General features: G+C 59.3%; 100 protein-coding genes, 1 tRNA gene, 2 pseudogenes and 1 riboswitch (1 of these 104 running past the window's edge). Of the genes and pseudogenes, 75 read left to right on the plus strand and 28 right to left on the minus strand.

Annotated elements, in window-relative coordinates; genetic code table 11:
- Positions 1-63 precede the first annotated feature (63 nt).
- Positions 64-1,217, plus strand: a protein-coding gene (locus AB5Y80_RS10825) for an IS3-like element ISAeca4 family transposase (protein ID WP_139739419.1) whose coding sequence is annotated in 2 segments (ribosomal slippage) — positions 64-301 and positions 301-1,217 — 1,155 coding nt in all. Because the reading frame shifts where the segments join, the coding sequence is not laid out codon by codon here.
- 729 nt (positions 1,218-1,946) lie between these two features.
- On the opposite strand, the gene trpA is transcribed toward AB5Y80_RS10825, so the two are convergent.
- From trpA to AB5Y80_RS10860, 7 genes and pseudogenes are all read right to left on the minus strand, one after another.
- Positions 1,947-2,756: a tryptophan synthase subunit alpha gene (gene trpA / locus AB5Y80_RS10830; protein ID WP_323880750.1), complete on the minus strand. Its 810-nt coding sequence runs from the start codon at positions 2,754-2,756 to the stop codon at positions 1,947-1,949.
- A complete protein-coding gene (gene trpB / locus AB5Y80_RS10835; protein WP_368172919.1) occupies positions 2,753-3,946 on the minus strand; it encodes a tryptophan synthase subunit beta in 1,194 nt (397 codons plus the stop codon). The genes trpA and trpB overlap by 4 nt, the downstream gene beginning before the upstream one ends.
- Before the next feature lie 188 nt (positions 3,947-4,134).
- Complete coding sequence (gene trpCF, locus AB5Y80_RS10840) at positions 4,135-5,640, minus strand: bifunctional indole-3-glycerol-phosphate synthase TrpC/phosphoribosylanthranilate isomerase TrpF (RefSeq protein WP_368172920.1); 1,506 nt, start codon at positions 5,638-5,640, stop codon at positions 4,135-4,137.
- Positions 5,640-6,653 (minus strand): anthranilate phosphoribosyltransferase, encoded by a 1,014-nt coding sequence (gene trpD, locus AB5Y80_RS10845; RefSeq protein ID WP_010673697.1) that lies wholly within the window; start codon positions 6,651-6,653, stop codon positions 5,640-5,642. Before trpD ends, trpCF begins: the two co-directional genes overlap by 1 nt.
- Before the next feature lie 10 nt (positions 6,654-6,663).
- Entirely contained in the window at positions 6,664-7,263 is a 600-nt protein-coding gene (locus AB5Y80_RS10850) for an aminodeoxychorismate/anthranilate synthase component II (RefSeq protein ID WP_039039194.1), read from the minus strand.
- 16 nt (positions 7,264-7,279) lie between these two features.
- Positions 7,280-7,351, minus strand: a pseudogene (locus AB5Y80_RS10855) (anthranilate synthase component II); the annotation flags it as partial.
- Positions 7,344-8,978 (minus strand): anthranilate synthase component 1, encoded by a 1,635-nt coding sequence (locus AB5Y80_RS10860; RefSeq protein ID WP_368172921.1) that lies wholly within the window; start codon positions 8,976-8,978, stop codon positions 7,344-7,346. The pseudogene AB5Y80_RS10855 and the gene AB5Y80_RS10860, both read right to left, overlap by 8 nt.
- Before the next feature lie 430 nt (positions 8,979-9,408).
- Between AB5Y80_RS10860 and AB5Y80_RS10865 the strand changes: the two genes are divergently transcribed.
- From AB5Y80_RS10865 to tesB, 7 genes are all read left to right on the plus strand, one after another.
- Entirely contained in the window at positions 9,409-10,290 is an 882-nt protein-coding gene (locus AB5Y80_RS10865; protein WP_244057092.1) for a PHP domain-containing protein, read from the plus strand.
- Between the two features lie 125 nt (positions 10,291-10,415).
- The gene (locus AB5Y80_RS10870) at positions 10,416-11,036 is read left to right on the plus strand and encodes an L-threonylcarbamoyladenylate synthase (protein WP_010673702.1); all 621 of its coding nucleotides are present in this window, start codon (positions 10,416-10,418) and stop codon (positions 11,034-11,036) included.
- On the plus strand, positions 11,029-11,910 hold the full coding sequence (locus tag AB5Y80_RS10875) for a ScpA family protein (RefSeq protein WP_010673703.1): 882 nt from the start codon (positions 11,029-11,031) through the stop codon (positions 11,908-11,910). Before AB5Y80_RS10870 ends, AB5Y80_RS10875 begins: the two co-directional genes overlap by 8 nt.
- A gap of 41 nt (positions 11,911-11,951) precedes the next feature.
- On the plus strand, positions 11,952-12,644 hold the full coding sequence (gene scpB, locus AB5Y80_RS10880) for an SMC-Scp complex subunit ScpB (RefSeq protein ID WP_043155571.1): 693 nt from the start codon (positions 11,952-11,954) through the stop codon (positions 12,642-12,644).
- The gene (rluB, locus tag AB5Y80_RS10885) at positions 12,637-13,560 is read left to right on the plus strand and encodes a 23S rRNA pseudouridine(2605) synthase RluB (protein WP_039039190.1); all 924 of its coding nucleotides are present in this window, start codon (positions 12,637-12,639) and stop codon (positions 13,558-13,560) included. The genes scpB and rluB overlap by 8 nt, the downstream gene beginning before the upstream one ends.
- Before the next feature lie 213 nt (positions 13,561-13,773).
- Positions 13,774-14,145 carry an endonuclease domain-containing protein gene (locus AB5Y80_RS10890; RefSeq protein ID WP_039039189.1) on the plus strand — a complete coding sequence of 124 codons (372 nt, stop codon included), beginning with the start codon at positions 13,774-13,776 and terminating at the stop codon, positions 14,143-14,145.
- Positions 14,146-14,326: 181 nt separating this feature from the next.
- Complete coding sequence (gene tesB / locus AB5Y80_RS10895; RefSeq protein WP_103260450.1) at positions 14,327-15,190, plus strand: acyl-CoA thioesterase II; 864 nt, start codon at positions 14,327-14,329, stop codon at positions 15,188-15,190.
- A 63-nt stretch (positions 15,191-15,253) separates the two neighbouring features.
- Here the strand turns inward: tesB and AB5Y80_RS10900 are convergent, their stop codons facing one another.
- The 3 genes from AB5Y80_RS10900 to AB5Y80_RS10910 all read right to left on the minus strand — a co-directional run bounded on the left by AB5Y80_RS10900 (position 15,254) and on the right by AB5Y80_RS10910 (position 17,887).
- Positions 15,254-16,429 carry a dicarboxylate/amino acid:cation symporter gene (locus AB5Y80_RS10900; protein ID WP_042014198.1) on the minus strand — a complete coding sequence of 392 codons (1,176 nt, stop codon included), beginning with the start codon at positions 16,427-16,429 and terminating at the stop codon, positions 15,254-15,256.
- A gap of 168 nt (positions 16,430-16,597) precedes the next feature.
- Positions 16,598-17,161 (minus strand): bifunctional 2-polyprenyl-6-hydroxyphenol methylase/3-demethylubiquinol 3-O-methyltransferase UbiG, encoded by a 564-nt coding sequence (locus tag AB5Y80_RS10905; RefSeq protein WP_223302571.1) that lies wholly within the window; start codon positions 17,159-17,161, stop codon positions 16,598-16,600.
- 90 nt (positions 17,162-17,251) lie between these two features.
- The gene (locus tag AB5Y80_RS10910; RefSeq protein ID WP_041213205.1) at positions 17,252-17,887 is read right to left on the minus strand and encodes a TetR family transcriptional regulator; all 636 of its coding nucleotides are present in this window, start codon (positions 17,885-17,887) and stop codon (positions 17,252-17,254) included.
- Between the two features lie 154 nt (positions 17,888-18,041).
- Between AB5Y80_RS10910 and AB5Y80_RS10915 the strand changes: the two genes are divergently transcribed.
- The 4 genes from AB5Y80_RS10915 to AB5Y80_RS10930 all read left to right on the plus strand — a co-directional run bounded on the left by AB5Y80_RS10915 (position 18,042) and on the right by AB5Y80_RS10930 (position 25,120).
- Positions 18,042-19,223: an efflux RND transporter periplasmic adaptor subunit gene (locus AB5Y80_RS10915; RefSeq protein WP_010673710.1), complete on the plus strand. Its 1,182-nt coding sequence runs from the start codon at positions 18,042-18,044 to the stop codon at positions 19,221-19,223.
- A 17-nt stretch (positions 19,224-19,240) separates the two neighbouring features.
- Positions 19,241-22,390 carry an efflux RND transporter permease subunit gene (locus AB5Y80_RS10920; protein ID WP_368172922.1) on the plus strand — a complete coding sequence of 1,050 codons (3,150 nt, stop codon included), beginning with the start codon at positions 19,241-19,243 and terminating at the stop codon, positions 22,388-22,390.
- Positions 22,383-23,795 (plus strand): efflux transporter outer membrane subunit, encoded by a 1,413-nt coding sequence (locus tag AB5Y80_RS10925; RefSeq protein WP_368172923.1) that lies wholly within the window; start codon positions 22,383-22,385, stop codon positions 23,793-23,795. The genes AB5Y80_RS10920 and AB5Y80_RS10925 overlap by 8 nt, the downstream gene beginning before the upstream one ends.
- 329 nt (positions 23,796-24,124) lie before the next feature.
- Positions 24,125-25,120: a sulfate ABC transporter substrate-binding protein gene (locus tag AB5Y80_RS10930; RefSeq protein ID WP_042881496.1), complete on the plus strand. Its 996-nt coding sequence runs from the start codon at positions 24,125-24,127 to the stop codon at positions 25,118-25,120.
- A gap of 229 nt (positions 25,121-25,349) precedes the next feature.
- Here the strand turns inward: AB5Y80_RS10930 and AB5Y80_RS10935 are convergent.
- Together AB5Y80_RS10935 and AB5Y80_RS10940 are read right to left on the minus strand one after the other, a co-directional pair.
- Positions 25,350-25,425 (minus strand) — tRNA-Thr (locus AB5Y80_RS10935).
- An 87-nt stretch (positions 25,426-25,512) separates the two neighbouring features.
- A complete protein-coding gene (locus tag AB5Y80_RS10940; RefSeq protein WP_005324180.1) occupies positions 25,513-26,253 on the minus strand; it encodes a phosphatase in 741 nt (246 codons plus the stop codon).
- 468 nt (positions 26,254-26,721) lie between these two features.
- On the opposite strand from AB5Y80_RS10940, the gene AB5Y80_RS10945 reads away from it, so the two are divergent.
- The 4 genes from AB5Y80_RS10945 to AB5Y80_RS10960 all read left to right on the plus strand — a co-directional run bounded on the left by AB5Y80_RS10945 (position 26,722) and on the right by AB5Y80_RS10960 (position 34,030).
- Complete coding sequence (locus tag AB5Y80_RS10945; RefSeq protein ID WP_005324182.1) at positions 26,722-27,375, plus strand: TetR/AcrR family transcriptional regulator; 654 nt, start codon at positions 26,722-26,724, stop codon at positions 27,373-27,375.
- 47 nt (positions 27,376-27,422) lie between these two features.
- Positions 27,423-29,747: an acyl-CoA dehydrogenase gene (locus AB5Y80_RS10950; RefSeq protein ID WP_368172924.1), complete on the plus strand. Its 2,325-nt coding sequence runs from the start codon at positions 27,423-27,425 to the stop codon at positions 29,745-29,747.
- A 161-nt stretch (positions 29,748-29,908) separates the two neighbouring features.
- Positions 29,909-32,971 (plus strand): efflux RND transporter permease subunit, encoded by a 3,063-nt coding sequence (locus AB5Y80_RS10955; RefSeq protein WP_368172925.1) that lies wholly within the window; start codon positions 29,909-29,911, stop codon positions 32,969-32,971.
- Between the two features lie 15 nt (positions 32,972-32,986).
- On the plus strand, positions 32,987-34,030 hold the full coding sequence (locus AB5Y80_RS10960) for an efflux RND transporter periplasmic adaptor subunit (protein ID WP_368172926.1): 1,044 nt from the start codon (positions 32,987-32,989) through the stop codon (positions 34,028-34,030).
- Positions 34,031-34,097: 67 nt separating this feature from the next.
- Here the strand turns inward: AB5Y80_RS10960 and pyk are convergent, their stop codons facing one another.
- Together pyk and AB5Y80_RS10970 are read right to left on the minus strand one after the other, a co-directional pair.
- The gene (gene pyk, locus AB5Y80_RS10965; RefSeq protein ID WP_041214849.1) at positions 34,098-35,537 is read right to left on the minus strand and encodes a pyruvate kinase; all 1,440 of its coding nucleotides are present in this window, start codon (positions 35,535-35,537) and stop codon (positions 34,098-34,100) included.
- Between the two features lie 160 nt (positions 35,538-35,697).
- Complete coding sequence (locus AB5Y80_RS10970; protein ID WP_029314760.1) at positions 35,698-36,552, minus strand: MurR/RpiR family transcriptional regulator; 855 nt, start codon at positions 36,550-36,552, stop codon at positions 35,698-35,700.
- 348 nt (positions 36,553-36,900) lie between these two features.
- Here AB5Y80_RS10970 and glk point away from each other — a divergent pair, with 348 nt between their 5' ends.
- Entirely contained in the window at positions 36,901-37,869 is a 969-nt protein-coding gene (glk, locus tag AB5Y80_RS10975; protein ID WP_039041241.1) for a glucokinase, read from the plus strand.
- Between the two features lie 369 nt (positions 37,870-38,238).
- Here the strand turns inward: glk and AB5Y80_RS10980 are convergent, their stop codons facing one another.
- Positions 38,239-39,621 (minus strand): ATP-binding protein, encoded by a 1,383-nt coding sequence (locus AB5Y80_RS10980; protein ID WP_236758723.1) that lies wholly within the window; start codon positions 39,619-39,621, stop codon positions 38,239-38,241.
- Positions 39,621-40,295 (minus strand): response regulator, encoded by a 675-nt coding sequence (locus tag AB5Y80_RS10985; protein WP_041207018.1) that lies wholly within the window; start codon positions 40,293-40,295, stop codon positions 39,621-39,623. Before AB5Y80_RS10985 ends, AB5Y80_RS10980 begins: the two co-directional genes overlap by 1 nt.
- A gap of 859 nt (positions 40,296-41,154) precedes the next feature.
- Here AB5Y80_RS10985 and rfbB point away from each other — a divergent pair.
- The 26 genes from rfbB to AB5Y80_RS11115 all read left to right on the plus strand — a co-directional run bounded on the left by rfbB (position 41,155) and on the right by AB5Y80_RS11115 (position 71,058).
- The gene (rfbB, locus tag AB5Y80_RS10990; protein ID WP_368172927.1) at positions 41,155-42,222 is read left to right on the plus strand and encodes a dTDP-glucose 4,6-dehydratase; all 1,068 of its coding nucleotides are present in this window, start codon (positions 41,155-41,157) and stop codon (positions 42,220-42,222) included.
- A 75-nt stretch (positions 42,223-42,297) separates the two neighbouring features.
- Positions 42,298-43,476 (plus strand): UDP-N-acetylglucosamine 4,6-dehydratase, encoded by a 1,179-nt coding sequence (locus tag AB5Y80_RS10995; RefSeq protein WP_231720316.1) that lies wholly within the window; start codon positions 42,298-42,300, stop codon positions 43,474-43,476.
- 9 nt (positions 43,477-43,485) lie between these two features.
- Positions 43,486-44,628, plus strand: coding sequence for a LegC family aminotransferase (locus tag AB5Y80_RS11000; RefSeq protein WP_368172928.1), 1,143 nt, complete (start codon positions 43,486-43,488; stop codon positions 44,626-44,628).
- A 2-nt stretch (positions 44,629-44,630) separates the two neighbouring features.
- Positions 44,631-45,791: a UDP-N-acetylglucosamine 2-epimerase gene (gene neuC, locus AB5Y80_RS11005; RefSeq protein WP_045524096.1), complete on the plus strand. Its 1,161-nt coding sequence runs from the start codon at positions 44,631-44,633 to the stop codon at positions 45,789-45,791.
- The gene (gene neuB, locus AB5Y80_RS11010) at positions 45,788-46,861 is read left to right on the plus strand and encodes an N-acetylneuraminate synthase (protein WP_323941030.1); all 1,074 of its coding nucleotides are present in this window, start codon (positions 45,788-45,790) and stop codon (positions 46,859-46,861) included. The genes neuC and neuB overlap by 4 nt, the downstream gene beginning before the upstream one ends.
- Complete coding sequence (locus AB5Y80_RS11015) at positions 46,854-47,495, plus strand: acetyltransferase (protein ID WP_323941031.1); 642 nt, start codon at positions 46,854-46,856, stop codon at positions 47,493-47,495. The genes neuB and AB5Y80_RS11015 overlap by 8 nt, the downstream gene beginning before the upstream one ends.
- A 12-nt stretch (positions 47,496-47,507) precedes the next feature.
- Positions 47,508-48,569 (plus strand): nucleotidyltransferase family protein, encoded by a 1,062-nt coding sequence (locus AB5Y80_RS11020; protein ID WP_368172929.1) that lies wholly within the window; start codon positions 47,508-47,510, stop codon positions 48,567-48,569.
- On the plus strand, positions 48,569-49,540 hold the full coding sequence (locus tag AB5Y80_RS11025; protein WP_323941034.1) for a Gfo/Idh/MocA family oxidoreductase: 972 nt from the start codon (positions 48,569-48,571) through the stop codon (positions 49,538-49,540). The genes AB5Y80_RS11020 and AB5Y80_RS11025 overlap by 1 nt, the downstream gene beginning before the upstream one ends.
- A 23-nt stretch (positions 49,541-49,563) precedes the next feature.
- The gene (locus AB5Y80_RS11030; protein WP_323941035.1) at positions 49,564-50,253 is read left to right on the plus strand and encodes an acylneuraminate cytidylyltransferase family protein; all 690 of its coding nucleotides are present in this window, start codon (positions 49,564-49,566) and stop codon (positions 50,251-50,253) included.
- On the plus strand, positions 50,253-51,023 hold the full coding sequence (locus AB5Y80_RS11035) for an oxidoreductase (RefSeq protein WP_323941037.1): 771 nt from the start codon (positions 50,253-50,255) through the stop codon (positions 51,021-51,023). The genes AB5Y80_RS11030 and AB5Y80_RS11035 overlap by 1 nt, the downstream gene beginning before the upstream one ends.
- A 37-nt stretch (positions 51,024-51,060) precedes the next feature.
- The gene (locus AB5Y80_RS11040; protein WP_323941038.1) at positions 51,061-52,335 is read left to right on the plus strand and encodes a hypothetical protein; all 1,275 of its coding nucleotides are present in this window, start codon (positions 51,061-51,063) and stop codon (positions 52,333-52,335) included.
- Positions 52,329-53,390 (plus strand): hypothetical protein, encoded by a 1,062-nt coding sequence (locus AB5Y80_RS11045; RefSeq protein WP_323941040.1) that lies wholly within the window; start codon positions 52,329-52,331, stop codon positions 53,388-53,390. The genes AB5Y80_RS11040 and AB5Y80_RS11045 overlap by 7 nt, the downstream gene beginning before the upstream one ends.
- Before the next feature lie 47 nt (positions 53,391-53,437).
- Positions 53,438-54,631: a hypothetical protein gene (locus tag AB5Y80_RS11050; RefSeq protein ID WP_368172930.1), complete on the plus strand. Its 1,194-nt coding sequence runs from the start codon at positions 53,438-53,440 to the stop codon at positions 54,629-54,631.
- Positions 54,632-54,666: 35 nt separating this feature from the next.
- Positions 54,667-55,710: a polysaccharide biosynthesis protein gene (locus AB5Y80_RS11055; RefSeq protein WP_323941042.1), complete on the plus strand. Its 1,044-nt coding sequence runs from the start codon at positions 54,667-54,669 to the stop codon at positions 55,708-55,710.
- A complete protein-coding gene (locus AB5Y80_RS11060; RefSeq protein ID WP_319892254.1) occupies positions 55,711-56,820 on the plus strand; it encodes an NAD-dependent epimerase/dehydratase family protein in 1,110 nt (369 codons plus the stop codon). It abuts the gene before it with no gap.
- 12 nt (positions 56,821-56,832) lie between these two features.
- Positions 56,833-57,966, plus strand: a complete 1,134-nt coding sequence (wecB, locus tag AB5Y80_RS11065; RefSeq protein ID WP_323912210.1) for a non-hydrolyzing UDP-N-acetylglucosamine 2-epimerase — start codon at positions 56,833-56,835, stop codon at positions 57,964-57,966.
- A 59-nt stretch (positions 57,967-58,025) separates the two neighbouring features.
- Positions 58,026-59,174 (plus strand): glycosyltransferase family 4 protein, encoded by a 1,149-nt coding sequence (locus AB5Y80_RS11070; protein WP_323941043.1) that lies wholly within the window; start codon positions 58,026-58,028, stop codon positions 59,172-59,174.
- Between the two features lie 14 nt (positions 59,175-59,188).
- Positions 59,189-59,599, plus strand: coding sequence for a WbuC family cupin fold metalloprotein (locus AB5Y80_RS11075; protein ID WP_323912207.1), 411 nt, complete (start codon positions 59,189-59,191; stop codon positions 59,597-59,599).
- 109 nt (positions 59,600-59,708) lie between these two features.
- Positions 59,709-60,761: a UDP-N-acetylglucosamine--undecaprenyl-phosphate N-acetylglucosaminephosphotransferase gene (gene wecA, locus AB5Y80_RS11080; protein WP_323912206.1), complete on the plus strand. Its 1,053-nt coding sequence runs from the start codon at positions 59,709-59,711 to the stop codon at positions 60,759-60,761.
- Positions 60,748-61,662: a dTDP-4-dehydrorhamnose reductase gene (gene rfbD / locus AB5Y80_RS11085; protein ID WP_368172931.1), complete on the plus strand. Its 915-nt coding sequence runs from the start codon at positions 60,748-60,750 to the stop codon at positions 61,660-61,662. Before wecA ends, rfbD begins: the two co-directional genes overlap by 14 nt.
- Before the next feature lie 32 nt (positions 61,663-61,694).
- Positions 61,695-62,600, plus strand: coding sequence for a glucose-1-phosphate thymidylyltransferase RfbA (gene rfbA, locus AB5Y80_RS11090; RefSeq protein WP_323941106.1), 906 nt, complete (start codon positions 61,695-61,697; stop codon positions 62,598-62,600).
- A gap of 54 nt (positions 62,601-62,654) precedes the next feature.
- Positions 62,655-63,209: a dTDP-4-dehydrorhamnose 3,5-epimerase gene (gene rfbC, locus AB5Y80_RS11095; protein WP_042017517.1), complete on the plus strand. Its 555-nt coding sequence runs from the start codon at positions 62,655-62,657 to the stop codon at positions 63,207-63,209.
- A complete protein-coding gene (locus AB5Y80_RS11100) occupies positions 63,206-64,294 on the plus strand; it encodes a Wzz/FepE/Etk N-terminal domain-containing protein (protein WP_323941046.1) in 1,089 nt (362 codons plus the stop codon). The genes rfbC and AB5Y80_RS11100 overlap by 4 nt, the downstream gene beginning before the upstream one ends.
- A gap of 142 nt (positions 64,295-64,436) precedes the next feature.
- Positions 64,437-66,086, plus strand: coding sequence for a Wzy polymerase domain-containing protein (locus AB5Y80_RS11105; protein ID WP_368172932.1), 1,650 nt, complete (start codon positions 64,437-64,439; stop codon positions 66,084-66,086).
- Between the two features lie 263 nt (positions 66,087-66,349).
- Positions 66,350-67,003, plus strand: coding sequence for a YceH family protein (locus AB5Y80_RS11110; protein ID WP_039040218.1), 654 nt, complete (start codon positions 66,350-66,352; stop codon positions 67,001-67,003).
- A 218-nt stretch (positions 67,004-67,221) separates the two neighbouring features.
- Positions 67,222-71,058 (plus strand): DEAD/DEAH box helicase, encoded by a 3,837-nt coding sequence (locus tag AB5Y80_RS11115; protein ID WP_368172933.1) that lies wholly within the window; start codon positions 67,222-67,224, stop codon positions 71,056-71,058.
- Positions 71,059-71,139: 81 nt separating this feature from the next.
- Here AB5Y80_RS11115 and AB5Y80_RS11120 read toward each other — a convergent pair whose 3' ends face one another.
- Positions 71,140-72,033, minus strand: coding sequence for a DNA replication terminus site-binding protein (locus AB5Y80_RS11120; protein ID WP_042877736.1), 894 nt, complete (start codon positions 72,031-72,033; stop codon positions 71,140-71,142).
- 530 nt (positions 72,034-72,563) lie between these two features.
- Between AB5Y80_RS11120 and AB5Y80_RS11125 the strand changes: the two genes are divergently transcribed.
- From AB5Y80_RS11125 to AB5Y80_RS11155, 7 genes are all read left to right on the plus strand, one after another.
- Positions 72,564-72,773, plus strand: coding sequence for a DUF1127 domain-containing protein (locus AB5Y80_RS11125; RefSeq protein ID WP_010675316.1), 210 nt, complete (start codon positions 72,564-72,566; stop codon positions 72,771-72,773).
- Between the two features lie 269 nt (positions 72,774-73,042).
- Positions 73,043-74,062, plus strand: coding sequence for a succinylglutamate desuccinylase (astE, locus tag AB5Y80_RS11130; protein WP_010675315.1), 1,020 nt, complete (start codon positions 73,043-73,045; stop codon positions 74,060-74,062).
- A gap of 271 nt (positions 74,063-74,333) precedes the next feature.
- Positions 74,334-75,422, plus strand: coding sequence for a pyruvate dehydrogenase (acetyl-transferring) E1 component subunit alpha (gene pdhA / locus AB5Y80_RS11135; protein ID WP_319903967.1), 1,089 nt, complete (start codon positions 74,334-74,336; stop codon positions 75,420-75,422).
- The gene (locus tag AB5Y80_RS11140) at positions 75,419-76,405 is read left to right on the plus strand and encodes an alpha-ketoacid dehydrogenase subunit beta (protein WP_104453142.1); all 987 of its coding nucleotides are present in this window, start codon (positions 75,419-75,421) and stop codon (positions 76,403-76,405) included. Before pdhA ends, AB5Y80_RS11140 begins: the two co-directional genes overlap by 4 nt.
- Before the next feature lie 94 nt (positions 76,406-76,499).
- A complete protein-coding gene (locus tag AB5Y80_RS11145) occupies positions 76,500-77,600 on the plus strand; it encodes a dihydrolipoamide acetyltransferase family protein (protein ID WP_010675312.1) in 1,101 nt (366 codons plus the stop codon).
- Positions 77,601-77,806: 206 nt separating this feature from the next.
- Positions 77,807-78,016, plus strand: a complete 210-nt coding sequence (locus AB5Y80_RS11150; RefSeq protein WP_005302803.1) for a cold-shock protein — start codon at positions 77,807-77,809, stop codon at positions 78,014-78,016.
- A gap of 77 nt (positions 78,017-78,093) precedes the next feature.
- Positions 78,094-78,405, plus strand: a complete 312-nt coding sequence (locus AB5Y80_RS11155) for a hypothetical protein (protein WP_111736037.1) — start codon at positions 78,094-78,096, stop codon at positions 78,403-78,405.
- Here the strand turns inward: AB5Y80_RS11155 and AB5Y80_RS11160 are convergent.
- Positions 78,392-78,640 carry a TIGR02647 family protein gene (locus AB5Y80_RS11160; protein WP_010675310.1) on the minus strand — a complete coding sequence of 83 codons (249 nt, stop codon included), beginning with the start codon at positions 78,638-78,640 and terminating at the stop codon, positions 78,392-78,394. The genes AB5Y80_RS11155 and AB5Y80_RS11160 overlap by 14 nt on opposite strands.
- Before the next feature lie 246 nt (positions 78,641-78,886).
- Here AB5Y80_RS11160 and AB5Y80_RS11165 point away from each other — a divergent pair, with 246 nt between their 5' ends.
- Positions 78,887-79,435 carry a hypothetical protein gene (locus AB5Y80_RS11165; RefSeq protein ID WP_010675309.1) on the plus strand — a complete coding sequence of 183 codons (549 nt, stop codon included), beginning with the start codon at positions 78,887-78,889 and terminating at the stop codon, positions 79,433-79,435.
- A gap of 94 nt (positions 79,436-79,529) precedes the next feature.
- Positions 79,530-79,922, plus strand: a complete 393-nt coding sequence (locus AB5Y80_RS11170) for a DUF2750 domain-containing protein (RefSeq protein WP_010675308.1) — start codon at positions 79,530-79,532, stop codon at positions 79,920-79,922.
- Between the two features lie 89 nt (positions 79,923-80,011).
- Here AB5Y80_RS11170 and AB5Y80_RS11175 read toward each other — a convergent pair whose 3' ends face one another.
- Both AB5Y80_RS11175 and AB5Y80_RS11180 read right to left on the minus strand, forming a co-directional pair.
- Positions 80,012-81,862, minus strand: coding sequence for an extracellular solute-binding protein (locus tag AB5Y80_RS11175; RefSeq protein ID WP_368172934.1), 1,851 nt, complete (start codon positions 81,860-81,862; stop codon positions 80,012-80,014).
- Positions 81,863-81,952: 90 nt separating this feature from the next.
- Entirely contained in the window at positions 81,953-82,846 is an 894-nt protein-coding gene (locus AB5Y80_RS11180) for an EamA family transporter (protein ID WP_201925841.1), read from the minus strand.
- A 178-nt stretch (positions 82,847-83,024) separates the two neighbouring features.
- Here AB5Y80_RS11180 and AB5Y80_RS11185 point away from each other — a divergent pair, with 178 nt between their 5' ends.
- Positions 83,025-83,213 (plus strand): hypothetical protein, encoded by a 189-nt coding sequence (locus AB5Y80_RS11185; RefSeq protein WP_010675305.1) that lies wholly within the window; start codon positions 83,025-83,027, stop codon positions 83,211-83,213.
- Here AB5Y80_RS11185 and AB5Y80_RS11190 read toward each other — a convergent pair.
- Positions 83,210-84,400 (minus strand): HD-GYP domain-containing protein, encoded by a 1,191-nt coding sequence (locus tag AB5Y80_RS11190; protein WP_041213169.1) that lies wholly within the window; start codon positions 84,398-84,400, stop codon positions 83,210-83,212. The genes AB5Y80_RS11185 and AB5Y80_RS11190 overlap by 4 nt on opposite strands.
- 172 nt (positions 84,401-84,572) lie before the next feature.
- On the opposite strand from AB5Y80_RS11190, the gene rsuA reads away from it, so the two are divergent.
- Complete coding sequence (rsuA, locus tag AB5Y80_RS11195) at positions 84,573-85,265, plus strand: 16S rRNA pseudouridine(516) synthase RsuA (RefSeq protein ID WP_039040228.1); 693 nt, start codon at positions 84,573-84,575, stop codon at positions 85,263-85,265.
- A 109-nt stretch (positions 85,266-85,374) separates the two neighbouring features.
- On the opposite strand, the pseudogene AB5Y80_RS11200 reads toward rsuA, so the two are convergent.
- Positions 85,375-86,265 (minus strand): annotated as a pseudogene (locus AB5Y80_RS11200) (DMT family transporter); the annotation flags it as partial.
- 291 nt (positions 86,266-86,556) lie between these two features.
- On the opposite strand from AB5Y80_RS11200, the gene AB5Y80_RS11205 reads away from it, so the two are divergent.
- Together AB5Y80_RS11205 and yfcE are read left to right on the plus strand one after the other, a co-directional pair.
- Positions 86,557-88,194 (plus strand): peptide ABC transporter substrate-binding protein, encoded by a 1,638-nt coding sequence (locus AB5Y80_RS11205; protein WP_368172935.1) that lies wholly within the window; start codon positions 86,557-86,559, stop codon positions 88,192-88,194.
- A 10-nt stretch (positions 88,195-88,204) separates the two neighbouring features.
- Positions 88,205-88,747, plus strand: a complete 543-nt coding sequence (gene yfcE, locus AB5Y80_RS11210) for a phosphodiesterase (protein WP_323898006.1) — start codon at positions 88,205-88,207, stop codon at positions 88,745-88,747.
- Positions 88,748-88,790: 43 nt separating this feature from the next.
- On the opposite strand, the gene AB5Y80_RS11215 is transcribed toward yfcE, so the two are convergent.
- The 3 genes from AB5Y80_RS11215 to flgA form a co-directional block, all read right to left on the minus strand.
- Entirely contained in the window at positions 88,791-89,207 is a 417-nt protein-coding gene (locus AB5Y80_RS11215; protein WP_039040232.1) for a flagella synthesis protein FlgN, read from the minus strand.
- On the minus strand, positions 89,204-89,524 hold the full coding sequence (gene flgM, locus AB5Y80_RS11220; RefSeq protein ID WP_368172936.1) for a flagellar biosynthesis anti-sigma factor FlgM: 321 nt from the start codon (positions 89,522-89,524) through the stop codon (positions 89,204-89,206). Before flgM ends, AB5Y80_RS11215 begins: the two co-directional genes overlap by 4 nt.
- Positions 89,525-89,618: 94 nt before the next feature.
- On the minus strand, positions 89,619-90,224 hold the full coding sequence (gene flgA / locus AB5Y80_RS11225; RefSeq protein WP_039040281.1) for a flagellar basal body P-ring formation chaperone FlgA: 606 nt from the start codon (positions 90,222-90,224) through the stop codon (positions 89,619-89,621).
- A 237-nt stretch (positions 90,225-90,461) separates the two neighbouring features.
- Here flgA and AB5Y80_RS11230 point away from each other — a divergent pair, with 237 nt between their 5' ends.
- From AB5Y80_RS11230 to mgtE, 14 genes are all read left to right on the plus strand, one after another.
- Positions 90,462-91,373 carry a chemotaxis protein CheV gene (locus tag AB5Y80_RS11230; protein WP_010675296.1) on the plus strand — a complete coding sequence of 304 codons (912 nt, stop codon included), beginning with the start codon at positions 90,462-90,464 and terminating at the stop codon, positions 91,371-91,373.
- Positions 91,374-91,390: 17 nt separating this feature from the next.
- Positions 91,391-92,215: a protein-glutamate O-methyltransferase CheR gene (locus tag AB5Y80_RS11235; protein ID WP_010675295.1), complete on the plus strand. Its 825-nt coding sequence runs from the start codon at positions 91,391-91,393 to the stop codon at positions 92,213-92,215.
- A gap of 61 nt (positions 92,216-92,276) precedes the next feature.
- Positions 92,277-92,678 carry a flagellar basal body rod protein FlgB gene (gene flgB / locus AB5Y80_RS11240; protein WP_010675294.1) on the plus strand — a complete coding sequence of 134 codons (402 nt, stop codon included), beginning with the start codon at positions 92,277-92,279 and terminating at the stop codon, positions 92,676-92,678.
- Positions 92,675-93,094 (plus strand): flagellar basal body rod protein FlgC, encoded by a 420-nt coding sequence (gene flgC / locus AB5Y80_RS11245; protein ID WP_005329775.1) that lies wholly within the window; start codon positions 92,675-92,677, stop codon positions 93,092-93,094. The genes flgB and flgC overlap by 4 nt, the downstream gene beginning before the upstream one ends.
- A 90-nt stretch (positions 93,095-93,184) precedes the next feature.
- Positions 93,185-93,922, plus strand: a complete 738-nt coding sequence (locus AB5Y80_RS11250; RefSeq protein ID WP_042017540.1) for a flagellar hook assembly protein FlgD — start codon at positions 93,185-93,187, stop codon at positions 93,920-93,922.
- A 10-nt stretch (positions 93,923-93,932) separates the two neighbouring features.
- Positions 93,933-95,279 carry a flagellar hook protein FlgE gene (gene flgE, locus AB5Y80_RS11255; protein WP_042017542.1) on the plus strand — a complete coding sequence of 449 codons (1,347 nt, stop codon included), beginning with the start codon at positions 93,933-93,935 and terminating at the stop codon, positions 95,277-95,279.
- A gap of 146 nt (positions 95,280-95,425) precedes the next feature.
- Complete coding sequence (flgF, locus tag AB5Y80_RS11260) at positions 95,426-96,172, plus strand: flagellar basal-body rod protein FlgF (protein ID WP_010675291.1); 747 nt, start codon at positions 95,426-95,428, stop codon at positions 96,170-96,172.
- Between the two features lie 14 nt (positions 96,173-96,186).
- On the plus strand, positions 96,187-96,975 hold the full coding sequence (gene flgG, locus AB5Y80_RS11265; protein WP_010675290.1) for a flagellar basal-body rod protein FlgG: 789 nt from the start codon (positions 96,187-96,189) through the stop codon (positions 96,973-96,975).
- Positions 96,976-96,991: 16 nt separating this feature from the next.
- Positions 96,992-97,663: a flagellar basal body L-ring protein FlgH gene (flgH, locus tag AB5Y80_RS11270; RefSeq protein WP_010675289.1), complete on the plus strand. Its 672-nt coding sequence runs from the start codon at positions 96,992-96,994 to the stop codon at positions 97,661-97,663.
- 60 nt (positions 97,664-97,723) lie between these two features.
- The gene (locus AB5Y80_RS11275) at positions 97,724-98,821 is read left to right on the plus strand and encodes a flagellar basal body P-ring protein FlgI (RefSeq protein WP_010675288.1); all 1,098 of its coding nucleotides are present in this window, start codon (positions 97,724-97,726) and stop codon (positions 98,819-98,821) included.
- 46 nt (positions 98,822-98,867) lie between these two features.
- Positions 98,868-99,968 carry a flagellar assembly peptidoglycan hydrolase FlgJ gene (gene flgJ, locus AB5Y80_RS11280; RefSeq protein WP_042017546.1) on the plus strand — a complete coding sequence of 367 codons (1,101 nt, stop codon included), beginning with the start codon at positions 98,868-98,870 and terminating at the stop codon, positions 99,966-99,968.
- 3 nt (positions 99,969-99,971) lie between these two features.
- Positions 99,972-101,969, plus strand: coding sequence for a flagellar hook-associated protein FlgK (gene flgK, locus AB5Y80_RS11285; RefSeq protein WP_368172937.1), 1,998 nt, complete (start codon positions 99,972-99,974; stop codon positions 101,967-101,969).
- Positions 101,970-101,972: 3 nt separating this feature from the next.
- Positions 101,973-103,181 carry a flagellar hook-associated protein FlgL gene (flgL, locus tag AB5Y80_RS11290; protein ID WP_010675285.1) on the plus strand — a complete coding sequence of 403 codons (1,209 nt, stop codon included), beginning with the start codon at positions 101,973-101,975 and terminating at the stop codon, positions 103,179-103,181.
- Between the two features lie 177 nt (positions 103,182-103,358).
- Positions 103,359-103,528, plus strand: a riboswitch (M-box (ykoK) riboswitch).
- A gap of 123 nt (positions 103,529-103,651) precedes the next feature.
- Positions 103,652-104,995, plus strand: a complete 1,344-nt coding sequence (gene mgtE / locus AB5Y80_RS11295; RefSeq protein ID WP_039040238.1) for a magnesium transporter — start codon at positions 103,652-103,654, stop codon at positions 104,993-104,995.
- Between the two features lie 58 nt (positions 104,996-105,053).
- On the opposite strand, the gene ppx is transcribed toward mgtE, so the two are convergent.
- The 3 genes from ppx to AB5Y80_RS11310 form a co-directional block, all read right to left on the minus strand.
- Entirely contained in the window at positions 105,054-106,544 is a 1,491-nt protein-coding gene (ppx, locus tag AB5Y80_RS11300; RefSeq protein ID WP_042864118.1) for an exopolyphosphatase, read from the minus strand.
- On the minus strand, positions 106,534-108,603 hold the full coding sequence (gene ppk1 / locus AB5Y80_RS11305) for a polyphosphate kinase 1 (RefSeq protein WP_010675282.1): 2,070 nt from the start codon (positions 108,601-108,603) through the stop codon (positions 106,534-106,536). Before ppk1 ends, ppx begins: the two co-directional genes overlap by 11 nt.
- A gap of 76 nt (positions 108,604-108,679) precedes the next feature.
- On the minus strand, positions 108,680-109,192 hold the full coding sequence (locus tag AB5Y80_RS11310) for a glycine cleavage system protein R (RefSeq protein WP_010675281.1): 513 nt from the start codon (positions 109,190-109,192) through the stop codon (positions 108,680-108,682).
- A 258-nt stretch (positions 109,193-109,450) separates the two neighbouring features.
- Between AB5Y80_RS11310 and AB5Y80_RS11315 the strand changes: the two genes are divergently transcribed.
- The 5 genes from AB5Y80_RS11315 to AB5Y80_RS11335 all read left to right on the plus strand — a co-directional run.
- Positions 109,451-110,290 carry a DUF2726 domain-containing protein gene (locus AB5Y80_RS11315; RefSeq protein ID WP_219595924.1) on the plus strand — a complete coding sequence of 280 codons (840 nt, stop codon included), beginning with the start codon at positions 109,451-109,453 and terminating at the stop codon, positions 110,288-110,290.
- A gap of 239 nt (positions 110,291-110,529) precedes the next feature.
- Positions 110,530-111,948 (plus strand): sigma-54 dependent transcriptional regulator, encoded by a 1,419-nt coding sequence (locus AB5Y80_RS11320; protein ID WP_139736394.1) that lies wholly within the window; start codon positions 110,530-110,532, stop codon positions 111,946-111,948.
- A gap of 105 nt (positions 111,949-112,053) precedes the next feature.
- Positions 112,054-113,088, plus strand: coding sequence for a PAS domain-containing sensor histidine kinase (locus AB5Y80_RS11325; RefSeq protein WP_368172938.1), 1,035 nt, complete (start codon positions 112,054-112,056; stop codon positions 113,086-113,088).
- A 70-nt stretch (positions 113,089-113,158) separates the two neighbouring features.
- Positions 113,159-114,493, plus strand: a complete 1,335-nt coding sequence (locus AB5Y80_RS11330; RefSeq protein ID WP_201925852.1) for a sigma-54 dependent transcriptional regulator — start codon at positions 113,159-113,161, stop codon at positions 114,491-114,493.
- Positions 114,494-114,602: 109 nt separating this feature from the next.
- Positions 114,603-115,343, plus strand: partial view of a Nif3-like dinuclear metal center hexameric protein gene (locus tag AB5Y80_RS11335; protein ID WP_010675276.1) — the 5' portion only. 21 nt of this gene lie beyond the right edge of the window; the window shows 741 of its 762 coding nt (coding positions 1-741); its start codon is at positions 114,603-114,605; its stop codon lies beyond the right edge, outside the window.

Here is a 115,343-nt window from a genome sequence, read left to right on the forward strand (position 1 = left end):
TGAATCGCCCCTACTTTCCTAGACACCTCAAGAGCCTCAAACTGAGGTCAATCAGGAGGTGTTATGAGCAAGCAGCAACGTTACACGGAAGAATTCAAACTGGCCGCCGTCAAGCAGGTGACTGAGCGCCATTACCCAGTGGCAGAGGTCGCTGAGCGACTTGGTGTTTCCAGCCACAGTCTTTACGCCTGGATCAGGCGCTACAGCCAGCCCGCCGTGCAGCAACAGCATGACTCCAGCCAGCAAGCCGAAATTCGGCGCCTCAAGGCTGAACTGCGCCGCGTCACCGATGAGCGAGATATCTTAAAAAAGGCCGCCGCGTACTTTGCCAAGCTGTCAGGGTAAGGTACGCCTTCATCCGGGTGCACGCGTCCACACATCCCATCCGCCGACTGTGTCGGATGATGAATGTCCACCCGAGCGGTTATTACGCCTGGCAGCACCAGCCTTTATCTGCCCGCGCACTTGAAGACCAACGCCTCCTGGGCCAGATCAAGCAATGTTGGCTAGAAAGCGGGGGCGTCTATGGCTATCGCAAGATCCGGGATGACCTGCGAGAGATGGGCGAGACCTGTGGGAAACACCGGGTGGCGCGATTAATGCGTCATGAAGGTTTGCGTTCACAAACCGGTTATCGTCGCCGTCCCGGTCATTATGGTGGCCGGCCAACGGTGGTTGCACCGAATCATCTTGAACGCCAGTTCGATGTGACTGAGCCAAATAAGGTCTGGGTAACGGACATCACTTATATTCGAACCCATGAAGGCTGGCTCTATCTGGCCGCGGTATTGGATTTGTTTTCACGACAAGTCATTGGTTGGTCAATGGGGCCACGGATCGACCGAGAGTTGGCCATCAGCGCGTTACTGATGGCAGTGTGGCGACGGCGACCCGAGCAGGAAGTGCTGGTTCATTCTGACCAAGGGAGCCAGTTTAGCAGCTATGACTGGCAGGATTTTTTGCGGGAGCACCGGCTCAAGGCCAGCATGAGCAGACGTGGCAATTGCCATGATAACGCGGTGGCGGAGAGTTTCTTCCAACTCCTCAAACGCGAGCGGATCCGACGTAAAACCTATGCAGATCGGGAGGAGGCCCGGCAGGATGTGTTCGATTACATTGAAATGTTTTACAACCCCAAGCGTCGGCACAGTTTCAACAATGGGCTATCGCCAGTAGAGTGTGAAAAGCAATATTTCGAACGGCTCAAAAGTGTCTAGAGAAGCCGGGGCGATTCATGGTATATCGTAGTTCCACTCCGAAATGCCAATTAGCTTTCGACCGGTGGCCTTTGCGCTCGAACCCGGGATGACGTTTGTTGAGTAGAGATAGCTACGATTAGCCACAGCGATTCCTTCAATGCATAACAGTGATTAAATAGAAGGCGGTACTAATCCGATAGCAGAGCCTTCCATATAACTCCGCTATACCCTGATAGTCACCACGAAAAAAATAAAATTGAATCAAAATGTTACAAACCAGTCCCAAACACTTATGAGTATTCGTTTGGCTTCCTCTTTTAACGTCATCATTAGCACTGCATAAAGAAAAACTTAAGGAGCCAGCGATAACAAGTGTCGGTGAGGCTACCGCCCCTGAGTTTCAGCCCCCAGTCCGCTGCTTTTCACCCGTGAGATAGCAACAATTGCTTCCATGGCACTCTCCCGAGAGATGGATTGTCGTTTGGCTATTTTAAGGGGCCGGATTGAGACATGGAAAGAGGATGTTGATAGAAATCTGAACTGGCTCAATCAATTAGTGAGCAACCGCTGCTTTCAGTGGGCTGTTGGGCTAGCAAATAGTAGGGAAATTCCCTTCACCCTAGCCCTCTTCCAAGGGGAGAGGGGACCTAGATGCGGGGAGCAGAACGAGGGAATAGAAAAGGGAGCCGGCTAGGGCTCCCTTGTTAGGGTCAGGGATGTGGGACCAAGTCAGGCCCAGGATCAGGATCAGGGGTGGCGGGTCGCGGCCTTCATCCCTTCCACAAACTCCTTGAGGCGGGTGAGCATATGCTCCGGGTTCTGGTGATGGGTCTCGATGATCTTCACCACGGCAGAGCCCGAGATGGCACCGGCGGCGCCAGCCTTGATGGCATCGCGCACCTGGGTTGGTTCGCTGATGCCAAAGCCGAGCAGGGCGGGGGGCGCCTTGAACTCGCGCAAGGAGTTGATGAGCCCCTCCACCGGCATGCCGGCCTTGGTCTCGGCGCCGGTGACGCCGGCGCGGCTCACCAGATAGGTGTAGCCTGAGCCCAGTTCAGCCACGGCTTTCAGGGTCTCTGCGTCGCCGTTGGGCGGGGCGATAAAGATACTGTCGATGCCGTACTTGTCGGCGGCGGCCTTGTAGGGCTCGCACATCTGCACCGGCACGTCCGCTACTAGCACGGAGTCCACGCCCGCCTGCTGACACTTCTCGTAGAAGCCGTCAATCTTGCGCACATAGACCAGGTTCGCGTAGACCAAGAGGCCAATGGGCAGCTCCGGATACTTGGCGCGGATCTTGGTGAGCAGACCGAAGCAGTCATCCGGGGTGGTGTGGCTCGCAAAGGCGCGCAGGGCCGCCCCCTGGATGGTGGGGCCGTCAGCCACCGGATCCGAGAAGGGAATGCCTAGTTCCAGGGCATCGGCGCCCCCTTCGACCAGGGCATCGACGATGGCGAGCGATAATTCCGGGGTAGGATCCCCCAGCATCACGAAGGGGACGAAGGCGCCCTGCTTGGCTTGTGCTAACCGGGAGAAGAGTTGTGCGTAGCGATTCATGACAGGATTCCTTCTTTTTCGAAGATGTCGGCGACGGTGAAGATGTCCTTGTCGCCACGGCCGGAGAGGTTGACGATCAGCACCTGCTCTTTCTCAGGCTCGCTGCGGGCGAGTTTCAGGGCATGGGCCAGGGCGTGGGAGGACTCCAGTGCCGGAATAATCCCCTCCGATTGGGCCAGTTCCTGGAACGCATCCAGCGCCTCTTTGTCTGTGATGGACACATATTCTGCCCGGCCGATGGCGGCCAGATGGGCGTGCTGGGGGCCGACGGAGGGGAAGTCGAGCCCCGCCGAGACGGAGTAGGACTCCTGGATCTGGCCCTGGCTGTCTTGCATCAGGTAGGAGTGCATGCCAAAGAAGACCCCCTTGCTGCCGTGACCGAGCGGCGCACCGTGCTCGCCGCTTTCGATGCCGTGACCACCCGGCTCGACCCCGATCAGGCGCACGGAAGGCTCATCGATAAAATCGGCGAACATGCCGATGGCATTCGACCCGCCGCCGACGCAGGCAATCACCGCATCGGGCAGCCGCTCCTCCTTCTCGAAGCACTGGGCCTTGGCCTCTTCCCCTATCATCTTCTGGAACTCCCGCACGATGGTGGGGAAGGGGTGGGGGCCTGCGGCGGTGCCGAGCAGGTAGTGGGCCGACTCGTAGTTTGCAGCCCAGTCCCGCAGCGCCTCGTTGCAGGCATCCTTCAGGGTGGATGAGCCTGAATGCACCGGTATTACTGTGGCGCCCATCAACTTCATGCGAAACACGTTCGGCTTCTGGCGCTCGCAATCCTTGGCACCCATGTAGACCCGGCATTTCAGGCCGAGCAGGGCGCAGGCCAGCGCAGTAGCCACACCGTGCTGACCGGCGCCGGTCTCGGCGATGATCTCGTGCTTGCCCATGCGCTTGGCGAGCAGGGCCTGACCCAGCACCTGGTTGGTCTTGTGGGCGCCGCCGTGCAGCAGATCTTCACGCTTGAGGTAGAGGCGGGTCTTGGTGCCCCTGGTCAAATTGCGGGTGAGGGTGAGCGGGGTCGGGCGACCGGCGTACTCGGTCAGGAGTGCCTGAAACTCGGCGACGAAGGCCGGATCATCCTTGGCATCGACGAAGGCCTTCTCCAGCTGGAGCAGGGCGGGGATGAGGATCTGGGGCACATACATGCCACCAAATTCACCAAAAAACGGATTGAGCAGGGTCATGGTTATCTTCCTTTACATTCTGCAATTGAGATCAGGTATGAGCCTTGGCGGGCTGAGGCGTATGGCTGCGGCACATACATGTCATCGACGAAATTCACCGAAAAACGGGTTGAGCAGGGTCATACATTATTCCTTGTGCTTATGGGCAAACGCAGTTCATTAATTCGTTGAATGAGTCACGGGGGCGCTCACAGTTGGCGCAGGGCGCCAAAGGCAGCCGCCAGCTTGTGGGCATCCTTCCTGCCCGGGGCACTCTCCACCCCGGAGTTGAAATCAAGGCCGAGGCAGCCCACTTGCGCGGCCTCGAGGGCGTTGTCGGGGTTGAGGCCCCCCGCCAGCATCAGCCTGGCTTTATCGAGATGGGCCAGCAGGGTCCAGTCGAACGCCTGGCCGGTGCCGCCGCTCTGGCTGCCGACTTTGGTATCCAGCAGCAGGCGATCCGCCGGGTAGTCGAGGGCGGGCAGGGGCTCGCCACTTGTGACTCCAACCGCTTTCCAGATCTGGCAGCCCGCCGGCAGCAGGGGGCGCAGGGTCTCGATATAGGCGGCGTCTTCGTCCCCGTGCAGTTGCACGGCGGCGAGCCCCAGCGCATCCACCGTCTTGGCGATGGTGGCGGGCTGGGCATTGCGAAACACCCCGACGTAAGAGAGCGGCGCACCCGCCATCACGGCGCGGGCGGCGGGAATGTCCACATAGCGCGGGCTTTTCGCCACAAAGATGAGGCCGCCGAACACGGCTCCCGCCTGATGGGCGGCGGCGGCGTCCTCGGGACGGGTCAGGCCGCACACCTTGTTCTGGCCGAGCACGAGCTTGCGCACCGCGGCTTCCAGATCCGGCTCCGCCATCAGGGAAGAGCCCACCAGGAAGCCCTTGGCGTGGTGGCGCAGGGCCGCCACCTGGGCGCGGTGGTTGATGCCGGATTCGCTGATCACCACCCGATCCCCCGGGATCCTGGCCGCCAACTGCTGAGTGCGGGCAAGATCGACGCTCAAATCCCGCAGATCCCGGTTGTTGATGCCAATCACCGGGGCGCCGAGGTCGATGGCGCGGGTCAGCTCCTCCTCGTTGCTCACCTCGGTGAGCACCCCGAGGCCCAATTCTTTTGCGACCGCAAACAGGGCGCGATACCCCTCGTCGGTGAGCACCGAGAGCATCAAGAGGATGGCGTCCGCCTGATAGTGGCGGGCCAGATAGACCTGATAGGGGTCAATCATGAAGTCCTTGCAGAGCACCGGCTGCTGGACGCGGCCCCGTACCCGGGGCAGGAAGGCGAAATCCCCCTGGAAGAACTTCTCGTCCGTCAGCACCGAGATGGCGGTGGCGTAGTGGCCATAGATGTCGGCGATGGCCTCCGGGCTGAAGTCATTCCGGATCAAGCCCTTGGAGGGGGAGGCCTTCTTGCACTCCAGAATGAAGCGGGTGGAGCCTTGGCGCAGATCCCCCTCGAAATCCCGATCGCTCGGGGTCAGCGCGTCCTGGAAGCTCGCCAGGGGCTGGCTCTCCTTGCGGGCGGCGACCCACTCCTGCTTGGCCGCCACGATCTTGCCGAGAATGGTCTGGCTGATGGAGGCCATGTTCAGAAAGGCGTGGGGAGCAATGACATCTGACATCTCGTTATCCTTGCGAAGCTGGCTGTTGCCCGTCGGGCGTTCTGGGTGAGTGCCCCTGGGGCACGCTGTGGTGGTAGCTGACATCATGCCTCCTGATGGCTCAGGGTAGCGAGATCCCGGGCGAGGAGGGCGGCCTGGCCGCTTGCCAGCACCGCCAGCACCCGGGCGGCGGCCTGCCGAAAGTCCGGGGCCTCGCCCGCCATGACCAGGAGCGGCGCCACGTTGGCGGCGATGGCGGCGTTGTGGGCCGGGCTGCCGCGCCCTTCCAGGATGGCGGCGGTGATGGCGCGGTTCTCCTCGGGCTCACCGCCCTGGATGGCGCTGACCGGGTAGGTGTCGAGGCCAAAGTCCGCCGGGGTGAGCAAGTACTCGCGAATTTCGCCGTCGCGGATCTCCGCCACCTGGGTCGGGCCGTGGATGGCAATCTCGTCGAGACCGGCGCCGTGCACCACCATACCGGTTTTCAGGCCGAGTGCCAGCAGGGTTTCGGCGATGGGGCGCACCAGCTCGGGGGCATAGACCCCCATCAGCTGGAAGCTGGGGCGAGCGGGGTTGATGAGCGGCCCCAGCACGTTGAACAGGGTGCGGGTCTTGAGGGCCTGGCGCACCGGCATGGCGTGGCGCACCCCGGCGTGGTACTGGGGGGCGAACAGGAAGCAGACCCCGAGCTCGTCCAGGCAGCGGCGGGCCTGGGCCGGGCTCATGTCGAGCTTGATGCCCATTTTATCGAGCAGATCGCTCGACCCCGACTTGCTCGAGACCGAGCGGTTGCCGTGCTTGGCCACTTTCAGGCCGCAGGCGGCGGCCACCAGGGCCGAGGTGGTGGAGACGTTGATGGTGTTGAGGCCGTCCCCTCCGGTGCCGACGATGTCGCAGAAGGCATAGTCCGGGCGCGGGAAGTCGCGGGCTTCGGCCAAGAGCGCTTCGGCGGCGCCGGCGATCTCCTCCGGGGTCTCCCCCTTGATCTTGAGGGCGGTCAAAAGGCTCGCGAGCACGATGGGATCCACTTCACCACGAACCACCTGGCCGAAGGCATCGCGGGCGGCGTCGCGGGTGAGAGACTGACCCTGATAGAGGGTGTTGAGATGTTGATGCATGGTCTCTTCCTTACCGCACGTGGCTTTCTGGACGGGTGACATGGGCGAGGGCCTGGGTGAGCAGACGGGCCCCTTCGCTGGTCATGATGGATTCCGGGTGGAACTGGAAGCCCAGCACCCGCTCGTCACGCTGCTCGATGGCCATGGGCATGCCCTGATAGTGGGCAATCACCTGCAACTCTTGTGGCACATAGGTGGCCACCAGGGAGTGGTAGCGGGCCACCGGCAAGGGGCTCGGCAGCCCCGCGAAGGCGCCATGGCCGTTGTGCTCGATGAGGGAGCGCTTGCCGTGGACGATTTCCCCCGCCGCCCCGACGGTGCCGCCGTAGGCTTCGCACAGGGCCTGATGACCGAGGCAGATGCCGAGGATGGGCACCCGGCCACGGGCCAGCTTGATGAGATCGATGAGGCAGCCCGCCTCATGGGGTGCGCCCGGCCCCGGGGAGAGCACCAGCACGGCGTCCCCTTCGCAGGCGTCAATCTCCTGCATGATGCGGCTAGCCGGCAGGCTGTTGCGGTAGATGCGCACCGGGTAGCCCAGGGTGCGGAACTGGTCGACGAGGTTGTAGGTAAACGAGTCGAAGTTGTCGAGCAGGAAGATATTAGTCATGGGACTGCTCCTTCGAAGTGCGGAACTGGTCGGCCAAAGCGTTGTAAGTGAACGAGTCGACGTTGTCGAGCAGGAAGATGTTAGTCATGGCTCACGTCCCTGTGTTGTTCCTGCTGGGCGCTGAGGGCCTGCAGGGAGGTGCCATGGCTGGCAGCGATGGCGGCCAGCACGGCCGCCGCCTTGGCGCGGGTCTCGTCCGCCTCGGCCTGGGGTTTGGAGTCATAGACCACCCCGGCGCCGGCCTGGACATGGGCGACCCCCTCTTTCACGAAGGCGGAGCGGATGACGATGCAGGTGTCCATCTCCCCTGCGCCGTTCAGGTAACCCACGGCGCCGCCGTAGCTGCCGCGACGCTTGCCTTCCACCATGCGGATAAGCTCGCTGGCGCGCAGCTTGGGGGCACCGGTCAGGGTGCCCATGTTCATGCAGGCCTGGTAGGCGTGCAGGGCGTCAAGGTCGGCGCGAAGGGTGCCCACCACCCGGGAGACCAGGTGCATGACGTGGCTGTAGCGATCCACTTTCAGCAGATCCTTGACGTAGCGGGTGCCGGGGGCGGAGATGCGGGCGATGTCGTTGCGGCCCAGATCCACCAGCATCAGGTGCTCGGCCACCTCTTTCTCGTCCTGGCGCAGTTCCAGCTCGATGCGGCCGTCCAGATCCAGGTTGATGCTGCCGTCCGGGTTGAGGCCACGGCGGCGGGTGCCGGCGATGGGGTACATCTCCACCTGGCGGCTGTTGGCGCAGAACTTGACCGCGCTCTCGGGGGAGGCGCCAAACAGGGTGAAGCCCTCGTCCTGCACGTAGAACATGTAGGGGCTGGGGTTGGTCTGCTTGAGGCGGCGATAGGCGGCGACGGGATCCGGGCAGGGGAGGGAGAAGCTGCGGGACGGCACCACCTGGAAGATGTCACCACGGCGGATGAAGCCCTTGAGCTTCTCGACCTCGGCACAGAACTGCTTGTCCCCCTTGTCGACGGCCAGGGCGCCGGTCAGCGGCGCCGTGCCCTGTGGCGCAGGCAGCGGCTGCTGACAGGCCTGTTTGAAGGATTCGAGGCGAGCGGTCAGGCGGGCGTAGCGCGCGTCCAGCTGCTCATCCTCTTCGCCGCCGAACAGGCAGGCCAGCAACTGGGTGCTCTGCTTGATGTGGTCGATGGTGATCAGGGTCTCGGCCACATAGAAGCAGTAGTCGGGGCAGTCGTTGCTCCCCTCTGGCACCTCGGGCAAGTCTTCAAAGGAGGCGATGAGGTCGTAGGCGAAGCTGCCCGCCATGAAGAGGGCCTCTTTGCCCTGCTGGCATTGCAGCTCCCGCTGCAGGGTGCGCAGCACGTCCAGCACGCTGCTGCCCTTGAGGCGGCTGTCTTCGTCAAGCTCCCGATCGGACGCCGGGAAGTCGAGGTGCAGCTCGTCCACCACCCGGGTCTGGGTGATGACGGCGGGCAGGCGCTGCTCCAGCAGGCGCAGCAGGGCGGCGCCGTTGTCGCCGAGGGGGCGCACCTGCACGGCGCGGCCGCGGCACTCGATGCGCAGGCAGGCGTCCACCAGCAGCAGGCTCTGGGTGCCGGCCTTGGAGTCGATCTCCACCGATTCGAGCAGCAGGTTGTTGGGTCTGTCCTGGCAGAGTCGGGTATAGAGTGCCAGGGGGTCTGTCACATAGGGGGCATTGAGCCGGATGGTATCGAATTCGCCCAGGGGCAAACGGGTCTTGTTGCCTGTCATAATGCCTTCCCTTGCATGTGTTGTGTGTCACCGATGGTCATGGCGCTGTCTCTCTTGAAAATGGGTCGGGTTCGGGTCACGTCAGCGAGTTCGCCATCGCCATCGCCATGTCAGTGTGCTTCTCTGAATTGTCGGTTTCATCACAGGTCCATTTGCCGGATAATAAAAAAGCCCGCTGGGGTCAGCGGGCTTTTTCTTTGGGTTCTTAACTTGCTGTCAGATTACAGGTACAGCAACGACCACACGCCCGCATGTCAGGGAGTGTGCCACCACCAGATGGTCAGGATGGAAGTCGCTTGCATGAGATTGAGTCCTGTAAAAAGATGTTTGCAATGAAGTGCCTACAGAAAACGATAAAGCCGCGGCCAAGTCAAGTCGCTTTTTTGCCGGCCTTTTCCAGGCAGGTCCCAAACAAGAGCGAAACACGCCGATGAGATTCGATCTTCATTGCCACACCACCGCCTCGGACGGGGTGCTGAGCCCCGCCGACCTGGTGCGCCGCGCCGCCGAAAAAGGGGTGGAGGTGTTAGCGGTCACTGACCACGATACCCTCGACGGGCTTGAGGAGGTGCGCCAGACCATCTCGGCTGACCAGCTGCCACTGCGCCTGGTGAGCGGGGTGGAGATCTCCACCGGGTGGGAGCATCACGAGATCCACATCGTGGCCCTCGGGGTGGACGAGAAAAATCCCCAGTTGCTCGCCTTTCTGGCAGGGCAGCGGGCTCGCCGGGAGGCGCGCGCCGAGGAGATCGGGCGTCGTCTGGAGAAGTGCCTCATCCCGGGCACCTATGAAGAGGCCAAGCTGCTTGCCGGTGACGCCGCCGTGACCCGGGCCCACTTTGCCCGGGTGCTGGTGGCGCGCGGGGTGGCCGACAATATGCAGAAGGTGTTCAAGAAGTACCTGAGCCGGGGCAACAAGGGCTATGTGCCCGCCGAGTGGCCCGGGATGGGAGAGGCTATCGAGGCCATCCACGCCGCAGGCGGGCTGGCGGTGCTGGCTCACCCGAGCCGTTACAATCTCACCGCCAAGTGGATCAAACGGTTGTTGGTGGCCTTCAAGGCCGTCGGGGGGGATGCCATGGAGGTCTCCCTGCCCCAGCAGAGCCCCCAGGAGCGGGCGAATCTCGGCCAGTGGGCCAGGGAGCACGATCTCTATATTTCGGTGGGGTCCGATTTTCACTTCCCCTCCAACTGGACCGAGCTTGGCCGCCACCTCTGGCTCCCCAAGGAGGGGATGCCGCTGTGGCTGGGTCACCCCGGTCATTTCGGGCTCACCCCCGAGGAGCATGCGGGCCTGCTGGCCAGCCGCTGACCCCCCGGGCCGGCATCTTTGATGCAGGCGAGTCTGCGTCAAACAGGTTAAGGTAGTGTCATGGGCCAAGGGGCCCTTGACCATGAAGCGGGCAACGAGCGTGCCCCCTATCGCGAGAAGAGCATATGAGTCAGCATTTTTACGTACATCCCGACAATCCCCAGGTTCGCCTCATCAGCCAGGCGGTGCAGATCCTGCAAAACGGCGGCGTCATCGTCTATCCCACCGACTCCGGCTACGCCCTGGGCTGCCAGATGGGCAACAAGGATGCCCTGGAGCGCATCTGCCGCATCCGTCGCATCGAGCCGAACCACGACTTCACCCTGGTGTGCCGGGATCTCTCGGAGATCTCCACCTATGCCAAGGTGGACAACACCGCCTTCCGGCTGGTCAAGAACAACACCCCCGGACCCTACACCTTCATCTTCAAGGCCACCAAGGAGGTGCCGCGTCGCCTCATGAACGAGAAGAAGAAGACCATCGGCATCCGGGTCCCGGCCAACAACATCGCGCTGGCCTTGCTCGAGGCCCTCGGTGAGCCGCTGCTCTCCACCACCCTGATCCTGCCGGGCTCCGAGATGGCGGAGTTCGACCCCGAGGAGATTGCCGACAAGCTCGGCAAGCAGCTGGATCTGGTGGTCAACGGCGGGTATCTGGGCGAGCAGCCCACCACTGTGGTGGACTTCTCCGACGACGAGCCCGTGCTGCGTCGCCGCGGTGCCGGGGATCCGACGCCGTTTGAGTGATCTTGCCGACCCCGTGCCCGCGCTGACAACCCCCGCGGGCACGACGGGGGAGGCTTCCCTTCCCCCGCCCATCGCCACCGTGCTGGGGCAGCCCTACCATGAGCTGCCCCAGGACTTGTTCATCCCCCCCGATGCGCTGGAGGTGTTTCTCGACACCTTCGAGGGGCCGCTGGATCTCTTGCTCTACCTCATCCGGCGCCAGCAGCTCGACATCCTCAACCTGCCCATCCTGCAGATCACCGCCCAGTACATGGAGTACGTGGATCTGATGCAGGGGCTCAACCTCGAGCTGGCGGCGGAATACCTGCTGATGGCGGCCTGGCTCGCGGAGATAAAGTCCCGCCTGCTGCTGCCCAAGGCCCCGGAGCTGGAAGACGAGGAGGAGGGGGAAGATCCCCGCGTCACCCTCATTCGTCGCCTGCAGGAGTACGAGCGCTACAAGCTGGGGGCGGAGCGGGTCAATGCCCTGCCGAGGGTGGAGCGGGAGATCTTCGTCGCCGCCGCCATGGCGCCGGATTTTGGTGCCTTGAAGCCATTGGCGCCCGATGTTTCTCTGGTTGAACTCGCCCTTTACATGCAAAGTGTGGTAAAACGCGCGACTCATTTTGAACATCACCAGATCCGCCGCGAGCAGATCCCGACTCGGGTACGGATGGCGGAGATCCTCGCCATGCTCTCCCTGGGCCAGACCCTGCGCCTGGAGCAGGTGCTGCGGGCCGAGGAGGGGCGCATGGGGGTGCTGGTGACCTTCCTGGCCCTGCTGGAGCTGTGCAAGGAGCAATTGATCTGGATCTTGCAGGCGGAGCCCCTGGGCCCCATCCATTTTGCCCTGGCCAGTCAGGGGAAGGGGGAGGAGCATGAGCATCTACACTGAGCGAGGGGCGGCCCCAGGGGCGCGGACCCGGGAGGTCCACCGTGGCGCTGCCTGCTGAACGATTGAAGACCCTGATCGAGGCGGCGATCTTCGTGGCGGGGCGTCCCCTCACGGTGAGCGAAATCAAGGGCAGCGTGCTCTCGGACTACCCGGTCACCGGCCGCTATGTCCAGCTGCTGCTGGCAGAGCTCAGACAGGATTACAGCGAGCGGGGGGTCGAGCTCAAAGAAGTGGCCTCCGGCTGGCGTTTCCAGGCCCGCCAGGAGTATGCCGAGGAGCTGTCGCGCCTGTGGAGCGAGCGGGCTCCCCGTTATTCCCGCGCCGTGATGGAGACGCTGACGCTGATTGCCTATCGTCAACCCATCACCCGGGCGGAGATAGAAGCCATCCGCGGGGTGGCGGTGTCGAGCCAGATCGTCAACACCCTCAAGGAGCGTGGCTGGGTGCGCAGCATCGGCCACAAGGAGGTGGCGGGTCGCCCCGAGCTGCTCGCCACCACCCGTGAATTTCTGGACTATTTCAACCTGCAGAGTCTGGAGCAGCTCCCCGAGCTGGATCCCGAGCTGCAGGCCCCCTTGTCGCTCATGCCGGGCGAGGGCGGTGACGGTCAGCCTCTGGCAGGCCGTGCTGAGCATGAACATGGTGGGGAGGCCAACGGGGCCGTCCCACAAGAGCCAAGGTTGTCCGCGATGTCGGCGGGCAGCGATCAACAATCAGGTAAACCCGATGAGTGAAAAACTGCAAAAAGTATTGGCCCGCGCGGGTCAAGGCTCCCGTCGTGAGATGGAGGCCCTGATCACCGCAGGTCGGGTCAGCGTGGATGGCAAGGTCGCCACGCTGGGGGATCGCGTCGAAGTGAACGCCGTGATCCGGGTGGATGGCCACCAGGTCAAGACCCGCGCCGCAGAGGAAGTGATCTGCCGCGTGCTGGCCTACCACAAGCCCGAAGGGGAGATGTGTACCCGCCACGATCCGGAAGGACGTCCCACCGTGTTTGATCGTCTGCCCAAGATGGATGGCGCCCGCTGGATAGCGGTCGGCCGCCTCGACGTCAACACCTCCGGTCTCTTGCTGTTCACCACCGACGGCGAGCTGGCGAACCGCCTGATGCACCCGAGCCACGAAGTGGAGCGGGAATACGCGGTGCGGGTCTTTGGCGAGATCACCGAAGCCATGTTGCAGCGCCTGCGCAAGGGCGTGCAGCTGGAAGACGGCATGGCCAAGTTCAACAAGATCAAGCCGGCCGGTGGCGAGGGGCTGAACCAGTGGTTCAACGTCACCCTGACCGAGGGCCGCAACCGGGAAGTGCGCCGCCTGTGGGAATCCCAGGAAGTGCAGGTGAGCCGCCTGATGCGTATCCGCTACGGCGACGTCAAGCTGGATCGCGGCATCCCCCGCGGCGGCTGGCAGGAGCTGAAACTCCCCGAGGTGAACTACCTACGCGGCCTGGTCAACCTGCCCAACGAGACCGAATCCAAGGTCGATCTGCAGCAGGATGGCAAGAGCACCCGCCACAAGCAGGCCGCCCAGATCCGTCGCGCCGTGAAGCGCCACAAGGAGATGCAGGGCAAGGAGCCGCGCGCCCGTGCCACCACCGCCCGTCGCAAGCCGACCTCCTCCACCCGCAATTCCGGCACCGGCAGCAAGTAAGTCGCCGCCACGGGCCGCTCGCCCCCGACACGCCACAAGCCCGCACCCCAAGGTGCGGGCTTTTTTGTTTTCTGCTCCTGCCGGGTTCCTTGAGACTGAATCGCCCAGGGGAGAGAAAGGGCCAGACAAGCTCCTCCCCCTTTTGAAGGGGGAGGCTGGGAGGGGGTGAGTAGTTGTTATGCTGACAGGGGTCATAGTCGGAGGAATACTGTCATGAACGAGAAGCCAGTTCGTGTTTTCAACCGCGAGGCCACGCTGGATAAACGGCGTGAACAACGAAACAATCCAACAGAGCCTGAACGGCGATTGTGGCAGGCGCTTCGGGCTGGGCAACTCGGAGTCAAGTTTCGCCGTCAGCAAGGTATAGGCCCATACATTGCGGATTTTTACTGCCCCGGGCGGTTGTTGGTCATTGAGGTTGATGGCGACAGCCATTTTGACATGCGGGGTCTGCGTCATGACAAGCGACGGGATGCCTACATGGCGGCCCTGTCGCTGACGGTACTGAGATTTAGCAACAGGGAGGTGATGGAAAATCTACCCGGGGTGGTTGTCTCTATTCGGGCATGGCTTGATCGCGTCTGACCCCACCCCAGCCCTCCCCTTGCCAGGGGAGGGGGCCAGAGTGCCCTCTGTACGGGCTGGAAAGCGTCATACACTTCCCTTTTTTGAAGGGGAGGTGGTTGCAGACGGGGATGTGCATCAGGATGGTTGCCCTGTCGGGACGGGCTTGTTAGCCTTTCGCGCACAAAGACAGGAGAAACCAATGAGCAAGGTACTGGATGAGCTGCTGGCGTTGCTGGCGCTCGAAAAGATCGAGGAGGGCCTGTTTCGGGGCCAGAGCCAGGATCTCGGGTTGCGATCCGTGTTTGGCGGACAGGTGATGGGGCAGGCCTTGTCAGCCGCCAAGCAGACGGTGGCAAGCGACCGCCAGGTCCACAGTTTCCACTCCTACTTCCTGCGCCCCGGGGATGCCAACAAGCCCATCGTCTACGACGTGGAGAACATCCGCGACGGCCAGACCGTCTCCACCCGCCGGGTCAAGGCCATCCAGAATGGCAAGCCCATCTTCTACCTCAACGCCTCCTTCCAGGTGGAGGCCGAGGGCTTCGAGCATCAGACGAAGATGCCGGCCGGCATCACGCCCCCCGAGCAGCTCAAGAGCGAGCTGGAGCTGGTGCGTCCCTACGAGCAGATGATCCCGGCGGCCCTGCGGGACAAGATCCTGTGCGAGAAGCCCATCGAAATTCGCCCCGTGACCCTGGTGGACCCCATCCGCCCGGATGTTCACGAGCCCCTTCGCTACACCTGGTTCAAGGCCAATGGCCCGGTGCCGGACGATCAGCGGGTCCACAACTACCTGCTGGCCTATGCCTCCGACTTCCACTTCCTGTTCGCCGCCCTGCAGCCCCACGGGGTCTCCTACTGGGAGCCGGACATGCAGGTGGCCACCATCGATCACTCCATGTGGTTCCACCGGGAGTTCCGGCTGGACGACTGGCTGCTCTACGTGGTGGACAGCCCGAGCGCCAGCGGCGGTCGGGGTCTGGTGCGCGGCCAGTTCTTCACCCGGGATGGGGTATTGGTGGCGAGCACCATGCAGGAAGGGGTGATCCGTCGCCGGGGCTGAGACGCCCTCTTGCACCAATAAAAAACGGGAGCCGATGGCTCCCGTTTTTTATTGCCTGCGCTATCAGGCTGCGTCCTGCTCGGTGCTGAGTGCTGGCTCGCCCCGGGCGAAACGATCGGCCCACAGGGCGATGACGCCGTCACCGGTGACGTTGCAGGCGGTGCCGAAGCTGTCCTGGGCCAGGTAGAGGGCGATCATCAGGGCGATGGAGGCCTCACCGAAGCCGAGCATGGAAGTGAGCAGGCCGAGCGCGGACATGACACCGCCACCCGGTGCGCCCGGCGCGGCAATCATGATGACGCCCAGCATCATGATGAAGGGCACCATGGTGCCGTAGCCCGGAATGGCCAGGTGTTCGGAGAGGAACATCACCGCCGTGGCGCAGGTCACCAGGGTGATGGTGGAGCCGCACAGGTGGATGGTGGCGCACAGGGGCACGGTGAAGTTGGCGATGCCGTCGCTCACGCCGTTGCGCTTGCTGGCTTGCAGGGCCACCGGAATGGTGGCGGCGCTGGACATGGTGCCAAGGGCGGTGAAGTAGGCGGGCAGCATGTTCTTGATGAGCATGACGGGGGAGCGCCCCTGAGCGAGGCCGGTGCCGACGAACAGGACGCAGAGCCAGATCCAGTGCATGACGATGGCCATCACCAGCACCACTCCGAAGGTCTTGAGGGTGGCGAAGACGGTGCCTTCCACCGTCATCTCGACGAAGACGCCGGCGATGTAGAAGGGGAGCAGGGGAATGATCACGCGTGCCAGCAGGCGGTCGATGATGTCACGGCCCTGATCGGCGACCCGGCGCAGGTCGGTGGCCTGGGTGGCGCTGATGCCGATGCCGAACACGAAGGCGGCGGCCAAGGCCGACATCACCCCGAACAGGGGCGGGATCTCGAGATTGATGTAGGAAGCGAGCTTGGTGGCAGCCTCGGCGGTGGGCTCGGCGGCCGTGGTCAGGTGCGGGATCAGGTGGCTCGCCACGGTGAAGGCGAACAGGCCCGCCAGTATGGTGGAGCAGTAGGAGAGCCCCACCGTCTTGCCCAGCAGCTTGCCGGAGTTCTTCGGCAGGCTGGCGATGCCGCTCATGATGAAGAAGAGGATGATGAGCGGGATGGTGAAGGTGATGAGCTGGCCTATCACCGTCTTGGCGGTGAACAGCACGCGGGCGACCCATTCGGGGGCATAGAGACCGAGCAGCAGGCCGGCGAGGATACCGGCAACCAGATTGAGAACGAGTTTCATGGGGGAATCCAGGTGTTGGTGTCTGATTTGTTATTTAATTTTGATTTTAATGCCGCTTTTTAACACAAACACCGCATCTTGTCTGCTTTATGGTGGTTAACTCAGGGTTAAATATTGTTAACGGGCTGAATGCCGTGAGGTGTCACTGCCCTCGGGGGCTTTCGCGGATCAGCGCCGCACCAGCAAGGCGTGCAGCCAGGGGCCGTTCACTTCATCTTCCCCCACCCAGCCATGGTGCAGGGTGAAGGGGAGGGGAGCGATCAGGCGTCGCAGCCCCGCCTCGTCGAGCCGGGTCTGCAGGGGATATTCCCCCGACCGTGGCTGCGGTTCGCCCATCCCGTGGGGGAAGGAGGCGTAGAGAGGGCCCCCGGCCTTGAGGAGGGTGGCCAGATGACCGAGCGCCGGGGCTATCTCGTGTTCGGGCAGACAGGGGAGGGAGCCGCTGGCCCAGATGCCGTCATAGGGAACGACGCTTCGCATCTGCTCGAAGCGGCAGACTCGCACCGGCTGGCCGCACAGGCGCGAGGCGGCGGCGGCCTGCGCTCGGCTCGCATCGAAGGCGGTCACGGTGAGGCCTTGCTGGCGAAAGAGGCGCAGATCCTCTCCTGCCCCGCAACCGGCCTCCAGCAGATGACGGCCGCTGCCCAGCAGGGCCAGGAAGGGGGCATGGGCGCCTGCCACGAGGGCGGGGCGAGGGGCGGCGTCGTGCGCCGGCGCGGGGGCGTGTGGCAAGGGTGTCGGGCTCATCGTGGTGGGGGGCGTTACTCTAGCAGGTTTGCCCCCGGCTGTTGAGCATTGGCGGGGGCGGCGCGTCTTGCAGACTCAGGGGTGGCGGCGAAGGGTGGGGCTCGCGATGAGGGTGAACAGGGTATCGAGGAGAAAGTCCGACTCCTCAATCAGATCGATGCGATCCGGGAAGTGCAGCCAGTTGATGATGTAGCCGTCCAGGGTGCAGTGGAGCAGGGTGGCGGCGCGGCGCAGATCCAGCCCCTCGGGCAGTTGGCCGCGACGCACGGCATTGGCCAGGGTGATCTCCAGATCCCGGAAGAAATTCATGGATTGCAGGTGCATGTGCTCGCGCATGACGGCGGCCTCTCCCTCCATGGATTCCAGATTGAACATGATGGTGAACATCTGCTGGTGGGCGGGCTCGGTGCTGATCTTGAGCATCACCTCCTTGAGAAAGCTGCGCAGCTTGCCCAGGGGATCCGCCTCCGCCTCGTCGACGCAGGCATCGAGCTGGTGGGAGAGGGGGGCACACAGCTCCTCCCACAGGGTGACGAACAGCTCTTCTTTATTCTTGAAGTGCCAGTAGATGGCGCCCCGGGTGAGGTCCGTCGCCTTGGCGATATCGGTCAGGCTGGTGCGTGCCAGCCCCTGTTGGCAGAAGAGATCCAGGGCCGTGCTCATGATGTTGCAGCGGGTTTGCTGCGCCTCTTCTTTGGTGCGTCTGGCCATTGACTCCGGTCCTGTTTAAAAGTGAAAAAAGTTTCTTACATACATTCATGAATGTATGTATATTGCCTCATCTTCGCCGTTTTACCAACAGGGGCCTTATAAACCCTGTGGTTTTGTCACTTCTTTTTGATTGAAACAGAGGTTCAGAGTCTTGATGCATAAACATATTCTCGCACGTTCGGTCGGCCTTGCCTTGCTGGCAAGCGGCCTGCTGGCTGGCTGTGGTGACAAGGACGGGGCCCAGCAGGCCATGGGGGAGATGCCTCCCGCCGCCGTGGACGTGGTCACCCTCCATACGGCCCCCCTGCAACTGTTGTCCGAGCTTACCGGCCGCACCGCCCCCCTGCGGGTGGCCGAGGTGCGTCCCCAGGTGAACGGCATCATCCTCAAGCGCCTGTTCACCGAGGGGAGCGACGTCAAGGCCGGTCAACTGCTCTATCAGATTGATCCCGCCGTCTATCAGGCCGAAGTGGCTTCCGCCAAGGCCAACCTCGCCAAGGCCGAGGCCAACGAGCGCAGCGCCCGCCTCAAGGCCCAGCGCTACGCCGAGCTGGTGAAGGTGAAAGCCATCAGCAGCCAGGAGTATGACGACGCCGACGCGGCCTGGAAACAGCAGCTGGCCGAGATCGGGGCCGCCAAGGCCGCATTGCAGACCGCCAACATCAACCTGGCCTACACCCGCATCACTGCCCCCATCAGCGGCCGCATCGGCAAGTCGGCGGTGACCGAGGGTGCCTTGGTGACCGCCCAGCAGGCGGACAGCCTCACCTCCATCTCCCAGCTCGATCCCATGTACGTGGACGTGCGCCAGTCCACCGCCGACCTGCTGCGGCTCAAGCGCCTGGTGGCCGAGGGCAAGCTGACCCAGGGGGAAAAGGACGGGGCCGGTGTCAGCTTCCAGCTGGAAGATGGCAGCCAGTATGGCGAGAAAGGGGCCCTCCAGTTCTCCGACGTGACCGTGGACGAGGCGACCGGCATGGTGACCCTGCGGGTGATCGTGCCCAACCCGGATCAACTGCTGCTGCCCGGCATGTTCATGCGCGCCACCTTGCAGGAGGGCGAGCGCCCGCAAGGCCTGCTGGTGCCCCAGACTGCCGTGACCCGCACCCCCAAGGGCGGTGCCACCGTCATGGTGGTGACGGCGGACAACAAGGTGGAACTGCGTGAAGTGCAGGTCGGCCGCATGTCCGGCGACAGCTGGGTGGTGGAGTCCGGTCTCAAGGCTGGCGAGAAGGTGATCGTCGCCGGTCTGCAGAAAGTCAAACCCGGGGTTGTGGTGGCGCCCACTGAACGTGCCGGCAACAGCGCACAACAGACCCCGGCAACCAAGCAGTAGGATGGAGTAGTCGCCTCATGGCACGTTTTTTCATAGATAGACCCATTTCCGCCTGGGTGATCGCCCTGGTGATCATGCTGGCCGGGGCCATGGCCATCATCGGCCTGCCGGTGGCCCAGTACCCGACCATCGCCCCGCCGGCGGTTGGCATCTCCGCCAGCTACCCGGGGGCCTCCGCCAAGACGGTGGAAGACTCGGTGACCCAGATCATCGAGCAGAACATGACCGGGCTGGATCACCTGCTCTACATGTCGGCGCAATCCGACTCGTCAGGGAACGTCAGCGTGACCCTCACCTTCAAGCCGGGTACGGATCCCGACATCGCCCAGGTGCAGGTGCAAAACAAGCTGCAACAGGCCATGTCGCTCCTGCCCCAAGAGGTGCAGCAACAGGGCGTGCGGGTCCAGAAGACCTCCAGCAGCTTCCTGATGGTGGCCGCCTTCATCTCCACCGATGGCGCCATGACCAACGATGACCTGGCGGACTATGTGGTAGCCAACATCAAGGAGCCCCTGAGCCGTCTGGACGGGGTCGGTGACATCACCTTGTTCGGCAGCCAGTACTCCATGCGCGTCTGGCTCGATCCCCACAAGCTCAACCGGGTGCAGATGACCCCGGCCGACATTCAGGCCGCCATCAAGGCCCAGAACGCCCAGGTTGCCTTCGGCAAGCTGGGGGGGACCCCTGCGGTGAGCGATCAGCAATTTACCGCCACCATCATGGGCCAGACCCGGCTCTCCACCGTGGAGGAGTTCAACAACATCCTGCTGCGGGTGAACCAGGACGGCTCCAAGGTCCAGCTCAAGGACGTGGCCCGGGTCGAGCTTGCCGGTGAAAACTACGACGCGACCGCGCTCTACAACGGCCAGGCCACCGCCGCCGTCGCCATCAAACTGGCGACCGGTGCCAACGCCCTGGACACCGCCGAGCACGTGCGGACCAAGCTGGGTGAACTCTCCGAGTACTTCCCGGCCAACATGGAGATCGTTTATCCCTACGACACCACGCCGTTCGTGAAGATCTCCATCGAGGAGGTGGTGCAGACCCTGATCGAGGCGATCTTCCTGGTGTTCTGCGTCATGTATCTGTTCTTGCAGAACTTCCGGGCAACCCTGATTCCGACCATCGCGGTGCCAGTGGTCCTGCTCGGCACCTTCGGGGTGATGGCGGCCTTCGGCTTCTCCATCAACACCCTGACCATGTTCGGTCTGGTGCTCGCCATCGGCCTCTTGGTGGATGACGCCATCGTGGTGGTGGAGAACGTGGAGCGTCTGATGAGCGAGGAGGATCTCTCCCCCCTCGAGGCGACCCGCAAGTCCATGACCCAGATCACCGGCGCCCTGGTGGGCATCGCCCTGGTGCTGTCGGCGGTGTTCGTGCCCATGGCCTTCTTCGGTGGCTCTACCGGTGCCATCTATCGCCAGTTCTCACTCACCATCGTCTCGGCCATGGTGCTCTCGGTGCTGGTGGCCCTGATCCTGACCCCGGCCCTGTGCGCCACCCTGCTCAAACCCATGAAGCACGGTGAATTCGGCGCCCAGCGCGGTTTCTTCGGCTGGTTCAACCGCTTCTTCGACACCAACGCCAACCGTTACCAGAACGGCGTGCGCAAGGTGATCAAGCAGGGCACCCGCTATGGCATCATCTATCTGGCCATGCTGGCGGTGCTGGCGGTGCTCTTCATGCGCATGCCCACCTCCTTCCTGCCGGAAGAGGATCAGGGGGTCATCATGTCCATGGTGCAGCTCCCGGTGGGGGCGACCAAGGAGCGGACCGAGGTGGTGCTCGGGGAGATGCGCGACTACTTCCTCGAGAACGAGAAGGAGAACGTGGACTCCGTGCTGACGGTGGCGGGCTTCAGCTTCGCCGGTAGCGGTCAGAACAGCGGCATGGCCTTCATCAAGCTCAAGGACTGGAGTGAGCGCAAGGGAGAAGAGCGCAGCGCCAATGCCATCATCGGCCGCGCCATGGGGTTCCTGTTCAGCATCAAGGAAGCCCAGGTCTTCGCCTTCAACCTGCCCCCCATTCCGGAACTCGGCACGGCCACCGGCTTCGACTTCTTCCTGCAGGACCGCGGCGGTCTGGGTCACGAGAAGCTGATGCAGGCGCGCAACCAGTTGCTCGGCATGGCGTCGCAGGATCCCAACCTGGTACGGGTACGCCCGAACGGGATGGAAGACACGCCCCAGCTCGACATCAAGATCGATTACGAGAAGGCGCTGGCCCAGGGGCTCTCCATCACCGACATCAACAACACCCTGTCGGCGGCCTGGGGCTCCTCCTATGTGAACGACTTCGTCGACAGAGGCCGGGTCAAGAAGGTCTATCTGCAGGCGGATGCCCCTTTCCGGATGAACCCGGAAGATCTGAAGCTGTGGTACGTGCGCAACAGCGCGGGCCAGATGGTGCCCTTCTCCGCCTTTGCCAGCACGGAGTGGAGCTTCGGCTCGCCCCGTCTTGAGCGCTACAACGGTGTCTCCGCCATGGAGATCGTCGGTGAGGCGGCCCCTGGCAAGAGTACGGGTGACGCCATGGCGGCCATCGAGGAGATGGTGAAACAGTTGCCGGAAGGGATCGGTATCGAGTGGACCGGCCTCTCCTTCCAGGAGCGTCAGGCAGGCTCCCAGGCGCCGGCCCTGTACGCCATCTCGCTCCTGGTGGTCTTCCTCTGTCTGGCGGCCCTCTACGAGAGCTGGAGCATTCCGTTCTCGGTCATGCTGGTGGTGCCGCTCGGGGTGCTGGGGGCCATTTTGGCCGCGACCCTGCGCGGGCTTGAGAATGACGTCTACTTCCAGGTGGGCCTGCTCACCACGATCGGGCTGTCGGCCAAGAACGCCATCCTCATCGTCGAGTTCGCCAAGGAGCTGCACGACAAGGGGATGAGGCTCGGGGATGCGGTGGTGGAGGCCTCGCGTCAGCGTCTGCGCCCCATCCTGATGACCTCGCTCGCCTTCATCCTGGGGGTACTGCCCCTGGTGATCAGCACCGGGGCGGGCGCCAGCAGCCGAAACGCCATCGGGACCGGCGTGATGGGGGGGATGATCAGTGCCACCGTACTCGCCATCTTCTTCGTGCCGCTGTTCTTCGTGCTGGTGATGCGCTATTTCACCGAACGCAAGCATGCCGGGGAAGAGAGTGTTCACACCAAGGAGATCAACCATGACTAAGACCCTGATCGCCCTTGGCGTGACCCTGATGCTGGGGGGCTGCTCCATGGCCCCCGACTACCAGCGCCCCGAGCTGCCCCAAGGCGCCTCCTGGCAAGCTGACCTGGCCGCCGGGGAACTTGCCCCCTGGCGCCAGCAGTTCCAGGACCCGGCCCTTCAGACGCTGATCGGCACCGCCCTTGAGAGCAACCGGGATCTGCGCCTGGCAGCCCTCAACGTCGAGGCCTACGAGGCGAAATACCGTATCCAGCGGGCGGCCCAGTTGCCGACCCTGGCCGCCAGTGGCAGCGGCACCCGCCAGCAGGGATCCGACGATCTCAGTAGTACGGGGCAGGGCACCATCAGCAGCCAGTACGGCGCCAACATCGGCATCACCGCCTATGAGCTGGATCTGTTTGGCCGGATCCAGAGCCTGAAAGATCAGGCCCTTGAGACCTATCTGGCGCAAATCGAGACCCAGCGCAGCACCCAGATCGCCCTGGTGGCCTCGGTGGCCAATGCCTACTTCACCCTGCTGGCCGATCAGGAGTTGCTGGCCCTGAGCCAGGCGACCCTCGCCACCGAGCAGGAGAGCTATGCCCTCACCGAGCACAAATACCGCCTGGGCGCCGCCTCCGAGATGGAGCTGGCCCAGGGGCGCACGGCACTGGAAAACGCCAAGGTCAGCCAGGCGCAATACCAGCGTCTGGTGAAGCAGGACAGAAACGGTCTGGCCCTGCTGCTTGGCACCGATATCCCGGTGCTGGCGGCACAACCGGCCACCCTGGCAGAGGTGAAACTGGCGCCGATCCCGGTGGGGGCTCCCTCCAGCCTGTTGCAGCAACGCCCGGACATCCTGGCGGCGGAGCACAACCTGAAGGCGGCCAACGCGAATATCGGAGCGGCCCGTGCCGCCTTCTTCCCGACCATCTCGCTCACCGCGACGGCGGGCACCGCCAGCAACCAGCTGAACGGTCTGTTTGACGGCGGCACCGGCACCTGGACCTTCATGCCCCAGATCAATCTGCCCATCTTCGACGGCGGCAAGCGCGTTGCGGATCTGGACGTGGCCGAGGTGGGGACCAGGCAGGCGGTGGCGAGCTACGAGAAGAGCATCCAGACCGCCTTCAAGGAGGTCGCGGACACCCTCGGTGCCCAGGCGGACTACGCGCAGCAGCTGCAGGCGCAACAGGCGCTGGTGGATGCCAACCAGACCTACTTCAGGCTGGCGGAGGTGCGTTACGAGCAAGGGGTGGACAGCTACCTGACCCGCCTCGACGCCCAGCGCTCCCTGTTCAGCGCCAAGCAGGGGCTCATCAGCACCCGGCTCGCCCAGCTGAGTAACCAGGTCGCCCTCTACAAGGCCGTCGGTGGCGGCTGGCAGGCGCCGAAGGACGCAGAGCCGGCATCAGACAAACAGGGTTGACCCCTCGGGGTTGACGTAAAAAGCATCAGGGGCGAACCACTAGGTTCGCCCCGTTTTTTATCTGTCATGTCGAGAAGCCAAATCGAGGCTGGTGACAACGGCGCTCCCTGCCCGGGGCAGGGAGCGGGCAGGAGGAGCCCCAGGCTCATGGGCGCCGTCCTCGGCAGCCATCATGGCCCGCCTGGAGGTGACCACCTCATCGCCGTCATCCGTTGCGCCGGACCCAGGAGATGCCATTTATCGCATAAGCTGAGCAGTAATTATTCTTTCAAAGAATAAATGGTCGGCTCTTATAGTCAGTCACTCGCCCCTCATTCCAAGGATGTGAAATGAAACGACTCGTGCCCGCCACCCTGCTTGTTGCAGGACTGGCTCTCGCCCCGCTGGCCCAGGCGACCACCCTGCTCAACGCCTCCTATGACGTGATGCGCGATTTTTACAAGGAGTACAACGGAGCCTTCCTGAAGCACTGGCAGGCCGAAGGTGGGGAGCCACTGCAGATCAACATGTCCCACGGCGGATCGAGCAAGCAGGCGCGCGCCGTCATCGACGGCCTGCCCGCCGATGTCATCACCATGAACATGGCCACCGACATCAACGCCCTCGCCGAGCATGGGGGCCTGGTGCCCAAGGGGTGGGCGGATCGCCTGCCGGATCACAGCGCCCCCTTCACCTCGGCCACCGTGTTCATCGTGCGAAAGGGCAACCCCAAGGGGTTGAAGGATTGGCCTGATCTGCTCAAGGAGGGGGTACAGGTCATCGTGCCCAACCCCAAGACCTCGGGGAACGGCCGCTACACCTATCTGTCTGCCTGGGGGTATGTGCTGGAGCAGGGGGGCGATGAAGATGCGGCCAGGGCATTTGTCGGGAAGCTGTTCAAGCAGGTTCCCGTGCTCGACACCGGCGGCCGCGCCGCCACCACCACCTTCATCCAAAACCGCATAGGGGACGTGCTGGTCACGTTCGAAAACGAAGCCGAGATGATTGCCCGGGAGTTCGGTCGTGGCAGCTTCGAGGTGGTCTATCCGAGCGTCACCGCCGTGGCCGAGCTGCCGGTGTCAGTGGTGGACAAGGTGGTCGACAAGCAGGGTACCCGCAAGGAGGCCGAAGCCTATCTGGCCTATCTCTGGTCCGACGAAGGCCAACGCATCGCTGCCAGCAACTATCTACGCCCGCGCAACCCGGCGATCCTCGCCGAGTTTGCAGACCGTTTCCCGAACGCCACCTTCCTCGACGTGGTGAAGACCTTCGGCGCGTGGCCTGTGATCCAGCGCACTCACTTCAAGGAGGGCGGGGTGTTCGACCAGATCTATGCCCAGCGCTGAGGGGCCTCTGGATAACGATGCTCACCCAGGTGCAGCCGGGGCGTGGCTGCCTGGCTGCCCTCTCTGTCGGTGGGGCCAGGTTGGAGCGTCAGGCTCTGAAAGATGAACAGGACCGTCTCGGATGGTGGGGGAGGGTGTTCTGGCGCAGTCACTTCGGCGTCTTGGCCAGAGACCCGAGACAAACAGCACGAAGGGTTGGCCTCGCACTGAGGCCAACCCTTCGTCTGTCTGGTGCCGGTAATAGGAGTCGAACCTACGACCTTCGCATTACGAATGCGCTGCTCTACCAACTGAGCTATACCGGCGGCTTGATGTTCAGAGTCGTGAAAAAAGCCGGACAAGTCAATTGAGCCAACTCGATTTTATGAGTTGGCTCATGATGTTAAGGCATATCAGAGGTCAACGAACTCCGGGATGTGAGCACGGCCGCGGCTCTCGAGAAAATCGAGCAGGGCACGGGGGGAGCGGGCCAGGATCCGCTCATGTGGGAAGTTGGCTTCGGTGACCAGCCGATGGCAGTGATCAAAGTCGCCGAGGCTGAATGCCACGTGGGAGTCGGAGCCGAAAGTGAGGTAGGCACCCAGATCGCGCGCTGCCTCGACGATGGCGCGGCAGTTGCTTTCACTGCCTGCACGGGAGTGACTGAACGAGGAGTTGTTGACCTCCAGCGCCACTCGATACTCTGCCGCTGCCTTGACCACCGCCTGAATATCGATGGGGAAGGCGGGATTGCCGGGATGGCTTATCATGTCGACCCGACCGCTTCGAATGGCGTTGATCATGGCCTGGGTGTGGGTCGCCTGATCGCAGGGGGGGAACACCGGTTCGTGAAAGCCCGCCATGATCATGTCGAGCCGGGACTCGTAGCGCTCGGGGAAGTCTATTTCACCGTCAATGTTCTTGATGTTGGCTTCTATGCCGCGCAGGATGCCGACCCCGTCCACGACTCTGGGCAACACGTGCAGATTGACGAAATGCCAGTAATGCGGGGCATCTGCCATGTCCGGGCCATGGTCCGTGGTGGCGAACAGCTTGATCCCCTTGGCTTTGGCGATGGGCAGGTAATCGTGAATGGTGCTGTAGGCGTGGGTGCTGGCGACGGTGTGCGTGTGGGTATCGACTGTATACTTCATCTTCTCTCCCCTCTGGCATGAGGCGACAGCATAGCAAGATTGGCGAAGCCGGGCCATGTGGCTGGTTGCCATACTTTGTCACAATTTGGGTCTGTGCTGACAAAGTCTGATGACGTTTCACTGCGAGGATGGCGACATCGATGCAAGCCTGAACACCCATCGATGGGTCGACACTGGATGGTCAGACCCGTTTTCCCCGCCGTCGCCCCTGCGACGGTTTTTTTTGGTTCTCTGTCGGCGCATCGGGTGACGGCAGGCCAAAAAAATGCCCAACTAGCATGACGCAGGTTGGGCGAGACTTAATGTTTAATTGCAGTGGCATAGATATAGAGTGCCGTCTCGCCGCGAAGTTCCCGCCATCTTCCCTCTTTTTTGATTAAAAACATTTAGCCAACACTTGTTCACATTCTCTTGACATGGGTGGGCGTGAAACGTACTTTTTAAACATTCGTTTAAGTGAGGTGTCCAGTGAGTAAAATCGATACCAAGAACCGTATTCTCGACGCCGCCGAGGTGCTGTTTGCCGAGCGAGGGTTCGCCGATACCTCGTTGCGTCTGATCACCAGCGAGGCCGATGTGAACCTGGCTTCGGTCAATTATCACTTCGGCTCCAAGAAGGAGCTTATCCAGGCGGTGCTCGACCGTTATCTGAGCCTCTTCATGCCGGCACTGGACGGGCGGTTGCAGACGTTGATGGCGCAGGATCAGCTGACCCTGTTGCAGGTGTTCGAGAGCTTTGTCGAACCTCTGATGAAACTGTCGGCCGTCAGGGCGAATGGTCCGGCGCTCTTCATGCAGTTGCTGGGGCGCGGCTATATCGACAGTCAGGGCCACCTGCGCCGCTTTATTACCACCCATTATGGGGCGACCCTGCACGGGATCACCCAGGCCATCTCCAAGGCCAATCCGGATTTGTCGCCAGCGGATCTCTTCTGGCGCCTGCACTTCACCCTGGGCACCGTCGTCTTCACCATGGCCTCGGCCGATGCCCTGCGTGACATCGCCCAGGCCGATTTTGGCCAGCAGCTCGATGTGGAAGGGCTGGTGCGCAACGTCATTCCTTATCTGGCGTCCGGTGTCGGGGCGCCCGTGGAGTCGACCAGGCTCTCCCTGGCCGTGTAACACCTAACAATAATCAACGGAAACAGTGAAATAGAAGGAACTTCGGTATGATCACATTGCTTGTCCTGCTGGTGCTGGCGATAGCCGTGGTGCTCGGTGTCCCCGCCATCCGTAAAAAGGTGGTGACCCGCCCCGTGTTCGGCATCTTCAAGAAGATATTGCCGCCCCTGTCGGCCACCGAGCGGGAGGCCATGGAGGCCGGCTCCGTCTGGTGGGATGGGGAGCTGTTTCGCGGCAACCCGGACTGGAAGAAACTGCACGGCTACGGCAAGGCCGAGCTGAGCGCAGAAGAGCAGGCCTTTATCGACAACCAGGTCGAAACCCTGCTCGCCATGGTGGACGACTTCAAGATCGTCAACGAGACCAAGGACCTGCCGGAGCCGGTGTGGGACTATCTGAAGAAAGAAGGCTTCTTCTCCCTGATCATCCCGAAATCCTACGGCGGCCGCGAGTTCTCGGCGATTGCCAACTCCACCATCGTCACCCGTATCGCCACCAAGAGCCTGAGCGTCGCGGTCACCGTCATGGTGCCCAACTCCCTCGGCCCGGGCGAGCTGCTGATGCATTACGGCACCCAGGCCCAGAAAGATTTCTGGCTGCCGGGGCTGGCCAACGGCAAGGAGGTACCCTGCTTCGCCCTGACCGGGCCGGAAGCGGGCTCCGATGCGGGCGCCATCCCGGACAAGGGGATCGTCTGCAAGGGGATGCACAAGGGGGAAGAGGTGCTGGGTATTCGCCTGAACTGGAACAAGCGCTACATCACCTTGGCGCCGCGCGCCACCGTGCTGGGGCTGGCGTTCAAGCTCTATGACCCGGAAAAACTGCTGGGTGACAAGGAAGAGATCGGCATCACCTGTGCGCTGATCCCGACCAGTCACCCTGGCGTGCGCGTCGGCGATCGCCACTACCCCATGGGGCTGGCGTTCCTGAACGGTCCGACCTTCGGCAAGGATGTGTTCATTCCGCTCGACTGGATCATCGGTGGCCCGGATTACGCCGGCCGCGGCTGGCGCATGCTGGTGGAGTGCCTCTCCGCCGGTCGCGGCATCTCGCTGCCAGCCCTTGGCACCGCCTGCGGTCACATGGCGAGCCGCACCGTGGGCGCCTACTCCTATGTGCGCAAGCAGTTCGGCATGTCCATCGGCAAGTTTGAAGGTGTGCAAGAAGCGCTGGCCCGCATCGGCGGCCTCACCTATCAGCTCGAAGGGGCTCGTCGCATGACCGCAGGTTCCCTGGACTTGGGTCAGGCACCGGCCATCGTCACCGCGATCTCCAAGTACCACATGACCGAGATGGCGCGCCAGATCATGGATGACTCCATGGACATCCACGCCGGTCGCGCCATCCAGCTGGGCCCGAAAAACTACACCGGCTACGCCTACATGGGTATTCCGGTCGCCATCACGGTGGAAGGGGCCAACATCCTGACCCGTAACCTGATGATCTTCGGGCAAGGGGCTACCCGCTGTCACCCGTACGTGTTTGCCGAGCTGGAAGCGGCGGCCGACACCGATGTGGAGCGCGGTCTCGAGAAGTTTGACGCCCTGTTGATGAAACACATCGCCTTCGGTACCGGCAACTTCTTCGGTGCCCTGTTCCAGGGGCTGACCCTGGGCCAGTTCAACAGCGCGCCGGTGGCTGGTGAAACCGCCCGCTACTACAAGCAGCTCTCTCGCATGAGCAAGGGGCTGGCCCTGTGCGCCGACGTCTCCATGCTGATGCTGGGCGGGGATCTCAAGCGCAAGGAGATGATCTCCGCCCGTCTGGGTGACGTGCTGAGCCACCTCTACCTGGCCTCCGCCACCCTCAAGCATTACGAGGATCAGGGCCGCATGGTCTCTGACCTGCCGTTCGTGCAGTACGCGGTGGAGCGCAACCTCTACCTGATTGGCAAGGCGTTCGAGGGCTTCTTCCAGAACTTCCCGAACAAGGTGGTGGGTGCCGTACTCAAGCGGGTGGTGTTCCCGTTCGGCGTCGGTTACAAGATGCCGGCGGACGATCGCTGCCATGCCATCTGTCTGGCCATGATGACGCCGGGCGAGTTCCGGGATCGTCTGACCGCGCTCTGTTATGTGGGCAAGGACGAGGCGGATCCGGTGGGGCTGATGGAGCGTGCCTTCCAGGCCATGGTCTCGGTGCAGCCCATCGAGAAGAAGCTGGTGCAGGCCCAGAAAGAGGGCAGACTGCCCCGCAAGCTGGCGCTGCCTGAGCTGGTGGCTGCGGCCCTGTCCCAGTCCATCCTCGGCAAGGAGGAGGCGGACAAGCTGCTGGCCGCCGATGCCCTGCGCTACGAGGCTATCCAGGTGGACAACTTCGCTCCTGGCGAGCTGGAAGGATTGTCTCAACCGAACACGGTCGAGCATGCAGCCTGACCCCGAGCGTAAACCGACAACCGGCCCTAGTGGCCGGTTTTTTGTTGTTCAACCAGGCATTTACAAGGTCGATTAATTCCAGTTTAATGCAATGGCCCCCACCCTTGGGGCAGGAAGCAAGGCCATCGGAATGGCCGATAACAACAACTCAGGAAGAGTGAATGAACCTCGCCAAAACGGCGATCGAACGCCCCATCTGGGTGGCGGTCTCGGTCGTGCTGATTTTTTTGCTGGGCCTGCTCAGCATCCGGGGACTGCCCGTCCAGCTGTTTCCCGACATAGACCGTCCTCACCTCAACATCACGGTGGACTGGCGTTCGGCCTCGCCCCAGGAGATGGAGTCGGAGATAACCGATCCCATCGAGCAGGAGATGCAGGGGGTACAGGGGCTCAAGAGCCTCAGCAGCAACAGCTACCCCGGCTTCACCGAAATCGACATGGAGTTTGCCCTCGGCACCGACATGCAGCGGGCCCAGCTTGACGTCATCTCCCGCCTGAACCGGGTCTCGGGGCTGCCGGACAACATCGGTGGCCCTTACGTCAACAACTACAGCAGCAACGACACCCTGACCTTCTTCTTCATCCAGCAACTGCCCGGCGCCAAGGGGGAGATAGACGATCACCAGGCGCTGATCGAGGCGCGGGTCAAGCCCGAGCTGGAGCGGATCCCCGGGGTGTCCACGGTCGACATCGAGGGGATCAACGAGCGCCAGATCCAGATCCGCTTCGACCCTTACCGCGCCGCCGAGCTGGGGGTGGAGATCCCGGTGCTCGCCAGCCGGGCAACGACGGGCTGGGATGTGTCGGCCGGGACCCTCGACATCGGACGCTGGGAGTACAAGCTGCGCTTTGCCGGTCGCTATGACGTGGCGGCCCTGGGGGACAAGGTGGTGGACTGGCGTGACGGCCTGCCCATCTATCTGCGGGACGTTGCCGAGATCAGAGTGGCCCGGGAGGAGAACCCGGTGCTGCGCATCCAGAACGGCAACACCGCCATCGCGGCGCAGATCTTCAAGGAGAGCGGCGCCAATGCCCTGGCGGCGCTCGAGGGGATCAAGGCCAAGGTTGGGGAGCTCAACCGGGAGGTGCTGGAGCCGGTCGGCCTGCACATGGAGCAGTCGTTTGACGCTTCCCTCTACATCAACCGGGCGGTGAGCATGGTGACCGCCAACCTGGGGCTCGGGGTGCTGCTCTCCTGCGCCATCCTCTGGGTCTTTCTACGCCAGCTCAAGGCGACCCTGATGATCGCGATCGCCATTCCCATCAGCATCATGCTCACCTTCTGCCTGCTCAAGGTGATGGGGCGGACCCTCAATATCATCTCCCTGGCGGGCATTGCGTTTGCGGTCGGCATGGTGCTCGACGCCGCCATCGTGGTGCTGGAGAGCATCTACCGGCGCCATGAGCGGGGTGACATCAGCAAGGGAGAGGCGGCGCTGGAGGGCACCCGCCGGGTGTGGACCGCTCTGGTGGCGTCCACCCTGACCACGGTCGCCATCTTCCTGCCGGTGCTCCTGCTCAACGACGTGGAAGGGCAGTTGTTTGCCGATCTTGCGCTCACCATCGCCTGCGCGGTGACCGTCTCCATGGTGGTGGCGGTCACGGTGTTGCCTGCGGTGGCGGCGCGCTGGATGGGGCACGAGCGGCTGATTGATCCCTTTGAGCGCCTGTGGTGCCGCGTCACCCGCCATGTGATCCACTGGACTGCCACCGCCCCCAGGCGCTGGGCCATCATCGTCCTGATGATGACGGGGCCTGTGCTAGTGAGCTGGTTGATGTTGCCCAAGATGAACTACCTGCCGGATGTGAAGCGGGACGCCATCGACGTCTGGATGAGTTTCACCCCCGGGGTCAATCTCAAGGCCCAGCGGGAGGAGGTGATCGATACCCTGATTGCCCGCCTCGACCCCTATATGAAAGGGGAGAAGGAGCCTGTCCTCAAGAACTACTACATCCTGCGCTACCCGGGCGGTGCCCAGATCGGGGTGCGACCAAAGGAGGATAACCAGATCAAGGTGCTGGAGCAGCTCTTGATGAAGCAATTGCTGGTGGGCATTCCCGACACCCAGGTATTTGGCGGTCAGGGGTCCCTGTTTGGCGGTTTTGACAGTGAAAACAGCATCTCCCTGCTGATCCAGGGGGGTGGGCTACCCGAACTCTATCAGGCGGCCAGGGAGAGCATGACCATAGTGCAGCGGGACTTGCCCGGCGCCCAGGTCAGGCCAGAGCCCGGACTCGATTTCACCGCTCCCGAGCTTCGGCTGGTGCCCCAGGACAGGCGCCTGGCCGAGGTTGGCTGGGATCGCTCCCCGATGCCCGCCATCATCCAGACCTTCGGCGATGGTCTGCGGGTCGGCGAATATTTCGACGGGGATGAGCGGCTCGACATCCTGCTGATGGGGCAGGCCTCCGCCAACCCGGACGAGCTCAAGGCGGTGCCGCTTGCTACCCCGTCCGGGCGCATCGTTCCCCTTGGGGAACTGCTGCGGGTGGAGCCACAACTCGGGCCTGAGAGCATCTTCCGATCCGATGGGCGGCGCAGCATCAGTCTGCAGATTTCGCCCCCTGCGGGGATGAGCATGGAGCAGGTGCTCGACACCCTGCAGCACAAGAGTTTTGCCGCCATCCGGCCGTTGCTGCCTGCCGGGGGGGAGCTGCGGGTCGCCGGCAATGCCGACAGCCTGCAACAGGCGCTCGGCAACCTCGGCAGCATCTTCCTGTTCGCCGTGATGATACTGCTCATTCTGCTGTGGGGGGTCTTCGCCTCCCTCAAGGATGCCGTGCTGGTGTTGCTCACCTTGCCGCTCGCCACCGTAGGCGGCGTGCTGGCGCTGCACCTGAGCGGTCTGGTGGCGCCGCTGCCGATGGACTTGCTCACCATCATCGGCTTCGTCATCCTGCTCGGGTTGGTGGTCAACAACGCCATTTTGCTGGTGCACCAGACCAGGATGGCCGAGCGGGAGGGGATGAGCCGGCAGTCGGCAGTCACCGATGCTCTGCAAAGCCGGATGCGTCCCATCGCCATGACCAGCCTCACCAGCATCTTCGGCATGCTGCCCCTGATGCTGAGTCCGAGCGAGGGGAGCGAAATCTACCGGGGGCTGGCCACCGTCATCGTCGGCGGCATGAGTTGCAGCACCCTCTTCACCCTGATCCTGTTGCCCGCCTTCCTGCGGTTGGGGGAGCAGACCGACATACCGCACGCCCTTCGGCAGCGTGCCTGAGCAAGGAGCTCATCGATGACACAAGGTTTCACAAGGATGGTGGTGGGGGCTCTGCTGCTGGCTGGCGGGCTGCCTGCGCTTGCACAAAGCAAGATGGTGACGCTGGCGGAGGTGGCCCAGGGAGAGGCGGGGGCCAGCATCTGGGTCAGCGGAACGGTGGCAAGCCGCCAGCAGGCGGCGCTCAGCGCCGAAGTGAGCGGTCGGGTGGAGTGGATAGCCGAGTTTGGCAGCCGGGTGAAGGCGGGGGACGAGTTGCTGCGCCTGGACAGCGCGACCCTGCGCCTCTCGCTGGAGCAGGCGAGGGCGGAACAAGCCAGAGAGGGGAGCAACCTGCGTTACGCTCGCGCCGAGTTCCAGCGCCTGGATCGTTTGCACCAGCAAAAGAGTGCCTCCCAGAGCCAGTATGACAAGGCGCGCTATGACGTGGAGCAGGCTGAGCTGGCCGAGCAGCTGGCGCGGGTGCAGGTGCGCCAGATTGAGGAGCAGCTGCGCAGAAGCCGCATCTTTGCCCCGTTTGACGGAGTGGTGAATGAACACTTCATCCAGCCGGGGGAGCATGTGGATGCGGGCGAACAGGCGCTTGAGCTGGTCAATCCGGACCAGCCGGACATCCGGTTGCGTGCGCCCATCGCCTGGGCCCGGCAACTGGCCACCCAGACCCGGTTGCGGGTGGAAGGGGAGCAGCTCAGCAGCCACGCCATCTATTACCAGCGAGCGGCGAGCGCCGATCCCAAGTCCCGGCTCATCGAGCTGCGCCTCAAGCCGGAAGCGGGCACCTTCATCATCGGCTCGCCAGTGCGGGTGGCGCTGCCGATGGGAGAGGAGCACACCATGCTGCTGCCTCGGGATGCCCTGGTGCTCGGCACCGAGGGGAGCGTGGTCTATCAGGTGGAGCAGCGCGGCGAGGCGCTCACGGTGAACCGGGTGCCGGTCACCGTGCTCTTTGGGGACAGCCGGGAGGTGGCGGTGAGTGGCGCCCTCAAGCAGGGAGACAAGGTGGTGGTGCGCGGCGCCGGCAGCCTGCAGGATGGGGACAAGGTGGAGCTGTTTCGCGGTTGAACCCGGGCAGATCCCATAAAAAAACGGCTCCCGCGGGAGCCGTTTTTGTTGCAGGGAGGAGGGGCGATTACTCGACCATCATCACCTTGCAGGTGTTGGTGCTGCCGACGGTTTCCATCTTGTCGCCGTGGGTGAGCAATACCATGTCGCCGCTTTGCAGCAGTCCCTTGGCCTTGAGCACGTCCAGCGCGTCGCGGCACACCTCGTAGACCGGCTTGGTTTCGTCGCCATCGAACAGCACGGGGGTGACGCCGCGGTAGAGGTTGGCCCAGGCCAGGGTCTTGTTGTGAGGAGACATGGCGAAGATGGGCAGGCCGGAGCTGATGCGGGACATCAGCAGCGGGGTGGTGCCCGACTCGGTCAGCGCCACGATCGCCTTGACCCCTTCCAGGTGGTTGGCCGCATACATGGTGGACATGGCCACCGCCTCTTCCACCGAGGTGAAGGTGTAGCTCATGCGGTGGTTGGAGACGTTCAGGCTCGGGTGCTTCTCGGCGCCCACACAGACGCTGGCCATGGAGGTCACGGTCTCGATGGGGAACTGGCCGGCGGCGGTCTCGGCGGAGAGCATCACCGCATCGGTACCGTCCAGCACGGCGTTGGCCACGTCCATGACTTCGGCACGGGTCGGGAGCGGCGCGTTGATCATGGACTCCATCATCTGGGTCGCGGTGATGACCACGCGATTCAGGCGACGGGAGTGGCGAATGAGCTTCTTCTGTACACCCACCAGTTCGGGGTCGCCGATTTCGACACCCAGGTCACCACGGGCCACCATGACGGCATCGGAGCCGAGGATGATGTCTTCCATCGCCTCGTCGCTGGCGACGGTCTCGGCGCGCTCGACCTTGGCCACGATCTTGGCGTTGGAGCCGGCTTCGCGGGCCAGTTCGCGGGCGTAGCGCAGATCATCGCCGCTGCGGGGGAAGGAGACCGCCAGGTAGTCCACGTTCATGCGGGCGGCGGTCTTGATGTCTTCCTTATCCTTCTCGGTCAAGGCCGGGGCGGAGAGGCCGCCACCTTTCTTGTTGATGCCCTTGTTGTTGGAGAGCGGGCCGGCCACGGTCACCGTGGTGTGGATGCGGGTGCCTTCGACCTGTTCGACCTTCAGTTGCACGCGGCCATCGTCCAGCAGCAGGATGTCACCGGATACCACGTCCTGCGGCAGGCTCTTGTAGTCGATGCCGACCTGCTCCTGGCAGCCTTCGCCCTTGCCGAGGGCGGCATCGAGAATGAACTTGTCACCGATGGCGAGGTAGATCTTGCCATCCTTGAAGGTGGAGACGCGGATCTTGGGGCCTTGCAGATCGCCCATGATGGCCACGTGGCGGCCCAGCTTGGCGGCGATGTCACGCACCTGGTTGGCGCGCTGGATATGATCTTCAGGAGTGCCGTGGGAGAAGTTCATCCGCACCATGTCGGCACCGGCGCGAATGATCCCCTCGAGAATGCCGTCGCGATCGGTCGCCGGACCGAGTGTGGTAACAATCTTTGTACGTCTTGGCATGAAAGACTCCAATGTGAAGTTGATATGACTTGAAATACTGCCCCGTCAAGCATGTGGCATGGCGCCAACTGGCAGGCCATCTGGGTGGCCTTGTTTGATTGAATTTCGATACTACACCAAGCCCGTTGGCATAGACAGTCGGGGGCGGACCCCCGAATGATCAGGAGGAGTGCGGGGTATCAAAGCGGGATTCGCGCAAACCTTCTTTGACTTTCTTCAGGTTTTCGCGAAATTTCATGCCACGGCGCAGGGTGAAACCGGTGGCTAGCACGTCCACCAGGGCGAGCTGGGCGATGCGCGAGGCCATGGGCATGTAGACGTCGGTGTCTTCCGGCACGTCCATGGAGAGCACCAGGTTGCATTCGCGGGCCAGGGGAGAGTCCTTGGCGGTCATGCCGATGACGGTGGCATCGTTTTCCCGGGCCAGCGCGGCAATTTCCACCAGGGCCTTGGTGCGGCCGGTGTGGGAGATGAGGACCACCACGTCCCCTTCGCTGCTGTTGATGCAGCTCATGCGCATCATGACGATGTCATCGAAGCTCACCACGGGGATATTGAAGCGGAAGAACTTGTTCTGGGCATCCCGGGCGACGGCGGAGGAGGCGCCCAGACCAAAGAAGCTGATCTTCTTGGACTGGGTCAGAATATCGACGCAGCGGTTGATGGCCGAGATGTCCAGGCTGTTCTTGGCGGCATCGAGGCAGGCCATGGTGGATTCGAAGATCTTGGCGGTATAGGTATCCGGGCCGTCTTCCGCTTCCACGTGGCGGTTCACATAAGGGGTGCCGTTGGCCAGGCTCTGGGCGAGGTGCAGCTTGAAATCGGGGAAACCCTTGGTATCGAGGCGACGGCAGAAACGGTTGACGGTCGGTTCGCTCACATCGGCCAGCTTGGCCAGGGTAGCAATGCTGGAGTGAATGGCGGTCTGGGGTGAGGCCAGGATCACTTCAGCCACCTTACGCTCTGATTTACTGAAACTTTCCAGATTGTTCGTAATTTTATCGAGGGTATTCATCATTACCACCAGGCATTTTTGTAATTTAACTTCAGTGTCTGTGCACTAAATTCACAGCTCAAGCAGGTTTCCAGTCTCCGCGATGACTATACAAGACAAGCGCTTATCGGAACTAATCTCGGCCCTGCAAAGTATGACTCATGTCTAATTATTTCGTGTTTTTAGTTGCAAACTTCCATTTGCGTCTTGAAAACGCTTACAAATGTTGCAAAGCAACAACACTGTGAGCGGGCGCACACTTGTCTGCATAAATCGCGCAGCCCGGCTGCGGGCTCGAGTAGTATTGCAGCCAAATAATAATGTCGGGACGGTAAGGGCCGCCCCGAGTCGGTAACGAAGGAGTTTGTTATGCAGCATACCCATGCGCTGGTGGGCGACGTTGGCGGTACCAATGCCCGGCTGGCCCTCTGCGAACTGGCGACGGGCGCCATTTCCCAGGCAAAAACCTATTCGGGGCTGGCCCATCCCAGCCTGGAGGCCGTGGTGCGCCTCTATCTCGAAGAGCACGATGCCACCGTGGGCGAGGCGTGCATCGCCATCGCCTGTCCCATCAATGGTGACTGGGTCGCCATGACCAACCACAGCTGGGAGTTCTCCATCCGCGAGATGCAGGCCAACCTCGGCCTTGCGCGCCTGCAGGTGATCAACGATTTCACTGCCGTCTCCATGGCGGTGCCCGTGCTCGGCGAGAGCGATCGCATCCAGCTCGGGGGCGCGGCCCCAGTCGCCGGCAAGCCCATCGCCATCTATGGCGCAGGGACCGGCCTTGGCGTTGCCCACCTGGTGCAGGCCGGTGAGCAGTGGCTGAGCTTGCCGGGTGAGGGCGGTCACGTGGACTTCGCCGCCAACACGGAAGAGGAAGATGCGGTGCTGCAGGTGATGCGCGGCGAGCTGGGCCATGTGTCGGCGGAGCGTTTCCTCTCGGGCCCCGGGCTCGTCAATCTCTATCGCGGCTTGGTCAAATCCGATGGCCGCGAGCCCGAACCCTTTGCCCCCAAGGACATCACCGAGCGCGCGCTGGCGGGGGATTGCCTCGATTGTCGTCGCACCTTGAGCCTGTTCTGCGTGCTCATGGGCCGCTTTGCCGGCAACCTGGCCCTCAACATGGGCACCTTCGGCGGTGTCTACATCGCCGGTGGCATAGTGCCGCGCTTCCAGGAGTTCTTCATCGGATCGGGCTTTCGGGTCGCCTTCGAGGACAAGGGGCGCTTCAAGCCTTATCTCAAAGACATTCCGGTCTTCCTCATCACCCATGAAGGGCCGGGGCTGCTCGGGGCAGGGGCTTATCTGCGCCAGTCCCTCGGGATCCGTCTCTGAGCCTTGCCAGGGTGAACATGGTTCAGTCCCGATTCAGTGACCGGGGCGTAAAGTGAACCTACGTACTCAAGAGGACGGGGCTTCATAGGGAATTGAAACCGGTCTTCATCCGCTGGGTGCGCATTGTCACCTGACAAGCCTGAACTGTTTTACCGGCCCTCGCGGCCGGTTTTTTTATGCCTGTCGTTTCTGCGCGAGCATGGGGCTGAGGGGAGCGGCAGGCCAGCTTCTGATGGGGGGGCAAGCTCGTCAGCCTCGCTGCCATGTGCTTGGCCTGGTCGAAGCATAAGGAGTGAGGCGTGAGACAGAGAAAGCACCGGGATGGCAATGCCCGAATGCGGCAGGAGCCAGGTACTGGCTCCTGCGCTGTCAGGGGAGGGTGATGTGGAATCTCGCGCCGCCGAGCGGGGAGTCATCCACCCGGATCTCGCCGCCGTAGCTGTGCACGATTTCGGTCACCACGGCGAGGCCAATCCCCTGGCCGGGGGAGCTGTCAGCCCGCACGCCGCGCTGGAAGATCTGCTGCGATTTGCCGGGGGCGATGCCGGGGCCGTCGTCTTCCACCACGATGAGCAGACCCCTCTCCCGGTGGCGGACATGAACCCGGATCTCGTTGATGGCGAATTTGCAGGCGTTGTCCAGCAGGTTGCCCATCAGCTCCATCAGATCGCCCTGCTCGCCGTGGAAGAAGACATCATCGTCAAACTGGAAGCCGGTCTGCAGCTTCTTGTGGCGATAGACCTTGGCGAGACTGGCCAGCAGCTTCTCAATGAGGGGAACCGGTTCGGTGCCCTTGCTCGCGAGGCGCTTTCGTCCGGTGACGGCGCGGCGCAACTGGTACTGGATGATCTGATCCATGGTGGTGATCTGTTCATTGATGTTGTCATGGATGTCGTGGCCGAGCTTGAGCTCCTGGGCGGTGATCTGGATGAGCGCCAGCCGGGTTTTCAGGCTGTGGGCGAGATCGTTGAGGGCGTGCTGGTAGCGCTGGGTCTGCTGGCGTTCGTTCTCCAGCAATTGGTTGACCGAGCTTGTCAGGGGGGTCAGCTCGCGCTCGTAGTCGTTTGACAGTGCCTCTCGCGTACCGGCGCGGATCTCGTCAATCTGGCGTGCCATGGTACGCAGGGAGGAGAGGCTCCAGAAACTGGTGAGCAGCAACAGGGCGCCCAGCAGACAGTAGGCGAGCAGCGCCTGGCGAATGCAGCGGTAGAGGTAATCGCGGGTCTGGGCCTGATAGCGCCTGGCGGAATCGACCATCACCACGTAGTAGGTGGTGGGGCCAGCGCCATGATTGCGCAGGAAACGCAGGCTGTAGATGAAGTAGCTCTCGCCGTTCTTGATGGTATGCAGCTTGAAGAAATAGTCCTGATCCAGTCCCCCTAGGTATCTCATCAGATCCCGGCAGATGGTCTCCTTGATGGAGACCACCTCCGGCATGTGGAGGCTGGACCAGCTCAGCTCCCCGTCGGCGCGGCAGATCAGGGTATCGAGATTGGGGTCGATGGCATCCGGGGTGAGCTTGCCAAGATCCGTCATGGCATGGGGCTCCGGCTGCTTGGACGAGAACAGCTTGGAGAGGTTCTCCTGCATGCGGACACTGGCTTTCTGGGCCTGCTCCTCGGCATGGCCGAGGTAGAGGATGTAGACGGAGAAGGCCATGATGAGCGCGATGACCAGCATGGCACTCAGCATCAGCTTGAGGTGCAGGGAGCGGCGGATCAGGGTCAGGGGATGCATCATGGCAAGGCGCATCAGCTGCAGGCGAGGTTGAAGATGTAGCCCTGGCGGCGGATGGTGGAGATGGGCTGGATGCTCCCTTCCGGATCCAGTTTTTTGCGAAGCCGGCTCACCATCACCTCGATGGTGTTGGGATCCCCTTCACCATCCCCATAGAGCTGATCCAGCAACTGCTGTTTGGAGACCACCTGACGGGCATTTCGCATCAGGTATTCCAGGATCAGATATTCGAAACTGGTCAGCACGGTGACCTCGCCGGCGATGGTCAGCTCCTTGCGGGAGAGATCCAGCTCGTAGTCACCCGCCTTCACTCTGGGGGAGATGAAGCCGGCGCTGCGGCGTACCAGCGCATTGAGGCGGGCCAGCAGCTCGTCCTTCTGGAAGGGTTTGACCAGGTAGTCGTCCGCCCCGGCCTCCAGTCCTTCCACCTTGTCCTGCCAGTTGCCTCTGGCCGTCAGCACAATGATGGGAAAGGGGATCTGCTGCTCGCGCAGGCGGGTGATGAGCTGAAGGCCATCCATGTCAGGCAGGCCTAGATCGATGATGGCGACATCGATGGGGTAGTCGGCTGCGTAGTGTAGCGCCACCTGGGCATTGTCCGTGCTGTAAACCTGGTTCTGGGCCTCGGTCAACAGGGTGGAGAGGTGGTGATTGAGCAGCTTGTCGTCTTCAACCAGTAGGATTTTCATAAGATGCATGATGATGAGGGTCCAGGCTGTCAATTAGAGGGTCAACAAGAGGGAGAGTCAATCCGGATCCTACCTGACCCCGCTGTATCGGGACTGAATCATCCCTGTCTTCTTTCCTCATGCATTTCCCATGATGCAACGCTGTGTCATCAGCCTCGTGTTCAGGCTCGCTATCCGTGCCTGCCGGTTTCTGGGTGTTGAGGGTCAGAGCCGGTGCAGGGGCTGGTCGCGACCATTCTTATCGCACAAGCGGCTTGCCGCTTTCAGCCTGTCGGTACACAGGGGCGGGGGGCCTTGCTGGCGTCAAGCCATCCCCGAGTGCCTGCAAGCGCTTGAGGTATGAATTTAATTGTTTGAAATTAAACATGTTTACATTCCCTGGCCTGGATGCTGGAACAAAGCAGGGCAATCCCCGGCAACGGCTGAGTGGATTCACGGAGGGCAGTATCACATGAATGGTTTTTTTTGAATCCTGATTTCAATAGGCGCTTTCCTATTGTTTTGACTGTTCATCTTTGGGTTAAACAAGATAGAATCTGACCCCGAATCGGGTTTGGGGCGCAGATTGCCCAAGATGTGAGCAATGCAGGCTGCGGACTGCCTGGGTGTGCAATGTAATGCGACAACATTGTTAAACATCAATCAAAACAAGAAGCTGGAGGATGTGATGGCCAACAGCACGGACAATCAGGTTAAAAGCAGCATGTTGGGAGCTGTAACCCAAGGGCGGTAGCTAACACAGTTGCCAGCTTCTGGCTGTCGTGGTTTTCTCAGGCAATATTGACCTCGAATACTGGTCATACAAGTATGGCCTTGCCTGCCTCAGCTATTCACTGACCATGCATGAACACCCACTGATATGAAAATTCTTGTTACCGGTGGTGCCGGCTTTATCGGTTCTGCCGTTGTCCGCCATATCATCCGGCATACCCGGGACTCAGTTGTCAATCTGGACAAGCTGACCTATGCGGCGAACCCGGCATCTCTGGCGTCTGTATCCACAAGCGATCGTTATGTGTTCGAGCAGGTCGACATCTGCAATCGCGTTGAAGTGGACAGGGTCTTTACAACCCACCAACCCGATGCCGTAATGCATCTGGCCGCCGAGAGCCACGTTGATCGCTCCATCACAGGCCCTGCCGATTTTATCCAGACCAATATCGTCGGCACCTATATGTTGCTGGAAGCGACACGCGCCTATTGGAACGATCTGGACGAGGTGCGCAAGGCAGCATTTCGCTTCCATCATGTCTCCACCGACGAGGTATACGGCGATTTGCTCCATCCGGATGAGTTGACTTCCGGAGCGGCGCTGCCGTTTTTCACCGAAACCACCTCGTATGCGCCGAGCAGCCCCTACTCTGCCGCCAAGGCATCGAGCGATCATCTGGTGCGCGCCTGGCACCGAACGTACGGGCTGCCCGTGCTGGTGACCAACTGCGCGAACAATTACGGGCCCTGGCAACATGCGGAAAAACTGATTCCACAAACGATCGCCCACGCCCTGGCTGGCAAGCCCATCCCGCTTTATGGCCGGGGAGACCAGATCCGCGACTGGCTCTATGTGGAGGATCATGTCAGAGCACTGTTGCTGGTGCTGACCAAAGGGCGAGTGGGAGAGACCTACAACATCGGGGGCCACAATGAGAAGCGCAATCTGGAGGTGGTGCAGACCATCTGCGATCTGCTCGACGAACTGGTCCCCTTGTCCCCATCTCCTCTTGAGGGAGAAAAGCCCGGGGAAAGGGTGAAAAGCTATCGGGATCAAATTACCCATGTGGCCGACAGGCCCGGCCATGACCGTCGTTACGCCATTGATGCTGGCAAAATAGCCACTGAATTGAAATGGTTGCCGCAGGAGAGTTTTGAGTCAGGATTGTCCAAGACGATTACCTGGCATCTCTCGCAAATGCGCGACATTGATTGAATTTATCATTGATATATTGCACGTCCTGCGTGGACTGAACTTGAGATTGGTATCTTTTATATGAAGAGTAATATTTTGAGTCTCATTGGTCGTAATAAAGACCTGTTCGTTGATGACATCGGCAAAAATGAGCAACAGCTGTCTGATATCGTCAGCCAGTCCCGTTTTCTTGTGCTTGGTGGCGCCGGTTCTATTGGCCAGGCGGTAACCAAAGAGATCTTCAAGAGAAATCCACGTAAATTGCATGTGGTCGATATCAGCGAGAACAACATGGTCGAGCTGGTGCGCGATATCCGCAGCTCGTTCGGGTATATCGATGGTGATTTCCAGACGTTCGCCCTGGATATCGGCTCCATTGAATATGACGCCTTTATCAAAGCTGACGGCGCCTATGATTACGTGCTCAATCTTTCTGCGCTCAAACATGTACGCAGCGAGAAAGATCCTTTCACGTTGATGCGCATGATCGATGTCAACGTCTTCAACACGGACAAAACCATCCAGCACTCCATCGACATGGGAGTGAAAAAGTATTTCTGTGTTTCGACGGACAAGGCGGCCAATCCGGTCAACATGATGGGGGCGTCCAAGCGCATCATGGAGATGTTCCTGATGCGCCGCAGCGAACAGATTGCCATTTCAACCGCGCGCTTTGCCAACGTGGCCTTCTCCGATGGCTCCTTGCTGCATGGCTTCAACCAGCGCTTGCAAAAGCGTCAGCCCATCGTCGCCCCCAACGACATCAAACGCTACTTCGTGACCCCCCAGGAGTCCGGTGAGCTGTGCCTGATGTCCTGCATCTTTGGTGAGAACAGGGATATCTTCTTCCCCAAGCTCAGCGAATCCCTGCACCTGATTACCTTCGCCGAAATCGCCGTGAAGTATCTGGAGCAGCATGGTTACAAGCCGCATCTGTGCAAGGACGAGGATGAAGCCAGAGCCTTGATGGCGAGCCTGCCCGAGCAGGGGATGTGGCCCTGCCTGTTTACCGAGAGTGATACCACGGGTGAAAAAGACTTCGAAGAGTTCTTCACGGACAAGGAAGTGCTGGATATGGCCCGGTTCGAGAACCTGGGCATCATCAAGAATGAACCCTCATATCAGAATGATCTGCTCAACCATTTCGAGCAGACCATTGCAGCCATGAAAACAAAACGCGCCTGGGACAAGAAAGAGATCGTCGAGTTGTTCTTCGCCATGATCCCGGATTTTGGTCACAAAGAAACGGGCAAATATCTCGACGGCAAGATGTAAGGAGTCGGTATGCATACTCAATTGATACGTTTTATTCGTGATACCTACAAAACCGATGACTTCATCCCTCTTCACGCCCCGACCTTTGCCGGCAATGAACGTCAATATGTGCTCGATACCCTCGAAAGCACCTTCGTTTCCAGTGTCGGTGCCTATGTTGAGCAGTTCGAGCAGAAAATAGCCACCTTTACCGGTTCAGCCCGTGCCGTTGCCACCATGAATGGCACGGCGGCGCTGCATATCGCGCTCTACATGGCAGGTGTGCAGGCAGGGGATCTGGTGATCACCCAGCCCCTGACCTTTGTGGCGACCTGCAATGCCTTATATCATATGGGCGCAGAACCCGTGTTCGTCGATGTATCACGCCAGAGCCTGGGTCTGTGTCCCGTTGCCCTGGCCAACTGGCTGGAAGAGCATGCGTCTCGCACCGAAACAGGTGCCATCCACAAGGCAAGCGGACGCCGCCTCAAAGCCGTCGTGCCCATGCACACCTTTGGTCATCCGGTTGAGCTCGATGAACTTCAGGCCGTGTGCGAGGCCTGGGGCATCGCCCTGGTGGAAGATGCTGCCGAGAGCCTGGGTTCCTACTACAAAGGCAAACACACGGGGACGCTGAGTGCGTTTTCCGCCCTGAGCTTCAATGGCAACAAGATCATCACCACGGGTGGTGGTGGCATGGTGCTCTGCCAGAATGCCGAACAGGGGGCGCGCACCAAGCACATTACCACCACCGCCAAGGTACCCCATCCGTTCGAGTTCTATCATGATGAACCCGGTTTTAACTACCGGATGCCCAATCTGAATGCGGCCCTCGGATGTGCCCAGATGGAAGCCCTGCCGCAATTCCTGGCGCAAAAGCGGGCGCTTGCCATGCACTATGCCGAGTTCTTCAAGGGACAAGCATGCCAGTTTGTGACCGAGCCTTCTTATGGACGCTCCAACTACTGGCTCAATGCGATTGTCTGTGAAGATCAGACCCAACGGGATACGTTGCTGACCGAGCTGAACAAGGCTGGTGTCATGACCCGGCCTGTATGGAAACTGATGCATCGCCTGCCCATGTTCTCTCATGCCTTGCGTGGGGAGCTTAACAATGCCGAATGGTTGGAAGCCCATCTGATCAACCTGCCCAGCTCGCCTGTCGAGGTCTGAACATGGCCAACACCATTGCCGTCTTTACCGGTACTCGCGCCGAATACGGGCTGCTCTATTGGTTGATGAAAGACATTGCCGCGGATCCCGACCTGGAGCTCAAGCTGATCGTCTCGGGTACGCACTTGTCCCCCGAGTTCGGCCTGACCTATCAGCAGATAGAGCAGGATGGCTTCAAGATCGATGAGCGCATCGAGATGCTGCTCTCCTCCGATACCTCTGTGGGGGTGGTCAAAAGCATGGGCGTGGCCTTGCTCGGGCTGGCAGATGCATTGGCCCGGTTGCAACCGGATGTGCTGGTGATCCTGGGGGATCGCTTTGAAGCGCTGGCGGCAGCCCAGGCGGCCATGTTGCAGCGCATACCGGTAGCACACCTCCATGGTGGCGAGATCACCGAGGGGGCTTATGACGACGCCATTCGCCATGCCATTACCAAGTTGAGCTACCTGCACTTCACGGCCGCCGAGCCCTATCGACAGCGAGTCATTCAGTTGGGGGAGGCGCCTGAACGGGTATTCAACGTGGGTGCCGTCGGTCTGGACCACATCATCAAGACACCGCTGCTGTCCATGGACGAGCTGCAATCCTCTCTTGGGTTTACGTTGGACTCACCGTTCTTCGTGGTGACCTATCACCCCGTGACTCTGGCCGATGAACCGGCCAGGGAGAGTTTCAGTGCCTTGCTGGCGGCGTTGGATAACTATCCCGACCATCAGGTTATCCTGACGTACCCGAATGCAGATGACGGTGGTCGAGCCATCATTCCACTGCTTGAGCAGTATGCGACAGCCAATCCTGCACGCGTGCTGGCCATCCCGTCTTTGGGTTACAGACGTTATCTGAGCGCGGTGAAACACTGTGCCGCCGTGATCGGCAACTCGTCGAGCGGCATCATCGAAGTGCCTTCTCTGGGTGTCCCGACCATCAATATCGGCCAACGCCAACAAGGGCGCTTGGCGGCGAAGAGTGTGCTTCATTGCGACGCGAAGGCTGAGGCCATTACGCAATGCATTGCCAAGGCCTTGCAGCCTATGGGCCCGGATGCTTATGTCAATCCTTATGGTGCAGGGGACGCCAGCGGCCAAATCGTGGCACGTCTGAAGCATTTTGCCATCCCCACCATCAAACAGTTCCATGATCTCGACAGGAGTCCGTCGCCATGATCCGCATCATCGCCGAAGCCGGCGTCAACCATAATGGCGACGAAGCACTCGCCGTGGCACTGATCGATGCTGCCCACCGGGCAGGCGTCGATGTCGTCAAGTTTCAGACCTTTAAGGCGGCCAATCTGGTGACCCGCCAGGCCAAGCAGGCTGCTTATCAAACCGCCAACACCGGCAAGGAAGAGAGCCAGTTTGCCATGCTCTCCCGCCTTGAGCTTTCGTTCGATGCCCATCTTCGTCTGATCGCCCATTGCGAGTCTCTCGGTATCGCGTTTCTGTCTACCGCCTTCGATACCGAGAGCCTGGACTTTCTGGTGAACCGGTTGAAGTTGCAGACCCTCAAGATCCCGTCCGGGGAACTGACCAATGCGCCTTTCGTACTGGCCCATGCTCGCACCGGTTGCGAATTGATCGTCTCGACCGGTATGGCCACGTTGGCAGAAGTGGAGGCGGCCCTGGGGGTGATAGCCTTCGGATTGACCGCGCCGCAGGATGCGCAGCCCGGTGAGGCCGCCTTCATGGCTGCCTATGCCAGCGAGGCTGGTCAGGCCGCTTTGGCCAACAAGGTAACCCTGCTGCATTGCACGACCGAGTATCCGGCGCCCATGGTGGATATCAACCTCAAAGCCATGGATACCCTGTCGCACGCCTTCCGGTTGCCGGTCGGTTATTCGGATCACAGCCAGGGCATCACCATCCCGGTGGCGGCAGTCGCCCGTGGAGCCTGCCTCATCGAGAAGCACTTCACGCTGGACCGCAACATGGAAGGGCCTGATCACAAGGCTTCTCTTGAACCCGATGAACTGGCCGCCATGGTGAAAGGGATCCGCGATGTGGAACTGGCACTGGGAGACGGCATCAAAGGGCCTCGCCCGAGCGAGATCAAGAACAAGGAGATCGCACGCAAGAGCCTGGTCGCTGCCTGCGACATTGAGGAGGGCGTCATCCTCTGTGCCGACAACCTCGCCATCAAGCGCCCAGGCGATGGAATGAGCCCCTATGCCTACTGGCAGCTCCTGGGGCAACCGGCCAAACGTGCCTATCAGGCGGGTGAGCCTATCCGTGAATAAACCGGTCATCGTCCTCGGGGCAGGGGGGCACGCCTCGGTGCTGGTCGACATGCTGCGCAGCCAGGGAGTGGTTCCCATCGCCCTGGTTGCGCCCGCCGCAGGTACAGCGCGCGCCACGCTGGCTGATATTCCCCTCTGGCATGACGAGGAAATACTGACCCACCATCCGGATGAGGTGGTGTTGGTCAATGGCATCGGCTCCCTGCCGGGCAACCCGCTGCGCGCCACGCTGTTTGCCCGTTATCGCGCCCTTGGTTACCGCTTTGCAAGCGTCGTCAGCGCACAGGCCATGGTCTCTGACTACGCCGTGCTGGAAGAGGGTGCCCAGGTCATGGCGGGGGCCATCATTCAGGCGGGTACCCGGATAGGTGCCAACAGCATCATCAATAGTGGCGCCATCGTGGATCACGACTGCCATCTGGGAGGCGACAATCACGTCGCACCGGGCGCCGTGTTATCCGGCGGTGTGGTAACGGGTGAGAGAGTCCATATCGGTACGGGAGCTGCCGTGATCCAGAGCATATCAATTGGCTCTGATGCCGTGGTCGGGGCTGGCGCCACGCTGACGCGCCCTCTTGGAGAAAAGCAGATTGCATACGTTGCCCGGGGCAGCGTGATGCCTATCAAGCAGTAAAGGATGGATTGGATGAGCAAAAATTGGGAAAAAGTGGTGTTGTCGCCGGCACACTCAGTGCGTGATGCCCTGGCCGTGATCAATGAAGAGGCACTGCGGGTTTGCTTGGTCGTGGATGACGCGCGGCACTTGCTGGGCGTCGTGACCGATGGCGATGTTCGCCGCGCCATCCTGAACAATGTCTCCCTGACGCAAAGCGTCACAGCCGTGATGAACCCCACCCCCATCACTGTCTCGGCCAAACTGACCCGTGCGCAGTTGCTGGAAACCATGCGAGCGCGAAGCGTTCTTTCCCTGCCGGTGGTCGACGATGCGGGCAAGCTGATTGGGCTGGAAACCTGGGAGCAGGCGGCGCAAGCACCGAGCTATGACAATCCCGTCTTCATCATGGCGGGGGGATTTGGTACCCGGCTGCGCCCGCTGACCGACAATTGCCCCAAGCCCATGCTCAAGGTGGGCGACAAGCCGATACTGGAGACCCTGCTCAACCAGTTCCTCAAGGCTGGCTTCAAGAACATCTACATCTCCACCCACTATATGCCCGAGCAGATCACTAATTATTTTGGTGATGGTTCAGCCTGGGGGGCCAATATTCGTTACGTCTATGAAGAGACCCCGCTGGGAACCGGTGGTGCCCTGGGTCTGCTGCCCGGCGACATCCCTGCCCTGCCGCTTATCATGATCAATGGCGACGTGCTGACCACAGTGGATTTCAATCGTCTGCTCGATTTTCATGTGGAAAACGGTGCTGATGCCACCATGTGTGTGCGTGAATATGATTACCAAATTCCCTACGGCGTCATCACGGGTGAGGGAAACAAGATCACCAGCATGATTGAAAAGCCGGTCCATCATTTCTTTGTCAATGCCGGGATTTATGTTGTTGCACCTCATGTCGTGCAATCTGTGGCCAAAGGGGAACGCATTGATATGCCAACTCTGCTTGAACAACATATGAATAAAAATAAGCAAGTCTTGATGTTTCCTATTCATGAATACTGGTTGGATATCGGTCGCATGGAAGACTTCAATCGTGCTCAATCGGATATATCTTCACTGGGGCTACTCTCATAATGAAACGTATTGCTGTCGTTGGCCTCGGTAATATCTCGGTTCGCCACAGAAGAAACTTAAAGCACCTTTATCCATCCGCTTCCATCTACGCCATGTCAGCCAGTGGTCAGGCTGCCGCAGGGGATATCAGTGATTGTGATGTACTCGTCTCTTCAGTAGAGGAACTTATCCAGCATCGCATTGATTTTGCTATCATCGCGTCCCCTGCGACCTTGCATGCTGCCCATGCCATCCCTCTGATAAAAGCGGGCATTCCCGTTTTGATTGAAAAACCCCTGGCGGCATCACTTGCCGATTGTGAGGCCATTCAGGCTACCAGCCATGAGCACAATACTCCGGTGGCTGTCGGATATTGCCTGCGTTATTTACCGTCGGCCATGCTCATGAAAGATCTGTTGACTGAGCAGAAAGTGGGCCGCTGCTACCATGTTCAGGTTGAAACCGGGCAATACCTGCCTGATTGGCGCCCCAGCAAAGATTTTCGGCACAGCGTTTCTGCTCGTGCAGAGTTGGGGGGAGGGGTGTTGCTGGAGCTCAGTCACGAGTTCGATTATATCCAGTGGCTGCTTGGACCACTTCAAGTCAAATACGCGAGCTTGTCTTCTTCCGAAGAGCTTGGCCTGTCGGTTGAGGACATGGCCGATATCATGCTTGGCGACAAAACGGGCGCCATTGCCACGGTTCATCTGGATTTTCTCCAACGAAAAGCACATCGCAAATGCCGCGTCATTGGCAGTGAAGGTACGTTGGAATGGGACCTGATCCAAAATTCGGTCTCCTTGATCTCGGCCAACGGTATTGAGGTCATTCATTGTGAGCCCGCCTGGGATAAAAACCAGATGTACCTCGGCATGATTGCCGATTTTGTCAATCTTATTCAGGGTGCCAAGCATCACAGCATCTCTATCGATGACGCCACTCGAACGGTTGCATTGATCGAAGCAATCAAAGCGTTCTCTCATCATCGATAACACCTAACCGGATCTCGAATCAGATGAAAAATTTTGCGTTCATTTTCGCCCGGGGCGGCTCAAAAGGGTTGCCAGGAAAGAACATCCGTCCATTGGCGGGAAAACCGTTGTTGCAATATTCCATCGATACGGCGCTGGCATCACCATCGATTAGCCAGGTGTTTGTTTCTACGGATGATGCTGCCATTGCCAGCGTTGCAATCTCATCCGGCGCGGTGGTTATAGAGCGCCCATCCGAATTGGCGACAGACACCAGCCCGGAGTGGCTGTCCTGGCGACATGCCATTGAATGGGCGATCGCGCATTATGGGGCATTCGATGGTTTCATCAGCTTGCCGGCAACCAGCCCGCTGCGCAGTGTGAGTGATGTTGAAGCGGCCATTGCCAAACGTCGTGAGCAAAATGCCGATATCTGTATCTCCGTTACGCCAGCCAACCGCAGCCCCTATTTCAACATGGTAAAGGAAACGGTGGATGGCTGGGTCGAGTTGGTCAATAAACCGGCGGGCGATGTTGCTCGACGTCAGGATGCGCCTTCGGTTTTTGATATCACGACAGTGGTATATGCGACGACACCTGCCTTTGTGCTTGAGCACTACGGGCTGTTCTCGGGGAAAGTCACCAGTATCGAGGTGCCGAAAGAACGAGCGGTCGATATTGACGATATTTACGACTTCAAACTGGCAGAAGCTATCGTAGGAGAGCAGAAATAATGGAACAGCTGTTGAACGAAAAACGCATTCTGGTGGCCGGTGCCGGCGGCTTGCTGGGCTCTCGTCTGGTGCCTGCCATTCTTGCCCAAGGCGGCAAAGTTATCGCGGCAGATATCAATGTCGATGCCATGGCCCAGCGTCTTTCCACTCAGGGTGTGGATACGGCAGACGACAATCTGACGTTGATACAGCTGGATGTGACCAGTGAGGAAAGCCTCAAGGCATTTTTTGCGCAACAAGAACATATGGATGGGGCTGTCAACACGACCTATCCGAGAAACAAAACCTATGGCGCGCATTTTTTTGATGTGTCACTTGCCAGTTTCAATGAAAATATTTCACTCCATCTTGGTAGTGCTTTCCTGTTTACCCAGCAATGTGCGTCTTATTTCAAAGCACATGAAACAGCCTTTTCATTAGTCAATATTTCATCCATATATGGTGTTGTTGCACCTAAGTTTGATATTTACAACAATACCAAAATGACCATGCCGGTCGAGTATGCGGCGATCAAATCCGCGATACAGCATTTGAGCAAGTATGCGGTAGCATATGTCAATGACAGCCGTTTCAGGGTGAACAATGTGAGCCCGGGTGGGATATTTGATAATCAGCCTGATGCGTTTTGCCAGGCATACAAGAGCCATACTCATGGTGCAGGTATGTTAGATGTTAATGATATTATCTGTTCAATAATGTTTTTGTTATCTGATGGGGCTCGTTATATTACAGGACAAAATATAGTGGTGGATGATGGATTCTCTATATAAAGGATTAGGATTCTCGTATCAACCCCAGATTTTTAAAATGCTGGTCAAATTTATTGCAGTAGTAATGTTATATTTGTTCGCATTATTATACATAAATTTAAATCTAGATATTTCATATTTTTATTTTTTCTTTTTAGTAATAGGAGTTATTTTAAAGCCAAAGTATTTATTGTCCCCGGTAACAATGATACTTGTTTATTATTTATTATGGTTTTCAGTAGCTCCAGCATTTGCCTTAAGATATAAAGATATTTCATTTTCTGACCCGGCTGTATCATTGTCATATATATATATAATCACGAGCTTTACCGTTCTCATTTCTTTTTCTTATTTTTCTGAAGCTTATTTTCTTAGGCGGCGGAATGAGTTTTATAGTGATTCTGTAGTCGTGAAAGTTGATGTTTCGAATGTGGTATTGATATCCTTACTTTCTATTTGGATAATTTCTCTAATATTTTATATAATGCAGACAGGAGGAGTTGAGCACTGGATATCGAACATAGACCGTGCATTTCTAACTAGGCAAGGAGCCGGTGGAACATATCTTATATTTATCCTTACTTTGCCAATTTTCATCTTTCTCTGTGGAGTAAAGTTTCGTCATGATTGGAGAGTGTTACTTATTGTATCGGCACTTGTGTTGATTCTTAGTCCCTTTATTGGTAGCAAGCAAAAAATTATTTCTTTTTTTCTCCTAATATATCTTCCTTCGTTCTTTAATAAAAAGCTTGAACTTCCTTTAGCGATAAAGATTTTTTTACCTGTACTGTTGTTATTTTTACTTGGTAATTATTTTAGAAATTCATCCTGGATGACTTGGGGAGATGTGCTATCCTATTCCCTTAATTATTTCGATACCCTTGATTCGCTGCTAATTATTATTAACAATGGTCATCAACCATTAGAGATAACGCCATTATTTTTACCGTTTAATAAGTTTTATAACTTTTACACGGGGCAAGATAAATTCTTTGATATGAGTGCATACTATACCGATATATATTTTCCCAAAGCTTGGGAAATTCGTGCTACAGTGCAATTTCCTATTGAGGTTGACTTGCTTATTTCTTTTGGGTTTTGGTTAGGATTAATACCGCTGGCATTGTATGCAATTTTAAATGCGTTTATATTTTCCATGTCGGTAAAATCCTCAAAAGTAATCCTGCAATATATCTGGTTTTTCCTCTTTATTTATATGCTAAGTCATTTGAGAGGTGGTTTATTGCTCTGGACTGATTTTTATAACTATGTATATATAGTATGTATTTATATCATTTTTCGTGGAATTGAGCGCAGAGATACAATATGCTGATTCATATTGCAAAAAATGCAATTTTAAATGAAATAGCAATAGACCAAAGGCTGTCAGAAAATAGTGGTCTAGAATTTAAAAATAAATCTATATATAAAGTGATCAGATTTCGTAACAAGATACCTTTATCTTTTGCCAGAATATTATATTTGTTTGCGCCTGTAGTTTTTTTTGCTTTTTTTGCTTTTTTTGTTTTTAAGAAAATAACAAGAGCGAGAAATATAGAACTACCGTTAGGTTGTATTGGCTTAGCTTTCTCTGAAAGGCAGAAAGTTGTATTGTTACGTTATGATAGATCGGTAGATTGCGTGATGATTAACGACTATCTTTATAAAAAATGTTCGATTACAACAGCATTTAATGCCTACTTAGATTCATGCCATATATTTTATAAATTGGCTCATACGATAGATCGTAAATATCATCTTCATTTTATAAATACGTTTGAAGTAATTCTATTTAATTATTCCTTGGATAGACAGGAGAAAAATTCTACGCAGTTTATCGTATGCTCACATTATGACCGCTGGGCTACAGTGATGTTATCAAAACAATGGCATAATACATGTGTAGTTCAACATGGTATCTTGGATAATTCATTTACTCCTAGCGTGAAGCTTCATGCACCCCAAAAACTTGTTTGTTTCTCTGAAAAAGAAAGGGATGTTTTTATAAAGAGAATATACTTAGCCATTCCATCCTATATTGATTATGTAAGGCCAAAGTTAAATCTTGACGCAAAAATAAAATGTGATGTTTTAATAATTAATAATCCAATTTATCTAAAATCAGATATAAATATATTTAAAAGTCTTGTCGCAAAAAATATTAGCGTAATTTTTAGACCTCATCCCACAGTTGTAAGTCATGTTTTAAATTGCATCGATGAAAAATATCTCTCGATAGGTAATTCATTTCCCTGCCCAAAAGTCTTTGTATGTAGAGAGTCAACCCTTGGCACTGAATATGAGTTTTATGGTTATAAAGGGGTCTGGTGGAATGATGAAAGCTCATTAGATGATATATTAGGGATGATATCAAATTGTTTAACTTAAAGAAGTTTTTTATATTGGGCGTTTCTGCCGGATTGAATAGAGCCGGTATGTTTCTATTAATGCCATTATTAGCTGCTTTTTTATCTGTTCGAGATTTTGGGGAAGTTTCATTATACCTGACAATTTCAACTATAATGGTGTCGATACTAAGCTTTAATATTTCAAGTATCGTTGCAAGAGAAGTTTATGATGATTTAGTTGGGGTGGTAGCATATCTAAAACCATTTAACATTATATTACTTTTTGCATTCCTTCCTATATGTATTTTATTCTCTTTTATCTATGAAAAAACAATATTTTATTACTGTATTTTTATAATTTCTGAAGCGTTATTCTTGGTTAATTCTACCTATATAAGATATAGATTAGGAGACGCTCATTTTTTTTATATAACATTGGCAAAATTCATATCCATCTCTATATTGATGGTCATATATTTTACGGTGGTTAACTATAATGACTTGATGTTCAGGGTAGAATGGTTTTTTATTATATTGTCAGTGTCAAATACTCCGATTATTGGGGCATCAGTTAGGTTTTCTCTAATTGATTTCAAAGGGCGCTTATATAATGAGTTGAGTTCGAAGATAAAATATATATTATTTGCAATAACTTTATTTCCACATGTATTAGCATTGTGGATTAGTTCTGGTTTAGATCGATACTTCATCAAATGGTATTATGATGCTGAGGTATTAGGTACTTATTCATTTTCATATTCTTTAGCATCCTTGTTTTTAATCGTAAACGCAGCTCTTTCTCTGGCCCTACCGCAGTTTGCAGTTAAAGATTTTATACTGTATAAGTCAGATGGTTTTTATAAAAAATTTATATTATTTATTACTGCAATATATCTATCATTCCTAATATTCCTTAAAATAATAACCCCTTTATTTAGTAAGTTTGACAATGATAAAGTCTTTGTTCTTGCGGCTATCATTGCTTCTGGATTCTATCTGTTAGTCTTTTATACTTACTTTTCTTCTATACTTTTCTATCGGCGTAACACGAAACTGATCTCAGTTTTTACAGTTGTTATCGCAATAATGACGATTTTGCTATTATACCCATTCAGCTGGTTGTGGGGGATAAGGGGAACAGCTATCGTGACCTATGTTTGTTATGCGGTCTATGCTGCTTTAGTTTGTTATTCAGTCCATGAACCTGATTATGGAGGCATTTCTCGGCTTTATATTCCTTTGATTTTGTCTGTAACTATAGTTTTCATTGTTATCATTTGAGTTGCTTACGTAGTTATTTTTTGGCGGGGTAAGAAATGAGTAATTTCAGAAATAAAATATTGTTAATCACTGGTGGTACAGGGTCATTTGGTAATGCAGTGCTGAATCGTTTTTTAGAAACAGATATAAAAGAAATTAGAATATTCTCTCGTGATGAAAAAAAACAAGATGATATGCGTAAAAAGTATAATCATCCAAAGTTGAAGTTTTATATCGGTGATGTTCGTGACTATAACAGCGTGCTCAATGCAACCAGAGGTGTTAATTTTATCTACCATGCTGCGGCTTTGAAGCAAGTGCCTTCATGTGAGTTTTACCCCATGGAAGCAGTAAAAACGAATGTTCAGGGCACTGAGAATGTGCTGGAGGCTGCGATTGTAAATGGTGTTGCTCGTGTTGTTTGTCTCAGTACTGACAAGGCTGTTTATCCGATAAATGCGATGGGTATTTCCAAAGCGATGATGGAAAAAGTGATGATAGCCAAAGCTCGTAATTTAGATCCTCATAAAACGGTTATCTGTGGTACTCGCTATGGTAATGTCATGGCATCACGTGGCTCAGTGATCCCGTTGTTCTTGCGCCAAATCATCAACGGCGATCCGCTGACCGTCACTGATCCAAATATGACCCGTTTTATGATGACGCTCAATGACGCGGTCGACCTGGTATTGCACGCTTTTGAACATGGCACCAACGGCGACATCTTTGTGCAGAAAGCGCCTGCGGCTACTATCGATGTGCTGGTCGACGCATTGCTGCAAATAACTAAAAAGCCTGATCATCAGGTTAATGTGATTGGCACCCGCCATGGTGAGAAACTTTATGAGGCCCTATGTAGCCGTGAAGAGATGTTTGTGGCTGAAGATCAAGGCGGGTATTACCGTATTCCATCCGACAATCGCGATTTGAACTACTCCAAATATAACGAAGAGGGTGAAAAGGATTTGTCGAGCGTTGAAGATTATAACTCTCACAATACTGAGCGCTTGGATGTGGCGAAGATGATCAAATTGCTGCATAAACTCGACTTTATCAGGGATATAGAGGCTGGTAGCCTGGTTGTGCCAGAAGGGGTATAAATGAAAATTCTTGTCACCGGCGCCAACGGTTTTATTGGTAAAAACCTGCGAATTTTTTTAGCTGAAGCAGGTTTTACGAATGTGACATGCTTTGAACAAGGCCATTCTCTAGCAGATCTAGCTGATATGGTTGCCGAAGCCGAATTTGTATTTCATTTAGCCGGTGTGAACAGGCCTAAAGATGAAATTGAATTTCATCAAGGTAATACTGATTTAACCCAACACCTGGTTTCCTTGTTAGGCGCGACTGGCCGACACATTCCTCTAGTATTAACGTCATCCATTCAGGCTGATCGCGATAATGCCTATGGCAAAAGCAAAGCGGCGGCAGAGCAAGTCGTTTTTGATTATATGCGTCAAACGGGTAGCCCTGTGTATGTGTATCGCTTGGCCAATGTTTTTGGTAAATGGTGTCGCCCAAACTATAACTCGGCAGTTGCTACTTTCTGTCATAATACCGTGCATGATTTGCCCATCACTATTCATGATGCCAAAGCGCCATTGGCGCTGGTCTATATTGATGATGTATGTGCCAGCTTTATCTCTTTACTAAGAGATGATTATCAACAATGCGGTTATAAAGAAGTTGAACCGGTTTATCATACCACAGTAGGGGAAGTGGCTGAGGCTTTGCAGAAATTTAAACAAAGTCGTATTAACTTGATCACTGAAGAGGTGGGCACCGGGCTAATGCGTGCTCTTTATGCTACCTACTTGAGTTATTTTTCACCCAGTGACTTTTCCTACACTGTACCGGGTTATAACGATCCGCGTGGCAGTTTTGTTGAAATGTTAAAAACCCCATCAGCGGGGCAGTTTTCATTTTTCACTGCTCATCCCGGAGTGACTCGAGGTGGTCATTATCATCACACTAAAAATGAGAAATTTTTAGTTATTAAAGGCACTGCGAGCTATCGCTTTAAGCAGATGATTACCGGTGAGGAATATTCAATTACCGTTGATGCTGGGGAGTATAAAATCATCGAAACTGTCCCAGGTTGGACGCACGACATTACTAATATCGGTGAGGATGAATTAATCGTAATGCTGTGGGCAAATGAGATTTTTGACCGTAGCAAACCAGATACCATCGCCAGCCCATTAGCATGAGTCATATTAGCCATGAAAAGTAAAATGAAAGTAATGACAGTAGTGGGTACACGCCCAGAAATTATCCGTTTATCACGAGTGCTAGTTGCGTTAGATCAATATTGTGAGCATATTTTGGTACATACTGGCCAAAATTATGATTTTGAATTAAACCAAGTCTTTTTTGATGACCTTGGCGTTCGTAAGCCGGATTACTTTTTAAGTGCAGCAGGCAGCACCGGTGCAGAAACGATCGGTAATGTGATCATTGGCGTGGATAAGGTATTGGCCGAGGTGAACCCCGATGCCATGCTGGTGCTCGGAGATACCAACAGTTGTATGGCGGTGATCCCAGCTAAGCGCCGTAAAATTCCCACCTTCCATATGGAAGCTGGTAATCGCTGCTTTGATATGCGAGTACCGGAGGAGATTAATCGTCGCATCGTGGATCATACGGCTGATATTAACCTCACATACAGTACTATTGCGCGTGATTATCTTCTTGCTGAGGGACTACCTGCAGATAGGATTATTAAAACTGGCAGTCCGATGTTTGAAGTGCTAAATCATTATATGCCGCAGATAGATAGTTCAGATGTATTAAGTCGATTGAAACTTAACGTGGGTGAGTTTTTTGTAATCAGCGCTCACCGTGAGGAGAATGTTGATTCACCTAAGAATCTCGTTAAGTTGTGGCAGGTTCTGAATGGGTTGGCGGAGAGATATGGTTATCCAGTAATTGTCTCAACTCATCCGCGCACTCGTAAACGGATTGAAGAGCAAGGACTTGAATTTCATCCATTAGTGCAACTGCTTAAGCCATTGGGTTTTCATGACTACAATAAGTTGCAAAAATCAGCCAAGGTGGTGCTATCAGATAGCGGCACCATAAGCGAAGAGTCTTCCATCATGAATTTTCCAGCATTGAATATTCGTGAGGCTCACGAGCGTCCTGAAGCGTTTGAAGAGGCTTCGGTAATGATGGTTGGTCTTGAGATAGAGCGTGTATTTCAAGCGCTACAAGTGTTGGAGTCTCAACCAGTGGGTGATCAGCGGCTGTTACGTCCAGTCGCGGATTACAGCATACCTAATGTGTCTGATAAAATTGTACGAATTGTGCACAGTTATCGTGATTATGTGATGCGAGTAGTTTGGAAAAAATATTAATGCGACTAGCGTTGTTGATTGATGACTATTTGCCTGGCAGTACGCGTGTTGGAGCAAAGATGTTTCATGAGTTGGCTTTATATTTGCAGATGCAAGGCCACCAAGTTACAGTGATAACACCTGATGCTTGCCAAACATCATTGCTTATGTGTGATGAACTCGATGGTGTGACCATTTGGCGCTTCAAAAGTGGTGAGATTAAAGATGTAGGTAAATTTAAGCGTGCTGTTAACGAAAGCTTACTGTCACTACGTGCTTGGTGGGCAGTGAGAGAAAAAATAGATGAGTATAAATTTGATGGGGTTGTGTATTACTCCCCTTCAATTTTTTTCGGTGGTTTGGTGCGCTGGCTGTGTCACCGCTGCCAATGCCCTGCCTATTTGGTACTACGTGATTTGTTTCCCCGTTGGGCAATCGATGCAGGGATGATTGGTGAGCATTCAATCATAACCCGTTATTTTCGTTTTTTTGAACACTTTAATTATCGCCAGGCCAAGATGATTGGCCTGATGTCAAATAATAATATCAAGGTATTCAAAGAAGATGGAAACCATTATCCCACTGAGGTATTACATAACTGGGCTTCGCTCACACCGATTATCCAGTTACCTTCCGATTATCAGCCGCTTCGCCAGCGACTGAAGCTACAAAATAAAGTGATCTTTTTTTATGGAGGAAATATTGGTCATGCACAGGATATGGCCAATCTGATGCGCTTGACCAAAGCGATGAGCCACTATCCACAAGCACATTTTTTATATGTTGGTCAAGGCGATGAGGTGGCTCTAATAAAGAAAATGGCTGAGGAATGGAACCTAAGTAACTTCACTTATCTATCATCTGTAAACCAAAATGAATTTAAGCTCATACTAGCAGAGATAGATGTCGGGTTATTTTCTCTCTCTGCAGATCATACCAGCCACAACTTCCCGGGAAAATTGCTTGGTTATATGGTGCAAAATATTCCTATTCTTGGAAGTGTTAATCAGGGTAATGACTTGATGGAGCTTGTAAATACTAATGGAGCAGGCATTATTAGAGTCAATGGTGATGATGTAGGTTTGTATGAAGCAGCTGAATCTCTGTTAAAGGACGTTAGTTTTCGTCTGCGGTTAGGCCGACAAGGCAATGCGTTGTTGAATCGGGAATTCTCGGTCTCAATGGCTGCTGAAGTTATTTTAAAAGAGTTTAAAAAAGATGGATTTTAGTCTAAGGTTTTTCGATGAAAATTTTAGAATCTGCATTATTAAATCAGCTGTACGATGATGCATCATCATCAGAACGGTTGCGTAGCCATTTTATGCTTCATGCTAACCATTCAGAAAAAGTGCAGAGGCTGATAATTGCTATGCTGAAAGGTAGTTATGTTGAACCTCATTATCATGAACTACCTCATCAATGGGAAATGTTTATTCTTTTGCGCGGTAAAATACGTGTTTGCTTATATTCAATTACAGGGGCAGTCTCACGCGATTTGATCATAAGTGAGAATGATCCTTTACCCCTGATTCAGTTCTTTCCTGGAGATATTCATAGCGTTGAGTGTCTATCAGAGAGGGCTCTGTTGCTAGAAGTGAAAGAGGGGCCTTTTGACCCACAGTATGCAAAGATAGTATGGAAAGGAGGACAGTAGTAGAGTTATGACCAAGCCAAATAATTAACGATGTTCTTAAAATAGCCTAAGCCATTATTTTCATAGAGCTAAAGTTTATAACTATAATTTCATATTCACGGAGTTTGGGATGGAGTACATTTTATTTTTCCTTGTTTCTTTTGCTATCCTTTTCTTTTTTAGAAAATTAGCAAAAAAGATAAATTTGGTTGACCGTCCTAATGAACGAAAATTGCATCAAGGATTTGTTCCTTTGGTGGGAGGGATTTCAATCTACTTTACCCTGACGCTGGTGCTCTGGCTTAAACCAGGATTGCTTATTAATTCGGATGTTTATGTGCTTTGTGCCTCAGTCTTGGTGATGATGGGCGCAATTGACGACAAGTATGATGTTGATTATCGTGTTAGATTAGTGGTGCAAATATTAATATCTTGTGCGATGATCTTTATAGCTGGTCTTTCATTAAAGAGTCTTGGTTATATTCTCTTCAGCTATGAAATAAATTTAGGGCCGCTTGGCTATATTGTCACCATCTTTGCAGTTCTTGGAGCTATAAATGCCTTTAACATGGTGGATGGTATTGATGGATTGTTGGGAGGGTTGACGATGGTTACCTTTGGCGCACTATCTTATATTCACTACGTCGATGGTCAACTGCAGTTAGCTCGTTTTTGTTTGTTAATAATGATAGTCATGATTCCCTATATATGCTTAAATCTGGGTTTCCCCTTCGGGAAACGTAAAAAAGTGTTTATGGGTGATGCTGGTAGTATGCTGATCGGATTTACCGTCATCTGGGTATTATTACAGGGAACTCAAGGACCCAAGGCGCAAATGACCCCTGTTACAGCGCTATGGCTGATTGCGATCCCTCTTATGGATATGACTTGCATTATGGTGAGGCGTATACGTAAAGGTGTCTCGCCATTTAAACCCGATCGTGAACATTTACATCATATTTGTCTACGAGCGGGACTTTCTTCCCATCAGGCACTAATGGTAATTTGTGGTACTGCAGCCTTGCTGGCCACGTTGGGGATCGCTCTTGAGAATAGCGGTGTGCCTGAGTGGATTAGTCTATTTTTATTTGGTTTGGTGTTTTTCTTCTATTACCAGTTACTAAACAATATCTGGCGAATTTTAGCAAAAATAAGACCCAAAACTATCAATGAACATCGCTGAATTATCCTCATCGACCACCTTCCAAGACCAATTGATACTTTTGTTAGGGAGTGGCGGTCAGCTTGGGTGGACATTATGTCAACAATTTAAATCTGTACCATTACCGGTTTTTTTACAAGCACGGTGCGACTTTCGGAAGCTAAAGGAATTAATTCTCTTGGTTAAGCGATTGCGGCCTAGAGTGATTATTAATGCAGCCGCCTTTACTCAGGTTGAATACGCAGAAATAGAGCCAAAGTCTGCCTATCAAATTAATGCACATGCTATGATCGCATTGGCTGAAGTTTCAAAGCAGGTCGGATCGCTTTTGGTTCATTTTTCCACCGACTATGTCTTTAATGGTGTTGGAAGTAAGCCTTGGCAAGAAGAGGATATACCAGCGCCTTTGAATGTCTATGGGTTGAGTAAATTGCAAGGAGAGCAAGCTATCTTAGCGAGTGGTTGCGAACATCTGATATTCAGGACTAGCTGGTTGCATAGTCCATATAGGCAGAATTTTTTAAAAACCATGTTACATCTTGGGCAAGAAAAAAAATCTCTTTCTGTTGTATGTGATCAGATTGGCTCTCCAACATCTACAGCTATGTTAGCACAGGTCACTTTGCAGGCGATTGATAAAGTCCTTTTGGACTCTCGTCTTTGTGGTCTCTATCATGTTGCAGCATCAGGCGAAACGAGCTGGTATAACTATGCCTGCTTTATTTTTGAAGAGGCTAGGGCGTTAGGGGTTGAATTGAAGGTAAGTGAAGTAAAGCCAATCACAAGTCATGGTTATCCCGTACTAGCCACCAGGCCACTAAATTCTCGGCTTGATACCGCGAAGTTTCGTACAACTTTTGGTATCGAGTTGCCTGACTGGAGGGATGGGGTAAGGGAAACATTGGGGCAGATCATCAACTGATTTAGGGATCGATATTGATAACTTCTTTATCAATTGAGGCACGTAAAGGCATCATCCTGGCCGGGGGATCCGCCACCCGTCTCTATCCGGCGACGCTGGCCATCAGCAAGCAACTGCTGCCGGTCTATGACAAGCCCATGATCTATTACCCCCTTTCAACCCTGATGCAGGCGGGTATCCGTGAGATTCTCATCATCAGCACGCCGCTGGATCTGTCCCGCTTCGAGTTGCTGCTGGGGGATGGCAGCCAGTGGGGGATGCATTTCAGCTACGCGGTGCAGGAAGAGCCTGCCGGGCTGGCGCAGGCGCTGCTCATTGCCGAACCCTTTCTGGCCGGCAACCCCTGCTGCCTCATTCTGGGGGACAACATCTTCTATGGCACCGAGCTGCCTCGCCAATTGCAGCGCGCGAGCGCCAAGACGCAAGGCGCCACCTTGTTTGCCTATCATGTACAGGATCCCGAACGTTACGGTGTGCTGGGGTTCGACGGTGAGGGGCGGGTCGAGTCGATCGTCGAGAAGCCGGTATCTCCTGCCAGCCAATATGCGGTGACGGGCATCTATTTCTACGATGCCACGGCAAGCGAGATTGCCCAGGGCCTGCGCCCTTCGTCACGGGGAGAGCTCGAGATCACCGATGTCAATCTCCATTATCTGGCACAGCAAAGTCTGGAGGTCTGTTTCATGGGGCGTGGTGCTGCCTGGCTGGATACCGGGACCCATGACAGCCTGCAGGAGGCGAGCAGCTTCATCCAGACCCTGGAGAAACGCCAAGGGCTCAAGGTGGCCGCTCCGGAGGAGATCGCCTGGCGCCAGGGCTGGATCTCTGACGAGGCGCTGGCGTCACTGGCACAGCCACTGGCAAAAAGCGGGTATGGCGCCTATCTGTTGCGTCTGCTGCAAGAGCCCTTTGGCAAAATGCACCCCGATTGGGATTGATAAGGCACTCCATTGGATGATATATCCTTGCCCATTATTCCAAAGAAAACACCTATGCACTTTATTTCATTGAAGATTCCGGATGTTATCCAGATCCGCCACCAGCGTCATCCAGATGAGCGGGGCGACTTCATGGAGCTGTTTCGCCACGATCTCTTCACCCGCAGATGCGGTGATTTTTGCTTCGTTCAGGACAATCTGAGTCGTTCCCGACAAGGGACACTACGGGGCCTGCATTATCAACGCCAGCGGCCCCAGGGCAAGCTGATACAGGTGCTGGCAGGCACCATCTTCGACGTGGCCGTCGACGTGCGCGCCGGGAGCCCGACCCTGGGCCAGTGGGTGGGGGTGTCGCTCTCGGCCGAGGAGGGAACCTCCCTCTGGATCCCGCCAGGTTTTGCCCACGGTTTTTATGTTCAGAGCGAATGGGCCCAGGTGCTTTACAAATGCACCGATTATTACGCTCCCGAGCTGGAAGCCTCCCTTCACTGGTCGGATCCGACACTGGCTATTGAGTGGCCCCTCATGGACAATGTGCCATTACGCTTGTCAGAGAAAGACCGTCACGCCCCTCTCTGGCAATCACCTCATCTTCAGAGCCCGATATGAACAAACAAGTATTCGATAATTCAGACAGTCAGTTGCCCCAGGGTTGGCAAGCCTCTTCCGGTGATGAAATCGATCTGCGTGAGCTGATCCTGGTCCTGTGGCGCCAGAAGCTCCTTGTCCTGCTGACGGCAGGTCTCTTTGCCCTGGCTGGTATCGCTTATGCCCTCCTGGCCCCCCAGGTCTGGGTCAGCCAGGCCGAGATCAGGTCGCCCACCCTCAAGGAGGTGGAGTCCCTCGAGCTCAACATCAATCAGCTGATCAATGCCCAGGTTCCGGTGGCGGCGTTTACTGCCTTTGACAAGAAGGCGCTCTATGGCGACTTCGTCAACAACTTCAACAGCTTCAACAACAAGCGCCAGTTCCTGCAAGAAAGGGGTTACCTGGATGCCGAGGCCGCGCAGGCCGATGTCACAGACCCCAAAGGCAAGCGGCTGCTGCTCAAGAAGATGGCCGAGGGGATCAGCGCCAAGGCACCGGACAAATTGCGTGAAGATGTGACGCTCTCCTTTGCCGCGGCCACGGCGGGGGAGGCCAAATCCCGGCTGGAGCAGTACATCGCCTTTATCCAGCATCAGGAGTCGGCAGCCAAGGGCAAGGAGCTGGATACCATCTGGCAGAACCGCATCAAGACGCTGCAGACCCAGTTCGAGAGTGCCAAGGCCGATACCCTCAAGCAGTTGCAAGACGATATTCTGCGTACCGAATATGGTCTGCGCATTACACAGGCGGCCGGGCTGGAGGCGCCGGTGCAGAATCTGCAGGAGCAGGGGAGCCTTCCCATCGATCTGGGGGCGCGCGCCCTCGCCGAGAAGCTCAAGATCCTCAAGGAGATCAAGAACCCCGAGTTCCTCAACCCGGCGCTGAGCGACCTGCGCCTGCAGTTGGGCAGCCTTCAGGCCATCAAGCTTGAAGCACAGCCCTTCCAGTCCTTCGCCTATCTGGCTTCGCCGAGTGAGCCCCTGAGCCGCGAACAGCCCAAGCGCCCTCTGGTCGTGGTGCTGGCTACCCTGCTCGGTGGCATGCTGGGGGTGGGCATCGTGCTGGTGCGCCATGCGTTTCGCCGACCGGAATCGGCACAAGGATGATTGAAGTGAACAAGGGGGGCTCTGCCCCCCTTCATGTATGGCGTGTCGGAAGAAAACGAGCATGAGCATGACACAGCAGGGAGCAGTGACGGTGACGACTGGGATATTGGGGGTTGTCAGCCTCCTTTACTGGTTGCTTGGCATGCATTTTTTCATGCACAACCCGGGCGGGGCAGGGCTCTATCTGCCGTTCAATGCCTGGGGCTGGATCTTCGCCAGCCTGGTGATGGCCCTGGGGCTGTGGCATGTGACCCTCAGCCAGCGACTGGTGGTCTCGCCGCTGCTGACGGCCCAGTGGCTGGGGGGCATCTTGTTGTTGCTGCCCATGGCCTATCCGGGAGCCGAGCTCAAGGACTATGCCATTCCCCGGCTGCTGGGGCTGTTTGCCGGCCTGCTGTTTCTGGCAAGCCTCTATCAGTGGCGATTCGGCCGCGAGGGGCGAGACAGGCTGCTCTATCTGCTGTTGGGGGCCGTTGCCATCGAGGCGCTGCTCGGCCTGGTGCAGTATTACCTGCTGGTGCCGGGCAACTGGATTGGGTACGACACCCAGACCAACCGCCCCTATGGCATCTTCCAGCAACCCAACGTGATGGCGAGCTTCATGGCGACCGGCCTGTCACTGGCCATCTGGCTGGAGCTGCGCGGTGATGCCAACCCCTGGCTCAAGGGGCTGCGCTATGGGGTGATCCTGGCCACTTCTCTGCTGCTGGTCATCTTGCAATCGCGGGTCGGGCAACTGGGTGGCATGATGGCTCTCTTGTTGCTGTCTGCCCAGCTGGGTCGTGAGCGGCGGCTGGGCAGGATGCTCGCGCTGGTGGCCCTGGGCATCCTGCTCGGGCTGGCTTCGCAATACCTGATGGCCGGAGCCAGACGAGGGCTGGAGATCTACCAGTCCGGCGGCATGCGCTCCATCTACTGGCCCTACGCCGCCAAGCTGATTGCCCAGATGCCCTGGACCGGTTGGGGCTATGGCAGCTTCGAGTCGGTGTTTCTCCATCACTACATGGCCGACAAGGCGCTGAACCCGGCCATGGTGCAGATCGAGTACAACCTGGATCACCCCCACAACGAGTTTCTCTACTGGGCGGTGGAAGGGGGTCTGGCCCCCATGCTGGGCATGGTGCTGATGGGCGGGGCCCTGCTGTTGCGTCTGAGCCGGGCGGGCTGGGTCAAGGGCGCCGCCTTGCTTGCGCTGGTGACCCCCATCTTGCTGCACACCCAGACCGAGTACCCCTTCTACCACGCCATCGCCCTGTGGTGGGCGCTGCTGCTGCTCCTGTATGCGATGGATGCGGAGGTGGAGGAGCAAGGCCACGGCAACTGGCGCGACCATCTGTGCCGCCCCTGGTTGCTGCTGCGCTTCATGGCCATCGCCATTCCCCTGATCGTCATCCCCTTCATGCTGACCGCCCTGCATACCGCCTGGGTGGTGACCAAGTATGAGCGGGGCGGTTACAAGCAGCCTGCGCTCCTGCTCGACATCGTCAACCCCATGGCCTGGCTGACCCGGGTGGAGTTCGACGTGAACGCGGTGCGCCTCATGGTCGGTCTGCAGGCCAATAACAAGGCGGAGCTTGAAGCGTACCTTGACTGGGGGCAGGCCTTCGTGCGCCATACCCCGAGGGCCAACATCTACGCCAACATGGTGATCGCCCTCAATGCCCTGGGGCGCACGGCGGAGGCGGACAACCTGCGGGCAAGCGCCCTGATGCTCTATCCGGGTGAGCCTTTGCTCACCGTGTCGGCCGCAAGAAAGGTGGCCGCGACCCTGGAGCGCAAGCCCTCTTCGTGAGGGCCGTTTCAATCTGTCTACCATCACGGCCGCCTTTGCGGCCGTGATGGTTTTTGTGCCCGCCTCGTTGAAGGGGGAGGGGGCTGGTTGCCAAAGAGGTTCCCGGCCATCCGTTCACCTCGCCCGCGCACCGCGGCCGTTTTGCTGTACAAGGTTGCAGCAAGGGTTTCATCGGCTCGCAAAAATGGGGTTATCTGCTGGACGGCGCAAGCGCCTTGGCTAAGATAACCGTCTTAACGTCTTGTTTGGCAAGGGAGTATGACATGGAGATAGTACTAGGCCCATTAGAGGCCCGCGTGATCGGCTGCCTGATTGAGAAAGAGATCTGCACGCCGGATCAGTACCCTCTCTCGCTCAATGCACTGGTCAATGCCTGCAACCAGAAGAGCAACCGGGAACCCGTGCTGGAGCTCGCCGAGCTGGATATTCGCGCCGTGATCGACGAGCTGATCCGCCGCCGTCTGGTGGTCAATACCGCCGGTTTCAACGCCAGGGTGCCCCGCTATCAGCATCGTTTCTGCAATACCGAGTTCGGCGAGCTGAAGTTCTCGGCCCAGGAGCTCGGCATCATCTGCGAACTCTTGCTGCGTGGTCCGCAGACCCCGGGTGAGCTGCGCTCGCGCACCAACCGGCTGTGCAGCTTTGACGATGTGACCGAGGTGGATGCCGTGCTGGCCACTCTCATCGAGCGGGGGCCCTATGTGGTCAAGCTGCCCCGTGAGCCGGGCAAGCGGGAATCCCGCTACGCGCACCTGTTCAGTGGCGAGGTGGATCTGCAGGCGCTGGCCGACGCGGCGCCCGCTGGTAACCTTGTGTCACCGGCGGCAGACAGACTGGCAGCGCTCGAGGAAGAGGTCGAGCACCTCAAGGGGCAGTTGCAGGGGCTGGAAGCCCGTCTGGCCCGGCTGGAAGGCTGAGCCAACAATCTGTTTCCAGAAGGCGCTGCGGCGCCTTTTTTGATGACCGCGCCCCTCCTGCGGCCCGTTGCCCGGTGGCAGGGGCGAGTGCCCTGTCAGCCCTGTCGCTCGCGTACCCATCAAAGGCGCCAGCTTTTTTGCACTATTTCGCGCTTAAGGGTCGAGCCGCCGCCGCTTTCCCGTTAAAATTCCGCCTTTGCACTTGCCCGTGAGTTCTGATGTCAGCCTTCACCCTCTCTTCAGATTGCCATGCCCTGCTGTGCGAGCTGCAATTGCAGCGCGCCGCCAGCACTCGTTACCTGCAAGACACCCTCTTTGCCCCGGGCGCACCCGGGCGTGCGCTGCTCGACACCCTCGATCAGTTGCAGCAGTGGGGGCTTGTCCGTCAACGAACGGAGCAGCAGTGGAGTCTGACGGCAGAGGGAACCCTGACCCTGATCCTGGCGGTGCGTGCGGGGGAGTGCCCCATGCCGCAGTGGTCCCGCATCCCTTCGGTCACGGGCCTGGAGCGGGCACAGGAGGTGGTGCGCGAGCTCTGTCTGGGAGACGCGGGGCAGATCCCGGCCTATTACCAGAGTGCCGAACTCCTGAGCCTCCTGGATCTTCCCGATGCTCCCCGCCTGCTGGCAGGCTCCAGCCCCGCCTGGCAGGCCCTGCTGCTCGAACACTTCGCCCTGCAGGCCCTGCTTGACGCAGAGCCTGACGAGGGCTGGCCGCTGGCAACGCTGGTTGCCTCCTGCTCCCCGGCGCTCTCTGGCCAGATCCAGGCTCGCGCCCGAGAATGGGAGTGGCTCTGCGGCCCCCTTGGCGGCGAGGTGACCACTCACTGGCCTGCGCTGCAACAACTGGCGCAGCAAGGGGATGAGCAACCCCTGGCCGAGCGGCTGCTGGGGGCGCTTGGCCAGGGGCAGGGGCAAGAGGCGTCGCCCTGGCCCCGGATGTTCAGCGCCCTGCTCTGGCTCGGCTGGTTGCAACAGGCAGATCCGGTGCAGGGGAGCGAGCAGCGCAAGAAGTGGCAGCGCAGTCTGGGCAATCACTCCCCCCTGCTGGCCGATCTGCTGGGGCAGTGGGCCGGAGATCGCCACGGCCAGGCGGTCGGCCTGTTCGATACCCTGCAACTGCCGCTGGAGGAGCTCCACTGGGGTTACCTCTGGCTCGATCTCTGCGCCCTGGCGCGCCACGGCGAGCAGAGCCCCCAGGTGACCATCTTGCACAAGTGGGACCTCTCCCACGTGCTGGACGCCGAGCCCCGGCATCGACTGATGGCCTTCTGCCAGGATCTGCTGCGACTCCTGCTTGGCCGGGAGGCCGCCCATTGGCCCCTGCGCGCGTTGCGCCCTGCTCAAGGGGAGGAAGAGGATGCCACCGAGGAGGAGGGCAAGGCCCCCGCCTCGGCAAGCTGGCTCAACTGGCTGCAGGGGTTGGGACGCTCGAGCGGGGTGCGCAAGCCCCAGGAGCGGCTGGTCTGGCTGCTCCACGCAGAGGGGCCTGAGCTTGAGTGCAAGATCCAGAAGCAGAGCACCAAGGGGGAGTGGACCGCCGGGCGAAGGGTCGATCCGGCCCTGCTTTCCACCCAGTACGCCAGCCTGCTGGACGAGGCGGACTGGGCACTGGTGCGCACCCTGCCGCGCAACATGGGCAAGCTGCCCCGGGATGCCTGGGTGCCCCTGGCAAACCATCCTCGCCTCTTCAATGCCAAGGGACAGAAGCTGCAACTGGCCGTCAGCGCCCCCCTGCTGCAACTGGTACAGAGCGGGGAGGGCATGAGCGCCAGACTACATCCTGCCCCCGCCGCCCGCGGTGCGCACATCGTCCCTCTGGCTCAGGATTTGTGGCAGCTTATTCTGACACCGCAGGCACTGCTGGACAGATTACCGGCCCTGGAGGCCATTCCGGCATTGTCGCCGGCCGGGCTCGAGGAGCTGCAACGCACGCTGGATGCGATCCCCGATCTCCCCTGGCACAGCCAGGTGGCGGGGCTCAGGGGCAATGCCGAGCTGGCCCCCTGGCCCGGCGTTCCCTCCGTCCTGCTCGACTGGCAGGAGGGGCAGCTCGTGGTCCAGCTGGTGACCCGGGAGGGGGACCTGCCGCCCTTGCCTCTGGGCAAGGGGGAGGCCATCGTGCGCCAGGGTATCCGGGAGTATCACTACTGGCAGCGGGATCTGGCTGCCGAGAAGGAGGATGCCCAGCGCCTTCGCAACCAGTTACCCATCGGCCTGCCCGGCAACGAGTGGAAGCTGGACGGGGAGCAGGCGCTCACCCTGGTCAACGCCCTGCCGGAGCTGGTGGACGCCGGTGTGGTGGTGCACTGGCACCAGGACAGCGCCCGCCTCAAGAGCCTTGATGAGGCGGCCCTGAGCCTGCGCATCGAGCGGCGTCAGGACTGGTTCCAGGTGGAGGGGGCGCTCTCGCTGGACGAGCACCAGATCCTCGATCTTCGCCTCATCCTGCGCCAGCTGACACCGGGCCAGCGCACGGTGCAACTCGACGAGAAGACCAGCCTGATGCTGAGCGACAAGCTGGTGGAACGCCTCACCGTGCTCGGCGCCATGCTGGACAACGAGCAGCGCATCAACAACAAGCTGGCCTATCCGCTGGCCCGCCTGCTCTCCGTCATCACCACCGAGGGGGATGCCGCCTGGCAGAATCTCCAGCAGGAGTGGCAGCAGGAGGTGAGCTGTCCCCCTGAGCTGCTGACGGCGCTGCGGGACTATCAGAAGGAGGGCGTACGCTGGATGGCGACCCTGGCCCATCACGGCTTTGGCGCCTGTCTGGCCGATGACATGGGCCTGGGCAAGACCTTGCAGGCCCTCATCGTGCTGCGCATGCGCCAGCACCTGGGCCCGGCGCTGGTGGTGGTGCCCAAGTCAGTGGTCACCAACTGGCAGGAGGAGGTGGCCCGCTTTGCCCCCGAGCTCGAGGTGGTGGTGTTCGACCATCCCGCCGAGCGGGAGACCCTGATCCAGGGGGCCAGGGCCGGACAGATCGTCCTGGTCAACTACGGCATGCTCGGCAGTCTCTCCCAGGCGCTCAAGTCCCGCCGCTGGTCGAGCATGGTGCTGGACGAGGCACAGCAGATCAAGAATGCCGGTACCCAGCGCGCCAAGCTGCTGTTCCAGCTCGACGGGGATTTTCGCCTCGCCCTCTCCGGCACCCCCATCGAGAACCATCTGGGGGAGCTGTGGAGCCTGTTCAGCTTCATCAACCCCGGCCTGCTCGGGAGCCTCGGGGAGTTCAAGCGCCGCTTTGGCAAGGCGGTCAAGGATCCCCAGCACATGGCGATGCTGCGGGCGGTGATCAGCCCCTTCATCCTGCGCCGCCTCAAGCAACAGGTGCTGACGGAGCTGCCGGACAAGACCGAGATCATCCATCACATCAGCCTCTCCCCCGAGGAGCGTCAGCTCTACGAGGCGACCCGGCGCGAGGTGGTGCAGCAGGTGCAAAGTGCCGATGGCCGTGCCCTGATGCATGTGCTGAGCGGCCTGACCCGGCTGCGCCGACTCTGCTGCTCCCCCCAGCTGGTGATGCCGGAGTGGTCCCAGACCAGCAGCAAGCTGGACGAGGCGATGGCGCTGCTGGACGAAGCCATCGATGGTGGCCACCGGGTGCTGGTGTTCAGCCAGTTTGTCGATCTGCTGAGCCTGCTGCGCAGCCGTATCGAACAGCGGCAGTGGGACTACTGCTATCTGGATGGGGGCTGCTCGGCCAAGTCCCGTCAGGAGTCCATCCTGCGTTTTCGCCACGAAGCGGTGCCGCTCTTCCTCATCAGCCTCAAGGCGGGGGGCACGGGCCTCAACCTGACCCAGGCCGACACCGTGCTGCACCTCGATCCCTGGTGGAACCCGGCGGTGGAGGATCAGGCGAGCGATCGGGCGCACCGCATGGGCCAGACCCAGCCGGTGACCGTCTATCGCCTGGTGTGCGAGCAGACGGTGGAGGAGAAGATAGTGGCGCTGCACGACGAGAAGCGGGCACTGGCCGACGGCCTCCTGAGCGGCCAGTCCGAGGTGAAGGGGCTGGATGTGGAGAGCCTGCGGGCACTGCTGATGAGCTGACGGCGATGGGCTGTCGCCCGATGTGACAAGGGGAGCATCCGTGATGCTCCCCTTGTCATTTGTGGCGGTGCCGAGCCTGCGCTACCCCTGATAGAGGTAGAGGTGCAGCCGCTCTATGATGGGGTCACCGCCAATCTTGCGATCCCGGCGTGCCTGGCGGAGTTTGGGCGGGTAGTGGCCCAGATGGGTGACGGCCGGCTGGGTATCGGAGCAGAGCAGCAGGGGAAGGCTCGCCTTGATCTGCTGCTTGCGGGGCTCCCTGTCCTGCCAGAGCAGGTTGATCATGGGGTGGGTCTTGACCGGCCTGCGGATCCGCAGGGCGGCATCCGCCGGCAGGCGGCGAATGTCGTATACCTCCTGATCCACCATCTTGCTCCACTCTTCGTTGTCAAAGAGCGCCGGTACATACCGGCGGCTGCGCTCCAGCATCTCCAGTACCTGCTCCCGGCTGAGGCGGCTGATGCTCTGCTTGTCGGCCCAGGTGAAGCCCAGCGAATGCAGATCCCCCTGAAGCCAGGTCAGCTTGCGATAGACCTGCAGGGTGATGACGCCGGGCAGGGCGCCGTGCACCAGCTCGAACTTCTCGTCCCGCCCGCCCGCCGCCTGCACCATGGCCTTGAAGGCGAGCTTGTGCGCGTTGATCTCCTCGATGACGGGGGCCAACACCCTGGCGCAGGCGGCAGGAAAGCGCAGCCAGCCGGGCAGACGGTGGGTCGCCTTGGTGGAGCAGCCGGGGCGGGCGCTGTGGTCCTGAAAGGCTGCGAGGGTGGCGGCCAGGGCCGCCTCGCCCGAGAGATAGCCCACCTCGATGGCCTCGATGGGCTCATGCTCTTCCCCCTGGGCCACGGCCGGGAGGGGATAGACATGAGCCTCCAGCAGGTCGAGCTGGCCCAGTTGCCGGGCAAGGCGTGCCAGCGACGCCTCCAGCAGGGCCATCTGTTGACGCAGGGCGGCGGTGGGGGTAAAGGTGTCCATCGGCAGATCCTGTGTGTGTGCCGCTCCCCTGTTCAGCATGATATTGGGGCAGTGTGGGGAGGCAGCATGATAAACCACTGTATAAATAACCATACCAGTATGATGGCAGGGTGCCAAGTGTCCGGTGCCACCCTGACGATGGGGGTGACATGGGGGCATCCGGTTCGGGTTGCCTGTTCGTATCTTTTTGTTAAATAACGATCTTGTCGCGATCTATTTGTTAACAAACCCTGGTGACCGAGAGTTTGCACCCTGCTGACTCGGCGTCGTGCCGTGCATAGCTAGCGTGGGAAAGTGCATAGTTAGAAGTGGGTGGCGCAGGAGAAAATGCTGTCAGGCTGCCAGGGGGAAAGTTTTAGCATTATTTCATTTTAAAATCATATGGTTATGGTTATTGCCCTGGCGATATCAACCATTACTTTTACTAATGTCATGTATCAAAATTCGTCAATTGAGGCACCTCCCCGCCCTGACTAAGCTTTGCGCATCAAATCCGAGCCTTGCGCAGAACGAGAGAGAGGAGCCATATCATGGCCAACATGACTTATACCGAAGCCGGTTACCAGCATTCCAGCGAATCGAATCTGGTTGCTCGCGTCAAGATGACCGTCCTGACCTGGCTGGAACGCAGCCGCAGCCGTCGCCAGCTCTCCGAGCTGCCCGCCTACCTGCTCAAGGACATCGGTCTGAACGAAGCCGACCGCTATCAAGAGACCACCAAGCCGTTCTGGCGTGGTTGATCAGCCGGGCATGGATGCCTTGTTTTTCTGCTGATCCCAGGGGCATGCTGCCCGCCTGTCTGCCGAAGACATGCTGTCTTCACCTGCCGATACCCGTTCACCGCTTTCCCTCTTCCGTGTTTCCCCCCGCTTGATCCTGTTGCATGAGTTGTCACTCATTTTCACCATTTTTGTATCCTTACTGTTTGAATTTGTTTAAAAACTGATTTTAAGCCCGGTTGCCTTGCGTATAATCCGGCCATGGCATTCCAGACTAAAGGGTGAGACGGATGATTCCCCAGCATGACTTTTTGGCCCTGACGCGCCGCCATGAGTGGCAGCTCGAGCCTTTCGCCTTCAATCTGACCGACGGTACCCGGGTGAGCGTGTGGGATACCGGCGTGATCTGCCTGGAACCCGCTTCCGAGGCGGGGCAACCCGGGCACAAGGACATCGTCCTCTCCTGCGGCATCCACGGCAACGAGACCGCCCCCATCGAGATCTGCAACCAGTTGCTGACCCGGTTGCTCGCAGAGGAGCTCAAGGTTCGTCACCGGGTGCTCTTCCTCTTTGGCAACCCCGCCGCCATGAACCAGGGGGTGAGGGAGGTGGAAGAGAACATGAACCGCCTCTTCTCGGGCGCCCACAGCAAGGGGGAGGGGCTGTGCAACCGGGAGCGCATCCGCGCCATGCGTCTGGAGCAGTATGTGAGCCGCTTCTTTGCCGACTCGGCCAGGCCCCGTTACCACTACGATCTCCATACCGCCATTCGCGGCTCGCGCCACGAGAAGTTTGCCGTCTATCCCTTCCCCCACGAACGCCCTCACTGCAAGGAGCAGGTACGTTTCCTCGGTGCCTGCGGCGTGCGCACCATACTGCTCTCGAGCGGCCCGACCACCACCTTCAGCTATTACAGCTCGCACCAGCACGGCGCCCATGCCTTTACGGTGGAGCTGGGCAAGGTGCGGCCCTTCGGTGAAAACGACATGACTCGCTTCATCGAGGTGCGCCAGACATTGCAGGAGCTGGTGACCCGGGATGAGGTGGCCCTCGAGCCCTGGCGAGCCGATGACTTCACCCTTTTTGCCATAGATCGGGTGATCAACAAGCAGTCGGAGCAGTTCCGCTTCCTGTTTGCCAGCGATGTGGACAACTTCACCGAATTTCCCCAGGGTTTTGTGCTGGCAGAAGATGGGGATCGGCAATACAGGGTAGAGAAACCGCGGGAGGCGGTGGTCTTCCCCAACGCCAACGTGGCCATCGGACAGCGCACCATGCTGCTGGTGGTACCCACCCGTTTGTGGGAGTGAATTGACGCCTTTTTGTCATGCTGATCCTGCGCCACGGGCGGTGGCAAGCAGCATGGCGGTGATGGGCGTGATCCCGAACTCGATATGACAGGGAGCCTGAACAGGCTCCCTTCTTTGTTTCTGCTCGCCGAAAATTCCGATTACCTTCGAAAATAAAAGAAGTTTCTACTGGTCTTACCTGGATGAATCTCGTTGCCCTTTGGTTAACATGTTGTTTACATTTTAAATGTCACCTCATGGTGGTGACGCTGACAACGGCAAGGAGCCAGTTATGACCCATGTCGACATCCCCTTCCTTCGTTACCTCGATGAGGAGGGGCGCCCGGTCGCGACACTGCCGACCTGGCTGGACAAGGCGATGCTGCACACCTTCTACCGCAACATGGTGATGGTGCGCAGTTACGACAAGAAAGCGATAGCACTGCAGCGAACCGGCAAACTCGGCACCTTTCCCTCCCATCTCGGGGCGGAAGCGGTGGGGATCGGGGTCGGGCTCGCCATGCAGCCAGAGGATGTCTATGTGCCCTACTACCGGGACATGCCCACTCTCTACGTGAGGGGCGTGCCCATGGAGCAGAACCTGCAGTATTGGGGCGGCGATGAACGGGGCAGTCTCTTCTACAAGGCCGATGGCGAGTTGTCGGAAGACTTGCCCATCTGCGTTCCCATCGCCACCCAGATCACCCATGCTGCCGGCATCGCGGCCGCCTTCAAGCTGCGCAACCAGCCCAGGGTCGCCGTGGTGACCATCGGCGATGGCGGCACCTCCAAGGGAGACTTTCTCGAGGGGCTCAACTGTGCCGGTGTCTGGCATCTCCCCATGGTGATGATCATCAACAACAACCAGTGGGCCATCTCGGTGCCGCGCAAGTTGCAGTCGAGCGCGCCCACCCTGGCCCAGAAGGGCATAGGGGCCGGGGTGCGCAGCCTTCAGGTGGACGGCAATGACGTGGTGGCGGTCTATGAGGCGACCCGCGCCGCTGTCGAGCGGGCTCGCAGCGGCAAGGGGCCGACGCTCATCGAAGCCGTCAGCTACCGGCTCGGGGATCACACCACCGCCGATGATGCGACTCGCTATCGTGACGGCGCCGAGGTGGAAGCGGCCTGGGCCAGGGAACCGGTCAAGCGGCTGCGCCAGTTCATGTTTGAACGGGGCTGGTGGGACGAGCAGCAGGAACAGGCGCTGCTGGCAGAGGCGGGCCGGGAAGTGGAACGCGCCGTTGCCGCCTATGAGGCCATCACGCCCCAGGCGCCGGAGACCCTGCTCGATTACCAGTTTGCCGAGCTGCCGAAGGCCTATCTTGCCCAGCGCCAGCGCATCATCGCCAAGGGCATGCAGCAGAGCGGGGAGGGACTATGAGCGATATCACGCTGCTCGAAGCGATCAATCTGGCGTTGCACCACGAGATGGCACGCGATCCTGATGTGGTGGTACTGGGGGAGGATGTGGGGGTCAACGGCGGTGTGTTTCGCGCCACTGTGGGGCTTCGCGATAAATTCGGGTTCAAGCGGGTCATCGATACGCCGCTGGCCGAAGGACTCATCGCCGGGGTGGCGGTGGGCATGGCGACCCAGGGGCTCAAACCCGTGGCCGAATTCCAGTTCCAGGGCTTCATCTTCCCGGGCATGGAGCAGATCATCTGCCAGGCGGCACGGATGCGAAACCGGACCCGTGGCCGCATCACCTGTCCCATCGTTTACCGCTCCCCCTACGGCGCCGGCATCCATTCACCCGAGCACCACAGCGAGAGCGTCGAGGCTCTGTTTGCCCATATCCCCGGGCTGCGGGTCGTGATCCCTTCGAGCCCGAAGCGGGCTTACGGCCTGCTGCTGTCGGCCATTCGGGATCCGGATCCCGTGATGTTCTTCGAGCCGGATCGCATCTATCGCTCCATGAAGTCGGATGTGGTGGATGACGGCGTCGGCCTGCCGCTGGATGTCTGCTTCACCCTGCGTCCCGGCCGGGACATCACTGTGGTGGCCTGGGGAGCCTGCATCCAGGAAGTCATGCGGGCGGCGAATCTGCTGGCGGAGCAGGACATCCAGTGCGAGGTGCTGGATCTTGCCACCATCAAACCCCTGGACATGGAGAGCATCCTGACCTCGGTACGCAAGACCGGGAGGCTGCTGGTGGTACACGAAGCCTGTGGCAGTTTCGGGGTGGGTGCCGAAATCGTGTCCCAGGTGACCGAAGAGGCGATGACTGCCCTCAAGGCGCCGCCAAGACGTCTCACCGGCGTGGATGCCGCCGTCCCCTACTATCGCAACGAGGAGTATTACCTCATCACCGAGCAGGAGATCGCGCAGGCGGCTCGGCAACTGATGGAGAACCAGTGGCTATGACGCACGACAGGTACGGATGCGCAAGTGCCAGGGCCACAGGGCTCCATGGTGTCTGTCAATGTTTGGTGATGTCCCAGCAGAGGGAGAGCAGGTCATGAAATTTTTCAAATTGCCGGATCTGGGCGAAGGACTGGCCGAGGCCGAGATCGTCGAGTGGAAGGTGAGCGCCGGTGATACGGTGCAGGTAGATCAGGTACTGCTGTCGGTGGAGACAGCCAAGGCGCTGGTGGATGTGCCCTCACCGGTGGCCGGGGTCATCGCCAGATTGTGCGGGCAGGAGGGGGACATCCTCCACATCGGGGCACCGCTGGTGGAGTTTGAAGGGGGCGAGGATGACGGCACCGTCGTTGGCAAGGTCAGCGCCCATCAGCAGCATATCGAGGATCATTTCGTGGTGGGGGCCATGGCGCCAGGCGGCACGCTGGTGCAAGCCATGCCAGCGGTCCGTCTGCTGGCGCAAAAACTGGGGCTGGACATCGACAAGGTCAAGGGAACCGGCAGCGCTGGCATGGTGACCGAGCAGGATGTGCAACAGGCGTTCGAGGCCCAGCAGGAGAGCGGCAACGAATTCCTGAAAGGCTCGCGCCGGGCCATGGCCAAGGCGATGGAGCTCTCGCACCGGACTGTGGTGCCGGTGAGCATCACCGACGAAGTGGACTTGCGCCACTGGCGCCCGGATGAAGATGTGACGGTGCGCCTCATCAAGGCGATCGGCGTGGCGTGTCGGGCCGAACCCTCCATGAATGCGTGGTTTGACGGAGAGACCCTGTCGCGGCGTCTATTCAGGGAGGTTAACGTGGCCATCGCGGTCGACTCCAAGCATGGGCTCTATGTGCCCGTGATGGAGAACGTGGCAGAGCGGGACCCGGCTGACATACGGCAGGGGCTGGATCGGATGATCGCCGATGTGAAGGCCCGTGCCGTGCCGCGGGAAATGCTGCAGGGGGCAACCATCACCCTCACCAACTTTGGCGCCATCGCAGGCCGTTACGCCAGCCCCATCGTCACACCACCCCAGGTGGCCATCATAGGAGCGGGCAAGTTGTTCGAGAAGGTGGTGTTCATCCACGGCGAGGCGCGCCCGGTGCGTGCACTTCCCCTGTCGATGACGTTTGACCACAGAGCCTGCACCGGTGGAGAGGCGGCTCGCTTCCTCAAAGCCCTGGTTCAGGCACTGGAGTCGGCACAGGTCTAAACCGCTGTACCCCGCCGCTGGCGGGGTACAAATTTGTTTGCGTAATCGACAAAGGCACGTATAATCTCAACCAGCTTGAAAGGGCGATAGTTATGTCAATGAATATGATGTTTTACATCTTTTCCTGTTGTTCATAAGTAATCCCGTTTTTTGAGCTTTACCCGCTGAAAAGCATAAGTAATTATTTTGAATACAGGTTTAAAGATATGTCTAACATGATCACCGGTACCGTTAAGTTTTTCAACGAAACCAAAGGTTTTGGCTTCATCCAGCAAGAAAACGGCCCGGACGTTTTCGTTCACTTCAGCGCCATCCAAGGTAACGGCTTCCGTACCCTGGCTGAAGGTCAGCGCGTACAGTTCTCTGTGACCCAAGGTCAAAAAGGCCCGCAGGCTGAGAACGTAACTGCTCTGTAATTCTTGCAGAATTTAAGAAAGCCGTGGTACCTCTGGTGCCACGGCTTTTTGTTTTAATGGCTTCATCAATACGCGTCATGACCCTGCTCTCCTCCCTCTTGCTGACCGTGGCGTTGACCGGTCAGGCCAGCACGCCAACGCCGGATCCTGCGGTGAATGATGCCGTGTCTGTGTGTCAACAGTTTGTACATGTTCGCCTGGGAAACGCGGTGAAACCCGATGAGATCAGGGTACAGCCGGTGCCAAAACGGGCGGGAGAGTGGCTGGTCGATGGCAAGATAAAAGGACCCGAAGGTCCTTTGCTGTTTGCTTGTCTGCTGCGACAAGGAGAGCGCTGGGAGTTGCTCAACTTCTCGCTCTGGGCACCACAACCGCTCAATTCGGCTTGAGTGCGACCAGCAGGTGTTGGAGATGCTCCAGCATGGTCATGCCGAAAGGGGTCAGATAGCCGCCATCTGCTGCGGTGATCAGGCCCTGGCTGTGCAGGCGCGCTGCCGCCTGGCAAAGTGCTTCCGACATGTCGCTGCGCAGCTTGATCCCCAGGCTCATGTTGGCCGGATCAAAACACGCCAGTATTTTCAGCTCATTCACAAAATCGTCAGAAACCTGGTTGATCCCACTCATGGATGCACTCCTTACGCTAAAGATGTATGCAACCTAGCATCCCCGGTGCCTCTTTAGTGGGCGCTGGCTCAAACAATTGGCCTTTATCGGGGCCGCTCTGGTTCAAACGCTGCTTTTTTGGACGCTATCTATCACCGGACCGGCTGGATGCAAACGCCCCCAGCAAGGCAAACATGCTAGAATGGCACCCTCGTTCACCCTCATGACCAGGCGTGATGCCAGGTCATCTTGTTCAAGGCGCGTCTCATGATCACTGTTACTCTGGTCTCTCTGCTGCACTCTCTGGGTCCCCGTTTTCCTGTTTATGCTCCCTCCTTGCTGCTCCCTCTCCTGGCGCAACATCAAGGAGATCTCTGGCTGCCGGCCATTCGTGGGGAAGACGTGACAACCCTGCGCCAGCATGGCAAGGATGCCCAGAGTCTGGCTACCTTGTCGGCAGGCTGGTGTGAATTCGCGGCCCAGAGCAAAGAGACGCCGGAGCTCGATGCGCTGGCAAGCTACGATGAGGAGATGCTGGACAACCTGCAGATGTACTGGCGCCACCCGAGCAAGATAAACAGCCCGATCACCGATAACCTGTTCGAGCTGCGCCGCGAGGTGGTGGACGAGGCCCATGGCGGCAAGCTGGTTGCTGCCTGGAGTACCGCCCAGCAAGCACGGCTTGAGCAGATCATGGTGGGGGTTGCTGCGGGGCGGGATCAGCTCTGCTTTGTGGAAGTTGAGTCCGCCTATTGGCTGAGGGAGCGACTGGGTGAGACCGCGGGACTCCGGCTGTTGACCCCCGAGCTGGGGTGAGGCGATGGAAAGACAGATGACCCATTACTCCTGCTGGACAAGGGGTCGGCAAGATGTGAACATGTCGCCCTTTATTGAACGAGAGACTTGACCGATGAGCTATGAACTTAGCGACACCGAGCGCAATGCCGCGCTGCAACTGAACGCCGATTACCGCTTTGATCACTTCATCAGCAAGCTGGTCGAGCACGAAGAGCTGTTTGTCTTGACCGACGAACACGGCGTCATGATGCTGACGACCGAAGAGGAAGACTGCATCCCGGTATGGCCGCATCCCGACTACGCCAAGGCCTGGGCCGAAGGGGAGTGGGCCGAGTGCAAGCCGCAATCCATCACCCTCAAAGTGTGGCTGGATCGCTGGGTGGACGGCATGGAGCAGGATGATCTCTGCGTGGCCGTGTTCCCGACGCCGGATCAGGAAGGCATTGTGCTGGACCCGGCCGACGTCGCCGACGCCATTGCGCAAAAGCAGGCCAAACGCGGCTGAGCGCCCTCTGCCTGGAGCCATCCCGGTTGTAACAAAGACCCCGCCAATGTGCGGGGTCTTTTGTTTTGGGGCTGACGGTGCCAGCTGCCCTATTTTTGCTGGTAGGTGGTATCCGTGATGGTCACTGGCGGGAAGGTCTGCCCCCCTTTGATGGCGGCCCGGGTCTGCGCCTTTGCCGCTTCGTCAATCCAGAGCAGGCCGCCGAAGCTGTAACCCGAGTTGGAGCCGTCGAGGGGCCAGTAGAGCAAGTCGCTCTGGGGGGTTGCCGGCACCTTGGGCAGGCGTATCCAGCGCCAGGCGCCGGCCCGGGTATAGGGCACCTGATAGGCGGGGACGAAGCTGGCGAGCTCATAGAGTCGCTGCTGGATCTGGCGGGAGAGGTCGGCCTTCTTGCCGAAATCGAACGCCTTGTCGTATTGCTCCACCAGGGCCGAGATCCTGTCGTCATCGATGTTCATGATGTTGTTGGTCTGGGGCTTGTTGGCATTGACCCTGTGGAAGTGTTCCCAATAGGCGGGATAACGGCCACCGCTCCAGGCCATCCAGGCACTCTGGTGTTTTTTCTCCAGCATGGATTTGAAGCCGGCAGACGCATCCATCAGATTGAGCTCGAGGTTGAGCCCCGCCTTTTTCGCCTCTTCCCGCAACAGGGTTAGGCGCTGGGCATGTTCCGCCGTGGTGTAGGTGATGCTGAGGGAGAGGGGCTGGCCCTTGTCGTTTCGCAAGATGCCATCCGGTCCGGTCTTGGTAAAGCCGGCCTTGGCAAAGAATTCGCGAGCAAGTGCGGGATCGAAGGGGCGCGCCTTGAGGTCGGTATTGGTGAAATCTCCCTGGCCCGAGCCATAGGTGTTGAGACGCTGGTAGTCCCCCCGCAGCAGGGTCGCGATCATCTTGTCCAGGGCGAGGGCGTGCTGGATGCCGAGTCTGACGTCGAGATTGCTCAGCAAGGGATCGGCGGTATTGAGATAGAGCCCCATGGGGGGCTGAGGCGTCTGGTTGTAGAACCAGAGCCGCTCGATATAACCCTTCTCGAATTCGGCGGTCTTGCTCTTGTCGTGCCACCAGTTGGGCATCACGAGGGGGAAGGTGTCGAGCTCACCGCGCAGGAAGTGCTGCCAGGCGATGTTCTGATCCCTGAGCACCTTGATTTCGATGCGATCCGGATTGAAGCGGTGCTGGAAGTAGCGCTCGTCGTTCCCCCACCAATCCTTGACCCGGTCGAAGGTAACCGACTTGCCCTTCTTGAGCTCGCCAATCTGGTAGGGGCCTGTGACCGGCAGCACCTTCCAGTTGTACTCCTTGACCCAGTTGGCGGTCAGCTTGATGGCGTGGCTGGGCTCCGGGGTGAAGGGGAGAGCTTCGAGCAGATCTTCCCGGCTCTTCTCGGTGCCGCTGGTGATGGCGAGGGTGTGATCGTCAAACTTGGTCACTTCGCTTATCTGGGTGCTGTAGTAGTTGTTGTACCAGGGGTCGTTGATCTCCTTGCTGCGCATCATCTTGAGGGTGAAGACCCAGTCGTCCGCAGTGACGGGCTGGCCGTCCGACCAGCGGGCCTTGGGGTTGATGCGAAAATAGAGTGTCTTGTTATCCGCGCCGAAAGCCCACTGGTTGGCCAGCATGGGGATGGGATTGCGCGTCACGGGATGGGTGCTCAGGAGCGGCAGGTTGGTCTCGCGCACGTAGGCTGCAAAACCGCCGTTGGAATCCGGCCCGTATTTGCGCAAGGTGAGCGGAAAGCTCGACATGAAATCCCGGAAGGTGCCGCCTCGCTTGGCCTCGGGGTCTGCATAGACGGGGTCGGTGTCGTTGCTCTCCCATTTGAGATTGGCCGGCAGGGTGGCACTCCAGCCGAACGGGCTCCAGCAGAAGGGGAGCAGCATGGCCGTGACCCGCATGATGCCTGGTAAAGAGGGGATGATCGAAAATGACGGATGACGCATGTCCTTGCTCTCCTGATGATGGCGTCCTGCCGAAATAACGGGGTGGGCCCAAGAGGGCCTGACCCATGATGGGAAGTTTCCCGGGCGAGGTCAATCCTCGGTTTGGGTCTTCAAGAAGCGCATCTTGCCCCCCAGCAGATGCACCACGAAGCCGAGCAGCACCAGACCCGAGCCCAGCCATTGCAGGGGAGTGGGGTGTTCATCGAGCAGCAGGGCGGCGGCCACCATGCCGACACAGGGTACCAGCAGGGAGAGGGGGGCAACCTGGGCCACCGGATAGCGCATCAGCAGCCTCCCCCACAGGCCATAACCGAGCCAGGTGGCGATAAACGAGAGATAGAGCACGCACAAGACGCTCTGCCAACGGATGTTGAGCAGGCTGCTTGCGATGAGTTCGGGCCCCTCGAACAGCCAGGAGAGCGCGAAGAAGGGCAGGATGGGCACCAGCCCGCCCCAGGCTACCAGGCTCGGCAGAGAGGTGCGATAGCGCAGACCTATCTGGCGATTGATGACGTTGCCAAGGCCCCAGCAGGCGGCTGCGCACAGCGTCAGCACAAACCCGATGAGGGTGAGGTTGCCCTCCCCATGGGTGGCAATGAGATAAAGACCTGCTCCCGCCAGCGGCAGTGCCACCCAGTGGTGGGGCTGCCAGCGCTCTCCCAGCCAGATCATGGCGAACAGCAGGGTGAAGACCACCTGGGATTGCAGTACCAGGGAGGCCATGCCGGCGGGCATGCCGAATTTCATGGCGCAGAACAGGAAGGCAAACTGGCCCAGGCTGATCGCACCGCCATAGGCCAGCAGCCAGCGCCAGGGCATGGCAGGCCTGGGGACCAGCAGAATGGCGGGGAAGACGACTCCGACGAAACGCAGTGCTCCCAGCAGCAGTGGGGGGATGCCTTCCAGCCCCCACTTGATGGCAACGAAGTTGAGTCCCCAGCAGAGAATGACCAGGGCGGCCAGACACTTGTCCTTGGTTTGCATGCAGCATCCTTGTTTGAGCGGCGCCGGCACGGCAGGGCGCCGAAGGGGTCGAGCATACCTGCTACAGGGTGGGCACCGTCAAGGGCGCAGGTGTCTGCCGGGCGAGTGCAGGCGGGCTAAGCTAAAAGTGAGAGCCCGGATTGACGGGCTGGCGTCGATGGCTGATCGGAGGTATTCCATGAGCGACCATACCCTGCTGCCCCATGGTGAAGACTTGCGCCGCGCGGTGCGCTGGCTCAGCGAACACCATCAACACGACATCCGGGCCATCGAAGAGGCCTGCCTGCGCTTCGATCTCTCCCCGCTGGATGAGGAGTTCCTGATTCGCCATTGCCGTGAGCAGCCGCCAACAAGCCGGACAGGTTAGACGAAGTTGGCCAGGTTGATGCCAAACTCCTTGGGGTCCACCGTGCTCTCTATGGTCTCCTGAACCCCGTTTTTGGCGAGATCCAGCCACTGCACCTCGAGATAATGGCGATGGCCTGCGTGATAGATCACCTTGACCACGGGCTTGAGCGGTTGCTGTTCGTTGCGCTGCATCACGATGGCCAGGCGCTGGTTGGAGAGCTGCACCAGGGTACCCACCGGATAGACCCCCATGCACTTGATGAACCTGGTTACCAGGTCGGCATCAAAATGCAGATCAACCCCCTTGAGCAGAATGCGAAACGCCTGGGTTGGCTGCATGCCCTGTTTGTAGACCCTGTCCGCCGTCACCGCATCGTAGACATCGACGATGCCGCTCATGCGGGTGTAGAGGGAGAGCTGATCCCCCTTGAGGCGCCGCGGGTAGCCGGTGCCATCGATCCGCTCGTGATGGTTGGCGGCCACCTCCAGCATGATGGGGGTGATGCCGGCGGTGGCGGCTAGGATGTCGTGGCTGTGGACCACGTGCTCGCGCATCACCTCCAGTTCCTCATCGGTGAGCTTGCCCGGTTTGTTGAGCACCTCGTCCGGGGTCATGATCTTGCCCACGTCGTGGAGCAGGCCACCGAGGGTCAGCTCCTTGAGCACGCTGCGATCCAGCCCCAGGTAGCGGCCGAAGTTCGCCAGGAGGATGGCGACATTCATGGAGTGCTCCATCAGGTAGGCATCCTTGGCACGGATTCGCGCCAGACAGAGCATGGCATCGCCGTGGGTGAACATGGTATCGACCATCTCTTCGGCCACGGCGGCAAGGGGCGTGATGTCGATGGGCTCTCCGGCCTTGAGATGGCGAATGAACTTGCCCTGGAGTTCGCGCGCCTCCTGATAGAGCCGACGGATCTTGAGCTCGCGCCCTTCACCACTGCCGATCTGACGAGAGGAGCCCGCCCCGTTTGTCACCACATCCGCCGGGCTTGCCGTGCCCCCTCCCGGCAGCTTGCTGCGGGCAAGATCCACCCGCACCGTCAGCACGCCGCGCCGGATCAGCGCCTCCACCTGCTGGGGGTTGGTCACCATGCCCGTCTGGGCAATCTCCATGGCGCCGGTCTGGCTGGCAATGGCAATGACGTACATGCCAGGTTTCAACTGGCTGACGGGGATGACGGGGTGAGACTTCGTCGGCTTCATGGGTACATCCTGGGCTTATTATTATGTGTGATGTCGGTCTGCTGACGGCAGTCTATCACTGGCACATCATGGCGTCAGGCGCCATCTTGAGTCCCTGTCGCTTAGTACTGGTGTTGTCGGGTCTGACCGATATAATGTCGCCCCCAATCATGATGGATTCCGAGGTTTTTGCATGCGGCTCGACAAATTTCTTTGCGATTGCTCCGATTTGACCCGTTCCCAGGCGGGCAAGCTGATCCGTCAGGGGGAAGTGCTGGTAGACGGCGTGCTGGTCAAGCAGCCCGCCTTTCACATCAATGAGCAACACCAGATCGAGTTTGACGGTGTGACCTTGACCCTGAACCTGCAGAATCGCTACTTCATGCTGCACAAGCCGGAAGGATATGTCTGCTCCAACGAGGACCCGGATCACGCCACCGTGTTCCACCTGCTCGACGAGCCGGCCATGGGTAAACTGCACGTGGTGGGGCGCCTCGATCTCGATACCACCGGGCTGGTGCTGATCACCGATGACGGCCAGTGGTCCCATCGCATCACGTCGCCCCGGCACGAGTGTGCGAAGACCTACCACGTCTGGCTGGCTGATCCCGTGAGTGAAGAGGCCATCTCGCTCTTTGCCGACGGTATCTACCTGCGCAACGAGAACGACAAGACCCGCCCTGCGGAGCTGGAAATCCTTGACGAGCGGGAAGCACGCCTGACTATCCACGAGGGCAAGTATCACCAGGTGAAGCGGATGTTCGCCGCCATCGGCAACAAGGTGGTCGGGCTGCATCGGGAACGCATCGGCGATCTGGCTCTGGACGATGAGCTGGCACCGGGGGAATACCGGGAGCTGACCGAAGAGGAAGTGGCTCTGTTCTAGGGGCGCGATCGCCTCTCTCCCTGTCCGGCACGGGGGAGCATCGGCGGCTCAGTGCCGCCGATGGGCGTGTTGGTCCTTCCAGCAGGATAGACGGGGCTCCGTTCCCCATTCCCAGCACCAGGGCCGTGCCCAGGGTGGCCAGCAGGGCTCCGGCCCAGGCGGGGAGCGAGGGACGCATCCCCGAGTGCCACCACAGCAAGGGCAGCAGAATGACCGGCGTGGTGGAAGACAAGATGGCCACCATGCCCACATCTCCCTGACGCAGGGCCACCAGGATCAGGGTCATTCCCAGCGTCATCGCCAGAAATCCGTTGATGCCTATCATGCCGAGCACCTGCCGGTTGATGGGGTTGTGCGGCATGGCGAGCGGCAGGCGCAGCGCCCGCAAGACGCAGTGTGCCAAGAGGGCGCTGCCCATGCGCACGCCGGAAGCGCTCACCGCGTCCACGGTGCCGCTCATCATCACCGGCTTGGCGATGATGGCTCCGAGGCTCTGGCACAGGGCTGCGGTGAGGCCAAGGGCTATGCCGACCACGAGGCGGCCGCGCACCTGCTCCCATTCGTTCTGCTGATTGTCGCCACGACGACCAAACAGGATGGCGAGCATGACCCCGGCCAGGACCAGCAAGGCGCCTGGCAGGCGCCAACCATCGAGCCGCTCGCCAAAGAGCCAGAGCCCAAGCAGGGCGGAGAAGAGGGCGTGACAGGAGAAGAGCAGACCGCTGCGCCTGGGGCCGAGCCGGTTCATGCAGGCAAAGAGGGCGGTGTCGCCGACGAAGATGCCGATGAGGCCGGAGAGGGCCAGCAGGGGAAGGGCGCTCTCGGTGAGGGTCTGCCAGCCTCCCGTCACCAGACTTGCGCTGGCCAGCATCAGGCTGACCAGGAACATCCGCCAGCGGCTGTAGGCAAAGGCCCCCAGATGGCGAGCCGGTTTGACAGAGATGAGGGCGGCGATCGCCCATAAACTGGCGGCAGCCAGCGCCAGCCATTCGTAACCCATAAAGACCCCTGAAACGGTAGACGACAACCGGACTTGCAGGCGACACATCGCCCCGGGCCGATTGCCAACGGGGCAGGGGAGTGCGCCTTCTGGCGATTGCGCCCACCCGTGGCGGCCGTGTCGTCATAAAACCTTGAAAAAAAATAGCCCGAAAGACTCCCTCTATCGGGCAGGCCCGATACAATACGGGTCGTCTTCGGGGATAACAAGCGCGGCATGATGCATTCGATTCCAGGCGCGCCGCCGGCCTTCCCCCCATTGCAGTCAAAAGAATTGAACGAGGTTGATGTCATGTTTTACCGTTTCGCCGCCAGGCCAGCCCGCCGCTGGCTCTCTCCCTTGCTGTTCGGGTTGATGGCGGTGCCGCCGCTTCAGGCCACTACCGTGGTGCAGCAGCCCGTGCTGTCGGACAGGCAGACCCTGGTCAAGGGCAATGGCGCCGAACCCGAGTCCCTCGATCCGGCCCTGATCCGCTCCGGTTTCCCGGGGGAGGTGGTGCTGGTGGACCTGTTCGAGGGGCTGGTGAGCGAGGATGGTCAGGGCAAGATAGTGCCCGCCCAGGCCCAGCGCTGGGAGACCAGCGAGGATGGGCTGGTGTGGCGCTTCTTCCTGCGCCCCCAGCTCAAATGGTCCAACGGCGAGCCCCTCACCGCCCGGGATTTCGTCTACGCCTGGCGGCGGCTGCTGAACCCGGCGCAGGCTTCCCCCTCCGCCGGCCTGCTGCTGGCGACCGGCATCAACAATGCCCAGTCCATCTATGCCGGGGCGCTCGACCTCGATGCTCTTGGGGTAGAGGCAGAAAGCGACCAGATCCTGAAAGTGACCCTGGAGCGCCCTGTTCCCTATTTCCTGCAACTGGTCAGCCAGCGCCCCTTCGTGCCGGTCAACGAGCGGGTCATCGCCCAGTTTGGCAAGCAGTGGACCCAGCCAGGCAAGATGGTGAGCAATGGCCCCTACAAGCTGGCGAGCTGGGTGGTGAACGAGCGCATCGAAGCCGAACGCAACCCCCAGTACTGGGATGACGCCCATACCCGGATCCAGCGGGTGACCTACCTGCCGCTCGCTTCCCAGCATGGGGAGCGCCTGCGTTACGAAGCGGGGGAGATCCAGCTCACCAACAAGGTGGCGCTGGAGTACTACCAGAAGACCATGCAGGAGGCACCGGAGCGGATCTGGGGTCTGCCGCTGCTTGGCACCTATCTTTACACTTTCAATCTCAATCGCCCCGAGTTGCAGGATGTGCGGGTGCGCCAGGCGCTCTCCATGGCCATCGATCGCCACCTGCTGACCGAGAAGGTGAGCGGCCAGGGGGAGCGCTCTGCCTGGTCACTGCTGCCCGCCATGCCGGGTTATGACGAGCTGGATATCCCCCTCTCCCGGGAAGACCAGCCGACCCGGTTGGCCCGGGCCGCCGCGCTGTTGGCCCAGGCGGGCTACAACAGCGCCCATCCCCTCAGGCTGACGCTGACCTACAACACGTCGGAGAACCACAAGAAGCTGGCCCTGGCGGTGGCGGCCATGTGGAAACCGCTGGGGGTCGAAGTCTCCCTCAACAACATGGAGTGGAATGCCTATCAGGTGGCCAAGGACAGTGGTGATTTCATGCTGGCTCGTTCATTTTTGTTTGGTGATTATGTCGAGCCGTCGTCCATGCTTGGCAGTTTCCGCTGCCAGGATCCCCAGAACGAGAGCGGCTACTGCAACCCCGCCTTCGATGGTCTGCTGCAGCAGGCCTCCGAGACCCTGGATGCCAACGCCCGGTCCGGGATCTATCATCAGGCCGAGCAGCTGCTGATGGAGGAGGTGCCCGTCATCCCCATCTATCACTACAACCAGATGCGGCTGGTGGACCCGGCACTGCGCGGCTTGCCGAGCCGCAACCTCAAGGGCGCCATCGCCACCAAGGATCTCTATTTCAGCCAGCCATGAGGAGAGTGGAATGAAGATTGCCATTATCTCGGATCTGCACGGCAGTATGACTGCTCTAGAGCAGGTGCTGGCGCAACTCGCTCCCTGGCAGCCTGATCACTATCTGCTGCTCGGGGATCTGCTCAATCACGGGCCGCGCAATCCGGTGCCGGCGGGGTATGATCCTGCTGCCGTGGCGGCAAGGCTCAACCAGCTGGCCCCCCGCATCATGGCGGTGCGTGGCAATTGCGATTCGGAGGTGGACCAGATGCTGCTCCACTTCCCCATCACTGCGCCCTACAACCAGCTGCTGGTGGATGGGCGGCGCTGGTTTGTCAGCCACGGTCATCTCTATGAGCCCGGCAACGTGCCCCTGCCAGCAGGGAGCCTGTTCATCAGCGGTCATACCCATGTGCCTGTGCTGCGCCAGGAGGGAGAGATTTTCCTGATGAACCCGGGGTCTATCTGTTTTCCAAGGGACGAGTGGGTGGCCAGTTATGGGCGCTATGACGAGGGCTGCATGAGCATCCATGCCTGCAAGGATGGAGAAACCCTGATGCAGCTGGTGCTCTGACTAGGGGCTGACAAGGAGAGGAAATCAGAAGGGGGAGAGGAGATCAGGCCTTGATCCCGAAAGAGCGGGTGCCCGAGCGGGTATTGCCCTTGGCGTCATAAGTCAGGGAGCTGCTGTCTCTGAGCTTGCTGAGGAAGCTGGCGAGACGGCGATTGGAGACAATGCTGAGTTCGAGCAGACGACCGTTGAGGTTGTTCTGCTCCTGACAGGCTTCCAGCTTGGCTTGCAGGGCCTGCAATTGGGTCGGGAAGGCGCCCAGCTGTTGCTGCAGGTCGGGTAGCTCCGCTAGAGTCTTGTCCAGCGTCTCGATGGCCACCAGCAGTTGCTGCTTGCGATCGGCGAGTGCCGGCAAGGCAAGGGCCCGGTGAGCCTTGAGCAGGTCGAACTCCTCTGCCAGCAAGCCTTGCATCTGGGAGAGGTTGTCGTCCTGAGCGCGCAGCAGCGAAGGGAGGTCCATCATCCCAACCGTTTATCCAGATCGGCTTCGAAGCTGAACATCTTTCTGGCCACGGCTTCGCTGTTGACCTTGTACTCCCCACTGGCCACGGCCTTCTTCAGGCTCTCGACGCGGCTCTCGTTACCGGTGGAGGCGGTGTTGAGGGTCTTCTGCATGTGTTGCAATTGCTGCGCCTCACTGGTCAAGGAGACAGAGTCGCTCTTGACGGTCGTCGCACGGCTGCTCTCGCTGGAGGTCGCCGACTTGGTGGCTACACCTTGACTGCTTCCGCTGTTTTGCAGGCGGTTGTTAGCCAAGTTGTTGATATTGTTGATAGCCATAAGGTTTACCTTCGTCTGCTTTGCTGTTCGCTTACCTGTATATCGGTGACGGCGGTCAGAACTTTAGAAAAAAATTGCGCAGTGCATTCATGTGTCAGAATGTCACGACCACGGAGCCCACTGCACTGACCTGGCCTTGCACCGTTCTGCCCGAGCGCGTGTTGACAAGCCGGATCATGTCTCCGAAGCTGCCATCTTGCAAGGCGCGGGCCATGGTTTTGATCTGCATGCTGCTGTTTTCGGCGCTCAGGGTGACCTGGTCCCCCTTGCAGACCACGCATACCTGGGTGAGCCTGATTGGCTGACCCGGTTTGAGCTCACGCTTGCTGCGTACCCCGATAAGGGCGGTCGGGTCGGTAAGGTAGTCGCCACGGATCAGGGTCTGGTCCTGGTATGCCAGGGTCAGCATGGGTTCACTCAGAATGTCTCCCTTGGCAACCGGGACGGCGACGGTGACATAGGGTTTCTGGATGCTGACCCGGACCGGTAGATAGAGATCCCAGGATTTCTCTCCCTCGCACTTGAGGTAGACGGTGGTGTTGCGCCGGATCTCCATCCTGGCGGGGAGGGAAATGGTGAGGGCATCTTCGCAGCGCGTGAGGGGGAGGCGTTCGTCAATGGTACCGGCCTTGACGTCGGCCTGTGCATCGAGGGGAATATCGAGCTGGTCGAGCACGAACGCCTGTGCCTGTTCTTGCAGATAGTCGGTGACCTCGGACGCCATGGCGTGAGACAGACTGCAAAACGGCAGTAAGATAAGGAAAAGTCTACTAATCATTTTTGCTTACCGGTCGATAAGTTATTCACGTATACCACCGTAGTTAACTATGCTTGCTCCAGAATTATTCGGTTGTTGAAACAACGATGATCTGATGCAAGCCAATGTGCATGCATAATGACATGCACGATCAGTGCCAAGCATTTTTAGGGAGTGTTTATGGCGAGTATTCTGGACTCGGTCAACCAGCGAACCCAGCTAGTGGGACAAAACAGGCTGGAGCTGCTGTTGTTTCGTCTCAATGGACGTCAAAGATTTGGCATCAACGTATTCAAGGTACGCGAGGTGCTGCAGTGTCCCCCTCTGACCGTCATGCCCAAGCTCAACTCCTGCATTCGCGGCGTGGCACATATCCGTGGCCAGACCATCTCGGTGATCGATCTCAGCATGGCGATGGGCAAGCGCCCCATCCAGGACCTCTCCAAGTGCTTCATCATCATCTCCGAGTACAACCGTTCCATTCAGGGTTTCCTGGTCCACTCGGTCGAGCGCATCATCAACATGAACTGGGAGTCCATCCTGCCGCCACCCAAAGGGGCTGGTCGCATCAACTACATGACGGCGGTGACCGAGGTAGATGGTGAGCTGGTGGAGATCCTGGACGTGGAGCGCATTCTCAACGAGATCTCGCCGGTCTCCACCGAGGTGTCCACCGAACTGGTGGAAGCAAGCGTGGAGCGCAATCCTCACGGGCGTCCCGTGCTGGTTGCGGACGACTCTTCGGTTGCACGCAAGCAGGTTCAACGGGCACTGGAAGCTATCGGGGTGCAGTGCGTGCTGGCCAAGGATGGACGGGAAGCGCTCAACATGTTGCTGGAGATGTCCAAGAACGGTCCCATCAAGGATCAGATAGCCCTGGTCATTTCGGACATCGAGATGCCGGAGATGGACGGTTATACCTTCACCGCCGAGATCCGCAACAATCCCAACCTCAAGGATTTGCATGTTATCCTGCACACTTCCCTCAGTGGGGTGTTCAATCAGGCCATGGTGCAGAAAGTCGGAGCGAACAATTTCATTGCCAAATTCCAGCCGGATGAATTGGCCAAGGCCGTACAAGGCGCTCTCTAATCAAGAAGAACAACTGCATGAAGACACTTTCGGACGACTTATACAGGCAATTCAGCAATTTTCTGGCGCAACAGAGCGGCATAGTGCTGGGTGACAACAAACAGTATCTGGTCAAGAGCCGCCTGTCGCCCTTGATGACTCAGTTTGGTATCGAGAGTCTGTCTGATCTGGTCACCCGGGCGATGAGCGTGCGCGAGCGGGAGCTCAAGATGGCGGTGGTCGATGCAATGACCACCAACGAGACCCTGTGGTTTCGCGATACCTATCCGTTCCAGCTGCTGAGCGACAAGATTTTCCCGGAGCTTGGCAAGAGCGGTCGTCCCATCAAGATATGGTCTGCCGCCTCTTCATCCGGGCAGGAACCCTACTCCATCGCCATGACGGCGCTGGAGCAGCAAGTCAAGCGGCCGGGTACCTTGCCGGGCGGGGTGCAGATAGTGGGGACCGATATCTCCAGCACCATGCTCAACCAGTGCAAGGAGGGGGTCTACGATAGCCTGGCGCTGGCTCGCGGGCTCTCCCCCGAGCGCAAGCGACTCTTTTTCGAACCCTGTGGCGACAACAAGATGCGGGTGGTGGAGCGTGTCAGAAAATTGACCAGCTTCCGTCCCCTCAACCTGCTGGAGAGCTACAGCCTGCTCGGCAAGTTTGACATCATCTTCTGCCGCAACGTGCTCATCTACTTTGCGCCCGAAGTGAAATCCAAGATCCTCAACCAGTTCGCCAGCAGCCTCAATCCTGGCGGCTACCTGATGCTGGGGGCCTCCGAGTCTCTGGCCGGCCTCACCGACAAGTTCGAGATGATCCGCTGCAACCCCGGCATCGTCTACAAGGTCAAATAACCCCGCTCAATACCCTCTTGGCACACCTCTTGCTAAATATTCATGAAGCAGGAGGTGTGCTATGGCAATTTCATTCGACAAGGCATTCGGTGTTCATCAGTACACGCTGAGCGTGCGCGCCAAGCGTGCCGAGGTGTTGTCCAGCAACATCGCCAATGCGGACACGCCGGGCTTCAAGGCTCGTGACATCGACTTCTCACAGGCGTTGCAGGATGCCCAGGGCCAGCAAGGGTTCGGGCTCAGCACCACCAGCGAGAAGCACTTCGCCTTGCAGATGGATACCCCGGGCACGACCCAGTACCGCAATCCTCTGCAACCTGATACCGGTGACGGCAACACGGTGGACGTGCAGCAGGAGCGCAGCGAGTTCCTGCGCAACAGCCTCGAATACCAGGCCTCCCTTGAATTCATGAACAGCAAGATAAGCGGCCTGCTCAAGGCACTGAAAGGAGAGCAAGGATGAGTTTGTTCAAGGTCTTTGACATTGCAGGCTCTGCCATGAGCGCGCAGTCCGTTCGCCTCAACACGGTGGCGAGCAACATGGCCAACGCTGACAGCGTCAGCTCCAGCGTGGAAAAAACTTACCACGCCAGGCGGCCAGTCTTTGCCGCCCAGCTGGATCAGGCCATGTCCGACAAGCAGGCTTCGGTTGGGGTGGATGTGAAGGGCATCGTCGAGAGTGATGCGCCCCTGCTCAAGGAGTACAACCCGAATCACCCCATGGCGGACAAGGATGGCTTCATCTTCAAGCCGAACGTCAACATGGTGGAAGAGATGGCGGACATGATAGCGGCGTCGCGCAGCTACCAGACCAACGTCCAGGTGGCCGACGCGGCCAAGAAAATGTTGCAGCAGACCCTGGGCCTGGGCAAGTCCTGACAGAGGTGAACCCGGATGAGAGTGACCCGTGATCGCCTGCCAGGCGGCAACAATCGGCCCAATGGGCACGCCCTAGAGGGGGGAGCATAAGTGGCAGATACCTATGACAGCCTGCTGGGTGTCAACCGGACGACGTCGGCCCAGACCAGTACGGCCAACACCAGTACCCAGAAAAAGGAGCTGGATCAGGAGTCCTTCCTGAAGCTGCTGACCATGCAGCTCTCCTATCAGGATCCGTTCAAACCGGTGGACAACGCCCAGATGCTTTCCCAGATGACCTCGATGTCGACGTCTCAGGGGATCAGCAGTCTCTCCACCCAGATGGAGAGCCTCAACAGCCTGATGACCTCCAGCCAGGCGCTGCAGGCCTCCGCGCTGGTGGGGCAGAACGTGCTGATCCCGTCCAACACGGGTTACGTGGAGAAGGGGGGCACCCTCACGGGGGTCATCGCCACCGGCGATGGCGGCAGCAACATCAAGGTGACGGTGAAGGACGAGAGCGGCCAGGTCATCAGGGAGTTCGCCATCGAAGGGAGCCACAAGGGGAACGTGGCCTTCGAATGGGATGGCAAGGACAAGTCCGGCAACGAGGCCAAGAGCGGCAAGTATTCGATAGAGGCGCATGCCACCGTCGACGGCAAGTCGGAGAGCGTCCCCGCCCTGACTTACGCCAAGGTGGAGAGCGTCACCCTGGGAACGAGCACCAACCCCAGCACCCTCAAACTCAAGGGACTGGGTGGCATCTACCTGACCGATGTATTGGAAATTGGCGCGACGACCGGCAAGACCACCACCCAGTCGGCTTCGTCCTCTAACGCAGTGATCTAAGGAGAAAGACATGTCATTCAACAATGCCCTCAGCGGCATCAATGCGGCTCAAAAAGACCTGAACGTCACCGCGAACAACATTGCCAACGTCAATACCACCGGCTTCAAGGAGTCCCGTGCCGAGTTTGCCGACGTCTACGCCAACTCCATCTTCGTCAACGCCAAGACCCAGGTCGGCAACGGGGTGGCGACTGGCGCTGTGGCCCAGCAGTTCCACCAGGGCGCGCTGCAATTTACCAACAACGCGCTGGATCTTGCCATCCAGGGCAACGGCTTCTTCGTGACCTCGGACGGCCTGACCAACCTGGATCGCACCTACACCCGTGCGGGCGCCTTCAAGCTCAATGAAAGCAGCTACATGGTCAGCAACTCCGGCGGTTATCTGCAAGGGTACGAGATCAACTCTGACGGCACCCCCAAGGCGGTGAGCATCAATGCCACCAAGCCCATCCAGATCCCGGACAAGGCCGGTGAGCCGGTGCAGACCACGACGGTCGAGGCTGGTTTCAACCTGCCTTCCAGCACGAAAACGCTGATGGATGTCAATGCCTCCAAATTCGATCCCACTGACTCGACCACCTACTCCTCCTCCACCTCCGTGGTGGTCTATGACTCCCTGGGCGAGCCACACACCATCACCCAGTACTTCACCAAGGAAGCGGATCCGGCCGATCCTACCCAAGCGGCGGTGCCGACTGCCTGGCGCATGTATCTCTATGAAGGGGACAAGCCCATCGACATCGTAGGCGGTACGGCCACCACCATGGCGACCGGTTTGAGCCAGGCTCCCCTGAGCGCTCGGGTGACCTTCGATGCCTCCGGCAAGATGGTCACACCCACCACCCCGGCGGTCATCAAGACGGAACCCCTGGGGGCGGCGGGGGCTGGTATCATCACCAATGGCGCCGATGGCACCCAGGAGATTGAGTTCAAGCTTGGTACCGTGACCCAGTACGCTTCCCCCTTTGAAGTGAGCAAGCTGACCCAGGACGGCTCCACCGTCGGTCGCCTGACCAAGGTGGAGATCGGGGCGGATGGCATTGTCTCCGCCACTTACAGCAACGCCACCACCGTCAAGGTGGCCATGGTGGCCATGGCGAAGTTTGCCAATGCCCAGGGGCTCACCCAGGTCGGCGACACCTCCTGGCGCCAGTCCCTGCTCTCTGGCGATGCCTTGCCCGGCACCCCGAACTCCGGCACGTTCGGCTCCATCAAGTCGTCGGCGCTGGAGCAGTCCAACGTGGACCTCACTACCGAGCTGGTCGATCTCATCACTGCCCAGCGCAACTTCCAGGCGAACTCCCGTTCCCTGGAAGTGAACAGCTCCCTGCAGCAGAACATATTGCAGATCCGCTAAGACGGCGGGTAGTTGGCAGGGGCGCTTCGGCGCCCCTTGTCATTTCCGTCCCGCCTCATTTCCTCCTTTCATTCCGTCTTCGTCATCTCTCTTGGCATTCAACTTGCAGTTGAGCTGTGAGAGTCATCTGTTTGACGGAGGATCCCATGGATCACCTGCTTTACATCGCCATGTCCGGGGCCAAGGAGAACATGAACAGCCTGGCTGTTCGTGGCAACAACCTTGCCAACGCCAACACCATTGGCTTCAAGTCTGACTTCGAGCAGGCGCGCAGCATGCAGGCGTTTGGCGAAGGGCTGCCCACGCGGGTGTTCGCCATGACCGAGCGGCCGGGCCAGAACCTGCAGCACGGCATGCTGATGACCACGGGTCGGGATCTTGACGTTGCCGTCGATGGGCCGGGCTGGATTGCGGTGCAGGATCCCAACGGTGCGGAAGCCTATACCCGCATGGGCAACCTGCAGCTCAATGCCACCGGCAATCTGCAGACTTCCACCGGTCTGAATGTGGTGGATGATGCCGGTCAGCCCATCGTGCTGCCCCTGCCCATGGAGAAAATTGAGATCAATCGTGACGGTACCATCAGCGGCCGTCCCGAGGGGGCAGCCGCCAACCTGCCGGAAGATTTCCAGCGCATCAAGCTGGTCAACCCGGCGGCAGATGCGGTGGAGAAAGGCCAGGACGGCCTGTTTCGCCGCAAGGATGGCCAGAATGAGGCCGCGTCTGCGGATGTGGGCCTGATCGCCGGCTCCCTCGAGGGGAGCAACGTCAACGTGGTCGACGAGATGACCAACCTTATTCGCTTGCAACGTCAGTTTGAAACTCAGGTCAAGATCATGAAGACCGCCGAGGAGAACGACGAGGCACAAACCCAGCTGCTGCGTATCAGCTAATCAAGGAGCACCCCATGAATCCTGCACTCTGGATCAGCAAGACCGGCCTCGATGCCCAGCAGACCAACATCTCGGTCACCTCGAACAACCTGGCGAACGCCAGCACCGTGGGTTACAAGAAGGCGCGAGCCATCTTCGAGGATCTGCTGTATCAGAACATCAACCAGCCTGGCGGTCGCTCCTCGGCGGACACAGAGCTCCCTTCCGGCCTGATGCTGGGGGCGGGGGCCAAGGTGGTCGCCACCCAGAAAAACCACAGTCAGGGCAACGTCCAGACCACGGACAACTCCCTTGACCTGATGATCAGCGGCCGCGGCTACTTCGAAATCCAGCTGCCCGATGGCAGCGCCGCCTATACCCGCAACGGCCAGTTCACCCTGAACGACGAGGGGACCATCGTCACCCCGGGCAACGGTTACCCGCTGCAACCGGAGATCCAGATCCCCGAGAACGCCCAGAGCGTCACCGTGGGGGAGGATGGCCAGGTCTCCGTCCAGCTCAAGGGGGATGGCCAATCCCAGGTGGTGGGCCAGATCAACACCACGGACTTCGTCAACCCCACCGGCCTGCAGCCCATGGGGGAGAACCTCTTCCTCGAGACCCAGTCCAGCGGCGCCCCCATTCAGGGGACTGCTGGCGCGGACGGGCTGGGGGTGATCAAGCAGGGGATGCTGGAGACCTCCAACGTCAACGTGACCGAGGAGCTGGTGAATCTCATCCAGGCTCAGCGGGTCTACGAGATGAACTCCAAGGTCATCTCCGCCGTCGACTCCATGATGTCCTTCCTGACCCAGCGGACCTGATGAAAGGAGTGCCATGATGAAAGCCATATGGATGCTGGGACTGCTGACGCTGGCGGGTTGCACCAGTACCCCCAATACCGCCAAACCGGATGACCCGGATTTCGCCCCCGTCTACGGGGAGTCGGAGCCGGTGTCGGTGCGCCCGACCGGTGCCATCTTCCAGCCCGAGCAGGTCAACGGCATCTACTCGGACATCAAGGCGCACCGGGTGGGTGACATCATCACCATCCAGTTGGCGGAGTCGACCTCGGCGTCGAAAAAGGCCAACACCCAGAGCGGCAAGGACAACAAGCTGGCGCTCGACCCCGTCACCCTGGGTGGCGTGCCGGTCACGGCGGGGCCCTACGATCTGTCGGCCTCCATCGGCCAGAACAGTGCATTCAAGGGGCAGGCCAAGGCGGATCAGAGCAACAGCCTGCAGGGCAACATTTCGGTCAGCGTGGTCAAGGTACTGCCAAACGGCAACCTGCTGGTGCGCGGCGAGAAGTGGATCATGCTCAACAATGGCAACGAATATATCCGTATCACCGGTCTGGTGCGCCCGGAGGACGTGAGCTCGGAAAACAGCGTCTCCTCCCAGCGGGTGGCCAATGCGCGTATCTATTACGGCGGTACCGGGGATCTGGCGAACACCCAGGAACAGGGCTGGCTCACCAGCTTCTTCAACGGCCCCTGGTGGCCCATTTAAGACTCAAGAGTCCGGGGCGTTCACGGGCCCCGGATCAGGAAGGTTTTGTTAGGAGATGTCATGAACCGATTCCGTCTGCTTGCCCTGCTGTGCTGCCTGCTGCCCTTCGGGCTGGCGCACGCATCTCGCATCAAGGACCTCGCCTCGGTGGAAGGGGTGCGCAGCAACCAGCTGATCGGTTACGGTCTGGTGGTGGGCCTGCCCGGCACGGGGGAGAAGAACAACGCCTTCACCGAGCAGACCTTCAGGACCATGCTCAACAACTTCGGCATCAAGGTGCCTGACAACATCAAGCCCAAGATCAAGGACGTGGCACCAGTAGCCATCCACGCTGATCTGCCCCCCTTCTCCAAGCCGGGCCAGACCATAGACGTCACCGTCTCCGCCATCGGCGAGGCGAAGAGCCTGCGTGGCGGCACCCTGCTCCAGACCTTCCTGAAAGGGCTGGATGGCCGCGTCTATGCGGTGGCCCAGGGCAGCCTGGTGGTCGGTGGCCTCGGGGCCGAAGGGGCGGACGGCTCCAAGGTAGTGGTGAACACGCCCACAGTGGGGCGCATCGCCAACGGGGCGACCGTGGAGCGGGAGGTTCCCAACTCCTTCAGCCAGGGCGACACCATCACCTTCAACCTGAACCGGCCGGACTTCACCACCGCCCGCCGTCTGGCGGACGTGGTCAACGATCTGGTGGGTCCGAACACCGCCCAGGCGATGGACGCTACCTCCATCAAGGTATTCGCGCCGCGGGATCCGGCCCAGCGGGTCTCCTACCTCTCCACCATCGAGAACCTGGAAGTGGACCCGGCGAGCGAGTCCGCCAAGATCATCGTGAATTCGCGCACCGGGACCATCGTCATCGGCAGCGAGGTCAAGCTGCGCCCGGCGGCCATCAGCCACGGTGGGCTGACGGTCACCATCGCCGAGAACCAGCAGGTCTCCCAACCCAATCCGCTCGCTGGCGGGCAGACGGCGGTCACCAACAACTCCACCATCAACGTGCAGCAGGATCCCGGTCGGATGTTCAAGCTCGATACCGGCGCGACCCTGGACGACCTGGTGCGGGCGGTGAACCAGGTGGGGGTCGCCCCCGGGGATCTGATGGCGATCCTGGAGGCGCTGCAGCAGGCGGGCGCGATCCAGGGCCAACTGGTCATTCTGTAATTTCGTGAGCGGCAAGCGGTTGCCACGGGCGGCAAAGAGGTAGGTTATGGCAGAGTTCGACACCCAGAGCGGTATCAATATTGGCATGGTGCAGGATGTCCAGAACCTGGACAAACTGCGCCAGATGAGCCTGAGCAAGGAGGGGAAGCAAGGGGCCCTGATGGCGGCCGCCCGCCAGTTCGAATCCATCTTCACCCAGACCCTGTTCAAGGGGATGCGCCAGGCCAACTCGGTGCTCACCGAGGGCAACCCGATGAACAGCAGCTACACCCAGTTCTATGAAGGGATGCTGGACGAGCAGCGGGTGGCCGACATGTCGAGCAAGGGGGGGCTGGGCATTGCCGAGATGGTGGCCAGGCAGCTCTCACCCGAGCAGACCTTCACCCATCAGGATGGCCGGGTACTCAAGCTGCCCCAGCGTACCGAGCGGGTCTACAAGCCCTATCAACCCCCCAGTGCCTCCAACGATCTGATTGCTGCCTCCAAAGTTGGCAAAGATTTTGCTGATAACGAAATGAAGGGTGAGCTGAATGGGGCCGAGCGTACGCTGGCCCTGCCAAGACGCCCCCACCGCACCGTGCCGCCCATGGGCAGCAGCCAGAGGCCTTCGGCCCTGGATGGCAGCGCCAAGGTGTTTGACAGCCCGGAAGAGTTCGTCGACAGGCTGATGCCGCTGGCCAAGAAGGCGGCGGACAAGCTGGGGTTGAGTCCGGCGGTGCTGGTGGCCCAGGCCGCCCTTGAAAGTGGCTGGGGCAAGCGGGTGATCAAGGATGCAGACGGAAACGTGACGCACAACCTGTTCGGCATCAAGGCCGATCCGCGTTGGGAAGGCCCCAAGGCGGTGGTGAGCACCCTGGAATACGAGCAAGGGGTGGCCTCGCGCCAGAAGGCGGCGTTTCGCTCCTACGAGTCGTTCGAAGAGAGCTTCAACGACTACGTGGATTTCCTGACCTCTGGGAGTCGCTACAAGGGGGCGCTGGCCAAGGTGGACAGCCCGGACCGTTACTTCGAGGCGTTGCAGCAGGCCGGTTATGCCACCGATCCCCAGTACGCCAGGAAACTTAAACAAGTGTTGCGCAGTGATGCCATCGCCGGTTACTCGACGCCCGGCAACATTGCAGACAGGAACACAGAGATGGAGCTGTAAGCTATGGCAAGCGATCTGCTTGGAATTGGGACCTCGGGTGTGCTGGCCCAGCAGCGACTGCTGCAGACCACCAGCAACAACATAGTGAACGTCAATAGCCAGGGCTATGTACGTGAACGCACCCTGATCTACACCAATTCCGTCGGATTGGGGACGGGCGACATGGTGAGCGAGCGCATCATCAACGCCTATGCCCAGGCCGAGGTGCGCCGGGATACGTCCGCCTATCAGGCGGCCAACACCCGCTACGATCAACTGTTCCGGCTCGACAGCCTGCTCGGTGATGCCAGCAACAGCGTGGGGACCACCATCACCTCCTACTTCAAGGCTTTCCACACCGCCAACGAGTCACCGTCCGAGATCGGGGGGCGCAAGACGACCCTGAGTGAACTGAGCGGCATGGTGGACAGGTTCCATACCCTCTCCGCCCAGCTCGACAAGCAGTCCGATACCATCAACGCCACCATAGGGGACGAGACGGACAGGGTGAACAGCCTGCTGAACAGCATCAACGATCTGAACCAGGCCATCGTCCGCACCCAGGGCTCCCCTGAAGAGAATCTGATGCTGTTCGATCAGCGGGATGAGGCCATTCGCCAGCTCTCCGAGAAGATGGAGATCCGCACCGTGACCCAGCCCAATGGCAGCATGCTGGTCAACATGAGCACAGGGCACTCCCTGGTGCTCGATGGCGGCGTGGCCCAGTTCAAGGTGGTGCCGGGGGAGCCGGATTCCCGTGAGCCTTCCCTGCAGCTGACCCTGGGCAAGAACCAGGCCAGCATTAACGACAAGGATATTGGCGGTGCCATCGGTGGCCTCTTCACCGCGCGCCGGGATCTGGAGCCCGCCAAGCGGGAGCTGGGGCAGCTGGCCGTCGCCCTGGGGGATGCCATGAACCAGCAGAACCGGCTGGGGATGGATCTCGACAACGAGCTTGGGGGGGATCTCTTCACCCTCAAGGGAAGCCAGGGGCTGCCCTACGCCAGCAACCAGGGTAACGGGGCGGCCAGCGTCAACTTCGTCCCCGGCAAGGGGAGCGAGGTCACCACCTTCGACTACGAGGTGCGGTTCAACAGCGCCACCGGTTACGAGGTATTCTCCATCGACGGCAGCGGGCAGCGTACCTCGCTCGCCACGGGGACCACGCCGCCAGCCACCTTCGAGGTGGCGGGGCACGGCATCGAAATCGATCTCTCCGGCACTCCGGTCGCGGGTGACAAGATCTTGTTGCAACCCACCCGGAATGCGGCTGCCAACCTGGAGCAGGCGATCACCCGTCCTGAGGATATCGCGCTGGCATCCCCCCTGAAGGCGGACAAGGGATCCCAGAACCTGGGCTCGGGCGAGATAACGCTGGGCGGTGTCTACAACACCGGCACGGGCTCGGGTTTTGGCACCAACACTCTGGACCCGAGTGCCCCCCAGGTCATCAAGATCGACGGCAGCGGCAACTACGAGGTCTATGACAAGAACAACAACCTGCTGGGTGTCGCCCCCGCCTCCAGCAAGGGAAAGAACCTGATGGCCGCCCTCGAGAGCCCCCTGGGGGGGCCCAAGGTCTACGCCGATCCGACCCAGAGCCCGGGCTATGAGTTCAGCATCACCGGCAAGGTGGAGGCCAACGACAGCTTCACGCTCAGCTACAACAAGGATGGCTTTGCGGACAACGCCAACGGCCTGGCGCTGGCGGAGCTGCAGAACAAGGAGCTGGTGCGCAAGAACAACAACGCCGCCACCAGCAACGACAAGATGACCTTCAACGATGCCTACTCGGGTCTGGTGAGCGGCATTGGCAACAAGACCAGCCAGGCCAAGACCCTGCTGCAGGCCAACGAGGCAAAGCTGACCCAGAGTACCGCCATCTTCGAGAGTGTCTCCGGCGTCAATCTGGAGGAGGAGGCGGCCAACCTCATCCGCTTCCAGCAGTCCTATGCGGCCTCGGCCCAGATAGTGAACACCGCCAAGACCATCTTTGACACCCTGCTCTCCTCCGTGAGGTAAGTCATGCGCATCACCACCAACATGATCTATGACCGCAACCTTGCCTCCATGAGCAAGGTGAGCGAGCGCCAGAACACCGCCTACAACCAGTTGATGACGGGGGATAAATTCTCCCGTTCCGGGGAGGACCCGGCCGGCATGAGCCAGAAGATGGCGCTGACCAAGGAGATCGATCTCTTCAAGCAGTACGGCGTCAACGGCAGCCTGCTGGAGAACAGCCTTGGCCACGAGGAGACGGTGCTCACCTCCCTCAACAACGCCATGTTGAGTGCCCAGACCCTGATCCAGAAGGCGAACAACTCCGCCATGGGCTCCGAGGAGCGCAACGCCATCGCGAGCGAACTGGAGGGGCTGCAAAAGCAGATGTTCGACCTGATGAACAGCAAGAACTCTCAGGGGGAGTACATCTTCGGCGGCAATCAGAGCAAGACCCAGCCCTTCGTCAAGGATGCCAGCGGCAACTATGTGTTCCAGGGGGACACGGGGCAGCGCAACATCCAGGTCTCTCCCACGGTGCAGATCCCGGCCAACGACTCCGGTTTCGATCTGTTCGAGATGGTGGCGACCCGGCGCACCGCCAGCGCCGCCAGTGGCAACATCCAGGTGTCGGTGGCGGATCAGGGGAACTTCGAGAGTTTCTATCGCAACAACTATGATGCTTCCCTGCCGAGCAACCAGTATGCGGTCAGCACCCTGGCCGGGCCGCCGGACACCTACGAGATCCGTGACAGCGGTGGCACCCTGCTGCAAAGCGGCGACTATGTGGCGGGCAACAAGATCCCCTTCAACGGCCTGGCGCTCACCCTCGACCTCCCTGCGGGGTCGGCGACCCAGAACTTCGTGCTGGATACCCCGAAAAACGACAACATCCTCAATGGCATGTCCGATTTCATCTCCGCCATGCGCGATCCGACCCTGTCCGAGAGCGATTTCCAGCTGGCGGTCTCCGATGCCACCACCCACATGAGCAACGCCAGAACCAAGATAGACCGGGGACTGGGGGAGCTGGGGGGAAGGATGAACAGCCTGGAGCAGGTGATGAGCTCCAACGACGGACTCAGCACCCTGAACCAGCAGGCGCGGGCCAAGGTGTCCGAGGCGGACATGTACGAGGTGATCGCGGCCCTCTCCAAGGAGGATGCAGCCATGAGTGCCTCCCAGCTCGCCTTCAGCAAGATAAGCAAGCTGACCCTCTTCGACTATATCCGCTGACGTTCATCCGTTGACCGCAGGCTCCCCCGTGCCACGCACGGGGGAGCCTCGTTTCATGAAGGGCCCGCCGTCCGGCCAATTTGTAACAACCCGTTGCCAGGGGCCCGTTTGCCTTGACTCGACCTGTGCCTGGGCAGATGATGCAGCCCGCACGGTCGCGCCGTGCAATCAATGTTCGCAGCATCTCGTTAGGCGAGGCTCCTGCATAAACACAGGCCACTGATCTCACGACGTCCAGAGACGCCCAAGATCAGGACAGTTTTCATCGGATTAAGGTGTCAACCCAAGTGGCTTCCGGCATGCCGGATACGTTATGCAGTGCTAAAGCTGGTACGTGGGGATGAAAACACGCCGGACGGCGTCATTTCCTGCCTGTTACTCGTCAATCAAATTGCTGTTTTCTTGCCGTTGCATCCGGCCAGGTGCCGGAGGCGTTCAGGTTCGCCTGAAATCACATGAGGACATCTGTGATGAAGAAAACACACACCCTGCTCAATCGTCATCAACTGCTCGACCCGGTCGCCCTGCGCAACTGGCTGGCGCACAACCTGGATCCGGTGGCCCGTGCCGATCAGCTTCTGACCCTGCGCCCGGAAGAGCTCAACTGCATCTTCGATACCCTCTCCATGCCGGAAGGGGCGTCCTTGCTCGCCTCCCTCCCGGCGGAGTGTGCCGGCCATCTGCTGCTCAGGCTGCATGGCAGCATCGTGGGAATACTGCAGGGCACCCTGGCCCGTCGGGACCTGCTGGCCATCCTGCGAAGGCTCGACGAGCACGATCGCAAGACTCTGCTCGCCCGGCTGCCAGACCCCGCCCGTAAAGCCTTCCAGTCCCTGCTGGCCTGGCCGAACGAGTCGGTGGGGGCCAACATGCGCCACGAATACCTGGCAGTGGAGGCCGATGCAACGGTGGAAAGCGCCAAGCAGCTGATCCACGGGGCCTGGGATCAGGCCAGGCTGTTCGGTCATCTCTATGTGGTTGACGGCGAGCAGCGCCTCCTTGGCAGCGTCTCCCTCAAGTCGCTGCTGATCGCCGATCCCCTGTTGCCGGTAGGGGACCTGATGGAGGGGGAGGCGGTGCGCATCAACGCCCGGGCGGATCAGGAGCTGGCGGCCCGCCTGCTCATTGACCGCGACCTCTCACTCCTGCCGGTGGAAGATCAGGGTCGTCTGGTGGGGGTCTTCCACGTGGACGATGCCGCCGACATCCTGGAGCTGGAGTCCACCGAGGATGCGGAGCTGCAAGGGGGCTCCTCGCCGCTGGATACCCCCTATCTGCAGGCGACCCCCTGGCAGTTGTGGCGCAAGCGGGTGGGCTGGCTGCTGATCCTGTTCGTGGCGGAAGCCTACACAGGTACCGTGCTGCGGGCCTTTGAAGAGCAGCTGGAGGCGGCCATCGCCCTGGCCTTCTTCATCCCGCTCCTCATCGGCACCGGTGGCAACAGCGGCACCCAGATCACCACCACCATAGTGCGTGCCATGGCGGTGGGGGAGGTGAGCCTGAAAAACCTCGGCACCGTGCTGAAAAAGGAGATCTCCACCGGTCTGCTCATCTCGGCCGCCATCGCACTGGCGGCCTGGGTGCGGGCCTGGAGCCTGGGGGTGGGGCCCGAGATCGGCATGGTGGTGACCCTGACCATCGTCGCCATCGTGCTCTGGAGCGCCACCGTCGCCTCGGTGATCCCCATGGTGCTGCGTCGCTTTCGCATCGACCCGGCGGTGGTCTCCGCCCCCTTCATCGCCACCCTGGTGGACGGTACCGGCCTCATCATCTACTTCGAGATAGCCAAGCTGATCCTGCCGGATCTGCAGTAGGAAAGCACAAGAGACAAAAAAGGCAGCCATCGGCTGCCTTTTTGCACAGAGGGGCGGATCACCCGAGCTGGAACAGCAGGGGCCAGCCCTGCTCGTGGCAGTAGCGGTGCTCCTTTTCCAGGTTCTGCATCAGCAACTTGTTCTCGTCGCACCAGTCCAGGGGCAGGGTGACCACCAGCTGATCCCCGGCGGCCTGCACGTTCCACTCGGGCAGCAGGTTGTCCTGACGCCTGTGGTGGGCTGCCACCGCGAGGCGCAGGATGCGGATGCAGCGCAGCACCGTCTGCTCGTCGTGGTTGGGCAGGGCCGGCAGCTCGGAGAGCTTGAGCCCCTTGCGGTGAAAGCGCACCAGGGCCGCCAGCAGGGCCTGATCGTCCTGGTTGAAGCCGGGCAGATCGGTGTTTTGCAAGATGTAGGCGGAGTGTTTGTGGATGCCGCTGTAGTTGATGGCAAGGCCGATTTCGTGCAGCCGCGCCGCCCAGCCGAGGATGGCGCGATAGGGCTCTTCCGGCATCTCCCAGGGGCCGCTCAGGGCGTCGAACAGGGAGAGGACGCTGCTCTCTACCCGGGTGGCCTGGCGCTTGTCGATGCGATAGTGGGTGCTGAGGGCAAGCGCGGTGCGTTCGCGAATGTCGTGATGCTGCAGGCGCTCCTCGAACTCGTAGAGCAACCCTTCGCGCAGGGCGCCGTCGGAGTACTCCATCCGCTCGATGGGCAGGGAGGTGAAGAGCCCGAGCAGGATGGCCACCGCGGCGGCGAACACCCCCTGACGCTCCTCGGTGAGGCCCGCCAGCTTGAGCTGGTCGACCCGCTTGTGCTTGAGCATCTCTTCCTTCAGCCGCTCCAGTCCCGCCAGGGTGATGGCACCATCGGTCCACTCTTCCCCCTGCAACACGTCGCGCACGGTGCGGATGGAGCCCGAGCTGCCGAGGCAGCTCTGCCAGCCCAGCTTGCGGTACTGGTTGATGATGGGGGCGAGCTGATGCTGGGCTTCCAGCACGGCGGCGTTGAAGGCCTTCTCGCCGAGCTTGCCGTTGCCAAAGAAGCTCTGGGTGAAGCTCACGCAGCCCATCTTGCGGCTGGTGAGCGCCTTGTGCTCAAACCCTTCGCCGATGATGAGTTCGGTGCTGCCGCCGCCGATGTCCACCACCAGCACCTGGCCCTCGATGTGCTGGGTATGAGCGACCCCCTGATAGATGAGGCGGGCCTCTTCCTGGCCGCTGATGATCTCGATGGGGTGGTTGAGCACCTTGGCCGCCTCGCGCACGAAGTCGCGGGCGTTGCTGGCGCGGCGCAATGTGTAGGTGCCGGCGATGCGGATCTGATCCGGCTTGATGTTGGTGAGCCGCTCGGCGAACAGGGCGAGGCAGTCCAGCCCGCGCGCCATGGCCTCCGGGGACATGCGGCGCTGCTCATCCATCCCTTCGGCGAGGCGCACTCGCTCCTTGATGCGATCGATGATCTGCATCCGCCCCTCGGTGAGGCGGGCAATGACCATGTGGAAGCTGTTCGAGCCCAGATCGACAGCGGCGTACAGACTATTGTCCATGGTTTGACTCTATGCGTTTGAGGTAGTCGTAAATCGCCACCTGGGAACGGACCTTGCGGCGGTTGCCCCGCTTCACGTACTCGTTCTTCTGGTCGGCATCGATCACCCGCGCCTTGCAGGTATCACTCAGTTGTAGCTCGAGAATGTCGAGGATGCGCTGCTTGAGCCGCTCGTCATAGATGGGGGTGCCCACCTCGATGCGACCGTCGATGTTGCGGCTCATCCAGTCGGCACTGGAGATATAGAGCTGGGGATTGCCCTTGTTGTGGAACACCATCACCCGCGGATGTTCGAGGAAACGGTCGATGATGCTGATGACCCGGATGTTGTCGCTCAGGCCCGGCACCCCCGGGCGCAGGGCGCACATGCCCCGGATGATCATCTGGATGGGCACCCCGGCCTGGCCAGCGGCATAGAGCCGGTTGATGAGGTCTCTGTCCACCAGGTTGTTGATCTTGAGGGTGATGCCGCTGGGTTGCCCCGCCTTGGCGTTGGCCAGCTCATTGTCGATGAGGCGATAGAGCTGGCGGCGGCTGTTGATGGGGGAGACCAGCAGGTGGTTGAACTTGTAGCGCCGGTACGGGTACTCGATGTACTCGAACACGCTCTCCACCTCGGCGGTGATGTCCGGATGGCGGGTCAGCAGGGAGAAGTCGGTGTAGATCTTGGCGGTCTTCTCGTTGAAGTTGCCGGTCCCGATATGGGCGTAGCGCACCGCCTCGCCGTTCTCGTGGCGGGTGATGAGGCAGAGCTTGGAGTGGATCTTGAGGCTGGGCACCCCGAACACCACCTTGACGCCTGCGTCGGTCAGGATGTTGGCCCAGTCGATGTTGGCTGCCTCGTCGAAGCGGGCGCGCAGCTCCACCACCACGGTCACCTTCTTGCCGTTGTTGGCGGCGTCGATGAGGGAGTGGATGATCCGCGACTTCTTGGCCACCCGGTAGATGTTGATGCGAATGGCGCTGACCGCCGGGTCGAAGGCCGCCTGGCGCACCAGCTCGGTGAAGTGGTGGAACTTGTGGTACGGGTAGTAGAGCAGGATGTCCTGCTTGGCGATGGCGTCGAAGGCGTTGACGAAGCCGTCAAAGTCGCGGCAGTCCAGGGCCGGCAGCTTGGGGTTTTCCAGATAATCCCGGCCCACATTGGGGAAGCCGATGAAATCCTTGAAGTTGTGATAGCGCCCACCGGGCATGATGGCGTCGTAGGAGCTGATCTGCAGCTTGAGCTTCAAGAAGCTTATCATGGCCGCCGGCATCTCCCGCTCGTAGACGAAGCGCACCGGCATGGCGGTGAGGCGCTGTTTCAAGCCGTCACTCATCTTGTCCACCAGGCTCAAGTCCAACTGGTCGGAGAGGTCATATTCGGCATCCCGGGTCAGCTTGACCGCGTAGGCGGCAATCTCGTCGTAGTCGAAGAAGCCCTTGAAGATCTCGTCCAGACAGAAGCGGATAACGTTGTCCAGGATGATGATCTGCTTCTTGCGACGGGTGCCCTCCGGCGGTAGCTGGAAGAAGCGGGGCAGATCGTCGGTGGGCACTTCCACCAGGGCGTACTGGATCACCTGGCCGTTCTTCTTCATCTCGATGGCGAGATAGGTGTGCTCGTCTTTGAGGAACTTGACCGGGTTGACTTCCTTGTTGAGGAGGATGGGGATGATGTGGCGCAGCACCTTTTCCCGGAAGAAGATCCGCAGCCACTGCTGGATGGACTCGGAGAGCTGGCTTTCGTTCACCAGGAAGATGTTGTGGCGGGCCAGCGCGATCAGCAGCTCCTTGTAGGTGTTGTCGAACGCCTCGCCGAGCGCCATCACCTTCTGCTGGATGGCGCGCAGTAGCACCTTGGCCTCGTCGTCACCGCCGTGGACTTCGTTGATGAGGATGCGGCGCTTGACGTCCGACACCCGTACCTTGAAGAACTCGTCCTGATTGGAGGAGAAAATCCCGAGGAAGCGGACCCGCTCGATGAGGGGTACCGTCTTGTCCATCGCCTCTTGCAACACCCGTTCATTGAATGAGAGCCAGCTAAGCTCTTTCTCTTCATACTGCTTGTCGGTGCTCATCTGGTGCCTCTTTGCTCTGGTTGCGTCTGCGCGGAAGTTATGGCGTCAAACCATGACAAATTTATGACAGGCGACACTATTCGCTCAGATCCTGATCGATGTCGACGACGAGGTCGTCGGAGAGGGACTCCAGAGCCGTGACGAGATCGTCCAGTTCGAGCTGCGGCGGCAGGGCAACCAGGGCGTGAGCATAGAAGAGGGGGGCGCCTGAGTGGGGCGCAGGTTCGCAACCTGTGGTGAGGTCGGCGACGTTGATGTTGAGCTGGCGCAGGATGCTGGCCACTTCGTGGACGATGCCCGGTCTGTCGTTGCCGGTGACGCTCAGCATCACCTGATGGGCCGGTTGCGGGCTGAGCTGCCCTTCGGCGAAGCTCACGGTGAGGCCAGGCAGCATCACCAGGGCCTCGCACAGGCTGCGGTAATGCTCGTCAGGCACGGCGACGTGCAAAATGCCGGCAAATTGCCCCGCCAGCTCGCTCATGGAGCTGGCCAGCCAGTTGCCCTGCTGCCGGGTGATGGTATCGGCCAGGCTCTCGACGATCCCGGGTTTGTCTGCGCCGATCACGGTGACGACCAATTGCTTTTGCATCCTGCTCTCCTTGAATGGGGCTGCGTGGGGTCCGTTGACGCCTGGCGGCGACGGGGTGCGCGCCAGAACGTCCATGGGCTCTAGCATTGTGCCTGCTGTGACAGGCCATATGAAGCCCGCCTTGCGCAAATTCAGTGAAAAAACGCGAATGCCGGGACGGGCTTGATTTCTGCGCTGCCTGAGTCGCTTTCCCCGTGGTAGAGTGTGCCCCTTCCTCTGGTGTGAACTGAATTTGTCTTGTAAACGGGATGTGCGTGTATGAATAGCCTTGTCGTATCGGGAGCCGTGTTGCTGGGGTTGCTCCTGCTGGTGATCGTCTGGCGCAGGGAGAAAGGGGGCAAAGCCGAGCCCTATGATCTGCAGGAAACCTTGATGAGCCCAGCGGAGCGCACCTTCTTCGGGGTGCTGGATCAGGCGGTGGGGGACAAGGCCCGTGTCTTTGCCAAGGTACGAGCCTCTTATGTACTGACGCCCGAGGCGCACCTTGGCAAGGGCAAGCGCCAGCAGGCGCTCGACAAGATAGGGGAGAAGCACTTCGATTTTCTGCTCTGCCACCCGGCGGATCTCTCTTTCCTCTGTGCCGTGGAGCTGGATGACGAGGGGCACCGCCACCAGAAGCGCAAGTCGCGGGATCTCTTCCTGAAGGCGGCCTGCGATGGCGCCGGTCTGCCGCTGTTGCAGATCCCGGCCAGCAGCCACTACCAGGTCGACGAGTTGCGGGAGCAACTGCTGCCCCTGCTGGCGAGAACGACGGCGCCGATGGATGACCTGCTGCCCGGCGAGCGCCGCGAACCGACCTTCAGCCCGCTGCTGCTCGATGGTGTCGATCTGGGCACGTCACACCCGGGGGTTGCCAGGGAGCCCCAGGTGCCGCCCCCCCAGGCCGAAGAGGCAATGCCCGTGTTGATGGAGGAGAATCCCTTCCTCGATCCGGATGAGGAGGAGCCCCGGGAGACGACCCCTCATTGCCCCCGCTGTGCCGCGCCCCTGGTGGCACGGGAAGCACGAAAGGGTCCCCACGCCGGTCGCCTGTTCCTCGCCTGCAGCCGGTTTCCCGAGTGCCGCTATGCCGCTCCCCAGGAGAGCGTGAAGCACTGATCCCTTCTCTGACGCCGCGCCCTGTCGGCGTCATTCTTTCCCCTTCGCTGGTTTTCATCCGATACTCAATCTGGCTGGAAGCGTGATCCCCGTCCCGCCAGGGTCCGGGAGGATGCGACAAGTTTTGACAATCCGCCAGAATTTTGGCACTTTGTCCCCCTTATGACACAGTGCGAAATTGGTTTTAATAAGCACTTAAAAAACAATAACTTGGCGTCAGGTGTGAAAATATGGATAGGATGGCTATGGGTGTGCTGCTTGTTGATGCCGATGATGTGCGGCGCCAGCAACTGGGGACTGTGCTCTCCTTCATGGGGATCCCCTGGCAGGAGGTGGTGGAGAGCGATCTCGATATGGCCATCGAGACTGCCGGGCCCTTGCAGGGGATTCTGGCCGGGGAACTGCGCGAGCGCGCCCTGAGTGAGCTGCTTGCCGCCCACCCTCGTCTGCCCTTTCTCTCCCTGATGCCAGCGAGCCATGGTTGCAGCAACTTCATCGGGGTGGCCGAGGCCCCCTTTACCTATGAGTCCCTCACTCGTCACCTGCACTTCTGCCAGGCCTTCATCTCCCTGCATCCCCGTCATCAGACCCACGACAAGGGTCAGACCCTGCTGCGCCTGCTGGTGGGCAAGGGGAGGGGCATCCAGGAGGTGCGCCGTCTCATCGGCCAGGTGGCCGAGACCGACGCCAACGTACTGATCCTCGGTGAGTCCGGGACCGGCAAGGAGGTGGTGGCTCGCGCCATCCACGAGCTGTCTGCCCGAAGCGCGGGCCCCTTCGTGCCCATCAACTGCGGCGCCATTCCGGCGGAGCTGCTCGAGAGCGAGCTGTTCGGTCACGAGAAGGGGGCCTTCACCGGTGCCATTGCCGCCCGGCGCGGCCGCTTCGAACTGGCCCAGGGGGGCACCCTCTTCCTCGACGAAATCGGCGATATGCCGCTGCCGATGCAGGTCAAGTTGCTGCGGGTGCTGCAGGAGCGCCAGTTCGACCGGGTCGGAGGCGGCAAGGCCGTCCAGGCAGATGTGAGGGTGATCGCGGCGACCCACCGGGATCTGGAAGCCATGATCCGCACCCAGGCGTTTCGCGAAGATCTCTACTACCGCCTCAATGTGTTTCCCATCGAGACGCCCCCCCTGCGGGATCGGGCCGACGACATCCCGCTGCTGCTGCAGGAGCTGCTCAATCGCCATGCCGAACAGCACAAGGGGATCATCCGTCTGACCCAGCGCGCCATGGAGTCCCTGATGCAGTACGCCTGGCCCGGCAACGTGCGCGAGCTGTCCAACCTCATCGAGCGCCTGCTCATCCTCTATCCGAACCAGATCGTCGATGTGGCGGATCTGCCCGGCCGCTATCGCCTGCTGCCCTGCGAGCCACGAGATGAACGGCTCACCGAGATGGACGAGCGGGACGCCCTGGCTGCCGTGTTCCAGTCCCCACCAGAGCTGGATCCCGGCATCGCCATGCCCCTGCCCATGCAGTTGCCCCAGGAAGGAGTCAACCTCAAGGAGATGCTGGCCGACCTCGAGGTGGAGCTGATCCGCCAGGCCCTGGAGTCCCAGGACGGGGTGGTGGCCCGCGCCGCCGACCTGCTCAGCATGCGCCGCACCACCCTGGTGGAGAAGATGAAGAAGTACGGCATGAGCAAGGACAATTGAGGTCAATGCTTTGACGCATTGACCCAATACATTGATAAATAACGTCTATTTTGCTGGCATGGAAATTGAATAAGCTGACTCAATCGCCAGTTTGAGGTCAGCTTTATGACAATCTTGCAGCAGGATGCCCCCCTCCAGTCACATGAAGTGAGTCAGCTTTACGCCATCTTCACGGCGCTGCCGACCGGCGTGCTGCTGCTCGATGGCGAGGGGCTGATCACCCGCGCAAACCCTGCCGCCCTGGCGCTGCTGGGAGAGCCACTGGAAGGCCTCTCCTGGCGCCAGATCATCGCCCGCTGCTTCGAACCCCGTGAGGATGACGGTCACGAGATCTCCTTGCGCGACGGCCGCCGGGTCCAGCTATCGACCCAGCCGCTGCCGGATCAGCCCGGCCAACTGGTGTTCATTACCGACTTGACCGAGACCCGCCAGTTGCAGGACAGAGTCAACCACATGAAGCGCCTCTCCGCCCTTGGCAACATGGCGGCTTCCCTGGCGCACCAGATCCGCACCCCGCTCTCCGCCGCCATGCTCTATGCGGCCAACCTGGCCAACCGCACCCTCAAGCCTGAATCCCGCAGCCAGTTCCAGCAAAAATTGATGGCCAGGTTGCAAGACCTGGAAAAACAGATCAACGACATCCTGCTGTTTGCCCGCAATGGCGACAACCAGGTGGTGGCGCCCCTCTCGGTGCAGGGCCTGCTGGCGGAAGTGCAGGCGGGGGCCGAAGCCTTCTGCCAGCAGCAGGGGTGCGCCTTGCATCTGGAGGCCCCTGAGCCCGATCTCTGTCTGCTTGCCAACAGCAGTGCCCTGGCGGGGGCCATCAACAACCTCATCGCCAATGCCCGGCAGGCCGGCGCCGATTCGCTCCTGGTGAGCGCTGTGCGCAGCGGCAACCGGGTGGAGATGCGGGTCATCGACAACGGCAAGGGGATGGCCCCCACCCTGCTCAACCAGATCTTCGAACCCTTCTTTACCACCCGATCTCAGGGCACGGGCCTCGGTCTTGCGGTGGTGCAGTCGGTAGTACGAGCCCATCAGGGGGAGGTAAGCGTGGCCTCGGTCCCTGGCGAGGGCACCTGTTTTACCCTGTCCTTCCCCCTGCATCAGCAACAGGTTCAGTTGGGGGGCGTGGCATGAGGCGCGCAAAAGTCGGAGCGCCGGTGAAGATGATTCTCGACAAGGCCATGTTGGTTGTAGGAGGTGTGGCATGACCCAGGCTCGCATTCTGGTGGTGGAAGATGACAACGGCCTGCGCGAGGCGCTGGTGGATACCCTGCTGCTCGGTGGCTATGAGTGCCGCGAGGTGGACAGCGGCGAGCGGGCCCTGCTTGCCCTGTCCCGTCAGCGCTTTGACATGGTGATCTCCGACATCCAGATGGGGGGCATGGATGGTCTGACCCTGCTCGCCAACATCCGCCAGCAATATCCCCAGGTGCCTGTGCTCCTGATGACTGCCTACGCCAACATCGACGGGGCGGTGCGCGCCATGCGCGAAGGGGCCATCGACTATCTGGCCAAGCCCTTCTCCCCCGAGGTGCTGCTCAACCAGGTCAGCCGTTATGTGCCGGCCCAGAAGGTGGAGAAACGGGCCGTGGTGTACGGGGACCCCAGGACTGCGGAGCTGTTTCAGCTGGCGACCCGGGTGGCCAGAAGCGAAGCCACCGTCATGGTGACCGGACCGAGCGGGACGGGCAAGGAGGTGCTGGCTCGCTACATTCACGACCACTCCAGCCGGGCAGAGCAGGCCTTCGTCGCCATCAACTGCGCCGCCATTCCGGAGAACATGCTGGAAGCGACCCTGTTTGGCTACGAGAAGGGTGCCTTCACCGGTGCGGTGCAGGGGTGCCCTGGCAAGTTCGAGCAGGCTCAGGGAGGAACCCTGCTGCTCGACGAGATCACCGAGATGGATCTGGGGCTGCAGGCCAAGCTGCTGCGGGTCTTGCAGGAGAAAGAGGTGGAGCGGCTCGGCAGCCGCAAGATGATCCCCCTCGATGTGCGGGTCATTGCCACCAGCAACCGGGATCTGAAAAAAGCGGTGCAGGACGGGCAGTTCCGCGAAGATCTCTACTACCGCCTCAACGTCTTCCCCCTGCGCTGGACGGCGCTCTGGGAGCGCCCGGGGGACATTCTTCCCCTGGCGGAGCATCTGCTGGCGCTGCATGCCAGCCAGATGGGGCTGCCGACGCCGCAGCTCGCAGAGGACGCCCGAGAGCGTCTGATGGCTCACCCCTGGCCCGGCAACGTGCGCGAGCTCGACAACGTGGTGCAGCGGGCCCTGATCCTCTGTCCAGACGGCCTCATCGACTGTGAGCACCTGATCCTGGAAGAGACGGACGAGACCCTGGTGCGGCCGCTCGAGCGGCTGTCAGGGGAGGGGCTTGGCGGCGAACTCAAGCAGCAGGAGCACCAGATCATTCTGGACACCCTGCAGGAGTGCAACGGCAGTCGCAAAGCGGTGGCCGACAAGCTCGGCATCAGCCCGCGCACCCTGCGCTACAAGCTGGCCCAGATGCGTGACGCCGGCATCGAGCTGCCCGCCTAGGCCTGTGACAGGCGCATGGCCTTGCCGGTCCGGCTCGATTATCATGGGCCCTGACGATCGGAATCCGGCTCCCCGCACAGTGCGTGGGGAGCCCAGCTAGGAGACCCCCATGATCTCTCATCGTAAACTGGAAAGCCTGCTCAACCACCTGCTCGAACCCCATGCCATCAAGGATTACTGCCCCAACGGCCTGCAGGTGGAGGGGCGCGAGCGCATTCGCAAGGTGGTGACCGGCGTCACCGCCAGCCAGGCCCTCATCGATGCCGCCGTGGCCGCCGATGCTGACGCCATCCTAGTCCATCACGGCTACTTCTGGAGCGGCGAGCCGGCCCAGATCACCGGCATGAAGCAGCGTCGTCTCAAGACCCTCTTGACCCACGACATCAACCTGTTTGCCTACCACCTGCCGCTGGACGTGCACCCCGAGGTGGGGAACAATGCCCAGCTTGCCAGGTTGCTCGGCATCAAGGTGCGTCGCGGCCTCGAACCCTGGAACAGCAAGAGCGTCGCCATGGTGGGCAAGCTGGAGGAGCCCATGAGCGGCAGCGATTTTGCCAAGCTGATTGCCGAGCGTCTCGGTCGCGAGCCGCTTCATTGTGGTGACAGTGGCCCCGAGCTCATCCGCTCCGTGGCCTGGTGCACCGGCGGTGGCCAGAGCTACATCAGCCAGGCGGCGGAGCAGGGCATCGATGCCTTCATCTCCGGCGAAGCCTCCGAGCAGACCATTCACACCGCCCGGGAGATGGGCATGCACTTCTACGCCGCAGGCCACCACGCCACCGAACGTTACGGCGTCAAGGCGCTGGGAGAGTGGCTCGCCACTGTACACGGGTTGGAGGTGACCTTTATC

It is taken from the genome of Aeromonas sp. R2-1 (genome assembly GCF_040908425.1).
GTDB lineage: Bacteria > Pseudomonadota > Gammaproteobacteria > Enterobacterales > Aeromonadaceae > Aeromonas > Aeromonas caviae.

Bases quoted from the DNA above. Each gene is read 5' to 3' on its own strand.
- trpA (WP_323880750.1), bottom strand. From the start codon at position 2,756: ATGAATCGCTACGCACAACTCTTCTCCCGGTTAGCACAAGCCAAGCAG.
- trpB (WP_368172919.1), bottom strand. From the start codon at position 3,946: ATGACCCTGCTCAATCCGTTTTTTGGTGAATTTGGTGGCATGTATGTG.
- trpCF (WP_368172920.1), bottom strand. From the start codon at position 5,640: ATGTCAGCTACCACCACAGCGTGCCCCAGGGGCACTCACCCAGAACGC.
- trpD (WP_010673697.1), bottom strand. From the start codon at position 6,653: ATGCATCAACATCTCAACACCCTCTATCAGGGTCAGTCTCTCACCCGC.
- AB5Y80_RS10850 (WP_039039194.1), bottom strand. From the start codon at position 7,263: ATGACTAATATCTTCCTGCTCGACAACTTCGACTCGTTTACCTACAAC.
- AB5Y80_RS10860 (WP_368172921.1), bottom strand. From the start codon at position 8,978: ATGACAGGCAACAAGACCCGTTTGCCCCTGGGCGAATTCGATACCATC.
- AB5Y80_RS10865 (WP_244057092.1), top strand. From the start codon at position 9,409: ATGAGATTCGATCTTCATTGCCACACCACCGCCTCGGACGGGGTGCTG.
- AB5Y80_RS10870 (WP_010673702.1), top strand. From the start codon at position 10,416: ATGAGTCAGCATTTTTACGTACATCCCGACAATCCCCAGGTTCGCCTC.
- rluB (WP_039039190.1), top strand. From the start codon at position 12,637: ATGAGTGAAAAACTGCAAAAAGTATTGGCCCGCGCGGGTCAAGGCTCC.
- AB5Y80_RS10890 (WP_039039189.1), top strand. From the start codon at position 13,774: ATGAACGAGAAGCCAGTTCGTGTTTTCAACCGCGAGGCCACGCTGGAT.
- tesB (WP_103260450.1), top strand. From the start codon at position 14,327: ATGAGCAAGGTACTGGATGAGCTGCTGGCGTTGCTGGCGCTCGAAAAG.
- AB5Y80_RS10900 (WP_042014198.1), bottom strand. From the start codon at position 16,429: ATGAAACTCGTTCTCAATCTGGTTGCCGGTATCCTCGCCGGCCTGCTG.
- AB5Y80_RS10910 (WP_041213205.1), bottom strand. From the start codon at position 17,887: ATGGCCAGACGCACCAAAGAAGAGGCGCAGCAAACCCGCTGCAACATC.
- AB5Y80_RS10915 (WP_010673710.1), top strand. From the start codon at position 18,042: ATGCATAAACATATTCTCGCACGTTCGGTCGGCCTTGCCTTGCTGGCA.
- AB5Y80_RS10920 (WP_368172922.1), top strand. From the start codon at position 19,241: ATGGCACGTTTTTTCATAGATAGACCCATTTCCGCCTGGGTGATCGCC.
- AB5Y80_RS10925 (WP_368172923.1), top strand. From the start codon at position 22,383: ATGACTAAGACCCTGATCGCCCTTGGCGTGACCCTGATGCTGGGGGGC.
- AB5Y80_RS10930 (WP_042881496.1), top strand. From the start codon at position 24,125: ATGAAACGACTCGTGCCCGCCACCCTGCTTGTTGCAGGACTGGCTCTC.
- AB5Y80_RS10940 (WP_005324180.1), bottom strand. From the start codon at position 26,253: ATGAAGTATACAGTCGATACCCACACGCACACCGTCGCCAGCACCCAC.
- AB5Y80_RS10950 (WP_368172924.1), top strand. From the start codon at position 27,423: ATGATCACATTGCTTGTCCTGCTGGTGCTGGCGATAGCCGTGGTGCTC.
- AB5Y80_RS10955 (WP_368172925.1), top strand. From the start codon at position 29,909: ATGAACCTCGCCAAAACGGCGATCGAACGCCCCATCTGGGTGGCGGTC.
- AB5Y80_RS10960 (WP_368172926.1), top strand. From the start codon at position 32,987: ATGACACAAGGTTTCACAAGGATGGTGGTGGGGGCTCTGCTGCTGGCT.
- pyk (WP_041214849.1), bottom strand. From the start codon at position 35,537: ATGCCAAGACGTACAAAGATTGTTACCACACTCGGTCCGGCGACCGAT.
- AB5Y80_RS10970 (WP_029314760.1), bottom strand. From the start codon at position 36,552: ATGAATACCCTCGATAAAATTACGAACAATCTGGAAAGTTTCAGTAAA.
- glk (WP_039041241.1), top strand. From the start codon at position 36,901: ATGCAGCATACCCATGCGCTGGTGGGCGACGTTGGCGGTACCAATGCC.
- AB5Y80_RS10980 (WP_236758723.1), bottom strand. From the start codon at position 39,621: ATGCGCCTTGCCATGATGCATCCCCTGACCCTGATCCGCCGCTCCCTG.
- AB5Y80_RS10985 (WP_041207018.1), bottom strand. From the start codon at position 40,295: ATGAAAATCCTACTGGTTGAAGACGACAAGCTGCTCAATCACCACCTC.
- rfbB (WP_368172927.1), top strand. From the start codon at position 41,155: ATGAAAATTCTTGTTACCGGTGGTGCCGGCTTTATCGGTTCTGCCGTT.
- AB5Y80_RS11000 (WP_368172928.1), top strand. From the start codon at position 43,486: ATGCATACTCAATTGATACGTTTTATTCGTGATACCTACAAAACCGAT.
- neuC (WP_045524096.1), top strand. From the start codon at position 44,631: ATGGCCAACACCATTGCCGTCTTTACCGGTACTCGCGCCGAATACGGG.
- neuB (WP_323941030.1), top strand. From the start codon at position 45,788: ATGATCCGCATCATCGCCGAAGCCGGCGTCAACCATAATGGCGACGAA.
- AB5Y80_RS11020 (WP_368172929.1), top strand. From the start codon at position 47,508: ATGAGCAAAAATTGGGAAAAAGTGGTGTTGTCGCCGGCACACTCAGTG.
- AB5Y80_RS11025 (WP_323941034.1), top strand. From the start codon at position 48,569: ATGAAACGTATTGCTGTCGTTGGCCTCGGTAATATCTCGGTTCGCCAC.
- AB5Y80_RS11030 (WP_323941035.1), top strand. From the start codon at position 49,564: ATGAAAAATTTTGCGTTCATTTTCGCCCGGGGCGGCTCAAAAGGGTTG.
- AB5Y80_RS11035 (WP_323941037.1), top strand. From the start codon at position 50,253: ATGGAACAGCTGTTGAACGAAAAACGCATTCTGGTGGCCGGTGCCGGC.
- AB5Y80_RS11040 (WP_323941038.1), top strand. From the start codon at position 51,061: ATGCTGGTCAAATTTATTGCAGTAGTAATGTTATATTTGTTCGCATTA.
- AB5Y80_RS11045 (WP_323941040.1), top strand. From the start codon at position 52,329: ATGCTGATTCATATTGCAAAAAATGCAATTTTAAATGAAATAGCAATA.
- AB5Y80_RS11050 (WP_368172930.1), top strand. From the start codon at position 53,438: ATGTTTCTATTAATGCCATTATTAGCTGCTTTTTTATCTGTTCGAGAT.
- AB5Y80_RS11055 (WP_323941042.1), top strand. From the start codon at position 54,667: ATGAGTAATTTCAGAAATAAAATATTGTTAATCACTGGTGGTACAGGG.
- AB5Y80_RS11060 (WP_319892254.1), top strand. From the start codon at position 55,711: ATGAAAATTCTTGTCACCGGCGCCAACGGTTTTATTGGTAAAAACCTG.
- wecB (WP_323912210.1), top strand. From the start codon at position 56,833: ATGAAAAGTAAAATGAAAGTAATGACAGTAGTGGGTACACGCCCAGAA.
- AB5Y80_RS11070 (WP_323941043.1), top strand. From the start codon at position 58,026: ATGTTTCATGAGTTGGCTTTATATTTGCAGATGCAAGGCCACCAAGTT.
- AB5Y80_RS11075 (WP_323912207.1), top strand. From the start codon at position 59,189: ATGAAAATTTTAGAATCTGCATTATTAAATCAGCTGTACGATGATGCA.
- wecA (WP_323912206.1), top strand. From the start codon at position 59,709: ATGGAGTACATTTTATTTTTCCTTGTTTCTTTTGCTATCCTTTTCTTT.
- rfbD (WP_368172931.1), top strand. From the start codon at position 60,748: ATGAACATCGCTGAATTATCCTCATCGACCACCTTCCAAGACCAATTG.
- rfbC (WP_042017517.1), top strand. From the start codon at position 62,655: ATGCACTTTATTTCATTGAAGATTCCGGATGTTATCCAGATCCGCCAC.
- AB5Y80_RS11100 (WP_323941046.1), top strand. From the start codon at position 63,206: ATGAACAAACAAGTATTCGATAATTCAGACAGTCAGTTGCCCCAGGGT.
- AB5Y80_RS11105 (WP_368172932.1), top strand. From the start codon at position 64,437: ATGCATTTTTTCATGCACAACCCGGGCGGGGCAGGGCTCTATCTGCCG.
- AB5Y80_RS11110 (WP_039040218.1), top strand. From the start codon at position 66,350: ATGGAGATAGTACTAGGCCCATTAGAGGCCCGCGTGATCGGCTGCCTG.
- AB5Y80_RS11115 (WP_368172933.1), top strand. From the start codon at position 67,222: ATGTCAGCCTTCACCCTCTCTTCAGATTGCCATGCCCTGCTGTGCGAG.
- AB5Y80_RS11120 (WP_042877736.1), bottom strand. From the start codon at position 72,033: ATGGACACCTTTACCCCCACCGCCGCCCTGCGTCAACAGATGGCCCTG.
- AB5Y80_RS11125 (WP_010675316.1), top strand. From the start codon at position 72,564: ATGGCCAACATGACTTATACCGAAGCCGGTTACCAGCATTCCAGCGAA.
- astE (WP_010675315.1), top strand. From the start codon at position 73,043: ATGATTCCCCAGCATGACTTTTTGGCCCTGACGCGCCGCCATGAGTGG.
- pdhA (WP_319903967.1), top strand. From the start codon at position 74,334: ATGACCCATGTCGACATCCCCTTCCTTCGTTACCTCGATGAGGAGGGG.
- AB5Y80_RS11140 (WP_104453142.1), top strand. From the start codon at position 75,419: ATGAGCGATATCACGCTGCTCGAAGCGATCAATCTGGCGTTGCACCAC.
- AB5Y80_RS11145 (WP_010675312.1), top strand. From the start codon at position 76,500: ATGAAATTTTTCAAATTGCCGGATCTGGGCGAAGGACTGGCCGAGGCC.
- AB5Y80_RS11150 (WP_005302803.1), top strand. From the start codon at position 77,807: ATGTCTAACATGATCACCGGTACCGTTAAGTTTTTCAACGAAACCAAA.
- AB5Y80_RS11155 (WP_111736037.1), top strand. From the start codon at position 78,094: ATGACCCTGCTCTCCTCCCTCTTGCTGACCGTGGCGTTGACCGGTCAG.
- AB5Y80_RS11160 (WP_010675310.1), bottom strand. From the start codon at position 78,640: ATGAGTGGGATCAACCAGGTTTCTGACGATTTTGTGAATGAGCTGAAA.
- AB5Y80_RS11165 (WP_010675309.1), top strand. From the start codon at position 78,887: ATGATCACTGTTACTCTGGTCTCTCTGCTGCACTCTCTGGGTCCCCGT.
- AB5Y80_RS11170 (WP_010675308.1), top strand. From the start codon at position 79,530: ATGAGCTATGAACTTAGCGACACCGAGCGCAATGCCGCGCTGCAACTG.
- AB5Y80_RS11175 (WP_368172934.1), bottom strand. From the start codon at position 81,862: ATGCGTCATCCGTCATTTTCGATCATCCCCTCTTTACCAGGCATCATG.
- AB5Y80_RS11180 (WP_201925841.1), bottom strand. From the start codon at position 82,846: ATGCAAACCAAGGACAAGTGTCTGGCCGCCCTGGTCATTCTCTGCTGG.
- AB5Y80_RS11185 (WP_010675305.1), top strand. From the start codon at position 83,025: ATGAGCGACCATACCCTGCTGCCCCATGGTGAAGACTTGCGCCGCGCG.
- AB5Y80_RS11190 (WP_041213169.1), bottom strand. From the start codon at position 84,400: ATGAAGCCGACGAAGTCTCACCCCGTCATCCCCGTCAGCCAGTTGAAA.
- rsuA (WP_039040228.1), top strand. From the start codon at position 84,573: ATGCGGCTCGACAAATTTCTTTGCGATTGCTCCGATTTGACCCGTTCC.
- AB5Y80_RS11205 (WP_368172935.1), top strand. From the start codon at position 86,557: ATGTTTTACCGTTTCGCCGCCAGGCCAGCCCGCCGCTGGCTCTCTCCC.
- yfcE (WP_323898006.1), top strand. From the start codon at position 88,205: ATGAAGATTGCCATTATCTCGGATCTGCACGGCAGTATGACTGCTCTA.
- AB5Y80_RS11215 (WP_039040232.1), bottom strand. From the start codon at position 89,207: ATGATGGACCTCCCTTCGCTGCTGCGCGCTCAGGACGACAACCTCTCC.
- flgM (WP_368172936.1), bottom strand. From the start codon at position 89,524: ATGGCTATCAACAATATCAACAACTTGGCTAACAACCGCCTGCAAAAC.
- AB5Y80_RS11230 (WP_010675296.1), top strand. From the start codon at position 90,462: ATGGCGAGTATTCTGGACTCGGTCAACCAGCGAACCCAGCTAGTGGGA.
- AB5Y80_RS11235 (WP_010675295.1), top strand. From the start codon at position 91,391: ATGAAGACACTTTCGGACGACTTATACAGGCAATTCAGCAATTTTCTG.
- flgB (WP_010675294.1), top strand. From the start codon at position 92,277: ATGGCAATTTCATTCGACAAGGCATTCGGTGTTCATCAGTACACGCTG.
- flgC (WP_005329775.1), top strand. From the start codon at position 92,675: ATGAGTTTGTTCAAGGTCTTTGACATTGCAGGCTCTGCCATGAGCGCG.
- flgE (WP_042017542.1), top strand. From the start codon at position 93,933: ATGTCATTCAACAATGCCCTCAGCGGCATCAATGCGGCTCAAAAAGAC.
- flgF (WP_010675291.1), top strand. From the start codon at position 95,426: ATGGATCACCTGCTTTACATCGCCATGTCCGGGGCCAAGGAGAACATG.
- flgG (WP_010675290.1), top strand. From the start codon at position 96,187: ATGAATCCTGCACTCTGGATCAGCAAGACCGGCCTCGATGCCCAGCAG.
- flgH (WP_010675289.1), top strand. From the start codon at position 96,992: ATGAAAGCCATATGGATGCTGGGACTGCTGACGCTGGCGGGTTGCACC.
- AB5Y80_RS11275 (WP_010675288.1), top strand. From the start codon at position 97,724: ATGAACCGATTCCGTCTGCTTGCCCTGCTGTGCTGCCTGCTGCCCTTC.
- flgJ (WP_042017546.1), top strand. From the start codon at position 98,868: ATGGCAGAGTTCGACACCCAGAGCGGTATCAATATTGGCATGGTGCAG.
- flgK (WP_368172937.1), top strand. From the start codon at position 99,972: ATGGCAAGCGATCTGCTTGGAATTGGGACCTCGGGTGTGCTGGCCCAG.
- flgL (WP_010675285.1), top strand. From the start codon at position 101,973: ATGCGCATCACCACCAACATGATCTATGACCGCAACCTTGCCTCCATG.
- mgtE (WP_039040238.1), top strand. From the start codon at position 103,652: ATGAAGAAAACACACACCCTGCTCAATCGTCATCAACTGCTCGACCCG.
- ppx (WP_042864118.1), bottom strand. From the start codon at position 106,544: ATGGACAATAGTCTGTACGCCGCTGTCGATCTGGGCTCGAACAGCTTC.
- ppk1 (WP_010675282.1), bottom strand. From the start codon at position 108,603: ATGAGCACCGACAAGCAGTATGAAGAGAAAGAGCTTAGCTGGCTCTCA.
- AB5Y80_RS11310 (WP_010675281.1), bottom strand. From the start codon at position 109,192: ATGCAAAAGCAATTGGTCGTCACCGTGATCGGCGCAGACAAACCCGGG.
- AB5Y80_RS11315 (WP_219595924.1), top strand. From the start codon at position 109,451: ATGAATAGCCTTGTCGTATCGGGAGCCGTGTTGCTGGGGTTGCTCCTG.
- AB5Y80_RS11320 (WP_139736394.1), top strand. From the start codon at position 110,530: ATGGCTATGGGTGTGCTGCTTGTTGATGCCGATGATGTGCGGCGCCAG.
- AB5Y80_RS11325 (WP_368172938.1), top strand. From the start codon at position 112,054: ATGACAATCTTGCAGCAGGATGCCCCCCTCCAGTCACATGAAGTGAGT.
- AB5Y80_RS11330 (WP_201925852.1), top strand. From the start codon at position 113,159: ATGACCCAGGCTCGCATTCTGGTGGTGGAAGATGACAACGGCCTGCGC.